The sequence below is a fragment of the Rhizobium sp. 16-488-2b genome, assembly GCF_017741815.1.
Classification (GTDB): domain Bacteria; phylum Pseudomonadota; class Alphaproteobacteria; order Rhizobiales; family Rhizobiaceae; genus Rhizobium.
The window spans coordinates 113,516-205,401 of sequence record NZ_JAGHMF010000017.1; the positions used below are offsets into that span (position 1 = coordinate 113,516).

The following is a 91,886-nucleotide window of genomic DNA, read 5'->3' on the forward strand; positions in this document are numbered from 1 at the left end:
CCCACAAGGGGGGAGAAGACGTGTGGCACTGTCCTGCCAAATCCTGGCTTGGGCGGTGCGGCAGGCTTAGCCCCTCCCCCTTGTGGGGAGGGGTTGGGGAGGGGTCTGCGTCTTACTTGGCCGCGACTTTTTCTTCCATCTGCGGTGCGACCACCGCGCCCGGACGAATGCGCTGCAGACCGTTGACGACGATCTTGTCGCCGACGGCAAGGCCGTTTTCGATCACGCGGTCGCCACCTTCGGCGATGCCGAGCTGCACCGGCCGGTAGCTCACCTTGTTCTCGCCATCGACCACGAAGACGAACTTCTTGTCCTGGTCGGTGCCGATCGCACGTTCGCTGATAAGGATCTTGTTCTCGGCCTTCGGCTGGCCCATGCGAACACGCACGAACTGGCCGGGGATCAGCTTGCCACCTGGATTGTCGAACACGGCGCGAACGCCGATCGTGCCGCTGGAAGCATCCACCTGGTTGTCGATAAGCTGCAGCTTGCCCTTGATCGGCGTGCCCTGATCGGCAAGCGTGCCGACTTCGACGGGGATCTGTTCAAGTGCCGGAACCGCGCCATCAGCGGCAGGAAGCTGGGCAAGCGCCTTGGCGACCATGCCTTCGCTGGCGCTGAAGCTGGCGTAGATCGGATCGACGGAGACGAGCGACGCCAGCTCCGACGAGGTCGATCCAGCAGCAACCAGATTGCCGACAGTCACTTCGAGCTTGCCGACGCGGCCGGCAACGGGTGCCTTCACCTCGGTATAGCCGAGCTCGAGCTGCGCTGAACGAAGAGCTGCCTGCGCGGTGCGAAGACCGGCCTGCGCTTCGGTGAATGCGTTCTGACGCTGGTCGAGATCGCTCTGCGAAATCGTCCGGTTGTCGGAAAGCCTGCGGCCGCGATCAAGCTCGATCTGCGCGAGATTGACCTTGGCTTCGGCCGAAGCCATCTGCCCCTCGGCCTGCGATACGGCCGCCTGGTAGGGTGCCGGATCGATGGTGAAGAGCAGATCGCCGGCCTTCACCAGCGCGCCTTCGCGGAAATGCACCGACTGGACGGCGCCGGCGACACGCGAGCGGATCTGCACGCGATCGACGGCTTCGAGCCGGCCGGAAAACTGCTCCCATTCGGTGACGTCGCGGCTGGCGACGACAGCGACGGTAACGGGCACGGCCGGCGGAGCGGCCTGTGCCTCTGCGGTTGCGGCAGTCGCGGTTCCGCTCATCGGCAATTCGAAAAACAGTGCTGCGGCTGAAACGGACGCAACAAGGCTCAGACCGGCGCCCACAAGGGCCCAGCGCTTCTTACTGGACGTCATTTGTATTCTCCTTACGGCCCCCACGGCCGTGTATTGATCAGGTCTTCAAAGGTACGGGTTGCCTTCGCATGTCACGAACGAAGCTTCCGAATTCTTGGGTGATGGTTTCGCGCCAACCCGAAGGCTTGTCGGACGTCCCGCCGTAAATCGTAGGCCAGCCTGCCCCGGCGGGAGCGACATGCTGACGAACTGGTACGCCGGCCTGTTTCAGGCGATCGGCGAACCCAAGCGTCTCATCGCGAAGGGGATCGTCCTTCGCGGTGAAGATCAGTGCGGGCGCGACGCCCGAGATGCGTGAACACAGGCACGGCGCCGCATAAGGATGGCATCCGCCGCCGCTGAGATAGTGGCTCCAGCCCGCGGCCCAACGCTCGCGCATGCCGATGCTGTCGGCTTCGCGCATCGAGGACGATCCCATGAACGGATCGACCAGCGGCGAGATCAGCACCTGGCCATCGAGGGCATCTGCGTAGTGATCGCGAGCCTTGAATGCCACGCTGGCGGCGATGTTGCCACCCGCTTCCTCGCCGGCAACCAGCAGCGCGGAGTTGCGGTCACCGAGACCCGAGGCGCGCTTGTTTGCCATGTAGGAAAACAGCGAGTAGCCGACTTCGAGAGGCTTCGGGAAAACCCCGCCCATGGGAGCGTTGTAATCCGCGACGACCACGATGGCGCCGGCGCTTGCGATTGCTTCGGCAACGGCATTGTCCTGCAGCCCCGAGGACTGGAAAGCACCGCCGTGGAAGTACAACACGATCGGCGAACCCTTGCCGTATTCGGCGCCCTGATAGATACGCGTCGACACGGGGCCAATGGCCACCTTGTCAAACACCATGTCTTTCACTTGCACCGTCATCGTATCGATCCTTGCGTCGCGGGTGTAATGTTGCCGTTGCAACATATTGCCCAAGGCGACGGCTTGCAATTTCTGAAAAAAAGATATTGTTATTCCACTCACGGAATAAGAAGCCTCAATACGATTACACTGTTCCGAATTTCGAACAATACCGCACTGCAACCTACTCAGGTGAATTCCGATGGACCAGCTCTCGGCAATGCGCGCTTTCATTCGCGTCGTGGAGACAGGCAATTTCACACGGGCCGCCGACACGCTCTCAATGCCCAAGGCGACGGTGACCAATCTCATTCAGGGGCTTGAAGCGCATCTGCACACCAAGCTCCTCAACCGCACCACCCGCCGCGTCATGGTGACGACCGACGGCGCGCTCTATTACGAACGCGCGGCCCAGATCGTCTCCGAGATCGCCGAGCTCGATGGCAGCCTCACAAATTCGCAAGGGCTTCCGAACGGGCGCCTGCGCGTCGAGATGGCCGGCGCCTTCGCCGACTGGATCGTCGTGCCGGCGCTCTGCGATTTCTATCAGAAATATCCCGATATCCGCATCGACCTCGGCGTTGGCGACCGCACCGTGGATTACCTCGCCGAGAACGTCGACTGCGCGCTGCGCGCCGGCACCCCGGCCGACCAATCCTTGATTGCACGCCGCGTATCCGAGGTGGAACTCATCACCTGCGCCTCGCCGCTCTACCTCGAGAAGTATGGAGCACCAGCGAGACCGGAAGAGCTTGAAAACGATCATTATTCGGTCAACTATTTTCGCGCGCAGACCAACCGGACGCTTCCGTTCGAATTCCGCAAGGACAACGAGGAGTTGGAGATCAATCCGCGCTATCTCGTCTCGGTCAACGACAGCAGGACCTTCGTGACGGCAGCCACCTCGGGGCTTGGCATCGCGCAGTTACCGCACTTCATGATCCGCAATGAGCTGGAAAGTGGTGCGCTGGTTCAGGTGCTGCCGGAGTGGAACCGTGAGCCGCTCGGGCTCTACATCGTCTATCCCCCGAACCGACACCTCAGCAACAAGGTCCGCGTCTTCGTCGACTGGATGGTCAAGCTTCTGACCGACGCCAAGCTGGATGCCCGCTGACAGAACTGCGGCCCGCGAGGCGTTTACCTTCAACGGGCCGCAACCATATGTTTTGCCATTTCTTCTTTCACTCTCTGCCGGGTCACCAGGGAACAATGGCTCGGCAGTTATTGAGGTCTGATGCGTAGGATTGGAGGAGTCCCGCACATCCCTACATTGCTAATATAGACAATCATGATGCAAATGTAAGGGGATATTGCGGCCCCGCCGCTTCAAGACTGGGTGCGCCTCCATCCTATTGCAGACGCTGGCATTTTTCAGCGAGCGATATCCACAACAGCGACCCGCCGGAAGGCGAGCGGCCCGAAAGCCGCCCTCCCCAAGACACAAATCAGATCATGCCGCCATTGGCGCGCAGCACCTGCCCGTTGATCCAGGAACCGTCGGGACCAGCGAGAAACGATACCGCCGCAGCAATATCCTCTGGTGTGCCGAGCCGCTCCAGCGGGTTCATCTTCGCCATCCGCGCAACCAGTTCCTCGGACTTGCCGTTGAGGAACAGATCGGTGGCCGTCGGCCCCGGCGCGATGGCATTGATTGTGATGTTACGGCCGCGCATTTCCTTGGCCATGATCCCCGTCATCGTCTCGACGGCGGCCTTGGTCGCGGCATAGACACCGTAGGTCTCAAGCTTCAGCCCGACCACCGACGTCGAAAAATTGACGATCCGGCCGCCGTCGCGCATCCGCTTGCCGGCCTCGCGCAGCGTATTGAACGTGCCCTTGAGGTTGACGTCCATGATTCGCTGGAAATGCGCGTCGTCGGCATCCGCGATCGAAGAAAGCGCCATGATCCCGGCGTTGTTGACCAGCACATCGACGCCCCCGAAGGCTGCCTCGGCCGCATCGAACATCCGCCGCACGGCTTCCGTGTCGCTGACATCGGCCTTCGCCGTCAGCGCCTTGCCGCCGCGCTTTTCGATCGCAGCAGCCAGCTCTTCGGCCGGCGCGGCGTTGCCGGAATAGTTGATCACGACGGTAAATCCGTCGCGCGCGAGCCGATCGGCAATCGCCGCACCAATGCCTCTGGACGCGCCGGTTACGATCGCGACCCTGTTTTCCGATACCGTCATTGTCGTTCTCCTTGCTTGGAAGCGCGATATCGCGCCGTTGGAGAGAAGATGCCGCTTTTCTCGCGGCGGATAATCATCCATTATTCGCCATCACTATCCGGATATAGCGAACAGATAGATGGACAGATTCGATGCCATGCGCGTCTTTTGCCGGATCGTCGAGCGCCGCAGCTTCACCGCCGCCGCCGAGGATACCGGCCTGCCGCGCTCGACGGTGACCGATGCGGTCAAGCAGCTTGAGGCCCGCCTCGGCGTTCGTCTGCTGCAGCGTACAACGCGCCACGTGAGCCCGACGCTCGACGGCGAGGCCTATTACCGTCGCTGCCTGTCGATCCTCTCGGATATCGAGGACGCGGAAGGCGCATTCGCCGGCGCCAAGCCGAAAGGCATGCTGCGCGTCGATGTGCACGGCACGCTGGCGCGCCATTTCGTTCTGCCCAACCTGCCGTCGTTCCTCGAAGCCTATCCCGATATCGAACTCTACATGAGCGAGGGCGACCGCCTCGTCGATCTCGTGCGCGAGGGCATCGACTGCGTGCTGAGGGTCGGCATCCCCTCAGATAGCGACATGGTCGCCCGCCGCGTGGCGATGCTGGAGGAAGTCACGCTCGCCTCGCCTTCCTATCTCGCCCGCTATGGAACGCCCGAGCATCCCGACCGGCTCGACGGCCACCGCATGGTAGGCTTTCACTCCAGCGCCACCGGCGCGCTGGTGCCGCTCGAATTCCTCGTCGGCGGCCAGATCCGCAACGTCACCCTGCCCGCGACGCTGTCGGTCAACGCCGCCGAAAGCTTCCACGCCGCGGCGCGCCTCGGTCTCGGCATCATCCAGGTGCCGCGTTATCACGCCCAGCGCTATATCGACAGCGGCGAGCTCCAGCCTATCCTGCAAGACTATCCGCTGACGAAAACGCCGGTCTCGCTGCTCTATCCGCGAAATCGCCAGCTCTCGCCCCGCGTCCGCGTCTTCATCGAATGGTTGACGAAGGTGTTCGCGAGGCAAACATAGGCATACGAGAAAGACGTCGGCAAACCCATCATCGGGAGCAAACACCATGACCATCACAGACATAACCGTGAATTCACGCGAGGGCGGCTTCGTCGTCATGTTCGGCGACAAGACCGGAAACAGCATTGCCGTGACGCTTTATAATGCCGCCACTCCCGGCCTGACCCGCGACAATGCCGTCTCTCACGCCCGCCACCTGCTTCTCGCCGCGCACGACAGCTCGGCCGGCGACGGCGCCCGCAGCAAGGATGCGGCTACGCTGGAAGAGGAACTGGACGAAGGCCTCGAAGACACCTTCCCCGCAAGCGACCCGGTCTCCGTCACCGGCTCGTCGATCCCGCTGCACGATCCAAAGCCCGGCCGATAGATCATATGGACGACAGGACAGGCGCGCTCGGCGCCGCACCGATAACGGGCGAAGCACTCACCCGCTTCTTCGAACGCGATGCGATCTCCGTCGCCCGCGAGCTGCTTGCCTGCCGCCTCACCGTCGGCGGCATCGGCGGGCGCATCGTCGAGACCGAGGCCTATTTCCCCGATGACGAGGCCTCCCACAGCTTTCGCGGCCCGACACAGCGCAACGGCGCCATGTTCGGCAAACCGGGCAATGTCTATATCTACCGCGTCTACGGCATGCACCGGTGCCTGAACTTCGTCTGCACCCCCGGCTCCGCCGTCCTGATCCGCGCCATCGAGCCTGAAATCGGTATCGCCACGATGATCGAACGCCGTGGCACCGACGCGCTCACGCAGCTCTGCAGCGGCCCCGGCAAGCTCTGCCAGGCGCTCGGCGTCACCATCGCCCTCAATGATCGCCTGCTCGACCACGCCCCCTATTCGCTGACGCCGACGGCACCGGCGCCGATCGTCAGCGGAAAACGCATCGGCATCACGAAAAATGCCGAAGCACCATGGCGCTTCGGCATTTCAGGGTCTCGCTATCTCAGCAAACCGTTTCGCTGATCATTCCATCACGGCGCTGTGGTCCATGACCGGGGCCACCTTGGGCTTGCGCAGCAACAGCACCAGCGGAATGACCGCCAGCGACATGATCATCAGCAGCTTGAAGTCATCGATATAGGCGATGATGGTCGACTGCAGCGTGATCAGTTCGTTCAGCGCGGCTCGACCGGCTGCGGTGAGCGGGCTCATCCCCTGTGCTGCCGCCGCATCGAAGGCGTGGTTGAACGGCGTGACATAGGCGGCGATGTTCTCGTGGTTCACCTGCGCGTTTTCGACCAAAAGCGCCGAGACGATTGAGATCCCCACGCTCGAGCCGATGTTTCGCGACAGGTTATAGAGACCAGTGCCGTCGCCACGCATCTCCGCCGGCAGCGTCGAAAACGCGATCGTCGTCAGCGGCACGAACAGGAAGCCGAGACCGGCGCCCTGGATGAAGCCGACAGAGACGATCGTCCACTGCGAGACATCGGGCGTCCAGCCGGTCATGTCGTACATCGCCCATGCCGTCAGCCCGAGGCCGAGCACCAGAAGCAGGCGCGTATCCACCTTGCCGATCAGCCGCCCGACGATGAACATGCACAGCATCGTGCCCATGCCGCGCGGCCCCATGACGATACCCGCGGTGATGACGGGATATCCCATCAGCGTCTGCAGATAGGGCGTCATCAGCGCCAGCGACGCCAGATAGGTGATCCCGATCACGAAGATGAAGATCATGCTGACGGAGAAGTTCCGGTCGAGAAACAGCTTCGGATTGACGAAGGATTTCTCCGCCGTCAGCGTGTGCACGACAAGCAGATAGAAGGCCGCAGCACAGATGATCGCCTCGATCATGATCTCGCCCGAGGCGAACCAGTTAAGCTGTTCGCCGCGATCTAGAAAGAGCTGCAGTGAAGCGATGCCCAGGCTCATCATCCCGAAGCCGAACCAGTCGAGCTTGGCGAGCGCGTCCAGTTTCGTCTCGGTGACGTAGATCATGATGCCGGCAAAGGCGAGCGCCCCGATCGGCACGTTGATGTAGAACACCCAGCGCCAGCTGATGTTATCGGTCAGCCAGCCGCCGATGACGGGGCCGAGCACCGGCCCGACCATGACCGACACGCCGAACAAGGCCATGGCGGACCCGCGTTCTTCCGGCGTGTAGATGTCGAGCAGAATGCCCTGCGACAGCGGCACCAGCGATGCGCCGAACAGCCCCTGCATGAGACGGAAGGCGACGATCTGGTTCAGCGATTGCGCCAGGCCGCAGAGCACGGATGCGACGACGAAGCCGATGATAGCGGTCAGAAGCACGCGCTTGCGACCGAACTTGGCGGCAAGGAAGCCCGACGGCGGCGTCATGATGGCGGCCGCGACGATATAGGAGGTGAGAACCCAGTTGATCTGGTCGGCGCTCGCCGAGACGCTGCCCTGAATAAAGGGCAGCGCGACGTTGGCGATCGTCGTATCCAGCGCCTGCATGATGACGGCGAGGATGACGCAGGCCGTGATCATGCCGCGGTTGGCGACCGGGACGAAGGACGCGGAGGCAGCGTTACTCATGATCTCCGCCCGAGCGGCCCAGAAGCTTGGACACGAAATCCGGCAGGCCGCGCGCGTGGCCGGTATCGACATCGACGACCGTGCTCATGCCGACGCGAAGCGGCGGCTTGCCGGCTGCATCCTCGATGCTGACGCGCATCGGGATACGCTGCACGACCTTCACCCAGTTGCCGGTCGTGTTCTGCGCCGGCAGCAGCGAGAAGCTGGAGCCGGAAGCCGGACTGATGCTCTCGACCTTGCCCTTCCAGGTCACACCCGGATAGGTGTCGACGTAGATGGTGGCCGTCTGGCCGGGCTTCACATAGGTAAGCTCGGTTTCCTTCGGGCTGGCGTCGATCCACAGATTGTTGGTCGCGACCAGCGAGAAGGCCTGCGTCGATGCCTCGAGATAGGAGCCCGGCTGCAGCGCGTTGACATTGGTGGCGATGCCATCGAACGGCGCACGGACGACGCTGTGATCGAGCTGGCGCTGCGCGTCGTCGACCTTGGCCTTGGCTTCGAGATAAAGCGGGTTCTGCTCGGCCGGCTGGTCGGCATTGCCGCCGAGCTGGGCGAGCGTCGCGGCGGCCTGCGCCTTCGCGACGGCGACCTTCTGCTGACCGGCCTGCAGATTGTGCTTTGCCTGGTCGAACGCCGTGCGGGTGGCCGCGGAGCTGTTCAGCAGGTTCTGCTGGCGGTCGAACTCGGTCTGGAAATACGGGATATCCGCCTCGGCCTGAGTGATCTCGGCCAGCGACTGCTGGTAGCTTGCTTCCAGGTTGAGGATCTGGTTGCGAACCGCGCCGAGCTGCGCCTTGGCGCCATCGAGCGCAATCTTGAACACGTCCTGGCGAAGGCTGAACAGTACCTGGCCCTGCTTCACCGCTTCGTTTTCATGCACGTTGATCGTATCGACGATGCCGGAAACGTCGGTCGTCAGCCCAACCATGTCGGACTTGATGTAGGCGTTGTCGGTGGACATCACCTGGCCGCCATTGACGTAGTAATAGCCGCCGACCACCAGCGCGACGGGCAGCAGTGCGAACGGCACCGGACGGGTCATGCTGCGCTTGCGACGCGGAGGCATCGTCAAGGGCGGCGCCACAGCGGTGGCGGACGCAGGGTTGGACGATGGCGCCTCGGCAACGGTTTCCTCGCGAGGAGAAACCTCGTTCGTTTCAACATCGGTATTGGCAGCAGTCTTGGCATCGGCGTCGGAAACGACGCGCAGGGGAGTTTTATCAGCCATGGTTGGTCTCGTTTTCGGCCAATGCCAGGGGGGTCCGGCAGGCCTGCACTAGGTTGGTCTTCATCTGCGACAGGATCTGGAAAAGCTGCTCCCGCTCTTCGGCGGAAACATCCTCCAGGGCTTCGCCTCGCGTCACATCGCCAAGTCCGCGCATTTCCGCCAGAAGCGGATGTGCCTCCTCGCGCATGTAAAGCAGCCAGATCCGGCGGTCCGTCGGGTGCTGGCGGCGCTCGATCAGCCCGCGTTCGGCGAGCTTGTCGAGAATGCGTACAAGTGTGATCGGCTCGATCTCCAGCATCTCCGCCAGCCCACCCTGGTGTATCCCCTCATTGTTGGAGAGATACGCCAGCGCCTGCCACTGCGACGACGTCAGCCCAAGACCCTTCGCCCGCTGCTCGAAACGCTTTCGGAGCAGGCGTGCGACGTCATGGAGGAGGAAGCCGAGAGGCGGATTGCTGTTCATTGAGGACTGCGCCAATAGTAAGCACACTTATAATGTGCCTAGATATATTGAGCAGGTGCAACATACAAGTCACCTTCGGTTGATTATTGCGAATGTGCGGCCAAATTGTCGCACCCGGCTAAGGAACATGCCGCCGAAACCGGCAAGCGTCGGCGGCCCGCCGATACTCTCCCTGATTTCATTGATCTTGGAAGTTTCAACCCACCGGGATTTGCTTTTCGTCAAGACACCCGTTTATATCGAAATCCAGAGGCTTACCGGGTGGGGACCTTCCCGGCCAATCGATCGCAACGGCATGCAAGTCGTGAGCGCTATCCGCGCCACGAACGTAAGACAGCATTAGAAATAGGCGAGCGGCACACAGTCGCTCGAGTACCGCCTGACATGAAACGCATTCTTTCAGCATAGTCATGGCGGCGTGTTTGGCCGCCCGAATGGGGAGCCGCCATGCCTTTCTCACTTCGCTACGTCTTGGCCTTCAGCAGCGTCGTCTTCTTCCCCCTCGCCTCATCCGCCCAGCAGGCCGCGGCCCCGCCCCCGCCGCCGGTCACCGTGGCCAAGCCCGTGGTGCGCGAGGTCGTCGACAACGACGAGTTCATCGGCCGCTTCGAGGCGGTCGACGAGGTCTCGGTGCGCGCACGCGTCGGCGGCTATCTGAATGAGGTCGATTTCACCGACGGCGCGCTGGTGAAGAAGGGCGACAAGCTCTTCGTCATCGACCAGCGCCCCTTCGTCACCGCGCTCAACGAGGCCAACGCCGCGCTCGAAGTCGCCAAATCCACTCAGACCTATGCCGAAGCGCAGTTCAACCGCGCGCAGAGCCTCGCCACCAGCGGCAGCCAGTCGGTCTCCACACTCGACGATCGCCGCCGCGAATGGCTCTCCGCGCAGGCCAATGTTCGCGGCGCCCAGGCAACCGCCGACCGCGCGGCCCTCGACATGGAATATACGACGATATCAGCGCCCTTGAGCGGCCGCATCGACCGCCGCCTGATCTCCACCGGCAATCTGGTGCAGGCCGACCAGACCATTTTGACGACAATCGTGTCGCTGGACCCAATCGATTTCTACTTCGACGTCGATGAACGCCGCCTGCTGAACTTCGCCGACACGGCGCGCAAGCTCGGCAAGGATCTGCAACTGGGCGGCGGCGGCGTGCCCGTCACCGTGACGATTTCCGATCCGAACGCCAAGCCCTTCATCGGCAAGCTCGACTTCGCCGAAAACCGCATCGACAACGAAAGCGGCACCATCCGCATCCGCGCTCGCCTCGCCAATCCCGACCTGATCCTGCAGCCCGGCCTCTTCGGCCGTGTGCAGGTGGAGGCGTCCAACAAGTACAAGGCGATCCTCGTGCCCGACGAGGCGATCGGCTCCGACCAGAACGAACGCGTCGTCTTCATCGTCGGCACTGACGGCAAGGTTTCGACCAAGCCCGTGCGCCCCGGCCCGCGTCTCTACGGCTACCGCGTCATTCGCGAGGGCCTTGATGGCACCGAGACGATCATCGTCAACGGCCTGATGCGCGCCCGCCCCGGCGCCACCATCACGCCGCAGATGACCGAACTGCCGCAGGAGCGGCGCGACACGCCGCCGGAGAACGCCGCGACGGAGACGCCACAATGAGGTTCGCTCATTTCTTCGTCGACCGTCCGATCTTCGCGGCGGTCATCTCGATCGTGCTCCTCGTCGTCGGCAGCATCGCCTATACGCAGCTGCCGGTGTCGCAATATCCCGAGATCGCGCCGCCGACCATCGTGGTGCGCACCTCCTATCCGGGCGCAGACCCGCAGACCATCGCCGATACGGTCTCCACGCCGCTCGAGCAGCAGATCAACGGTGTCGAGGACATGCTCTACATGTCCTCCTATTCCAGCGCCGATGGCGCCATGTCGCTGACCATCACTTTCAAGCTCGGCACCGATCTCGACAAGGTGCAGGTGCTCGTCCAGAACCGCGTCTCGATCGCCCTGCCCCGGCTTCCCGAAGAGGTGCAGCGGCTCGGCGTCACCACCGACAAGAGCTCGCCCGACCTGATGATGGTCGTGCACCTCCTCTCGCCCTCGCATCGCTACGACCAGCTCTACGTCTCCAACTATGCCCGCAACCGCATCCGCGACACTCTCGTCCGCCTCGATGGCGTCGGCGACGTGCAGGTGTTCGGCGAGCGCCAGTATTCCATGCGCATCTGGCTGGACCCGCAGAAGCTCTCCGCCTACGGCATGACATCGGATGACGTGGTCTCGGCCCTTCGCGACCAGAACGTCCAGGTCTCCGGCGGCAAGATCGGCGCGCCGCCCGTCACCGGCAAGAACGCCTTCGAATATACGGTCAGAACCGACGGCCGCTTCTCCGACGTGCGCGAATTCCGCTACGTCATCGTCAAGTCGACCGGCGCCGGCCGGCTTGTGCAGCTGCAGGACGTCGCCCGCATCGAGCTCGGTGCGCAGGACTATGTGACGAACAGCTATCTCAATAACGATCCCGCCGTGGCGCTCGGCATCTTCGCCCGCCCGGGAACCAACGCGCTCGATACCGCGCATCAGATCCAGTCGCTGATGAAGGACATCTCCCAGACCTTCCCGCAGGGTTTGGAGTACCGCATCGTCTATGACACCACCGAGTTCATCTCGGAATCGATCACCGAGGTCTATCGAACCATCGCCGAAGCCGCGATCCTGGTGGCGATCGTCGTCCTCGTCTTCCTGCAATCCTGGCGAACCGCGATCATCCCGATCATCGCCATCCCGGTCTCGCTAATCGGCACCTTCGCCGTGCTCCTCGCCTTCGGCTTCTCGCTGAACATGCTGACGCTGTTCGGCCTGGTGCTGGCGATCGGCATCGTCGTCGACGACGCCATCGTCGTGGTCGAGAATGTCGAGCGCAATCTCGCCAAAGGCATGACGCCGAAGGAGGCCGCGCATGTGACGATGGATGAAGTCGGCACCGCCGTCGTCGCCATCTCGCTGGTGCTGATCGCCGTCTTCGTGCCGACTGCCTTCATTCCTGGGATCTCCGGCCAGTTCTACAAGCAGTTCGCGGTGACCATCTCGGTCACCACCGCGATCTCCGCGCTGAACTCGCTGACGCTGTCGCCGGCACTCGCCGGTATTCTGCTCAGAAGCCACGATCACCAGCACACGCGCAACAACATCGCCCTGCGTTTCGGGCGCGGTCTCGCTAATGGCTTCAACAACGGCTTCGATCGCCTGAGCCACGGCTATTCCTGGATCGTCAGGCATCTCGTCCGAAGCTGGATCGGCATCACCTGCTCGCTGCTCGTCTTCGCGGGCCTGCTCGGCGCCACCTACTTCATGATAACGAAGGTCCCCTCGGGCTTCATCCCGACCATGGACCAGGGCTACGCCATCGTCGTCGTCCAGCTGCCGGATGGCGCGTCGCTGGCGCGTACCGATGCGGTGGTCAAGCAGGTGGGTGATATCGCGCGGACGGTGCCCGGCGTCGGCAATGCCGTGCAATTCGCCGGCTTCAGCGGCGCGACCTTCACCAACGCCTCCAATTCCGGCGTCGTCTTCGTGCCGTTCAAGTCCTTTGCCGAGCGCGAGGAAGGCGGCGAGACCGCCAACAAGATCATCGGCGAGCTCTTCGGCAAGCTGCAGAGCATCCAAGAGGCCTTCATCATCGCCGTGCCGCCGCCATCGGTACGCGGCGTCGGCAATTCCGGCGGCTTCAAGATGCAGATCCTCGATCTTGAGAACGCCGACATGACCCGCGTCCTCGGCCTTGCCCGCCAGATGATGGGCGCGGCCGCGACGACGGAAGGCCTGACCGGCGTCTTCACGACCTTCTCCGATGCCAGCCCGCAATATTATCTGGCCATCGATCGCGACAAGGCCCGTTTCCTCAACGTGCCGATCCCCAACATCTTCAACGCGCTGTCGATCAATCTCGGCGTCGCCTATGTCAACGACTTCAACGCCTTCGGCCGTGTCTACCAGGTCCGCGCCCAGGCCGACCGGCAATACCGCATGGACCGCGAGGATATTCTCGGCCTCAAGGTGCGCTCGGCGACCGGCGCGCTGGTGCCGCTCGGCACGCTGATGGATATCCAGGATTCCAGCGGCCCTGCCCTCGTCCAGCGCTACAATATGTATGTGTCCGTCCCGCTGCAGGGCAATCCGACGCCAGGCACATCGACGGGCGACGCGCTGAAGAAGATGGAGGCGCTGGCCGCCAAGATCCTGCCGCCCGGCACGACCTTCGAATGGACCGAACTCGCCTACCAGGAAACCCACACCGGCAACACGGCGGTCTATATCTTCGCCCTGTCAGTCATCTTCGTCTTCCTGGCGCTCGCGGCGCAATATGAAAGCTGGGTGCTGCCGCTGGCGATCATCCTGATCGTCCCGCTGGCCGTGCTCGCCGCGCTGATCGGCGTCTGGTTCCGGGGCATGGACAACAACGTGCTGACGCAGATCGGCCTGATTGTCTTGATCGGCCTTGCGGCGAAAAACGCGATCCTGATCGTCGAGTTCGCCCGCCAGGCGGAAGACGAAGGCAAGTCGCCTGTGGAGGCAGCCGTCGAGGCGAGCCATCTGCGCCTGCGCCCGATCCTGATGACGGCCTTCGCCTTCATCTTCGGCGTTCTGCCGCTCGCGATCGCCACCGGCCCCGGCGCCGAAATGCGCCAGTCGCTCGGCACGGCCGTCTTCTCAGGCATGCTCGGCGTCACGATATTCGGTCTGTTCCTGACACCCGTCTTCTATGTCGCGCTGCGCTCGTTCAGGAGAAAGGTCCGACCGGCGGAGACAGTGGAACCGGATACGCAAGCACCGCCGGCCGAAGCCTCGTCATGAGGGTCGGCGGGCGAGTGTCGCCTGTTTTGAGCGGGAACTGGAGAGCACCTTCCTCAGCGGCTTTTCGATGAGTTCGTAAGCAGCGGTTCCGAGAACCACGCCGGCGAGAACACACACCGGAGCCATAACGGTGGCTGAGAGGCCGATCACCTGCCCCGCCTTGGCGACCACCGAGATCGCCAGCGTGTGCCAGAGATAGATCGAGTAGGAAGCGTCGCCGAGATAGGTCAGCAGCGGCATGCGTCCGAGGCTTCCGGCCGCCTCCAGCGACACCATCCCGTAGACCAGAACCATCGCCAGCGGACCGCATATCCCGGCATTGAACTCGGCGCCCATCAGATGGATGGCGGCGAAACCGGAAAGGGCGGCGCCCACGCAGGCAAGTCCGAGGCTGGTGCCGGCAATCCACCAGCGCAGCCATAGCTCGGCGATCAATACGCCGCCGACAAATTCGAGAATGATCGGCCGCGTGTAGGTGTAGAGCGCCGGCGTCGTCGGCTGCAGGACCTGCCCGGCCAGGAAGAAGCCGCCGAACAGCGCGAGCAGAAAGGCGAGACGCCATTTGCGCGGCAGGAATAGCGCGCCGGCGAAGAGCACATAGAAGAAAATCTCGAAATTCAGCGTCCACCCCTGCACAAGCACCGGCCAGATGTCGCCGGTGCTCGGCGAATGCGCGGGAATGAAGAACAGAGACGCAAGGATATGCGACGTCGTCAGCTGCAGGTTCGGAAACAGCCCGGCCACGGCGCCGGCGATCATGATTGCAGTCACCAGCCAATAGGATGGCGCGATGCGGCGCAGGCGGTCGATAAGGAAGCCCTGCGGCGTCATCGGCCGACGCTCGCTGATCACCCACATGATGAAGCCGCTGATGACGAAGAACACATCGACACCGGCAGCGCCGATGGCGAAGTGCTCGCCGGACTTTTCGGCCGCGTGAAAAACGACGACAGCAAGCGCCGCGAAGGCGCGCAGATATTGGATGCCGTAAAGGGTCTTCATCCGGTTTCCTCAAATGACCGGTCAGTGCCGGCCGACAATGCTGTTAAGTGCTAATGCATCAAAGGTTCGGGCTGCCGTGCCTGCCGCGCCCATGCGGCGACATCAGGCTGGCGGCGCACGCTCATCAGCTTTCCGGCGCAGAAATAGAACAGGAACGTCCCGACATTGTAGGGCGTCAGAATGTCGATCTCGACGAAGGAGCGGATCAACAGAAGCACGCAGATGGCAAACAGCAGATAGGATTCATCGTTCCTGATGTCTTCGATCAGGTGACGGAGATGCCCCCACAGCATCTTCAGGAAAGTGAAGACCAGGATCGCCAGGCCGACGAGGCCGAGCTCCACCGTCGTTTCGATATAGGTGTTGTGGAAGTGGAAGCCGCTGCGCGAGCCAATGAAGAACTCTTCCCAGAGACGCTCCGGCTCCGAAAATCCCTGAACCCAGTAGGCCTGATAGCCGACGCCGAAATAGGGATTGTCGGCCGCAGCCTTGATCCCCTGCTGCCACAGATAGGTGCGGCCCGTCAGCGTCGAATCCTTGCCGAAGATCCCGAGCACGGCATCGACCGCGCCGAGATAGACACCGGCGACCGCAAGCACGATTACCGCGACCCCACCGCCGATGACGAGCAGCTTGCGCTGGTCGGGCGTCAGCGTCAGCACGACACGCAGGCCGACCATCAGCGCCAGAACCACGACCGCGGTCAGGACCGAAGTCGCCGATTGGCACATCATCAGGCAATAGGCCGACAGCAGTCCGACGATACCGGTCGTAGCCAGCCATGATGGACGGCGTTCTCCAAAGATGAAGACAGTCGCAAAGCAGGCGATCAGGCCGAGCGAGGCGTAGAAACCAAGCTGGTTCTTCGACGCGAAGGCGCCGACGAAGCTATAGGTGTTGTCGATCACGTCGAGCTCGTAATGCCCGAAGAGCACCGAATAGACGAGCACGATGCCGATACCGGCGACCATGCCAAGCGTCAGCGTCTTGGCATCCAGCACCCTGACCGCGATCAGCGTGCAGAGCACCTGCGTGAAATATTGAATGGCGGCGCGCATCGACACGCTGGGTGCCGCCGACCAGAATACCGACAGGAAGGCGATCGCCGCGAAAGCGTAGATCCAGATGTAGCGATTGTAGTTGCCGAGCACCTTGCGGTAATCGACCGCGATCAGCGGCAGCCAGAGCGCATAGTAAAGCAGGATCGACACCTGCCCGAACCGAAGCGAGTAGGCGAACGAAAAAAGCGAAATCGCCACGGCGGAAACGGCATAGGCCACATTCCCGCCGGGCTGGATGAGCGCCGACTTAGCGATACGCATACTGCCTCGTTACCTCATGGCCAGTCCGGCGGTGACCTTGATCAGATCGCCGGGCTGCAACGCGGTGCTTTCCTGCACCGGGATTTCTTTCGGCTTGCCGTCCACGTCACGAATGACGGAGTAGGCAATGCTGGCGGCACCCGTCGACGTGTCGAAGCGGGCGGCATCCGTGGACTGGGTCAGCGCCTCGGCCATCAGCGAGTTGCTCGTCGTGAGCTTCAGATTGAGCTGGTCGAGCTGCGCATCCGCACTTTGCTTTTCCTGGGCAAGCTGAGCGTCCCAGTCGTTGCGAAGCGTGATCTCGTCCTGGTTGGCCTTGCTGATATCCTGCTTAGCCTTGAGCGAGTTCGTGTCGATGTCGAGAAGCATCGCCTCGAGATCGGCCGCGCGTTGCTCGGCGGTCATCTTGCGGGCGCTGAGCACCAGCCCCTTCTCGGCGAGATCGTCGACCTTGTCGCGATCGGCCGTGGCAAGCTCCAGCTGGCGGGTTTGCGTCTGCGTCTTCTTGGCAAGCGTCTCGACTTCGCTCTGCAGCAGAGCCCTCAAGTCATCGAGTGCCTGAAGCTGCAGCGTCAGCCGCTTCTTGCGCGAGGCCATGAGCGCGTTCTCGCTGTCGACGAGCGCCCTCGCCTCAGGCTTGTCCTTCAGTTCGGCCGGAATCTCGAAACTATCCTTGTTGTCGATTTCGGCCTGAAGACGAGCCTGCTTCACGAGAAGCCGTGCCCTGTCCGCCATGTAGACGACGGCGTCGCCCTTGGCGTTGATGAAATCGCGCGCGAACCGCTGGCCGGAATCGGCCCGGCGAAGGCCGCCGGCAAGGCTGACGGCCTTGGCGACGGTGAGGTTCGGCGCGAACGGAAACTCACCCGGCTTCTCCACGTCTCCGGAGAGATAGACAGGGCGGAATTCCGACAATTCGACGGATGCCGACGGCCGGTCCTTCAGGGCAAACTGCTTCTGAAGAGCCATGCCGATCTGCTTGGCGATGGCGTCGGTCGTCTGCCCGGAAGCAGCGAGATCGCCGACGAATGGCAGCGAAATGCTGCCGGACGGGCCAACCGTGTATTCGCCGCTGACGACAGACCAGTCGCGGATCGTCCCATCCGCCGTCTGCCATTCGGCAACTCGAATCTTCACTTTATCCATGGTTCCAAGGCGGTAGTCGTCCGCGCTGGCAATGAATGAGGACAGCAGGAATGCACTCAACCCGGCAGCGACTGCAACACCGGATCGAAGGGCACGGGATCGCCCAGCCTGACTGCCAAATAGACGTTCGTTCATATTTTTCCCCGTGTTTCGTCCCGACGGCGAGCCATAAGACGTGCTCGTCGGGCGTAAGGATGCCGTTAGTAGCTTCCGCGCTGAGCGCAGACGGCGGGAATGGTCTTTGCGATGATCGCAACGTCCCGGGCCATCGACCAGTTTTCGACGTAGTGGGTATCGAAAGCGACGCGAGCGGCATAGGAGACGTCGTTGCGTCCGCTGACCTGCCAGAGACCGGTCAGGCCTGGGCGGGACTGCAGATAGAAGACGGCGGCGTGCTCGTACATTTCAAGTTCGTCTTGAACGACGGGACGCGGACCGACGACACTCATCTCACCGCGAATGATGTTGAAGAGCTGGGGAAGCTCATCAAGGCTCAGCTTGCGCAGCACGGCACCAACGGCAGTTACCCGAGGGTCGTTCTGCAGCTTGCGCGTGGCGCGCCACTCATCCATGGCGGAAGGGTTGTTGCGCAGGTATTCCTGCAAAACCTTGTCGCCATTGGTGACCATTGTCCGAAACTTCAGGCAACGGAATTCCTGGCCATTGTGGCCGATACGGCGATGACCATAGAAGGCCGGACCCTTGTCCGTGAGCTTCACAAGCAGCATCACCATCAAAAAGATTGGGCTCAGAAACAGAAGCCCGAGGCAGGCGGCGGACACATCGAATGCCCGTTTTGCGAAGCCGCCTGTGGGCGGAAACGCGTTTTCGTGAACTGCGCCATAAAATGGCGAACTGTCCGATCTCGTCGCAGACTTCATAGAGGTAACTCCACTTATGTTTGCCGTTTGGTCGGTTAAGGCTCAGGACGCTTAGCTAGCGCTGACGAGTTGGGAGTGTATGAGGGGATTTTGTTTTTTTAAGCCACGTTTTTAAAACCGCTCGTTATCGAACGTTTTTGGAAACATTTGTTCAACTTTTTGTATTTCAGGGGTCGCTGAAACATATTTAGATTCCACCAAAGCGATCAAAACTATATTTGCAGACTGAAATAAAATGTCCTGTGACTTCTTGCCAATACACCCTGAACGAAGTTTACAGGGGTAACCGGCCCCGGTCGAAAGTTCTTGGTTACGGCCATCACTTCTCCAACGGACCTTTTTTTAAACTTGAACCGAGCCGTTTTATTGCATCGCAGCATCAATTTTGCGCCGCACTCACAAATCGTTTGAAATTAAAACTTTGTAATAAAAGTTGAATGCGAAACGCGGCCACTACACCTCAGCGGGTATCGATTGTGGCATAAACAAGAACGTGCATTGCCAAATTGGATGCAACCCTCGGATCGAAACCCAACTTTAACGACGTTTTCCGATTGGTGGGCGCACGGGCCGATAAGTGGCATTTTTACCAATACGCGGAACAAACCTTTAAGGTGACGCTTGTAGTTACTGAATACAGGCGCAAAAGACGTCTTCACCGCTTTAGTTACATGACGAAGTCCTGTAAAAAGAATCTACAAAATGGTCCTGGTGTGGCCGCGTATTCAATGGCTGTTCATTGAAGGGCACCATCTGGGGAGGCAACAAATGTATGCACCTCGCGTTTTTGTCAGCATGTTGGGCGCACTCGCCGTGTTCGCCGTCGCGACCTATTGGCTGAGCGGTTCTCTATCCGGCACCATCATCAAGACCGTGATCTGTGCGATCCTGCTGCAGGCAGGCTATTTCGGTGGCGTGCTCTACCTCGTCTGGAAGGAAAGCAAGGAGCGCAACGGCGCCAAGCGCGCGGCCGGCCGCGCCGAGGAAGCTGAAAAGCTGCACGTACCGCCTTTCAACAGCTCCGAGCCGTTCAATCGCTAAACCCCGAGGGCAGCCCTGCCTGCCCGTTCGCCGCTCACGAACCCACCCTTCGTAACATCATGTGAAGCGCTCTTTGTTGTCTGCTGCGCTGCAACGTCCTAGGTCTTGGGCGAAACAACGGAGGTAGAGCGTGGCTGAAACAGCTAGCATATGCGTCATCATCGCCGCCAAGAACGCGGCCGATACGATCGAAATCGCCGTCAGATCAGCACTTCTCGAGCCTGAGGTCGCCGAAGTTGTGGTCGTCGACGACGGCTCGAGCGATTCCACAGCGGAGGCCGCCGAACGCGGCAACGACGCCACCGGCAGGCTCAGGATCATCAGGTTCGAGAAGAACAAGGGCCCGTCCGCCGCACGCAATCATGCCATCGACATCTCCACGGCGCCGCTGATCGCCATCCTCGACGCCGACGATTTCTTCTTCGCCGGCCGCTTCTCCCGCATGCTCTCGGACGATGACTGGGAATTCGTGGCCGACAACATCGCCTTCGTCGATGCCGACACGGTCGCCCAGGCGCCGCAGAAGCTCGATCGCTTCGCCGAAAACCCTCTCTATCTCGACCTGACGACCTTCGTGGACGGCAACATATCCAAGCGTGGCGTGCGTCGCGGCGAGATCGGCTTCCTGAAGCCCGTCATGCGCCGCGCCTTTCTCGACAAACACCAACTTCGTTACCGCGAGGACATGCGTCTCGGCGAGGACTACGATCTCTACATCCGCGCTCTGGCGCTCGGCGCCCGCTACAAGGTGATCCACAGCTGCGGCTACGGCGCCGTCGTGCGCGGCAATTCGCTAAGCGGCAGCCACCGCACGGAAGACCTGCGCCGCCTTTACGAGGCGGACCGTTCGCTTCTCAAGGATTTCAAGCTGAAGCCGATGGCGGCGGACGCCGTGCGCCGGCACGAACAGCACATCCGCGCCAAATACGAGCTGCGCCACTTCCTCGACATCAAGAACCAGAAGGGCGCCGGCGCCGCGATCGCCTATGTCGCGACGCATCCCTCCGCTTTCCCGGCAATCGCCGGCGGCATCCTCGCCGACAAGACGGAGCGCTGGCGCAACCCGGATGGCGTGGCGGTCACCTCAAGCGGCGACCGCCTTCGCTATCTGCTCGACGCGCCGGCCGAATAGCCGTTACTTCACCAGCTTGCCGGCCGCGAGCTGGAATGCGCTCTGGATCAGCCTCGGATCCTGCACCAGCCAGCGGGCGAGCAGGCCGAAATCGGGCCGCCGGCGGCGTTTGAGCTGCCCCACCTGCCCCCACAGCGCCTGCTTGCGCGCCCGGCTCTTGTAGGACCGGATGGTCGCGATCTCGCGCGGCCGCGAGGCGAAGCGGCTTTCCAGCCGGTCGAGCGCCATCCAGGTGATGAACTGCTGCTTCAGATATTCCGGCGACGTATTGTCGACGCCGTGGAAGATGTTGATCCCCTCGCCGCGCAGCGCGCCCGCATCGGCGCAGAGCAGAACCTGCTTGGCCGCCAGCATGCAATCGCAGAAGAACAGGACGTCTTCCGCCGCCAGCCGCAGCGCCGCGTCGAAACGCACGGTCTCGATCAGCGGACGGCCGATCACCATGCATGACATGTGCAGGAAGGCCCAGTCGTTGATCATCACCCCCGCAATATCGGGAACCGAGAGGATATGGGGCGTTTCCATCAGCCGCTTCGCGCCGTCGATCTTCGCAAGCGCCGCGATCCCGAAGTGATAGTCGAATTCCGCCCCACCTTCGATCGACGCCCAATAGCAATCGCCGCCAAGCGTATCCATGGCCGTGAACGCGTTTTTCAGATGATCCGGGGTCCAGATGTCGTCCGAATCGAGAAACGCGACATAGCGCGTGTCGGCGGGAACATGATCGAGCCCGGTATTGCGCGCGCCGCCCGGCCCGGCGTTCGGCTGGCTGACAACGGTGATTCGCGCCCGCTCTTCAGCGGTCAGCGGCGCAAGCTCGCTTGCCGGCGCATAGGGCGACTGATCGTCGACGACGATGATATCGAAGTCCTGAAAACTCTGCGCAAACGCCGACGCAAGCGCCCGTCTGAGGATGCCGTCATCCCGCTGGTAGAACGGAATAATGATCGTGAAAGTCGCCATACTCTCTCCCTGAGAGGTTCGAATTGGTACTTCGGTCGGTGCCTGTAGCCGTGCCATCTGGGCCAGCTGCTGCACCGCACAAGCATCAGGGGCATTTCGGCCGAAATTTGTCAAAGGCGGCAGGAAGAGCGCTGACGGCCCCTCGATCCGGAAACGCTCCATTGTGGATCAAACCGCCCCATTCCGACCATAAATGATGAACCACTTGCGGACGGCTGCTGTAACATTTCCTCTCATTTGATAAAAACTTTCGTGCGCCGCACCACGCCATTTGCGCCTAAGCCAGTGAATATAATCATTTTCTTGAATGCACTGCTGGCACTGGCTTCTGGCCGGGGCGAGAACACTTCAGCCGCGCATTTTTCGCGAGCCATTACGGCAAGTAGTATCCGTTACGAAACGGCGTGATCGATCACTTTTGCTGCAGTGCCATATTTTCTTCCGTGAATTCGCCCTAACTTCCCTCGCTGCGGGCTGAAGTCTGCTCTGATTGAAACGGTTGCAAAGGGGAGCTGCGACCCAAAAGGGGTGACTGACAACGTGAATGTTGATACCAACGTGTCCTCACGGATCAACCTGATGCGGATTGTGCTCATTTCGGGCATCGTATTCGTACACATACCATTCGGCGACCAGACCAGTCCCTTTGTCGGGACCTACGGCGCCTTCGATTGGCTGAGAGTATTCCTGGCGGAAGCGCTGTTCAGGGTGGGTGTGCCCTGCCTGAGTGCGATTTCCGGCTATCTCCTGTTCCGTGGCGGCTTGGAGAATTTCAGCTACCTGAAAACGGTACGCACGAAATCCAAGACCGTGCTCCTGCCATTCCTCTTGTGGAACGGGCTGTTCTTCCTGGCGATCCTGGTGGCGCTCGGCGTCGGCCTCGGCGACGGCTACGTGCCGAACCCGTGGCAGGCCTCGGCGCGCGAGCTGATGACCCAGCTCTTCGCGGTCGAGGACTTCCCGGTCAACGTGCCGCTCTATTTCCTGCGCGACCTCTTCGTCTGCATCCTGCTGTCGCCGCTGCTGGCATGGCTGATCCGCCATGCGCCGCTTCTAACGCTGTCGGTGCTGCTCGTGGTCGCCGTGGTGCCGGAGGCATCGCTCTATGTCGTCCTCAAGCGCTCCATCCTCTTCTCGTTCAGCCTCGGCATCTATATCGGCCTGAACAAGATCGACCTGAAGGCGCTCGACCGCTTCGCCACGCTTGGCGCGGTCCTCCTGCTCGCCAGCTGCGCGGCGCTTGCTACCGTCATCTACATGACCGGCCCGAGCCTGCCGGATTGGGTGCAGTTCCTGCGCAACACGCTCGCCATCTTCGGCGCGCTCGGCTTCTGGCTCTTGTCGGCGCCGCTGATCGAGACACAGATCGGCCAGCGACTGTCGAAAACAGGCAGCCTGAGCTTCTGGATTTTCTGCAGCCACTATCCGCTGCTGATCTTCATGTGGATCGTCTGGGGCAAGGCGGGCGTCAGCTTCTATCCGGCCTTCTTCATCCTCTCGCTGGCGGTCCTGTTCCCGTTCCTGGCTTTCTCGAACAACCTCTGCCGCAGGATCGCCCCTCGCCTTTACGCCGTCCTGACCGGCGCTCGCGCCAAGAAGCCCTATGAAAAGCCGGTTACGGCGGGCGCGGCCCCTTCCAAACTCGTTACACAGCAAAGGTGACACATGACGACCAAAATCGCCCATGCGCGAAAACTTTGCCCCGCACTCGGTATCATCGGCACGCTCCTCATCGGCGCCTCCTCGGCTTTCGCCCAGCAGGCAGCCCAGCAACCGAGTGCCCCCTCCTTCGTCGAGAATTTCGATAAGCTCGACCGCAGTGTCTGGTACATCTCCGATGGCTGGAACAACGGCCCACATCAGAACTGCACTTGGTCGAAGAACCAGGTGAAGGTCGAAGGCGGCGCTTTGCAGCTCTCCTTCGCCGAAGGTCAGTCGAAGGACCGCAACTATCTCTGCGGCGAGATCCAGACCAAGAAGCGCTTCGGCTACGGCACCTATGAGGCCCGGATGAAGACAGCGACCGGTCCCGGCCTGAACTCCGCCTTCTTCACCTACATCGGCCCGGCCGACAAAAAGCCGCATGACGAGATCGACTTCGAGGTCCTCGGCAAGAATTCCGGCCAGGTGCAGGTCAACCAGTACATCAAGGCCAAGGGCGGCAATGAGAAGCTGGTTCCGATCGGCGCCAATGCCGATGACGGCTTCAACGACTATGCCTTCGTCTGGGAGCCCGGCCGGCTTCGCTATTATCTGAACGGCAAGCTCGTTCAGGATGTCACCGATCCCGCGAAGATCCCGGATAGCCAGCAGAAGATTTTCTTCAGCCTCTGGGGCACCGACACGCTGAAGGACTGGATGGGCAAGTTCGCCTACACCAAGCCGACATCGCTTGAGGTTGAGCGCTTCGCCTACACGGCCCCCGGCGACAAGTGCCAGTTCCCTGAATCGATCGCATGCACGCTGAACTGATCGGCGCCGAAGGCGCACAAATGACAAGGAGTGCCATGCTCAAAGTCCTGTATCTCGTGCATGATCTCTCGGATCCCGCCGTCCGGCGGCGGGTGCTGATGCTGCGCGAGGGCGGCGCGGAGGTGACGCTGGCCGGTTTCCGCCGCGGCGAAAACCGCCTCGCGGAAGTGCACGGCATCACGCCGATCGAGCTTGGCCGCACCGCCGACGCCAAGTTCGCGCAGCGCATCGGCGCTGTCGCAAAGGCAACGAGCGGGCTGAAGGGCCTGCTGAAGACGGTCGACAAGCCCGATGTCATCATCGGCCGCAACCTCGAAGCGCTCGCGGTCGCCGATCGCGCCAATGCGATGTTCGGCGGCGATGTGCCCGTGGTCTACGAATGCCTCGACATTCACCGGCTGCTGTCGCGCAACGACATGGTCGGAAAGATCATGCGCGGCGCAGAAGCCCGTTTCGGCCGCAAGGCGCAGCTGATCATGACGAGCTCGCCCGCCTTCATCGAACACCACTTCGCGCCGCGCTCCGGCATCAAGGCCGAGACGCTGCTGATCGAAAACAAGGTCATATCGATCGACCAGACGGTGCAGCCGACCATCGCCCGCCCGCTGAAGCAGCCCGGCCAGCCTTGGAAGATCGGCTGGTTCGGCGCGCTCCGTTGCAGGAAGTCGCTGACCATGCTCGCCGAGTTCTCGCGCCTGATGGAAGGCCGCGTTGAGATCGTGCTGCGCGGCCGCCCCGCCTATTCCGAATTCGAGGATTTCGACGACTTCGTCGCCAGCGAACCCTACCTCCGCTTCGAAGGCCCCTACAAGAACCCCGAGGATTTGAGGGCGATCTACGACGACGTCCACTTCTCCTGGGCGATCGATTTCTTCGAGGAAGGCCTGAATTCCAGCTGGCTGCTGCCGAACCGGCTCTATGAAGGTTGCCTCTACGGCACCGTTCCGATCGCGCTCGAAGGCACGCAGACCGCGCGCTTCCTGCGCGAAAAATCGATCGGCCTTGCTCTCCCTGATGCAAGCCCGGCAGCGCTGCGCGCGCTGTTCGAAACCATGACCGGCGAGCGCTACCATGCGCTCAGCGACGCCGTCGCCGCCACTGATCAGAAAACCTGGCTCGCCGACCGCAGCGACTGCGAAGCGCTCGTCGCCAGCCTTTCCCGCCTTGTGCCTGCTGCCGTCGAGAGGGGCGACAGCAGTGCATCCGCACCGAAAACCGTATCTCCAGAAGGGTGGACAACCATGCAGCCTGATGCCAGTTCCAGCGTCTCCAGTCTCATAATCATCCCCTGCTTGAACGAAGAAAAGCACATCGAGCCGCTGCTCGCCAAACTGAGCCGCGAAATCGATCACATGAACGCCAAGATCGTCGTTGCTGACGGCGGCAGCAAGGATGCAACGCGCGAGATCGTCGCGCGCATCAGCATGTCCGATCCGCGCATCGTGCTGCTCGACAATCCCCGCCGCCTGCAGAGCGCCGCCACCAATCTGGCCGTCGCCACCTTCGGCCGCGACTACGATTACCTCATCCGCATCGATGCCCATGGCGATTATCCGGACGATTATTGCCGCCGCCTCGTCGAGGAAGCCGTCGCCACCCAGGCCGATTCCGTGGTCGTATCGATGGAAACGGTCGGCTTCGGCATGTTCCAGAAGGCCACCGCCTTCGCCCAGAACTCCAAGCTCGGCAATGGCGGCTCGAAGCATCGCGAGGGCGCCAAGGGCCATTGGACCAATCACGGCCACCACGCCCTGATGCGCATCGCCGCCTTCGAGGCCGTCGGCGGCTACGACGAGACCTTCAGCCACAATGAGGACGCCGAACTCGACTACCGCCTGAAAAAGGCCGGCTTCGGCATCTGGATGACCGACAAGACCCGCATGGTCTATTACCCGCGCTCCAGCGTCGCCACGCTGTTCCGGCAGTATCTCGGCTATGGCCGCGGTCGCGCCAAGAACATCCTGAAGCATGGCAGCATGCCGAATGTTCGCCAGATGCTGCCGCTCCTGGTCGTTCCCGTCTTCATCGGCGCATTCCTCGCCGTGGTGAACTGGGCCGCCGTCATACCGTTCAGCCTGTGGGCAGTCGCCTGCGTCGGCTACGGCTTCTGGATGGCGATCGGCCAGCGCAACCCCTACGGCCCGCTAGCTGCCGTATCGGCCATGGTCATGCACTTCGCCTGGTCGGCCGGCTTCTGGATGGAACTTCTGAGCTTCCGCGGCAGAAAGGTGGCGTCGTGAACCAGCCCCCAGAACAGACAAGAAAACCGCAGACCAGACAATTGCAGATCGACATCGGCATCTGCACCTATCGCCGCGCTTCGCTCGACGAAGCGCTGCTGTCGCTGGCCGTCCTCGAGGTCCCTCCCGGCTCGCGCCTGCGCATCATCGTCGCCGATAACGACAAGACGCCGAGCGCCAGGGAGCGCGTCGAGGCGCTTCGTCCGCGCATCGCCCACGAAATCGCCTATGTGCATTGCCCGGCATCGAACATCTCGATCGCCCGCAACGCCTGCCTCGACAACGCCACCGGCGACTTCCTGGCTTTCATCGACGATGACGAAGATGCGAGCGAGGATTGGCTGGTCGAGCTGCTCTCGACCGCCCGGTCAACCAAGGCCGACGCCGTTCTCGGACCTGTCCGCAGCGTCTACGCGGACACCGCACCGCGCTGGATGCGGGTCGGCGATTTTCATTCGACGCTTCCCGTCTGGGTCAACGGCGAAATCCGCACCGGCTACACCTGCAACGTGTTGCTGCGCCTCTCCTCGCAGAGCCTTGCCGGCCGCCGCTTCAATCTCGCGCTCGGCCATACGGGTGGAGAAGACACGGAATTCTTCAGCCACATGCATGAGGCCGGCGGCAAGATCGCCTTTGCCGAGAAGGCCTATGTCTATGAACCGGTGACCGAAAACCGCGCCGATCTCTCCTGGCTCGCCAAGCGCCGCTTCCGCTTTGGCCAGACCCATGGGCGGCTGCTGCAGGACACGGGATCCGGTGGCCTCAACAGGACGAAGCAGATCGCGCTTGCCGGTGCAAAGGCCGGCTTCTGCTACGCCGCCGCCCTCGCCTGCGTCTTCTCGGCCGTTCCGCGCTACCGCTACGCCCTTCGCGGCATCATGCATTCCGGCGTCGTCAGCGGGCTGCTCGGCGTGCGCGAAATCCGCCAGTACGGAACGGCGGAGGCCGCATGAAGCAAGACATGCCCGACGTCAGCTTTATCATCGCCGCGTATAATGCGGCGGCGACGCTCGGAAAGGCGATCGACAGCGCGCTTGCCCAGCGCGGAGTCACGGTCGAGGTGATCGTTGCCGACGACTGTTCGGCCGATGAAACCAGGGCGATCGCCGAAAGCTATGCCGACCGCAACGTCCGGCTGATCGCGCTCGCCCGCAACGGCGGACCGTCGGCGGCGCGCAACGCCGCGATGTCGGCTGCCACCGGCCGTTGGCTGGCGGTGCTCGATTCCGACGACACGGTTGACCCCGACCGGCTGCGCCGGATGATCGATCGCGCCGAAAAAGCCGGCGCAGAAATCGCCGTCGACAACCTGCGTGTCATCAGGACCGACGGCACGCCGGCCGAAACCATGTTCGCCGAGGACGCGCTGGCGCAAATGCCGACGCTCACTCTTTCCGCCTTCATTCGCTCCAACGCCCTTTTTCAAACCACCCATAATTTCGGCTATCTGAAGCCGATCTTTCAGCGCGCCTTCATTCAAAGCCATGCCCTTCGCTTCGACGAAAGCCTGAAGATCGGCGAGGACTATCTCTATCTCGCCGGCGCCATGGCGCTCGGCGGACGCTGCGTTTTCGAACCGCTTGCCGGTTACGACTACAATATCCGCGAAGGATCGATCTCCCGCGTTCTTTCGCTTCACCACATCGACGCCATGATCGAAGGGGATAAGACCTTCCTTCGCAATCACACGCTGGATGCGGAAGCAGCCGCCGCCCAGTATTTCAGGGCAAAAAGCCTGCTTCGGGGAAGAGCCTTTCTCGTTCTCGTCCAGAATATCAAAGACCGGTCGATCCTCGGAACGATCAGGACAGCCTGGGGCACCCCATCCGCTGTCGGGCATCTCAGCATGCCCATCGCAGCACGGGCCAACCGCGTTATCGCGTCGCTCCGCAAACTGATTGGCCCGCAGGCCGACCTCACAGCCATCGATGGCACGACCCGTTCCCGCAAAGGATAGAGCCATGAACCAACGGAACCTCACCTTGCACAGCTCTCTGCCAAAAGCGCCCGACGACTCCGATTCCTTCATCGACATCGATCGCCTGATCGCGATCCTGATGCGCCGCGTCGGCTCGATCGCGCTCTGCGTCGGGGTGACAGTGACGCTGGCGGTGATCTATCTGCTGTTCTCCACGTCGCAATATACGTCGATGACGCAGATCCTGCTCGATGACAGCATGACCAAGTACGCGCAGGACGCCACGCCGGTGGCGAACTCCCAGCAGGTCGACATGCAGATCGCCAGCGCGGTCGAAATCCTGAAGTCCAACCAGCTCGCTTTGCGCGTCGTCGATGCCGAGAACCTGCAGGACAACGCCACCATCCTCGATCCGCCGGCCTCCCCTGTTGGCCTGATCAAGTCGGGCGTCAAGCTGCTCGCCAGCGCCGTCCTCCCCGGCCGTCCTCCGGTTTCCGAGGACGACGCCCGCGCCGGCCGCCGCCAGAAGGCCGCCGCCCTCATTCAGGAAGCAGTCGCCGTCTCGCGCGTCAACCGAAGCGCGGTTCTCGCCGTTTCGTTCCGCTCGACCGACAAGCTGCTCGCCGCCCGCATCACCAAGGCCTACGCCACCGCTTATCTGAGCGACCAGCTGAACGCCAATTTCGACGCTACCGAAAGCGCCTCCGTCTGGCTGCAGCAGCGCCTGACCGACCTGCGCGAACGCTCGCAGCAGGCAGCGCTCGAGGCCGCCAACTTCAAGGCGAAGAACGGCCTGACGTCGGCCAATGGCGAGCTCATGTCCGAACAGCAGCTGGCCGACCTCACCAAACAGCTGATCGTTGCCCAGTCGGACGCCGCCAGCACCTCTGCCCGCTACAACCAGTTCAAGCAGATCATCGATCTCGGCCCTGAGGGTGCGGTCAACAACGCCGCCATCTCGTCCGGCCAGGCCAACAATTCCGTCATCCAGGATCTGCGCACGCGCTACATCAATGTCAGCAAGCGCGAGCAGGAAGTCACGACGAATTTCGGCGCCGATCATCCGCAGGCGGTCGCACTCCGCTCGGAAAAGGAAGATCTGACCCGTCAGATCTTCCAGGAACTGCAGCAGCTCGCTTCGAACGCCCGCAATGAATTCGAGGTTGCCCGTTCGCGCGAAGCGTCGCTGCGCCAGAACATCGATCACCTGACCGGCAAGAACTCGGAGGCCGACAAGTCCATCGTCCAGCTGAACGACTTGGAACAGCGCGCATCTGCGCTGAAGACGCTCTACGAATCCTACCTCGGCAAGTATGAAGAGGCCTCGCAGCAGCAGTCCTTCCCGATCGCCAAGGCCCGCGTGATCTCCGAAGCCGGCATCCCGGTCTCGCCGTCCAGCCCGAAGCGGACGATGACGCTCGGCCTCGCCATCGTTCTTGGCCTCATGGCCGGCGGTGGTCTGGTCGTGTTCCAGGAATTCCGCGAACGCTTCTTCCGCGTCGAAGGCGATGTCCGCACCATTCTCGGCCTGAAGTTTCTCGGCTACCTGCCGCTGGTCGGCAAGCCGCCGCGCGAACGGAAGATCTTCCGAAACCCGAGCCAGCTCGCCCCTGAGCCCGGAGATCCTGTCGGTGACGATGGCGCCACCTTCGAGCGCATCATGCGTGTCGTTCTCGAAGCGCCGCGCTCGGTCTTCGCCGAAACGCTCCGCAACGCCAAGCTTGCCAGCGACGTCATGTTCCAGGGTCGCTCCGACCGCGTCATCGGCGTCGTCTCGGCGATGCCGGGAGAAGGCAAATCGACGACGGCCGCCAACTTCGCGGCACTGCTCGCCTCAAGCGGCAAGCGCACGCTCCTCATCGACGCCGACCTTCGCAATCCGGGCCTGACCCGCATGCTGAAGACACCGCCGCAGCATGGCCTCGTCGAAGCCGTTCTGGGTGAAATCCCGTGGGCCGGCGCCGTGAAGGTCGATCCGACCACCAAGCTCGCGATCCTGCCCGTCATCTCCAATGACAACCTGATGCACACCAGCGAACTGCTGGCCTCGCAGGGCATGTTCAATCTGATGGAAAACGCCCGCAAGATGTTTGACTACATCGTTGTCGACCTTGCGCCACTCGGCCCTGTTATCGACGCCAAGGCCTTCGCGCCGCAGGTTGACGGCTTCCTGTTCGTCACCGAATGGGGTGCGACGCCCACCAACCTGGTGCGCGACGTGTTGAACGCCGAGCCGCAGATCAAGTCGAAGATCCTTGGTGTGATCCTCAACAAGACCGACATGGCCGAACTCGGCAAGTTCACCAACTTCGGCGGCACCGAGCGGTACCGCCACAAGTACACGAGCTACTACACCGAAGAGACGCCGAAGATGCGGGAAACCGCCGAAGCGGACGCTTAAGTCGAGAAAAGGCGTACCTCGCCCTGCCATAACCGCGCGACAGTCAACCTGTCGCTGCGGTAGGCGCCGGTGTCGAGGTTGAGCCGCATCTCCTGCACGTCGGGCTGATCGACCGGCGTGTGTCCGTGAACGATGAGCTTCGGCAGCGGCAGATCGCTTTCGAAGAAGCGGTGGCGGATGAAAACCAGATCGTCATCCTGCTGATTGTCGATCGACCGCGCCGGATCGATGCCGGCATGCACGAAAAGCACCGCCGGCGTGTCGATCAGGATCGGCAGAGAGCGCAGAAACTCGATATGCGCTTTCGGCAAAGAATCGCGGATGAATGCATCGCGCTTCGACGCCGTGCGGAACAGCCCCGGCATCTGGTTGGGATCGATGCCGTAGGAATGCAGCAGCGCATCCGCGCCGGTCATCATCCAGCTGTCGTAGGACATCTTGCCGTCGATATAGTCGAGCATCATCATTTCATGATTGCCCGTCAGGCTGATGCGATCGAAATCCTCAGGCACCGGCTGCATCAGGTACGAAATCACCTGCGCCGAGGCCGGCCCGCGATCGATATAGTCACCGAGCGTGATGATGAGCTTGCGCCCCGGCAGGCGCGATGCATCGTCGAAAATCGCCTGCTCGGCCTGTCGCAAAAGATCGAGCCTGCCGTGAATGTCCCCAATCGCGTAGATCGGCATATCGCCGGGATCGAGCTGGAGCCGTGTGCGAGGGTTCGACGGCATATGGTACCTCATGCTGCATTATGTCATGGGTCGCGAGGGCAGCGCCTTTCATTCAGGCAGCGGCAAACACGACCCAAGACAGCGCCCACGCGGGCAATGGAATGTCAGTAACACTCTTATTTCTTAAAAAACACGCGCTATCTTCGCGCAGCAACCCCGCGAAGACCATCCCCTCACCATATAGTGAGCATCCTATGAATCGACAGCACGTCATGGGACAGGTCGCATGGCCGAAATCATCGGAAATTGGAGTGTGGTGCGAAACGCCGTCCCTCAGGCGACCGACATCGGCGCTGTCTCGTCGCTCTCGGTCCACTTGTTGTTGTTGCCGGATGCCACGAACTGCTCGAGCGTCATGTTGTCGAGGATGTCGGCAATCGCGTCGCGCACATTGGTCATCGACCGGCGCACCTGACAGGTCTCGGGATCGGAACAGTCGTCGCAGGCTTCAAACGCAGTGCGGCTTGCGCAGCGGATCGGGGCGAGCGGACCGTCGAGCGTGCGGATCACATGACCGATGCGGATTTCGGATGCCGGCCGCGACAGCGAGTAGCCACCGCCCGGCCCCTTCTTCGAGCGAAGGATGCCGACATTGCGCAGTTCGAGGAGGATGGTGTCGAGGAACTTCTTCGGAATATTGTTGCGGGCCGCCACATCGTTGATGAACGCGGTTTCGCCCGGTGCGAGCCGTGCGAGATCAACCAATGCCTTCAGGCCGTATTTTCCTTTTTTCGTCAGCATTCCGACTACCTTACGCTCCTCACGTGATCCCCTATCCGGCAGGGCATAGCGCCGAATCCGTGAAGAGACAACAAATGACATCGTTTATAGAGTATATATGGCGAAGTGTTGCCCTATGGCCCCTCGGAAGACGGCCTATTTACGGCTGGAGGCGACGTCGCGGCACCTGGATTGGGGCCATCGCTCTTGAAAACGGCAAAAGCGAGCGCGATCATCGCGATCACGAAGGCGGCCGCACCGATCAGCGCCCATGCCGAAAGCCTGCGGCCTTCGCTGAGCATGCGCTCTTCCCTGTCATCCAGACGACCGGGCTTGTCAGCGGCCTGATCCGCCGAACGTTGATTGGCCAGACGTTGATCGTTCCGGCGATCGTCATGATCCGCCATATCGCATCTCCAGCGGGTTCCGCGCCGGTGGTCAGATCAACGGATCACGACCCTGCGCGATGCTCCGGTTGAGCTCTTCGGCGATATCGCGCGCGTCCTCCCTGGAAAGCCCGACCAGGTCGCGCCCGTCGCTTGCCGCCGGCAGCGCGGTCATCGAATCCACGACCGTCCACCGCCCCGAGGGCTCGCGCCGGATCTCGTAACGCAACGGTTCGTCAGGACCATCACACTCCACGAGCATCTACCTCCGTAAGCTATGCTCTCTTATGTGTGCCACCGGCACGCTTCGGCAAGGATGCCGCCGCCAACTCCGTCAGTTCACGACGTCGGGAACGTTGGCCTTCAGCTCCTTGATCCAGATCCGCGCATTGCCATCGGACGGGGCGCGCCAGTCGCCGCGCGGCGAAAGCGAACCGCCCGAGGTGACCTTCGGCCCGTTCGGCGAGGCCGAGCGCTTGAACTGGCTGATGGTGAAGAAGCGGAACAGGAACGTTTCCATCCACTTCTTGATCACGGGAAGATCGAAGGCGCGGCGCTTGTCCTCGGGGAAATGCGGCGGCCAGACACCGGCGTCGACATCTTTCCAGGCGGAATAAGCAAGGAAAGCCACCTTCGACGGACGCAGCCCGAAACGGGTGGTGTAGAACAGCGCGAAGTCGTGCAGATCGTACGGGCCGATCTTGTCTTCCGTGCTCTGCATCACGCCGTTCTCGTCGGCGGGAACGAGTTCCGGCGAGATCAGCGTGCCCAGAATGCGCTCCAGCGTCGCCTTGGCATCGGCGTCGAAATCGCCGGTGCGGATGACCCAACGGATGAGGTGCTGGATAAGCGTCTTCGGCACGGAAGCATTGACATTATAATGGCTCATCTGGTCGCCGACCCCATAGGTCGACCACCCCAGACCGATTTCCGACAGGTCGCCGGTGCCAAGCACCAGCGCATTGCGCTGGTTGGCGGCGCGGAACAGGAAGTCGGTGCGCAGACCCGCCTGCACGTTCTCGAAGGTCACGTCATAGACCGGCTGCCCGCCGGAGAACGGATGCTTGAGATCCCGCAGCAACTGCAGCGCCAGCGGCTTGATATCGATCTCTTCCGCCGTCACCCCGATGCTGCGCATCAGCGCCCAGGCGTTCGACTTGGTCTCGTCGCCAGTGGCAAAGCCCGGCATGGTGAAGCACAAGATATCGGAACGCGGCCAGCCGAGCTTGTCATAGGCGCGCGCCGCCACCAGCAGCGCATGCGTGGAATCAAGCCCGCCCGAGATGCCCAGGCAAAGCCGCTTGATCCCCGTCGAGCGCAGACGCTTCATCAGGCCCTGCACCTGGATGTTGAAGGTCTCGTAGCAATCCTGATCCAGCCGGCTCTCGTCAGCAGGCACGAACGGGAAGCGCGCGACATCACGCTCCAGCCCGATATCGTCCTGCGGCGCCTGGAACTGGAAGCCGATACGCCGGAACGCGCGATCCGGCGTCAGGTTGAGCGTCGCGGCGTCGTTGAAGGTCCCGGTGCGCAAACGCTCCAGCCGCAGCCGCTCGACATCGATATCGGCAACGCACATCTGCGACGTCATCGGGAAACGCTCGGTCTCCGATAGCATCGAGCCAAGCTCGTAGATGCAGGCCTGTCCGTCCCACGCCAGATCCGTCGTCGATTCCCCCGGCCCCGCGGCCGAATAGATGTAGGCGGACAGGCTGCGCGACGATTGCGAGGCGCAGAGCAGCTTGCGGGTTTCCGCCTTGCCGACGGTGATGTTGCTGGCCGACAGGTTGGTCAGGATGAGCGCACCGCCGAGCGCACCGAAATCGCTCGGCGCGGCGGGCGCCCAGAGATCCTCGCAGATCTCGATATGGAAGGTGAAATCGGGCCGATCCTCGGCCGCGAAGATCATGTCGATACCAAAAGGCACGGTCTCGCCGGCGACCCGGATAGCCTGGCCGCGCACGGTGCGCCCGGACGCAAACCAGCGCTTCTCGTAGAATTCGCGATAATTGGGCAGATGCACCTTCGGTACGACGCCGAGGATGCGGCCGGCGTGAATGGCAATGGCGCAGTTATAAAGCCGCCCCTCGTGCTGCAGCGGCGCCCCCACCAGGAGAACCGGGGTCAGTGCCGCGCTGGCGGCGACGATCTCGGCGATCGACGCATCCACCGCCTTCAGAAGCGCGTCCTGTCCAAGGAGGTCGTCGATGGAATAGCCGGAGATTCCAAGCTCCGGAAACACCATCAGGCCGACGCCCTGCTGATGGCCTTGCCGCGCCATATCCAGCGTCGCCTTCGAATTGAAATCAGGATCGCCGACCTCGCAGATCGGCGTGCAAGCCGCCACGCGGACAAATCCCTGATCATAGACCGAATAGAAATTCACGAATGCCTCCAGCAGCCAAGCGCTTCGCAAGGATCATTACATCCAAATGCGGCAGCGCAAAACCGCATCTCTTTGCAATGCTGCCCCCTGCCGGGCTCATTCTTGCAAACTTCTGGAACATGTCTCAACCGGAATTTCACCTGAAGTTGTACACATCGCGAATATATCGCGATCATCGGTGAAAAATTACAAAACTGTCATAAAACCATGAGGTCAGCGCCCTATAGCGACCGCGCGCGCCCTTCGGTTTTTCACCAACAGAGTTCTGAATGCCAAACCTCGCTCCCGTCCACGCTGGACTGCTCCGGGAAACTGTGCCCGGCGAGCGGCGCGTGGTGTTGACGCCCGAGGATGTCGGCAGCCTATCGGCACGCCTGACCATCAGCTTCGAACGCGGCTGCGGCACGGCCGCTGGCTACGAGGATGAGGCCTATATCGCTGCAGGCGCACAGCCCGCCAACCGCGAGACGATCGCGCGCGACTGCAATCTCCTAGTCAGCATCCGCAAACCGCTGGACGTGCGCGGCTTCGCCGGATCCCCGACCCTGATCTTCCTCGGCTCCCCGCTTGACGCCAGCGAGCCGGTAACCCGCAGCCTCCTGCTCGACCTCGCGCGCCTTGAAGGTATTGCGGACGCCGGCAGCATGGACGTGGCGACACGACAGGCGACCATTTGCGGCCATGCCGCGGTTCTCGAAGGCGCCCGTCAACTCGGCATCGGCCACCCGATGCTTGTCATGGACGGCTCCCAGGCGCGTCCGGTCAAGATGGCGGCGCTTGGCGCCGGCGCGGCCGCCATGCAGGCGATCGCCACGGCCAAGCGCCTCGGTGCCCTCACCTATCTCTTCGGCTTCACGGACGACGAACGCGAACGAGCAGAGACATTGGGCGCGAAATTCGTGACGATGGATTCGGCACTCAGGCATTCGCGCGCCTCTACAGGCGACGCCCTGATCGCCGCCAGCCGCAAGCAACTTGCCGGCCAGCTCCGCGAAATGCAGCTAATCGTGTCCAGCGCTGGCGGCGCGGTCGACACTGCACCGATTCTGATCGACGACGCATCGCTTCCACTCCTGACGACCGGCACCGTTATCATCGATCTCGAAGTCGCCGCCGGCGGCAACTGCGCGATGACCAAGGCGGACGAAATCGTCGCCCGTAACGGCATCAGAATTCTCGGAACGACTACTTTAGCGAGTGTCGACGCACACCAATCCAGCCGCCTGTTCAGCGAAGGCGTGCGCAGGCTGCTGGAGCGCGTGACGACACCAGACGGCCGCCTGCGAATTGACGGCAGAGACCTGCTGACCAGCCACCTCAGTGGCGAGCGATTCGCAGGCGTGAGCGCCGCGTCATGACCGAAGGACAACTGTAACTCGGTCATATTATTGCACCGCAGCACGACAGACGTGCATAAGCATTCCGCCATATACTATTGAGATGGTTCGATTTTTAAGATCGAGCCATCGCCGACCCGTTGCCGCCGTCACAAAAGTTGCCTTTCTGCAACACCATCTTTTTGCATCGCAAATATAACGAATTATGACTGTATCTGTAATTGATACATTTAAGCCAAAATGTAATTTGCCGGCCACGGAGACATCACGTCCCCGTGAGGGCTTGCTTTTAAATTGGGGTAGGTAGGGCCGTTTTCGGCAACAGTGACCTGTGCCCAATCCTAAATAGATTGGACTCAACTATGACTATTCGTATGATGCTCATCAGCTCGGCAGCGGCTCTCGCCGCCGTATCGGGCGCTCAGGCTGCAGACGCTATCGTCGCTGCTGAACCGGAAGCTGTAGAATACGTTCGCGTTTGCGACGCTTACGGCACCGGCTACTTCTACATCCCGGGCACGGAAACCTGCCTCAAGGTCAGCGGTTACATCCGTACCCAGATCAACGCCGGCCCGAACGCCAGCGCATCAACCGCTGGCGGCACCTCGGTTGCCAACCGTTCGGACTGGGACATGTACACCCGCGGTCAGGTTCAGTTCACCGCCAAGAGCGACACTGAATACGGCCCGCTCACCGGCGTCATCGTTCTGCAGGCGAATGCCGACAACGCTTCCTCGCAGGCTACTGTCCTCGACTCCGCTTACATCGACATCGCCGGCATCCGCGCTGGTCTGTTCTACAGCTGGTGGGACGATGGTCTCTCGGGCGAAACCGATGACCTCGGCTCTGGCAAGACCCTGCACAACTCGCTGCGTTACCAGTACGAAGCTGACGGCTTCTACGCTGGCATCAGCGTCGACGAGCTGGAAGACAGCCTCTACAAGACCGGCGAACGCTCCAACAACTTTGGCGTTGCAGTTGGCGTCGGCGGCAAGGCTGGTATCTTCACGTACCAGATCACCGCTGGCTACGACACCGACAACGAAGAAGGCGCTGTTCGCGCCATGGGTACCGTTGCAATCGGTCCTGGCGTTCTCGGCCTCGCAGGCATCTACTCCTCGAACCTGAACGCTTACTACAGCCAGGCCGAATGGGTATTCGCTGCTGAGTACGCCATCAAGGCGACCGACAAGCTGAAGATCACGCCTGCCGTTCAGTACTACAACAACTACCTGCCGGTCAGCGGCAACACCGCCTTCACCAACAACGACGCTTGGAAGGTTGGTCTGACGGTTGATTACCAGATCGTTGACAACTTCTACGCTAAGGCAACCGTCAACTATCTCGATGCCGACAATGCCAAGGACGTAACGACGGGCTTCTTCCGCCTGCAGCGCGCGTTCTAATAATCTTCGGGCGCCACTCTTCGATCACGCCGGGTCTTTTGATCCGGCGTGGACGGGAATGGCGCCCGATTCAGAAGTTTCTGATCAGATTGACCTCCGATCAGTTTACGGAAGGTGGCGCGGTTTCCCTGCTGAGCCACCTTTTGCTATTGGTTGAATGGATTATTCCGCGGCATCGCGCCGATCGGCCGCAGGTGTATCGGCCGCGTCAAGCTTATGCCGCTCCCCATCGAGACGACGCAACTCCGCCACGCTATCCTCGACCGTCATCGCTCCCAGCATGTCGACAACAGCCTGTTCCGCCCGGTCACAGAGATATTCGGAGAGATCGCCGATATTCTCGCCCACCAGACCCGCATGCGGGATTTCATGGCGCGTCGCCCAGAGCTTCCGGCTTCCGGTCACGGCAGCATAAATCTCGCTGAGGAGGATTTCGTTGCTCGGCCGCGCGAGCCTGATCCCGCCCTTGCTCCCCGCCGCAGAAACGAGAATGCCGCTCTCCGTCAGCGGCGGCAGCAGCTTGCGCACGAAGCTCGCATTCGTATCGAGCCCCACCGCCAGCGACTGGCTCGTCGAGCGCATGTCTGCTTCGTCGTTGACGGCGACGCTGACGACGATCTGCATCGCCGTGGAAAAACGCGTATCGATCATGCTGATCTTCAGCCTTGGTTGAATGCAACAGGTGGCGGGGACACGGATAGACTGAGCCACACGCTGCAGCGGTAGAGGAAGTGATATTTCCCCTGAAATTGCATTGTCAATGAAGCCGATCCTAAATCACACTTGTTTGATACCCGGCTACCACTCTTAGCTAAAGCCAGCCGATCCGCCTGAGCGCCCACAGCGTCGCGATCGACGTGATCGTCACGAAACCAACGATGACGATAAACGCCCAGGTATCGTTGACCCCGGGTATCCCGCCGACATTCATCCCGAACAGCCCGGCCACCACGCTGGGCGGCAGAAGCAGCGCCGCAAGAGCCGCCAGCCGGTTCGAATTGCGCGCGATGCGCTCGCTGATCACGGTCGACAAGTCATCGTGCAGAATGCCCGTCCGGTCGCGGATGGCGTCGAGATATTCGATGAAGCGCATCAGCTTGTCGATCACTTCCCGCAGCCTCAGCTTATCGCGCTCGAGCAGCCATGGCGCGTCGTCGTGCTCGATACGGTTCAGCGCGTCGCGCTGCGGCGCCAGATAGCGGCGCAGCTGCACGGAACGGCGGCGCAAGAGCTTCAGCCGCTCGCGCACCTCGCTCGCCTCGCCGTGAAAGATCATCTCGTCGAGCTCATCGACCTCCTCGTCCATTCCGTCGAGAACCGGCTCGAGATCGCGCACCAGCTTCTCGCCGATCAGCGCAAGCAGATCGCCGCTGCGCTGCGGCCCCTTACCCTTCTCCAGCGCCGCCCTGATATCGCGAAGTGCCGTGATGTAATGCCCGCTATCTCGAAGTGAGACGACGCGATTGCCATCGACCCACAGATGCAGCGGCACGAGATCGAGCCCGGAATGCGGCTCCTCGGCCTCGTCGGGGGCGGTGGCGCAAACGCCGCGCAGGATGATCAGAAGCCCATCATCGACTGGCTCGACGCGCGGCCGCGTCTCCTCCTCCAGCAGCGCTTCGGCCACAAAGCTATCGAAACCGCCCTTGGCGTTCACCCATTCGGCGGCCGCCGGATGATCGCGCTCCAGGTGCAGCCAGATCACGCCATCGCCGGGCTTCCAGGCGCAGACATCATCCATGTCGATCTGCCTGCAGCCGCCTCGCCCATCAAGGAGCAACGCGAAGCGTATCCCTGGTTCGACACCGTAGCTTGCCATCGGCGCACTCGCAGTCTTCATTGCCGGTCCTTGCCCGCCGGGGGTGACGGAAATAGAGCCAAGTCTCTGAATATTAGGAGGGATTCTAACATGTCGCGGAAACGACGCAACATCGACCCTGTCCGGCAGCGACCGGTCAGCTCTCGAAGGCAGCGGAAGCCCGCGCCACCCGCACCCGTCATCCACAAGCCACATGCCTCTGGTCGTGCAGTTTGATAATTATGTCGTAGACAGGCTCTACACGTCGCGTTTCTATCCCTAAAATCCGATCTCAATATTCAATCAGGGTCGCACTCAATGGCAGAGTTTCCTAAGCAGGCTAAGGTCGTCATCATCGGTCTCGGCGGCATCGTCGGCGCATCCATCGCCCATCACCTGATCGAGCGCGGATGGGACGACATCGTCGGCATCGACAAGTCGGGTATCCCGACCGACATCGGCTCGACCGCCCACGCCTCGGACTTCTGTTACACCACGTCGCACGATTATCTCTCGGTCTGGACCACCCAGTATTCGATCGATTTCTACGAGAAGATGGGCCACTACTCCCGTATCGGCGGTCTCGAAGTCGCCCGCACCGGCGACGACGCCTGGATGGAAGAGATCAAGCGCAAGCTGAGCTCCGCCAAGGCCTTCGGCACCCGGGCGCATTACGTCTCGCCTGCTGAGATCAAGGAAATGTTCCCGCTGATCGAGGAAGATCAGGTCCAGGGCGGCATGTTCGATCCCGACGCAGGCCTCGTCATTCCGCGCTCGCAGACCGTTGCCGGTAAGCTGGTCGATGCCGCCGAGAAATCCGGCAAGCTCAAGATGTTCGGCAACACGCCGGCCCAGTCGCTGATCGTCGAGGGCGGCCGCATCAAGGGTGTCGTCACCCATCGCGGCACCATCATGGCCGATCACGTCATCGTCTGCGCCGGCCTCTGGGGCCGCCTGATCGCCGAGATGGTCGGCGAGGACCTGCCGGTCATGCCGGTCGATCACCCCCTCACCTTCTTCGGCCCCTACAACGAGTTCGAAGGCACGGGCAAGGAAATCGGCTACCCGCTGCTGCGCGACCAGGGCAACTCCGCCTATATGCGCGACACTGGCGACCCGAAGACCACCGAAGGCGGCCAGATCGAGTGGGGCTATTACGAGACCACGAATCCGCGCATGTGCCACCCGCGCGAACTGCTGGAAAAGCACGAGGCGCGCCTCTCGCCCTCGCAGCGCGACCTTGAGATGGAGCAGATCCTCGAGCCGCTCGAAAAGGCCATGGAGCTGACGCCGATCCTCGGCGAACTCGGCTATAACGAAGGCCATTCCTTCAACGGCCTGTTGCAGGTCTCCGCCGCCGGCGGCCCGTCCTGCGGCGAAAGCCAGAAGGTGCGCGGCCTCTGGTACTGCGTCGCCATCTGGGTCAAGGACGGCCCGGGCTACGGCAAGCTGATCGCCGACTGGATGACAGACGGCCGCACCGAGATCGACCACAACTCGATCGACTATTCCCGCTTCTACCCGCACCAGCTGACCGAAGACTTCATCGCCGGCCGCTGCTATGAGGCAGCGCAGAAGATTTACTTCCCCGCCGTCCACACCCGCGAACCCTACGCGTCGGGCCGCAACGCCAAGCGCTCGCCCTTCTACGAGCGCGAAAAGGAACTCGGCGGCTACTTCATGGAGCTCGGCGGCTGGGAGCGTGCGCATGGCTACAAGGCCAACGAACACCTGCTGGAGAAATACGGTTCCCAAGTTCCCGTGCGCGAAAACGAATGGGACAACCGCCACTTCTGGCGCGTCTCCAACGCCGAGCATCTGGCGATGAGCGAGGATTGCGGCATCGTCAACCTCAGCCACTTCCACATGGTCGACATCGAAGGCCCCGATCATGTCGAGCTGCTTGAGTGGCTCTGCGCCGCCAAGATCGGCGGTGACGCCAACATCGGCAAGGGCATCTACACCCACTTCCTCGACGACGAGGGCATGGTGCGCGCCGACTTCACCGTCATCCGCATGGCCGACCGCTGCCGCCTCATCAACGGCGCCGACGCCGGCCCGCGCGACTTCCACTACATGAAGCGCGTCGCCGAGGATCGCGGCCTCGACGTTACGATCACCGACGTCTCGGAAAAGTTCATCACGATCGGCATCTGGGGCCCGAATGCCCGCGACACGCTGAAGAAGGTGGTCGCCGATCCGGCAGCGCTCGATCCCGAAAACTTCGCCTTCGCGGCCATCAAGCCGATCGAGATCGCAGGCAAGACGGTCACAGCCTTCCGCATCTCCTATGTCGGCGAACAGGGCTGGGAACTGCACATGAGGTACGAGGATGGCCTGGCCGTCTGGGATGCGCTCCGCGCCACCGGCGTCATGCCCTTCGGCGTCGAAACCTACGCCAACTCGCGCCGCATGGAAAAGTCGCTGCGCCTGCAGAACGGCGATCTGCTCACCCAGTACAATCTGCTGGAAGCCGATCTCGCCCGCCCGAAGGTCAAGGAAGCCGATTTCCGCGGCAAGGCCAAGCACCTGGAATACAAGGCCCGCGAACACCAGCCGGCGATGCTCTGCACCCTCGTCATGACCGAAAACACCGACAGCAAGGGCGTCAAGCGCTACCCCGTCGGCTCCATGCCGGTCATGGATCCGGAAACAGGCAAGTCGCTGGTCGACAGCCTCGGCCGCATCTCCTACACGACCTCGGTCGCCTACGGCCCGACCGTCGGCAAGAACATCGCGCTCGCCTACCTGCCGCAGGAATACTGCCAGGTCGGCCGCAAGCTGAACGTCGAGTATTTCGCCGAGACCTATCCGGTCGAAGTGGTCAGCGTCGGCTACAAGCCGATCTACGACCCCGAGAACCTGAAGCCGCGCACCTGATTTAGGCCCCGGCTCAGAAAGTCCGAAACAAAACAGCCCGCGGGATCTCTCCCGCGGGCTGATTCATGTCCAGTCTCACGAACAGAGCCGGCAGCACTCTCGCGCTGCCGGCCTCTTATCCTAGTGCTTCTCGCCGCGAACGGCGGTCACGTCGGCGGCCGTTACGGCAGCGGCCTTGTTGTGCCAGCCGTCGCGCAGGAAGGTCGCGAGTGCGGCGACTTCGTCGTCCGACAGGCGGTTTTCGTAGCCCTGCATGCGTAGCTTCATCGGGCGATCCGGCGTCGACGGCAGTTCGGCGCCGTGCAGGATCACGCTGATCAGGCCCTTGGGCGACTTGGCATCAACCAGCGAGTTGCCATCGAGCGCCGGGAAGGTCTCGCCGGCGCCCTTGCCGCTCACCATGTGGCAGGCGGCGCAGTTGTCGAGATAGAGACGCGGGCCGAGCGGCATGTCGGGCTTGGCGTCCGAAAGCAGCGTTTCGGTCGCCGTCACCTCTGCCTTCTCCGGCTGTGCGGTCGAAGCCGAACCACCAGCGTTACCGATCTTCTTCAGATAGGTGGCGATCGCGAGGTTATCGTCGTGGCTCATGTACTGCAGCGAGTCACGAACGACGAGCATCATTTCGCCGGTTGCCGACGAGTGAGCGTTGCGAGCGGTCGAGAGATAAGCCGCCAGCTGCTCGGTGCTCCACGTCTGCGGACCACTTGCCGGACCACGAAGATCAGGGGCCGTGAAACCGTCGATCTCGCCGCCGGAGAGGAAGGCCTTCGACGAATTGTCGATGCCGTCCTGCGCCATGAACAGGTTGCGCGGGCTGTGGCAGGCGGCGCAGTGGCCGGCGCCTTCAACCAGATATTTGCCGCGGTTGAACTGCTCGTCCTCGCCCTGCTCCGGCTTGAAGCCGGCCGCGTAGCTGGCAGCCAGCCAGTTCCAGGCGCGCAGGCCGAAGCGCATGTTGAACGGGAAGGAAAGCTTGGTTTCCTCCACCTTGTTCGAGACAGGCTCGACCTCATGCATGAAGTAGTCGTAAAGCGCCACGACATCTTCTTCCGAGAGCTTGCGGTAGTTCTCGTAAGGCATGGCCGGATAGAGATGCGTACCGTTGGGCGTCACGCCGTCGTAGAGGGCAGCGCGGAAATCGGCGAGCGTCCAGTTGCCGATGCCGGTGTCCTTGTCGGGCGTGATGTTGGTGGTCCAGATCGTGCCCATCGGGCTCTGGATGGCGCGGCCGCCGGCGAAGGGCTTGCCGCCTTCGCTGGTGTGGCAGGCCATGCAGTCGCCGGCGCGCATGACATACTCACCCTGCCCCTTGGCCGGCTTGAAGTCGGCTGCGAGCTGAGCGGTCGGGCCGGTACGCTGCACCGGCACGAAGATGAAGGCAACGAGCGCGATAACGCCCAGAACGACCAGCGTTCCGATGATGCGGAGAAAGGTTTTCATCTCTGTTCTCCTTATGCCAGCGGCCGCGGGTTGGGCAGGTAATCCTTGCGGATGTGATGCGCCGCCCAGTAGGCCAGACCGCCGACCATGCCGGTCGGGTTGTACTGCGTGTTCTGCGGGAAGACGTTGGCGCCCATGACGAAGACGTTATGGCAATCCCAGGACTGCAGATAACGGTTGAGAACCGAGGTCTTCGGATCGTCGCCGGTCACCGTGCCGCCGGTATTGTGGGTGGTCTGGTAAGGACGGACGTCGAACATGGCGCCTTCCTTCTTGAAACCTTCCTGCATCGTGGTCGGGTTCATCGACTTGGCGATCGGTTCCATCTTCGACTTCATGAACTGCGTCTGGCGGATTTCGTTTTCGTGCCAGTTATAGGTCATGCGCAGCATCGGACGGCCGTGGCGGTCCTTGTAGGTCGGGTCGAGATCGAGATAGTGGCCGCGATAGGACATGACGGAGCCGTGGGCGCCGATGTTCATCGCATGGCCATACCATTCGCCGATGCCCTTCTTCCAGCCTGCACCCCAGCTTGGCGTGCCCGCAGGAAGCGGCATGGTGTGGCCCGGCTGGCCGTTGGTCTGGCCGGCACGCCAGTAGGCGCCGCCGACAAAGCCTTCCTTGGCGAAGTCGATATTGTCGATGCCGAAATCGTCGATGCAGAAGCCGTTGGCGCCCGTGCCGATGAACGGGTTGAATTCCTCGTCCTTGAAGAACAGCGTGTAGCCGCCGGTGATCTGGTAGGCATAGTTACGGCCGACGACACCTTCGTTGGTGTTCGGATCGTAGGGCTGGCCGATGCCCGAGACGAGCATCAGGTGCACGTTGTTCAGCGCAAAGGCGGTCAGGATCACCAGGTCGGCCGGCTGGAAGACTTCTTCGCCGGTCTTGTGGTCGAAATAGGTAACGCCGGTCGCGGTCTTGCCGTCTTCGGCCTTTTCGACGCGCAGCACTTCCGAGTTGACGCGATACTCGAAGTTCTTCTTGCGCTTCAGGGCGTCGATGATGGCCGTCTGCGGAGAAGACTTCGAATAGTTGTAGCAGCCGTAGCGCTCGCAGAAACCGCAATGGTTACACGGGCCCATCTGCATGTTGTATTCGTTGACGTAATCCTTGGAGGCAATGCCGCCAGGGCTCGGGAACGGGTGGTAGCCCGCAGCCTTCGCCGCATCGCGGAACTTCACCCCATCCCAGGTCGACGGCATGGCCGGCATCGGATAGTCGTTGGAACGCGGCGCCTCGAACGGGTTGCCGCCCTCGACGATCTTGCCGTTGACGTTGCCGGCCTGGCCGGAAATGCCCGCGACCTTCTCGAAGCGATCGAAATGCGGCTCGAGCTCTTCATAGGTCATCGGATAGTCCTGGATCGTCATGTCCTCGGTCATGACGCCTGCGCCGAACTTCTCGGTCACATAGGACTTCAGGCGGTATTCCGACTGCATCGGACGCCAGTTGAGGCCGTTCCAATGGGTGCCGGCGCCGCCGACGCCGGTGCCGAGCAGGAAGGTGCCGAGGCTGCGGTAAGGCAGCGCGGTCTCATCCAGCGAACGGCGAATGGTGACCGTCGTGTTCGCCGGCTTTTCCATCATGCCGTAGCGAATGCCGTACTTCAGCTCATCGATCATGTTCGGGTACTGGAAGTCGGGAACGGTCGCCTGATCGTGACCGCGCTCCAGCGCCAGAACCTCGAGGCCTTCATTGGCAAGCTCGATGCCCATGATCGCGCCCGTCCAGCCGAAGCCGACGAGAACGACGTCTTTTTTCTTTTCTGTGCGTGCCATGATCGTTAGCCCCTTTCGCCGGAGATCGAGACGGGGCCAAGCGGATACTTGACGTTATGCTTGCCGACCCACTCCTTGTAGGAGCCGCGCGCGCCCGGGAAGCCGATATACTTCCAGGCAGCCATACCATGGTTGCCGCCATACATCGGGTCGGAGAAGTAGCCCTCCTTGGTGTTGGCGAGCAGGATCGAGAAGAACTCGCGCAGCTCCGGCTTGATCTTCATCTCGTCCTTCTGGAGCGAGGTGAGCGCCTTGTCCTGCGTTTCCGGGTCAAGCTCGGCGAAGATCTTGCCGTGGGTCTGCTTGCACCACTCGTTGAACACCGGGATCGCCTGCTGGTAGGTTTCCAGCGGGTTGAGCGGGGTCTGCCAGCCGCGCAGCGGGCTAGCCGCCGGCTCATACGGGCCGACCATGTACCAGTCCGACGCCTTGCCGTAGTCGCCGGCGAGCTGCTTGTCGATGAAAACGGGAACGCGCGTCTCGATCGCGCCGGGGCCATCGCCCTCCGACGGAATCAAACGCGCGACCGCAGCCATGACGAAGGCCCACTCCGTGGGCTGAAGACAGTCTGGCTTGTATTCGGTGAGCGCGGCGGGTTCGGGTTTGGTTTCGGCTTTTGCTGCACCGGCAATGCCGGCAATAGCCGCGGTCGCCGCGGAAGCTTTCAGGAAGCTTCTGCGGGACGGCAGGCCCGGGAGGTCTCTCATGATTGGCTCCTTCACGACCGTGGGAGTCGGTCGCTCAAGTTTTGCTGAAGCGTCAATTCAGCGCAGGGCAATTTGACGCTTAGCGCCGTACGCCCGCTGGAGCCGAGTGACAAGCACCGGGAAGTGAAAACTGGTTCTATTTTACCTGAAAACGAGAACTATTTTGCACATGTTCAAACTATGGCGCGATATTTTACGCATGGAACTCTTTATTTGTGGAATTTTCTGCTCAGGTATAACGAGGTGATGAGGCCATGCAGCTGAACGCAAACGCCCGCTGGAAACCGGGCGGGCGTTTGCTGTTCGTTTCAGGCGGTCCTCAGTTCGACCCGGCGGCCGCGACCAGTACCGGCTTTTCGCTGTAATCCCTGGGGAATAGCTGCTTCAGCGCGGCGACCTTCGGCAGGTCGTTGATGACGATATAGGGATAATCAGGATTGTTAGTCAGGAAGTCCTGATGATACCCCTCCGCGACATAGAAACTCTTGCCCGGCTCGATCTTCGTCACGATCGCACCGTCGAAAACCTTGGCATGGTCGAGCTGGTCTATATAGGCCTTCGCCACCTTGGCCTGCTCATCGTTGGCGGGGAAGATCGCCGAGCGATACTGCGTGCCGGTATCCGGCCCCTGGCGGTTCAGCTGCGTCGGATCGTGCGCAACGGAGAAGTAGATCTGCAGCAGCCGGCCGTAACTGACCTTGCTCGGGTCGAACACGACCTTAACGGACTCGGCATGGCCGGTATCACCGCCGCTGACGGTCTCGTACTGCGCGGTCGCCTTCGCCCCGCCGGCATAGCCTGATGTCGCGCTGATCACGCCCTTGACGTGCTGGAACACGCCTTGCACGCCCCAGAAACAGCCGCCAGCGAAAGTTGCCGTTTCGCGCCCGCTTGCTGCCGGCTCGTCGAGGGCGGGTGGCGGGATGACATGCACTTCCTTAGCCACTGATGGCGTCAGCTGCAGCACCAACCCGCCCGCCAGTGCGACGGCGACACCAAAAGCGACCGCTCGAATCGGACGCCGTGTTCTGGATAGTCCGTGACTGTTCATGATGCTTTCCTCTCTGTCGGATGGAAGGTCAAGGCAACGCCATTGAGGCAATAACGCAGACCGGTCGGCTTCGGTCCGTCGTCGAACACATGGCCGAGATGGCCGCCGCAGCGACCGCAATGCACCGCTTCGCGCACCATGCCGAACTGCGTGTCGCGCGTCGTGCCGACGACATGCCTGTCGAGCGGTGCCCAAAAGCTCGGCCACCCCGTGCCGCTGTCGAATTTCGTCGCCGAGGAGAAGGCATCCTGCTCGCAACCCGCGCAGGCGAAATTGCCCTTGCGCTCTTCATGCAGCAGCGCGCTCGTAAAGGGCCGCTCGGTCCCCTCATGGCGTAGAACATCATACTGATCCGCTGTCAGCTTGCGCCGCCATTCGGCATCGCTGTGATTGACGGCAAAGGTTTCAGCGGCAGCGCTCTTCGAGCGTCCGAGGACAAGCGGCAGGCCGATCGCGGCAAGGCCGGTACTAAAGAGTAGTCGACGTCTGTTCAGCATCTCGCGGTCTCCCAAATGGCGTTCGCGTTACTGACAGCATCTACGAGCCGGACGGCGGTTTTGTTACACACCTGATGCAGGAAACGAAAAAGGCGCCGACTTCACAGCCAGCGCCTTGAAAACATCGAAGCGAGAAGCGACGCCCGGTCAGACCGGACGATGCAGGAAAGCCGGCATGCGGGCGCTCTCCGACAGCGTCGAGAGATAGAGCCGCGCCGTGTCGAGCGCCTCGCGGATCGTCACGTCCATATCGAGATAGCGATAGGTGCCAAGGCGGCCGACGAAGGTGACGCCATCTTCCTTCTCCGCACGCGTAACATATTGCGCCAGCTGCTCTTTCTCCTCGACCATCCGGATCGGATAATAGGGAATGTCGTCGGGCCCGCAGGCGCGCGAGAACTCGCGGTAGCAGACCGAACCCTGATGCTCTTCCCACGGAGAGAAATGCTTGTGCTCGGTGATGCGTGTAAACGGCACCGAGGCGTCGCCGTAGTTCATGACCGCGCAGCCCTGGTAGTCGCCATCATAGCTGAAGCGTTCGAAATCCAGCGTCCGGTAGCCGAGCCGCCCCGCCTCATAGTCGAAATAGCCGTCGAGCTGGCCGGAGTAGAAGACGTGGCTGGCATCCTCATGCTCGGCGCGCTCGAACCGCGTGCTCAGTTTCACCGTGATATTGGGATGGTCGAGAATTCGGCCGATCATGTCGGTATAGCCATTCTCGGGCATGCCCTGGAATTTGTGGAAGAAGTAGTTGTCGTCATAGTTGAAGCGCACCGGCAGCCGCTTCAGGATCGAGGCCGGCAGCTCGGTCGGCGAGCAGCCCCACTGCTTCTCGGTATAACCCTTGAAGAAGGCCTCGTAGAGATCCTTGCCGACGAAGCGCATGGCCTGCTCTTCGAAGGTCTGCGGATCGGTGATCGTCTTGTCGGCCTGCTCCTCGATGAACGCCTTCGCCTCATCCGGGCGCAGCGTCTTGCCGAAGAACTGGTTGATCGTGTGCAGATTGACCGGCAGCGAATAAACGCGCTCCTTGCTGGTCGTCTTCACCCGGTTCTTGTAGGGCATGAAGGTCTGGAAGCCGTTGACGTAGTCCCAGACCTCGGCATCGTCGGTATGGAAGATGTGCGGTCCGTAGACATGCACCATCACGCCGGTATCGGCGTCACGCTCGGTGTGGCAGTTGCCGGCGATGTGGTCACGGGCATCAAGGATCTCGACCTTGTGTCCCGCCAGCGCCAGTTCCCGCCCGATCACGGCGCCCGATAGTCCGGCGCCGACGATCACGATCTTTCCATTCCCCTGCATTCTCTAAAGCACCCGTTGCCTGTGGCCTTGCGGCAAGTTGAAACCCCTTGAGGATGGACCGGCGGCGTTAAGCCGTCGGCTCGGTCCACAGGCGCGTATCGATGGCGAGCGGCGCGTAGTCGTTCCACTGCGCGAGCTTCTCGCGGTAGTGGCGGCGATAGCTCGCATCGTCTTCGAACTCGCTGAGGGTCTGCACCAGCTCGGCGCCGATCTCGTAATAGGCCTCGAGGTTGCTGAGGTCAGGCGTCGGCGTCTCGCCGCGCTCGGCTTCGCCCTGCATCTGCCAGAACAGCTCCTCCAGGCGACGGGCGAGACCCGGGATATCCCGAAGCGCACTGCCCTCGCGCTTGTCCTTCAGCGACTGGCGGATAGCGGCCAGGCTTGCACGATCCTTGAAGAAGCCGATAGCGCGCGCAACGTAATCGTCAGGCCCACTGCAGGCGAGCTCCGGCACGCCGGCGGCGGCAACGATGCTGTTGCAGAAGCGCGAGGCAAAGCTCTTGCCCGGAACGGTCAGAACCGGCAGACCCATGGTGATCGCGTCGCCCGCGGTCGAATGCGCGCCGTAGGGGAAGGTGTCGAGGAAGAGATCGGCCAGCGCGATGCGCGCCAGATGATGCGCGTTCGGCGCCTTCGGCGCGAAGATGATCCGCTTGGCATCAATGCCGGCCTTGACGGCGGCCTGCACGAGGCGGTCGTTCACGGCCTCGTCAGCCGCGAGCAGCCACAGCACGCTGCCCGGCGTCGCAGCCAGGATCGTCATCCAGCGCGCGAAGCACGGCTCGCTGATCTTCTGCATGCCGTTGAAGCAGGCGAAGACGAAAGCATCTTCAGGGAGACCCGCCTGCGTGCGCGTCGGCTGCGCGGCGATCTGGCGCTTGCGGTCGATCGGCTGGTTACAGGCGATCCGCAGGACCTTTTCCGTATAGTAGATCTCGTTTTCAACAGGCACGATCGTCTCGTCGGCGATCATGTACTGGTGCACGGGGCTGCCCATGGAACCGGGATAGCCGCAGAAGTTCACGATAACAGGCGCCGGACGATAGGCGAACAGCTTCGTGCGGGCATGCTTGGTGTAACCGTTGACGTCGATCAGGATATCGATTTCGTCCTTGCGGATCAGGTTGGCGGCATCGGTGTCGCTGAGCGCGCTGATATCGCGCCATCCATCGACAGCCGCCTTGATGCGCTCCTGCGTCGCGTCATTGGTGCGCGGCTCGCCGCAGTAATAGCCGAAGATCTCGACCGTCGTCTTGTCGTGCAGCTCCAGCACTTCGCTGAGCGCGAAGCCGACGGCGTGATCGCGCAGATCCGACGAGACATAGCCGACGCGCAGGCGCTGGCCGGTGCCGGTCTTCACGCGCGCGGACTTGCGTGGGAAGGCCGAAAGGTTCGGGCGACCGACAAGCGTCTTGTTGTAGCGATAGGCCTTGGCCAGCTGATAAAGCGGATCGTCGGCGTAGCAGGAGAGCGTCAGCGTCGACATGGCGTCGAGCAGCTGCCGCGCACTGACATGAATCGACGGCGTCAGGATCGGCCACTTGCACTGCCGCTGGCGCAGCGACGTCCAGTGCTGGCCGGCTTCCGGCCGGTTTGGCTGCAGCTCGATCGCCTGCCACAGCGTGGTTTCGGCAGCCTCCAGCACGTTGCCGCCCTCAAGAACGCGGCCGATGTGCTGGAGCGTCATCAGCCGATGCTCGATGCGCTCGCTGGTAATGTCGCTGGTCATCTCGACATAGCTGCGCCATTGCTCGACGGCCTGATGGCCGAGACCGCAATCCTCAAGCGCACGGCCGAGGTTGATATGCGCCGGGCCAAAACGCGGATCGATCTTCAGGCAGGCACGCAGCGCGCTGATCGCGCCGGCCACGTCGCCGGCATTACGCGACACCACGGAATAGTTGAAATAGGCGAGATGCAGCAGCGGATTGTTGTCGTTGAACGCGATCCACGTCTTGTAGAGCTCGGCCGCCTGCTGCCGTTGATCGGCGTTCGCGAGACCTTCCGCGATGGCGATCAGGTCGCCAAGCGACAGGCGTTGATGGCGTGCCTGCTCCAAAATGTTTGCGATTGGAGAGACTTGGCTCGATGCAATTGCGGTGTTCGCGTTCATGGACGTCCTACGGCAAGGGTGGCCGGATGGCCTGAGATCAACAGACGCATGAAAGCGTCGGGTTCCTTGCTACCGGATAGAGCTTGCGTCGGGCTGGCTGATTGGCCTCCACGACGGCATGAGAACGCCTGATATCCAAGGCTGTTCGGCTGGTCCCGGAGAAACGAAAAACGCCGCCCGAGATGATCGGGCGGCGTCTCTATTTTCGTCTATCCGTGACTTAAGAGTTCAGCGCTGCGTAGGCCGCGAGAACCGCGTCGACCTGGGCCGAGTTCAGAGCCGGCACCTGATCCGTGGTGAAGGCGTCGAGCTGATCGGTCGTCCAGGCCGAGAAGTCCTCGGTCTGCAGTCCGGCCAGAGCCTTGGTGCTGATCGCCGCGATTTCGTCGGTCGAGAAGGTCGCGATGTCCTCGCTGGACATTGCGGCAATCTCCGCCGAGCTCATCACCGCGATCTGGCTGCTGGTGAAGGCCTTGATCTGATCGGTGCTCATCGCATCGATCTGGTCCGTCGTCAGCGAAGCCACCTGGTCGGTCTTCAACACAGCCACCTGATCCGTTGTCAGGACTGCGATGTCTGCGGTGCTGAGCGCCGCGACCTGCTTCGCGGACAGTACGCCGAGCTGATCGCTGTTCATGGCAACCATCTTGTCGGTCGACAGCGAGGCGATCTGGCTGGTGGTCAGAAGCGCGATCTGGTTCGTCGTCAGAGCCTTGAACTGATCGGTGGTCATTGCGTCAATGCTGGCCGAGGAGAGTTCCACGATAGCCTTGGTGCTGATGGCCGCGATCTCGTCGGTGGAGAACGAGGAGATATCGTCCGTGTCCATGGCGCCGATCTGGGCAGCGGTGAGAACCGCGACCTGACCGCTCGTCAGCGCCTTGACCTGATCAGAGGACATGGCGGTGATCTGCTCGGTAGTCAACGAAGAGACCTGGGTCGACTTGAGCGCCGCGACGTTGTCGGTGGTCAGAGCTGCCACTTCGTCGGTCGTCAGAGACTTGACCTGCACCGCCGTCAGCGCGCCGACCTGTTCCGAAGACAGGATAGCGATGTTGTCGGTCGTGATCGCAGCAAGCTGGCCGGTCGTCAGCAGTGCAACCTGGCCGGTCTTCAGAGCCTTGACCTGATCGCTGCTGAGCACCTTGATGTCATCAGTGGTCAAACCGGTCAGAGCCTTGGTGCTGATCGAGGCAATCTCGTCTGTCGTGAAGGACGAGACACCATCCGTCGACATGGCGCCGAGCTGAGCCGAGGTCAGTACGCCGATCTGGCTGCTGGTCAGGGCCTTGATCTGATCGGACGACATCGCCGTGATCTGCGCGGTGCTGAGGGCGGCAACCTGGCCGGTCTTCAGCAGAGCCACGTTGTCGGTGGACAGAACCGCGAGGTCGCCGGTGCTGAGTGCCGCGATCTGCCTGGAGCTCAGGACACCGATCTGGTCGCTCGTGAGTGCCACCGCCTTGTCGGTCGTCAGCGACGCGATCTGCGAAGTGCTGAGCAGGGCCACCTGACCGGTGGTGAGCGCAGCGAACTGATCCGTGCCGAGTGCCTCGAGCGTGTCGGTCGACAGAGCCGCGATGATCTTGGTGTTGATCGCCGCGATTTCGTCGGTCGAGAAGGTCGCGATGTCGTCGGTAGACATTGCAGCGAACTCGTCGGCAGTCAGGACGCCGACCTGTGCGCTGGTCAGAGCCTTGATCTGGTCGGAGGACATGGCGCCGATCTGCGTGTTGTTCAGAGCGGAAACCTGGCCCGACGACAGCAAGGCAATGTTGTCGGTGCTCAGAGCCGCGACTTCGTCCGTGGACAGTGCCGCGATCTGGTTCGACTTCAGTGCGCCGACCTGATCGCTGGACAGAAGCGCGACGTTGTCGGTCGTCAGCGCGGCGACCTGTGCCGTGCTGAGCAGAGCAATCTGGCTCGACTTCAGAGCCTTGACCTGGTCGCTGGTCAGCGCGTTGACGTCGGCGGTGCTCAGACCTGCAAGCGCCTTGGTGCTGATGGCCGCGATTTCATCGGTCGAGAAGGACGTGATGTCGTCGGTGGTCATCACCGCGAGCTGGGTCGAGGACATGGCACCGATCTGATCGGCGGTCAGCGCGGTGACCTGATCTGCCGTCAGGGCGTTGAGCTGGTCCGTGGTCATGGCGGCGATCTGACCGGTCTTGAGCAGAGCGACGTTGTCCGTGGAGATGACGGCGATGTCATCCGTGGTCAGAGCGGCGATCTGCTTGGAGTTCAGGGCGCCGAGCTGATCGCTACCCATGGCAGCCATCTTGTCGGTCGACAGCGATGCGACCTGGCTGGTGGTGAGCAGCGCGACCTGGCTCGACTTCAGAGCGGCGAACTGGTTGGTGTCGAGAGCTCCGAGGCTGTCGGTGGAGAGCTGTGCGATGGCCTTCGTGCTGATCGCGCCGACTTCGTCGGTCGAGAATGTCACGATGTCATCGCTCGACATGGCGCCGATCTGGGCGGCCGTCAGAACCGCGACCTGACCGGTCGTCAGTGCCTTCACCTGATCGGTCGACATGGCGTCGATCTGCGCCGTCGTCAGAGCAGCAACCTGCGTGCTCTTCAAGATGCCGACGTTGTCGGTCGAGATCGCAGCGATATCATCGGTCGACAGCGAGGCAAGCTGGCTGGTGCTCAGCGCCAGGATCTGGTCGCTCAGCAGCTTCGTGATGTTGTCGGTCGTCAGCGCGTTCAGCTGGATCGTGCCCATGGCGGCGATCTGGCTGGACTTCAGGGCAACGACCTGATCGCTACCGAGACCGTTGACGGCATCCGTGGTGAGACCCGAAAGCGACTTCGTGCTGATTGCAGCGATTTCGTCGGTGGTGAAGCTCGCGATGTCGTCGCTCGACATAGCATGCAACTGGTTGGATGACAGTGCGGCGACCTGCGTGCTGGTCAGGGCCTTGACCTGGTCGGACGTCATCGCGTCGATCTGCAGGCTGCTCAACGAGGCAATCTGCGTCGTCTTCAGGATGGCGACGTTGTCGGTCGTCAGGGCGGCGAGTTCATCCGTCGAAAGAGCGGCGATCTGCTTCGAGTTCAGGGCGCCGACTTGGTCGCTGCCGAGAACAGCCACCTGGTCCGTCGTCAGCGATGCAACCTGGCCGGTGGTCAGAAGTGCGATCTGGGTCGACTTCAGGGCCTTGACCTGATCGCTATCCAGAGCTGCGAGGCTTTCGGTGGAGAGCTGTGCGATGGCCTTCGTGCTGATCGCACCGATTTCGTCGGTCGTGAACGTCTTGATGTCGTCGCTCGACATCGCGCCGATCTGGCCGGCCGAGAGGACGCCAACCTGGCCGCTCGTCAAAGCCTTGACCTGGTCGGTGGACAGGTGGCCGATCTGGGCCGTCGTCAGGGCGGCGATCTGCGTCGTCTTCAGGATGGCGACGTTGTCGGTGGAGAGAGCGGCAACGGCGTCGCTGGAGAGGCCGGAGAGCTGCTTGGAGGTCAGGGCGACGACCTGGTCGCTCTTCAGGAGGGCGATGTTGTCGGTGGAGATGGCGCCGAGCTGTGCGCTGCTCAGGAGAGCGATCTGGCTCGACTTCAGCGCGACGATCTGATCGCTGCTCAGCGCAGCCACGTCATCGGTGGTCAGACCCGTCAGAGCCTTGGTGCTGATCGCGGCGATTTCATCCGTGGTGAACGAACCGATGCCATCCGTCGACATCGCGTCGAGCTGTGCGGAGCTGAGGACGCCGACCTGCGTGCTGGTCAGAGCCTTGACCTGATCGGACGACATCGAGCCGATCTGCGACGCGCTGAGGGCTGCGACCTGCGTGGTCTTCAGGATAGCGACGTTGTCGGTCGAGAGCGCGCCGATTTCATCAGCGGTGAGCGCTCCGATCTGCTTGGAGTTCAGGGCGCCGACCTGGTCGCTGGTCAGGAGAGCAATGTTGTCGGTGCTGAGCGCGGCGATCTGGCCGGTGCTGAGCAAAGCGATCTGGCTCGACTTCAGGGCGATAGCCTGGTCGCTTTTCAGAGCGCCGATGACGTCGGCCGACAGACCGGAGAGAGCCTTGGTGCTGATGGCTGCGATTTCATCGGTCGTGAAGGTCGCGATGTCGTCGGTGCTGAGGGCAGCAAGCTCCGAGGAGGTCATCGCGCCGATCTGCGCGCTGCTGAGAGCCTTGACCTGATCGGAAGACATAGCGGCGATCTGACCGTTGTTCAGGGCGGCGATCTGGCCGGTCTTCATGGCGGCGACGTTGTCGGTGCTGAGAGCGGCGACATCATCGGTGGTGAGAGCTGCGAGCTGCTTCGAGGTCAGGGCGACGACCTGATCGCTCTTCAGAGCGGCGACCTTTTCGGAGCCAAGCGATGCGACCTGCGAGGTGGTCAGGAGCGCGATCTGGCTGGACTTGAGCGCTGCGAACTGGGTGGTGTCGAGAGCTGCGAGCGTCGCGGTAGACAGGCCGGCCAGCGTCTTCGTGCTTATGGCGGCGATCTCGTCGGTGGTGAAGGTCGCAATGTCATCGGTGGTCAGCGCGCCGAACTGCGCGGAGGACAGGACTGCGGTCTGGGTGGAGCTGAATGCGCCAACCTGGTTGACGTCGAGGGCTGCGAGCTGGTCGGTGGTGAGCGCTGCGACCTGCGTCGTCTTCAGTGCGACGATCTGGTCGGTGTTGAGCGATGCGATGACGTCGGTGGAGAGCGAAGCAAGCTGCTTGGAGCCGAGAGCACCGATCTGCGTGCCGGTAAGAACGCCGACCTGGTCGGAATTCAGCGCGCCGAACTGGGCGCTGCTAAGAAGAGCGATCTGGCTGGTCTTGAGCGCGATGATCTGGTCGCTGGAGAGCGCCGCCATGCTATCGGTGGAGAGGCCGCCGAGAGCCTTCGTGCTGATGGCCGCGATCTCGTCGGTCGAAAACAGCGCGATACCGTCGGAGGAGATGGCGCCGAGCTGAACCGAAGTAAGCGCCGCTGCCTGCGTAGAGGTGAACGCGGCGACCTGGTCGCTAGAGAGGTTGGCGATCTGCGCGGAGGAGAGCGCGCCGAGCTGCGTGGTCTTCAAAACGGCGATCTGGCCGGTCGTGAAGGCGGCAACGTCTTCCGTACCCATGGCAGCGATCTGCTTGGAGGTAAGAGCAGCAACCTGACCGGTCGAAAGCGCGCCAATCAGTTCAGAGCTGAGGTTTGCGACTTCAGTGGTGGAAAGGGCGGCGACCTGAGTGGTGGAGAGGCCACCGAGCTGCGCCGTGGAGAGAACAGCCAGCTGTTCGAGCTTGAGGCCAACCAGCGCGGTCGCCGATACGGCGCTCATCTGCTGGGAGGAAAGAGCAACGAAGTCCTGGGTTTCGATCGCGCCGAGCTGTGTCGAGCTCAAGGCCTTGATCTGCGTTGTCGTGAGCTGCGCCACGTCATCGGAGGAAAGATTTGCGATCGCGGTCGTCGATAGCGCCCGGATCTGATTGACGGTCAGAGAAGTTACAATGGAAGTCATGGACGAGCGCCCCTCGCGTTAGCTGATCAAAAGACATCATCCCGCCCCGTCGGTCGGACGCGCATAGCCGCACTGAAGCCGGCCACACGGCGTCGTCGGCATCGACGATCCGGGTTTCCTGTCGGAACAAAATTGGGTCAAACTAAACATGGCTCGGACGAGCCAGCGCAAAAGGAGGGCATCATGCGCCCAGAGCCAAAGCGACTCTGATCCCTACGCCAATGAACGCGAACTTCTTAACCCCCGGCACCATCTACCAGCGTCCATCATGGACCCACCGGTCAATTGCGCTCCTCGGTAGAGCTATCGCGAGCAGTGAAACTCTTATTCGGCAGTCTTTAATTTCGAGTTAACGTCGCCTGTAACTGAGCTGCACTCTTGTTACAGATTCGGTCGCCGGAAGTTTAAATCGCCAATTTTTTAGATGCAATTGGCACACTCCGTCTTTTTTCAAGCCGAAACGGGACAGTTCGACTGGCGATTGCAACAATGGTTGCCTGCACCAACGGAGGCTCAACGTATCAATTCAAAACGATAGAATAGGAAGGAGAAAAACTCATCCAGAAGCATGATTCTCTTTTTTAATTGTCAGATGATCAATTAGAAATACTATAGAAATAACAACGAATCATCACGGAAACGCAAGTTACCTGACGATCTCGAGCGCCGGATAGCAAATGTCGGCGCGGCACTCCAGCAGCATAGCGCCGCCCACCGGCAAGAATTTCCGACCATTTTTGGGTCTTAGCGCAAATTCGGCTCGTTCGACCGCGCCGGAATGCTGCGGCGCACACCGATTCGTCCCCGAGGCAAGCCCGGCACAAGTAAAATGGCGTTCATGGAGCTATTGGGTGATAGGGACGACTAGAATGCGACTGTCTATATTGATTAGAGGCCATAACTTTCTTGAAAAGGATCGTTTCGGCCTGCCGATGGACGGGCGGGACAACGCCGCGTCCTTGCTCGAAAACGTGATCGCGCCGATCCGCGCGAAGAACCCTGATGCCACGGTCTATCTTGCGACATATGAAAGCCCGGCGCTGGCCGAGTTGCAGGAGAAGTTCGCGCCATGCGAACTGATCCTGCTCGACCCCAACGGCAGCTCGCAGGCCGAGACCTACAAGGAAGCGCTGAAGCACGTCTTCCAGAAGACCGACTACGATGCGCTGGTGGTGGTCCGCTTCGATCTGGCTTTCAAGAAGCCGTTCGACGCCTGGAACCTGAAGGTCGACATCAACAGCATCCACTTTACCTGGAGAGAATATCGCGACTACTGGCGCGATCACCGCCGGGTCGGCGATGCGATCCACGTCATCGGCAAGGCCGCCATTCCCGCCTTCCACAATGCGCTGATCATGAACCAGCTGGCCGGCCGCGGTCATCTGCACATGATGTACTATTATCTCCGCACGATGCACGACAATCTGAAGTTCATCGAGGACGGTTACTTCGACACCAACACGCTGTTCGCCAATCCCGAATGCGACAACCCGCTTTACACGGTCTTCAACCGTCCACGGCTGACCAGCATGGCGGGCAGCACCGGCATGGTCCTGCACGAAATCCGCGCGGAATAACACGCAAGCCCTGTAACAAGAACGCCCGCATCGAGGTCATCGATGCGGGCGTTCTGCTTTATAGCACTGTCATGAAAGTATAGCGCCCGCGAAACCGTCCGCGAGCGCCGTGCTCCAGGTAAATCAGACCAGATACTTGTCGTTCTTGGCGCTGGGGATCTTCACGACGGCAACCGTCGCATCGGTCAGCGCCTCGAACTGGTTGACCTTGCCAGGCTCGATATCGATGATGCTTCCCGCTTCCCACACCTGGTCGATCATCCGGACCGTACCGGAGACGACGAGCGTGATCTCGCGCGCGATCTTGTGGTAATGCGCCGCATCCTTGTCGCCGGCCACGTAATGCTTCACGCCGACCTCGAACGCATCCGTCTTGACGACGGTTGGGTCGAAATCGCCGATGAACCAGCCGCCGATCATGTCGTTGAGGGTGAGTGGCTTCTCGCTCATTTTTCACCTTCCGTGACGGACAGCTCGATCAGCTGACGATCCGACTTGATCGGGTGGAAGTCCTTGGCGTTGATCGGGAAGATCCCGATCTTCTTACCCTCGAGCACCATCTCGTTATAGACGGGGCAGACATAGAACATGTTGTTGTGCCGAGCGTCCTTGCGGATCGCGTTCTTCGCCGCGCGCACGAAGTCCCGTCCCTGGCGGAAATAGTAGAAACCGGCCGTCGCGTTGTCGCTGATCGGATGCTTCTCGGCCGCCTCGACTACCATGTTCTGGTCGTCGAGCCTGACGAAGGAGTAGCGCGGATGCACCGACTTGAAGGTCATCGTGCCGCCGTCAAGCTCGCGCTCCACGAAGTTCTGGATGACGCCGTCGAAGGGAACCGTCAGGAATTCGTCGCCGTTGAGGATCAACAGCGGCTCGTCGTTGTCGATGTAGCCGGCGGCGAGCAGCGCCGTGCAAGCTGCCCCTTCCGTCTTGTCCTCGACCGAGACCACCGCGGCCTCCGGCGACAGCAGGCGCACCACCTCGTCGAGGTGGTAGCGCGCCAGGTCTTTCTTCTGCATCGCCACGATGATGCGGTGGCCGGGGATCTTGGCGCATTCGGCCAGCTGCCGCTGCACCAGGGGCACGCCGTTGATTTCCACCAGCGCGGTCGGATAGGCCTCCATCGCCTGGATGCGAGGCTCGCCGGCTATCAGGATCAGAATATTCATCGCAAGCTCATCAACCGTGGATTTTTCGAATGGTCTCGGTGATCGCGGGATAGTTCACATCCGCGATATCGTTCACCACCATGACATGCGCGCCGGAACCCTTGGCCGCCTTGATGCCGTTCTCGTTGTCCTCGACGATCAGGCATTCCTCGGGCGTCAGGCCCATCATGGTGATCGCCTTGACGTAGATTTCCGGGCTCGGCTTGCCGTGCTTGACGTCTTCGTTGCTGAGCTGGAACTCGAGATAACCGTCGAGTGCGGCTCTCGACATCATCAGCGACACCGTGCTCTTGATCGAGTTCGACGCCACGGCGAGCCGGTATCCGTCTTCTCTCAGCCGCGCCAGCGCGTATTCCTGCTTGAAGGTCGGCTTGCACTTGGTGTGGATCATCTCGGTCGTGTAGAGCTGCTTCATCTCGTTGATGAAACCGTGCAGCGCCTCGGGAAGCCCTCGCGTCGTCGTCAGTATCTCCAGCTTGCGCCGTGTCGGCAGGCCGTCGAAGATCGTCAGATGCTCGTGCAGCGGAATGGTGTATCCGAAGAGCTCGAGCGCCCGGTTCAGCGCCTCATAGTGCCATTCGCGCGCATCGATCAGCACGCCGTCCATGTCGAAGATAATTGCCTTAAGCGTGGTCATGCTGCGTCCCGGCCAGTCAAAATCAGTTGCGCGCGCTCCGGAAAGTCGGTGCAGACGGAAAGCCCGTCCCGCTCGTTGAGCCCCGAAGACACCAGCCAGTGGAGAAATGGTTCATATTCGTCGTGACGACCGTGAAGATCCGGCGCCACCAGCGTGACCGACTTGCCGTCGGCGAGAATGCGCTCGATGAGCGCCGCGTCATACCAGCGCCCCGGCAGGAAGTTGTCGATCCACACACCGGTCACGCCGGGATCATCATATAGCGAGGCCTCGCGCTCATATTCGCTGAGACGCGTGAACGACGTCATCTTGCGCTTCACACCCTGGATGAGATCGGGTACCGATGCATCGAACAGGAAATAGTTGCTGTAGCCTTCGCTCGAGAGCACTTCGGCCAGCATGTCGTGCAGCCCATCCGCCTTGATGTTCAGCGCAAGCAACGGAGAGCCGTGTTGCTTGGCGATCCGGAGCAACTCCGCGAACGAGATCTCCCCCCCGCGCGGAATGTCATGCGAGATGACGATCGAAGGCGCACCGTCTACTTGGCTGTCGCGCACGTCGGTCTCCGTGCCGAAGCCGAGCGAGAAGGAGCGAACGAAGGCCTCGACGGAGTTCTTCTCCTCAGGCGTCTTCCAATAGCCGCGATGGCTGAGAACCTCGATCATAGCGAGGCACCCAGCGACCGCGTCACGTCGACGGACAGAGGCAGGCTCTGGAAATGGGTGAGATCCTCGGGCACGCCGAGACCGTACATGCCGGCATCCACCGAGCCGATCGAGTAGGCGCCGATCTTCGAGCCGTCCTCGATCATGAAATTATAGACCGGCGCCACGTAGAACTCGCCGTTGACGCGGAAGTCGCGCTCGATCATCCGGTCCGCATAGGAAACGAAGTCCGAGCCCTTGCGGAAATTGTAGATCCCGACGGTCGCGTGATCGGAAATCACCTGCTTCTCGACGACGTTGTCGATATAGCCATCGGCGCCGAAGGAAACGAAGCTCCACTTCGGATCATCCGCCGTCATGGTCATGATCATCCCGTCGAGATCACCCATGGCCCGAAGATAATCGTCGATATCGACGTCGATATACTGGTCGCAATTGGCGATCATCATCGGCTGGTCGTTGTCGATCTCGTCGCGCGCGAGAAGCACCGTGCAGGCGGCACCCTCGGTCACCTGCTCGACCAGAAAGATCTCGCAGCCCGGCGCCCAGGCGCGCAGCTTCTCACCCAGCCCGTGCCCACTTACATGGGCGGCCTGGCAGATGAAGATGAAGCGATGCTCGACGGACGGGCGAAGGTTTTCGATCACCAGCCGGATCATCGGCACGCCGTGTACAGGCAAAAGTGGCTTGGGGAGAGTATAGCCGGCCTTGGCGAAGCGGCTTCCGTGCCCTGCCATTGGTACGACGATGTTCAACATTGCGTATATCCCGAATTGTATCAGCTTACACCGTGAGGCGACCCATAGCGGTCGAAGCTGGCGTCACGCTGTCCCGAGTGGGCCAGATGCCCGGCTGAGCAAAGAAACTTGCCCGAAATGAAACGACCCGCGCGGATCGCTCCACGCGGGTCGTTTCATGTATTTTTATTCAGTGTCTGCCAGACGCATGCGGGAAATATTTCACCAGCTTCCGGCTGAGCTGAAGACGACCTCAGGACTTCTTCGTGAAGACCCCGAGATTGATCAGCTGTACGCGCCGATTGTTCGATCCTGTCGTATCCGTGCCCGGGATCGGCATGTATTCGCCGACGCCAACAGCATAAAGCCGCTGCGGATCGACCGCGAAAGTCGTGGACAAAGCCTCCTTGATGGCAGCCGCCCTCTGCTCGCTGAGATCGAGATTGTGCTTCTCATCGCCCGTCGAACTCGAGTGCCCGACCACCAGGAATTTATAGTCCCAGAGGTTCGGATGGTGCAGCGCATCGGCAAGCAGGCCGAGCGTGCGGTAGGAACTCGGCTGGATCGCGACGGAATCATTCTCGAAATTGATCTCGACCACCATCTGCGGCAGCTTGGCGATACGCTTCCAGTTCGGCAGCTCCGACATCTGCTTGCTACCGCCGCCGATCGCCTCCTGCCGCAGGATTTCGAGATCGATGGCAGGCGCTGCGGAGGTCAGCTTGCCGAGCCCCTTGACGATGCGCTCCTGCGACACTTCCTGCGCCGATGCCAGGGCGGGAAAGAGGATAGTCGCCGCCGCGAGAATGATTGCTTTCGAAAGAACCCGCTTCATCGCCTCATCTCCATCCGGCATTGGTGATCGTCTGATTGCATTCGTCGCTGACGCGCGGCTGCTTCTTGATCAGGCAGGCAAGCACAAAGCCGTCTCCCTTGATGCCGTTGCAGCTCTTCGACATGTCGCGCTGGCAGACGCGTTCATAGGCCGTCTGCGCCTGTTCGCGTTGCGTAATCGATTGGAAGACAGTGCCGAGCGAAGCCTTGCAGCTCGGCGAAACCTTCGCCGCGTTCTGCTGCAGGCAATCGGCGATGCGGCCGCTGCCGAGGTTCAGTCCCTTGCACAGTTTCTGGATGTCGGTGCCGCAATCGCTTGCGAGTTTCGTCACCGCATCCGCATAGCTCAAGGTCTGCGCCGAGGCTCCCCAGGCAAGGCCCATGGAGACACACGCAACGGCCGTTATCAGAATCCCTCGTCTTGATCTTTTCATCCTGTCCGTCCCTGACTGGTCACATCGACGGGCGGGACGATGGCATGATGTCGCGCGAATGGAGCGTATATTACCGTAACGCACATCGGTCTCGGCCGGCCGGAATTGGAGCCTTCACACGATTGGAAGGAGGCCAGGATCGACCTCGACGACCGGCATTTGAAGCCGTTTCCAGGCCCTAGCCGTAACATACCGTATCTTACAGCCACCCCCGCGTATCATACTGCCTTCGCTTCTCCATCCGCCCTATCATCTCCTGAGGATGAACTTGGAGGACGTAGAGATGACATCGACGCAGACATCCGCACCCCATTCCATGGCCAGCGCCGAAGAACTACGCAAACGCGCCCTTGAGCTCCAGATCGCCGAAATGGAGCGCGACGAGAAGATCAAGGCGCGAGAAGCTGAAAAGCATGCCGAGTTCGTCGAGGACTTCTTCCGCAAGCATATCGACGAGAAGGAACGCGCGATGATCAAGCGCCTCGTCATGAAGGCCGCAGCGGACGGCAAGTACGAAGCGATGATCTACAGCTTCCCCTCAAGCTTCTGCGACGACGGCGGCCGCGCCATCAACAACAGCCTTCCAGGATGGCAGAAGACGCTTCAGGGCAAGGCGAAGGAGCTTCTCGACCTGTTCGAACAGCTTGCCAAGCCACAGGGCTATGGTTTGAAAGCCATGATCATCGATTTCCCCGGTGGCATGCCCGGCGATGTAGGCCTGTTCCTGACCTGGGAACCCCCGGTAAAATAAAGCCCCGGGAGGGGCAGCAGGAGCGCATCGATTTTGACGGGTGGCGGTTGTTTCGGACAACCGCCACCCGATTGCCTTTCACCCTATTCGGAAACGACCGACCAGTTGTTGTCGGGATTGAAGGTCTTGATCGCCGCCGCCTTCTTCTCCGTCTCCGGCCCGAGGTCGCGCTGGTAGATGACGCTCATGCCGTTCGCGATGAATGTCTGCACACCCGTCTCCCGGTACTTGACCGGCCAGGCGATCACCGCGAAGCCCGCCGTCATGTGACCGTTGACGATATAGCTCTGCTTGCCGCCAAGCACGTTGTCGCCCTGCCCCGTCAGGATCCGGTAGCGATATCCGAAGTAGCCCTCGCCGCGCTTGGCCTTGCCGAAGGCAGCCGTCTCGATCAGCGGACCGGCCGGGCTATCCTCGTCACCGGGGCCTGCCTGCCAGTACAGACCGTCCCGCTTGCCGGGCGAACTGATCAGCTTCTGCGCATACTCGTAGATGCCAGAACCAGTCCGATCCTCGGAGGCATAGATGTGCTGGGCAATCACGAAATTATGGATGGTCTCGATCGTCGCGAGTTCGTTCTCGCCGATGCGGCGATTGACGATCTCCTCCAGACCGATGCGCGTGTCGAAGGTCCACTTGTCGTCGGCGCCTTTCGTCAGCGGAAACGGCAGCGGCCAGAGCCTGTCGCCGATGGCGACGACCTTGCGCCCATCTAGGTCCTCCAGCTTCATCAGCCGCGACGCACCCTCGCGGATCAGCGCGTAGCTGACCATCGCCGCGTTGTTGTCCTTGAGCTTGTCGGCCTTCAGGCCGAGCAGCTCCGCAAGTCCGTTCACGTCGTTTGCCGCAAGCACCGTCTTCAGCTTGTCGAGCGCCATGTCAGGCGTGTCGAAGGACGGTTGCGGCGCCTTGCCGATGAACTCCGACAGGCCGGTCTGCGCCAAGGACGGACTTGCGAACGTCAAGAGCAGGACCACACCAACCAGCAAACGCATCAACTTCAGTCGCAATGTCATGGTTACCTCCATTGGCTTGGGAAACCCGGTCCGGTTCTATCGTCTTCCACCACCGCCACGACCGCCGCCACCGCGCCCACCGCCCCCGCCACCATGAGATCTGGGTGGCGGGCGACTGGCCCGTGGAGCCCCGCGCTGGCCGCCGCCCATGCTCTGCCCGCCACGCTGGGACGCGATCGCGTCACGACGTCCTGACGATTGCGGGTTGCCGAGCGCGTTGGGCTGCCGTGGGCGGTTGTCGGGCCTCGCCGCCATCTTCGGCGCCCCGGATTTTTTCTTCACATTGCCCGCGGACTTCGATGGGCGATTGGCCCCGGCATTGCCGGGACGGGCGTCCGGCCGAGATGCATTCGCGGGACGGTTCCCGGCATTCGGCCGGTCCGCCGGCCTGTTGGCGATGCCCGGCTTGCCGTTGGCCTTCAGGCCGTTGACCGTCCCTTTGCGGATGTCGTCGGCGCGCGCGGCCGTGTTGCGCCCCCCTGCCCCGATATCCGCCCGGCGTTCGCCGACCTGGTTCTTCAGCTGGTTGCGCTTGTCGCCTTCAAGGCCGGACTTGATCGCCGTCCGATCCAGATTGGCGAACTGGCTCTTGTCGATGCTGAGCTTGCTGCGATCGACCTTCGTCCAGTCGACATCGTTCCACTTGACCTTGCCGTTGAAATTCCGGTCGTTGAAGCAGTTGTTGCAGTCGATATCGACGTCGCCGTTCCACCGGCCGCCCCAGACACCCCAGTCGTCCCACTTGACGATCGCCGCCCAGGCGACACCGGTGACAGCCCCCGCGAAGAACGCGGCGCCCGGATAGTAGTAGTTGTCATAGGAACTTGGATAATAGGAGATCGGCTCTGCCGCGTAGCCGGGCTCGTAGAGCATCTGCGGCTCATATTGCGGGATGTAGACCTTCTGAGGATCGGTCGGGCGGATCACCACGTTGTTGTTTTCGGTGACGACGGTCACCTTGTCGTCCGTCTTGATGATGTTCTTCGCCACCGCCTCGTCGCGCAGCTGCTGGATGGCAACGAGCACATCCTTCTGCTGGTTGGTCAGCGCATCGCCGAGCTTTTGCGTCCAGTCGAGGTCGTCGCTCATCATCTTCACGATGTCGGGATAGTTGAGCAACGAAATGATGCTGCCGTCCCAGTCATCCTTCGGCTTGAGATCGGCGCTTTTCTTCTTCGCCTCGAGGAAGCGTTGCGCCTCGATGATCTGCAGCGGGAAAAGCGACGCAGCCGAAATCGCGGCGACCAGCTCGTCCGGATAGAGCGCGATACGGGCGACCAGTACCTCCAGCTCATCCTCGGACAAAAGGTCGGTCGCAGCTACCGGGGCCGCGGGCGCTGGCGCGGCAGCGGGAGCAGCCGTTTGCGCGAACACGAAAGGCGCCGGCTGCATGGAAATAAAGGCCAGCGCCGTCAAGCCAGTTGTCAGGCCGGCGGTTAGTCTGAACGATCTTGATTTCATGACGCGTCGACCTTTCCGTGCAAATGGCGATGAATGCTGTTCTTGACACGATCCGTGCCGGGCCGCGTCCGGGCGCTCAGAAGCGCTTGAGCGATACGACGTTCGATTGCGACAGCGCCTCGCCGATTTCGCTGAGAAGCGCTTTCTCCAGTTCCTTGTATTCCTGCCGACGCGCCTCCCGCTCCGTGCGCGGAAGGTCGTCGAGGTGGGCCAGCGTCTCCAGGATCACCGCGAGGTCCTCGCACATGCTGCGGAACGTTTCGCTCACCTGGTAGAGATGCCGAACCCTCTTGGCCTTCTCAGGGAAATGGACCTCGGCGACGGCGAGAGCGGACAGTCGCGGTACATTGCTTTCTCTCCAGCTCATCGCACGCCCCCACCGCCGACCTCCCCCCAGGAAGACCAGCTGATTATAGGGCGGTTGAGCGCGGGCGCAGACGTAAGATACGCGAAGATACGCGGCATCCGCGCTCCTTGCTGTTGACGATTGACGGACGCGGACCACGTCAATTCGCGCGCCAAGGTCGACGATCGGCGATGTCTCGCTTGGCACCGAAAAGCCCCTCGCCCCTCCTCGATCCGATAGATGTTACGTGATGCTACGGGCGTCTCCGACCACGCAGGTCTATTGTTTTTGCGTATTCCCCGCACCCGCTGAGGTCGACCATTCGTTGTCGAAAGGCAAAAACCGTGTTCCTCGACTATTTCGCACTGGGCGTTCTGTTCTTCGTCGTGATCACGCTGTTCTACGCGGTGATCGCGATCCACGACATCCCGCACCTGATGGCAAAGGCCAGAAACCATCCGCATCAGGATGCGATCCACGTCGCCGGCTGGGTCAGCCTGTTCACGCTGCACGCCATCTGGCCGTTCCTGTTCATCTGGGCAACGATCTACCGCGAGGATCGCGGCTGGGGCATCCGCAGCGATGGGAAACTGTCGCCGGCGCAGGAGGCCAACGCTGAAATCGCACGCCTGCATGCGCGCATCGCGGAACTCGAAGGCCAGTCGGAAGGCCAGACATCGGAGAAGGAGAACGCCTGATGGACCTGCTTCTCATATTGACCTACGCGGCGCTCTGCTACGCGATCTTCAAGATCTTCCGCATCCCGGTGAACCAGTGGACGCTGGCGACATCGGTCCTCGGCGGCATCTTCCTGATCGGGACGCTGTTGCTGTTGATGAGCTACAATCATCCCTACACCAGCGACGCCCGCATCTACTTCACCTCCGCGCCCGTCATCCCGACGGTCGGCGGCCAGGTGGTCGAGGTGCCGGTAACGCCCAATGCGCCGTTGAAGAAGGGCGACGTCCTCTTCCGCATCGATCCGCGCCCCTATCAGTTCACGGTCGACCAGAAGACGGCGGCACTCGCCGAGGCCAAGCAGACGGTGCTGCAATTGAAAGCGGCACTCGACGCCGCCAATGCGGCCGTCACCGGCGCCGAAGCCTCCAGGGACCGCTCGCTGCAGGCCTTCGAGAAATTCCAGGCCTCCAACGAAAACGCCAAGTCGAGCGGTCGTGGCGCCGTCTACTCCGAACTCGAAGTCGAAAACCGCAGGGGCCTCTATCTGACGGCCGAGGCCGCGGTCGATACCGCCCGCGCCCAGGCCACGCAGGCAAAACTGGCTTATGAATCGGAAATCAACGGCACCAACCCCACCGTTGCCCGCCTACAGGCCGAACTTGCCAACGCTGAATACGAGCTCGATCAGACGACGGTCCGCGCCCCCAGCGACGGCTACGTCACCCAGGTGTTCCTGCGCCCTGGCATGATGGCGAACCCGCTGCCGCTGCGCCCGGTCATGGTCTTCATCGACAGCCAGGACCAGATGCTGGGCGCCGCCTTCATCCAGAACTCGCTGCAACGCGTCAATGTCGGCGACGATGCCGAGGTGGCCTTCAAGGCGGTTCCCGGCAAGATCTTCAAGGCCCGCGTGCAGGGGATCATCGACGTGATGGCGCAAGGCCAGCTGCAGCCCTCCGGCGCGCTGATCGACCCGCAATCGCCCGAACGCGCCGCCCCCGGCCAGACGATCGCCAGCATCGAGCTCCTCGAGAGCACCGAGGGCTACCAGCTTCCCGGCGGTGTCGTCGCCGAGGTCGCCGTCTACACCCACCACTGGCACCACGTCGCGGTTCTGAGAAAGGTGCTGCTGCGGATGAGCAGCTGGATGAACTACGTCTTCCTGGAACACTGAGGGGAGAAGGCCGGTCCCGCTCTTGCGGGTGGGGCCGGCACCAATACGGGAATAGCGATGACGAAGTAATAAGGAGCCCGCGGTGATAGGCAGTCTTCCGATGTTGCGAGGCCTGAGCGGTTTCAGCAGGGATTGGCTGAAGAGCGATATCCCGGCCGGGCTGTCGATTGCGGCCGTCGGCCTGCCGAGCGCCATCGCCTATCCCGCCATTGCCGGCCTGCCGCCGGAAACGGGCATCTACGCCAGCATCGTCGCGCCGATCGCCTATGCGATCTTCGGACCCTCGCGGCTCCTCGTCGTCGGCCCGGATGCGGCCACCATGACAGTGCTTGCGGCGGCCATGGGCACGATCGTCGCCGCCTACCCCGCCGGCACGCCGGTCGATCGGGTCGCCATCGCGGCAGCACTCGCGCTCGGTGTCGGCATTTGCTGCATCGCCGCCAAGCTGCTGCGTCTCGGCGTTCTCGCAAGCTTCCTCTCGCGCCCAATCCTCGTCGGCTTCTTCGCCGGCGTGTCGCTGTCGATCCTCGTCGGCCAGATCGGCCGCTTCACCGGCGTGAAGATCGAGTCCGACGGGCTCGTCCCGCCGCTCGTCGAGATCGCCGGCAAGAGCGGCCTGATCCACTGGCCCTCGCTACTCCTCGGCCTTGCGATGTTCGCGCTGCTGTGGCTCGTCCGGGCCTTCCAATTGAAGATCCCGGGCCCGGTGCTGGTCGTCGTCCTCTCGGTGGTGCTTTCGGCCATCTTCGATTTTCAGGGGCGCGGCATCGCCGTCGTCGGCGACATCCCGAGCGGCCTGCCAAGCTTCTCACTGCCCGCGCTCCACCAGATGCCACTCGACAAGATCATACTCGGCTCCGCCGCGATCTTTCTGGTGAGCTTCGGCGCGGGCATCGTGGCGGCCCGCAGCTTCGGCTCGCGCACCGGCGAAGAGGTCGATGCGAACCAGGAGCTGATAGGCCTCGGCGCGGCCAACATCGCGCCGGGGCTGTTCGGCTCGTTTCCGATCAGCGTTTCGGATTCCCGCACGGCAATCAACCTGTCGACCGGCGGCGTCTCGCAGGCGGCCGGCCTCGTCTCGGCGGCAACGCTGATCGCGGCCCTCGTCTTCCTGCACAGCGCGCTGCGCATCCTGCCCATTCCGGCGCTGGCCGCGATCCTCGCCATGGCGGCGATCAGCCTCATCGACGTCCACGAACTGCGCAAGATCTGGCGCATCAGCCGCATGGAGTTCATCTTCGCGCTGATCGCCATGTGGGGCGCCATCAGCTTCGGCGTCCTCAACGGCGTCATCGTCGCGGTCGCCGCAACACTGGTCTATCTGCTGCGCCAGACGATGTTTCCGCGTGACGGCCTGCTCGGCCGCATCGAAGGTCGGCACGGCTTCTTCGACCTTGCTCGCCACCCGGAAGCACGCGCGGTCGACGGCGCCGCCGTCTTCGCCGTCCAGGGCAGCATCCTCTTCTACAACGCCGACTACATCAGAAACCGCCTGACTTCAGTGGCGCGCAACCTGCCCGCCGAGACCCGATGCCTTGTGCTCGATGCCAGCGCGATCACCCATATCGACAGCACGGGCGCCACCGCGCTCGAGGCCGTGGCCGAGATCCTCGCCAAGCGAAACATCACCTTCGCGATCGCCGATCTCAGCGAGGAGAGCCGCGGCATTCTGAGCCGCGCCGGCGTCATCAGGACGATCGGCCCGGACAACATCTTCAACGGCAGGGAAGAAGCACTGCGCGCGCTGATCGGAAATTACGACCAGACAGGCGGGACATCGGCAGGCACGACATCGGCAGGCAGCACGGTTTAAGAGCACGGAGGGAGAACCATGGACGAGATACTGGAAACCAAGGGCCACGACCCGGAGCCATCGGCAAAGTCCAACGGCAAGGACAAGAAGAAAAAGAAGGCGTGGGATTACGACAAGCAGATCGCCCGCCTGCAGGTGGAGCTTGCGCATCTCCAGGCGTGGGTCAAGAAATCCGGCGCCCGGGTGGTCATCGTCTTCGAAGGCCGCGACGCCGCCGGCAAGGGCGGCATGATCAAGCGGATCACCGAGAAGGTGAGCCCGCGCGTCTTCCGCGTCATCGCGCTGCCCGCCCCCACCGAACGCGAGAAATCGCAGATCTACATGCAGCGCTACATCAACTACCTGCCGGCCGCAGGCGAAGTCGTGATCTTCGACCGCAGCTGGTACAACCGCGCCGGCGTCGACCGCGTCATGGGGTTCTGCAGCGAGAAGAAGGTGCAGCGTTTCCTCGAGCTCGCGCCGCGTTTCGAGGCGGCGATCGTCGAGAGTGGCGTGACGCTTTTGAAATACTTCCTGACGGTCAGCGAGGAGGAGCAGGAGCGTCGCTTCCGGCGCCGCATCGACGATCCGGTCCGGCAGTGGAAGCTGAGCCCAATGGACGTCGAGTCCTACCAGCGCTGGTGGGACTATACCCGCGCCTATGACGAGATGCTCCGGATGACCGACAGCAATCACGCTCCATGGTGGATCGTCCCCTCGGACGACAAGAAGCGCGCCCGGATCAACTGCATCTCGCACATTCTGCAATCCATCCCCTACGAGCGGATCAAGTTCGAGGAGCCTGATCTCGGCAAGCGCCAGAAGCGGCCGTCGGACTTCATCGAGGACGGCAGCGTCCGCCACGTCGTGCCTGACACGACGCAGTAACCAGACGCGCAAGGGGGCTCGCGGCGCGGGTTATGACGATGGACCAGACGAACGACGTGGGCATGGCGGCGAAGGACGCCGGACAGATCTCGATCGAGGCACGGGTCAGCGACCTTGTGCGCCTTGGGATCATCGGCCTCTTCGCCTACTGGACGGTGCTTCTCATCGCGCCGTTCGCGCTGATCGTCGTCTGGTCGGCCATCCTTGCCGTCGCGCTCTACCCGATGTTCAACGCACTCTCGCGGCTGATCGGCAACCGGCCGGTGATCGCCGCGACGGTCATCGTCGTCGCCTGTCTCGTGCTGATCATCGCGCCCGTGGCGCTCGTGGCGGTCAACTTCGCCGACGCGGTGGAAGGGCTGGTCGGCAAGCTACAGGCGGAGAGCTTCGCGCTGCCGGCAGCACCCGAGAGCATTCGCGCATGGCCGGTCATCGGCGAACGCCTTTATGCCGGCTGGAACAAGGTCGCCGGCGATCTCGCCTCCAACATCATCGAGTATCAAAAGCCGATCCTGCATGTGATGGGTATCGTCGTCGCCAAGCTCGCCTCGATCAGCGGCGGCGTGCTGAGCTTCGTCGCCTCCGTCATCCTCTCCGGCTTCTTCCTCACGCAGTCGACGCGGCTGGCCGAAACCATTCAGGTCCTGGCGAGCCGCATCGCCGGCGACCGGGGCGTCGGCTTCGCCAAGCTTGCGGGAACGACGGTCAGGAATGTCTCGCGCGGCGTCATCGGCGTCGCCTTCCTGCAGACGCTGATGTGCGGCCTGTGCTTCGCTTTCTTCGACCTGCCCGCGCGGGGCGCACTGACCTTCATCATCTTCATGCTTTGCGTGATGCAGCTGGGTCCGGGGCTGGTCCTCGTGCCGGCGATCATCTGGGGCTGGCTCTCATGGCCGACATCGGTCGCCCTGGCGCTCACCGTCGTGGCGGTGCCGATCATGCTTGTTGACAACGTCCTGAAGCCGATCCTGATGGCCAAAGGTCTCTCGACGCCGATGCTGGTGATCCTGATCGGGGTTATCGGCGGCACGCTATCCTATGGACTGTTGGGCCTGTTTCTCGGCCCGATCGTGCTCAGCGTGTTCTACGAGTTGCTGCGCGCCTGGGCCTGGCCGCCGCGTGAAAGCACGGAAGCAAAGCCGCTTATACCGGTTGATTGAGACGAGACAAAAGAAGGCTGAACGGCCTCACCCCTGAGATCTGAGCCCGCCGGAGCAATAGAGGATAACCTCCTGCTCGATCTCATGACAAAGTTCGGAATACTCCGCGATCAGACTTTCCTGCAGCGGCTTCTCGCTGCGAAACCGGTCGAGGGCGTCGGCGGCGAGTGCGTAGGATTCGAACATGTCACCGAGCGCTTCCGTGGGCACGCCTGCCAGAACATGCCGGATATCCGGCAGTCTGAGCATCAGCCTCCTCCGTCCGCGCTCCCGGTTCATGGCTTACCTCCGCATTCTCTACTCCTTGTACGAATCCCTGAGGGTGTCGGATTGTTCCGCGATGCAACAAATATCGCTTTTTATCGACAAGCAACCATGATGAGGCGGGTGGGCGGCCGAATTACTCCGGCAGCGCGGTCTGCCGGAAGAAGGTGACGATGGCCTCGTCGGGCACACCGAACCATGTCGTGAACAGGTCCACGAAATCGGCCGAGGCATAGGTCTGGCTGAGCGCGCGATCGACAGCAAGCCGGAAATCTTCGTCACCGCGCGTGAGTTCCAGCCCCAGCGGCTCATAGGTGAAATGCCGTCTGAGCACCACGAGATTGCCGGCATTGTCGCTGCGGGCGGCCGCATCCATCAGGAGCGGCATGTCGCCGAAGAGTGCTGCCGAACTGCCGTCGACAACGCGTTCGATACCGATCGCGTAGCTTTCCACCGGCACCGATGTCGCCGCCAGCTGGAAGGTCTTGATCCGGTCAGCCAGCCAGCGCTCGCTGGTCGTGCCCGCGATCGACGAGAAGGTCTTGTGCTCAAGGATGGTGCGAGCGGGAGAGCCGCGCCAGATCGGCCGGCTGGTGGGCTGCCCATAGGCCAGCACCTCGGTCAACGCCAAAGGCGCGCTCTTGCTCAAAACCACGCCCGTGCCGCTCGGAAAGATCGGCAGCGAGAAGGACACTTCGGCGCGACGCGTGAGCGTGATCGGCTCGGCGCCGCAGACGAGATCGACCGTCCCGTCCTTTATCGCCGGCTCCCGCCCCTTGTCCGTCAGCGGCACCCATTCGACATTCAGCTGCGGCAGGTTCAGCGCCGTCTTCAGGCTGTCGGCGATCTTGCCGCACAGCGCGACCGCGTAGCCGCCTGGTGCCGCCTGCTCGGTCTTAAAGGAGAACGGCCGGGCGTCCGGCTCATAGCCGAGCTTCAGCGAACTGCTCGTCTTGATGCGATCGAGCGTCTGCGCTTCGGCGACCGACAACGCCATGGAGGCGGCCGCGCCGGCGAGGATCGACGCGGTCAGCAATGTCTTCAAACGCTTTTTCTGTTGCATGACGTATCCTCCCCGGAACTATTCTGCCGCCGCGACACGGTTCAGGCCGCTGGCAAAGCGCGGCGCGATCCGGCCGTAGATGATGAAGCTGATACCCGTGACCAGCATGCCGCCAAGCACCGCGTCCTTGCCCGAGGCATAGATCGCGAACACACTGTAGAGCATGCCGAGCGTGGCGATGATGGAGTTGAGCCGGTACTTCGCTGGCGGCACACCCGCCTTCTTCATCATCACGAAGAGGGCCGAAAGCGCCACGATATAGGGCAGCACGTTGGTGACGACCGCGAGGTTGACGAGCGCGGAAAACTGCTCGTTGAGCGTCGGCGAGATCGTCATCAGGGCAAGGCCCGTCTGCACGATGCCGAGGATGATCATGCCCTGGACCGGAGCGCCCATCTGGTTCACCCGCGAGAAGATCGCCGGGAACATCCGCTCCTGCGCCGCCGTGCGCGCCGTCTGCGCGATGGTGAATTGCCAGCCGAGCAGCGACCCGACGCAGGCAAGCACCGCGAGCGCCATGATGATCGAGCCGATCGTCGGATTGAACATGGTCGCATAGGCAAGCGCGAAGGGACCAGTCGACGCCGCGAGATCGGCGTTCGGGACGATGCCCTGTATCACAGTCGTCGACAGGATGTAGATGACGGCGGCCCCAAGCGTGCCGAACATGCAGGCGAGCGGCACGTCGCGCTTCGGATTTTCGACGGCATCGGAGTTCTGCGCCGCGGACTCCATGCCGAGGAACGCCCAGAGCGTCAGCGAGATGCTGGATCCCATCCCCTGCGCCAGCGTCAGCCCCTTCGGGTTCCAGGCAGCGCCGAACGTGCTCGAACTGAACCAGAACCATCCGATGATCGAGAGCAGACCGACCGGGATGATGACGCCCCACACGGTGATCGATCCGATCCGCCCGGTGATGCGCGGGCCGCCGAAATTGGCGGCCGTGGTGATCCACAGGAGAGCGATCAGCGCGACACAGGTCATGACGGGCGTCGAGGTCAGCACCGGAAAGAAGCCGGCGAGATAGCCCACCGCCGAGATGCCGATCGCGACATTGCCAATCGCCAGCGACAGGAAATAGAGGAAGAAGACGAGGAAGTAGCCGTCCTTGCCGTAGGCATCCTCGGCATAGGCAGACATGCCGCCGGGCCGCTGGTTGAACAGCCCGGCCTGCGCGAAACCGTAGGCGATCGCCATCGAGCCGAGCGCCGTGACGATCCAGGAGAGCAGCGAGATGGCGCCGACCTGCGCCATGTTCGCCGGCAGCATGATGATCCCCGACCCCATCATGTTGACGGCGACGATGAAGGTCAGCTGCATCAGGTTCATCTTCTTCTTGGCCGTGGTATCGGCCGCAGCATGCATTGTGTGATCGGTCATGATGACACTCTCCCCTCGCCCTACTCGCGCACGACATATGTGTGGAACTTGATGCGCCCATCGATCCGTTCCTGGAACACACCCTGGACCTCGTAGTTGAAGCCCGGGAAGCGGTTGAAGGACTCCTCGAAGGCCAGGAAATAATCGCGCATCGGCCGCGCCCTGTTGTCCCAGCGCTCTCCGGGCACGATCACGCCGATGCCGGGCGGATAGATCAGCGCCAGCGTCGCCGAAATGCGCCCGGCGGCTTCCGACAGCGGCACGTAATCGACATTGTTGGCGACCAGCGCCTCGTAAGCCTGCTTCGACGAGATCGCCGGCTCCGGAAAGCTCTCGGATCGGAAACACAGACGCTGCAATTCCTTGACGCCGGCGGAGCGATAGAAGCTGTGCATCTCCTTGCAGACCTGCCGCACCGTGTAGCCCTGATAACGCTCGCGATTGGCGGCGAAGACCGTCGGCAACACATCCTGCAGCGGCGCGTCGCGATCCCACAGGTTCTTGAACTTCACCAGCTTGGCGACCAGCGTGTTGAGCTTGCTCTCGTCTTCGGCCGGCGTCAGCAGGAAGAGCAGGCTGTTCAGATCGCACTTCTCCGGCACGACGCGTTGCTCGCGCAGATAGTTGGCAACGACGGTCGCCGGGATGCCGAACTCGCGATACTCGCCCGTCTTCCGGTCGATACCCGGCGTCAGTAGCGTCAGCTTGTTGGGATCGACCATGGTGTAGCCGGGCGCGTAGCCGGCATAGCCATGCCACGTCGCCTCGGGATCGAACCGCCAGCACTGCTGCTCGCGCTTCAAGACATCCGTCGGCACGTCCTCCCACCTTATGCCCGCGAGATCGCCGGTATGTTTGGACCCCGTGACGGAGATCTTGTCCGGCACGAAAGGATCGAAGAACCATTGCTCCTCGGCGCTCGTCGCCTTGCTCTCGTAGTGCTGAACGAAACCGCGCAGCTTCTTGCGCACCTCGATCCCGAGACCGATGCAGCGGTCCCAGAGCATCTCGCCGGCCTTGCCCTCATGCACCTTCGCATTGACGTCGAGCGAGGCGAACAGCGGATAGAAGGGCGATGTCGAGACGTGCATCAGCAGCGATTCATTGAAACGCTTGTGCTCGATGAAGCGGCGCTGGTCGCTGATATGTTCGTCGCGCTTGTGGATCTGCGACGCCTGCGAAAAGCCCGCCCCCTGCTTGTGCACCGACTGCGTCGAGAATAGGCCGGGCATGTCGGGCTTGAGGTCCTTGAGCCGCATCGGGCTATGGCCCTCGAACAGCGGATGGAACGCGTTATAGCCGATCCAGGCTTCGTCCCAGAGCACGTAGTCGCAGAGATGGCCGATCTTCTCCATGACCTGGCGCACATTATAAATCGTGCCGTCATAGGTGGCGAGCTGGATGCAGGCGAGCCGGAAGGGGCGCTCCGCATTGGCCCGGCTCTTGTCCGCGAGAAGCGGATGGGCCGCGATCTGCTGGCGCAGCCAGCCCTCGTCCCACGCCGCCCAGTCGACGGCGCCGATCATGCCGAAGGAATTGCGCGCCGTCGGCAGATAGATCGGTATCGCCCCCGCCTGCACCAGCGCGCCCTGGTGCAGCGACTTGTGATTGTTGCGATCGAACAGCACGAGATCGCCGGCGCGCAGCACCGCGTTGGTCACCACCTTGTTGGAGGTGCTGGTCCCGTTCAGGATGAAATAGGTGCGATCCGCCCCGAATATCCGCGCCGCCTGCTTCTGCGCCTCGACGGCGGGGCCTTCGTGGATCAGGAGATCACCGAGGTCGACATCGGCGTTGCACAGATCGTTGCGGAAGATGCTCTCGCCGAAATACTTGAAGAACAGCTGCCCGGCCGGCGATTTGCGATAAAACTGCCCGCCCTGGTGGCCGGGGCAATCGAAGGCGATATTCGCCTCGCCATCATAGGCCATCATGCCGCCGAAGAACGGCGGCAGCAGCGACTTGCCGTAGTTGATCAGGCTGGAAACGATCTGCTTGGCGTAGAAGGCCGGCGTCTGCTGGCCGAGGTAGACGAAGCCATCCACCTCGCCCGCCATCTCCACGACGTCCATGTCCGAGATGCTGAGCGTATCCGCCATCGCCCAGACCGGCGTGCGGAAACCCGCCTCGCGCAGCGAGCGGAGGAAGCCGCGCGCATAGGGAAGCAGGCCGCCTTCCACGGAGCCGATATAGGCGCCCACCGACGCGTCTTCCGAAACGTCGGCCGTATAGTCATCGCGGAGTTCGACCTCGAAATTGTCGGCGGCGAGCTGCGCCAGCAACTCCTGCACTTGGCGGTTGTCGCGATCAACGACGGCGACGATCTTCAGCATCTTGTTGAACGGTATCGCAACCGTCGGGGACTTCACGTCGCGCGGGATCATTGGACCGCTCCCTCCGCCACGCAATCGACGAGGTAGCGGCGGCCGTTGCTACCGGCCTCGAAGCGCAGGCCGTGGATATCGGTCTCAAAGCCCGGGAACTTGCGGTCGAAGTCGCGCGCGTAAAGCAGGTAATCCTGAATGGATTTCGTCGTTTCGGTGATCCGCTCGCCAGGCATGATCAGCGGAATACCCGGCGGATAGGGAACGATCATCACCGCCAGGATGCGGTTCATCAGCTTGTCGATCTCGACGCTCTCGATCCGACCCTTGACGAGATGGTCGTAGGCATCGGCCGGCCGCAGCGCCATCTCGGGCAGCACCGTATACATCTCGCGCTGCGCCTTCGGCACATCGTCCTTGCGGTAGATGGCGTGGATCTGCTCGCAGAGATCGCGCAGGCCCATATTGCCGTAAGCCTCGGGATGGGCGGCGGCGAGCGCCGGCAGCGCCCGCGTCAATGGCGCGTTGCTGTCGTAGAGATCCTTGAAATTGATGAGCTCGGTAACGAGCGTGCTCCACTTGCCGCGCGTGATCCCCATCGAGAAGAGCACGAGGAAGGAGTAGAGCCCGGTCTTCTCGATCTCGATGCGGCGCGAAGAGAGAAACTTGGTGATAACAGCCGCCGGTATCCCGTGCTCCTGCATCGTCCCATCCGCCGAAAGCCCCGGCGACAGGATGGTGACCTTGATCGGATCGACCATCACATGGTTTTCGGCAAGCCCGGTAAAGCCGTGCCAGGCATCGCCCGGCTTCAGCACCCACTCCGCATGCGTATCGCTCGGCGTCTCCTCGGCGATCGTGGGCTCCCACACGTCGAACCACCAGCTTTGCCCCATCTGACCGCGCACCGCGTTCATCGCCCGGCGGAAGCTAATGGCTTCGTCGATCGTCTCCTGCACCAATGCGCGGCCGGCCGGCTGCTCCATCATCGCCGCGGCGACATCGCACGACGCGATGATGCCGTATTGCGGCGAGGTCGAGGTGTGCATCATGAAGGCTTCGTTGAAGCGCGTGACGTCGAGCTTCTTGTTTTCGGCGTGCTGGATATGGATCATCGACGCCTGCGAGAAGGCCGCGAGAAGCTTGTGCGTCGAATGCGTGGCGAAGGTGATGGCATTTTGCGAGCGCGCCGGCTGCGTCGACGAGATGCCGTGGAAGCCGTCATAGAACTCGTGAAAATTCGCGTAGGCATACCATGCCTCGTCGAAGTGCAGCACCTCGACGGAATCCTTGAGCGACACCTTGATGGCGTCGACATTGTAGCAGAGGCCGTCATAGGTGGAGTTGGTGATCACCATCAGCCGCACCTTGCCGCTCGTCTCGCCTGCAAATGGGCTGGCGGCGATCTTCTTAGCGATCGCCTCGGGCGTGAACTGATCCTTGGAGATCGGCCCGATGATGCCGAGCCCATTGCGCGAGGGAATGAGATAGATCGGCGTCGCGCCAGTCATGATCAGCGAATGCAGGATCGACTTGTGGCAGTTACGGTCGCAGAGCACGAGATCGCCGCGTCCGACCATGCCGTGCCAGATGATCTTGTTGGCGGTCGATGTGCCGCCGACGACGAACAGGGTCTCATCCGTGCCGAAGATGCGCGCCGCGTTGCGCTCTCCCTCCGCGATCGGCCCGACGTGATCCAGAAGCGACCCGACGCTGCCGACCGACACCGAGATGTCCGACCGCAACGTGTTCTCGCCGAAGAAGGTATAGAAGAGCTGCCCGACCGGGCTTTTGCGGAAGGCGACGCCGCCGCCATGGCCCGGCGTATGCCAGGAATACGCCCCCTCCAGCGTATAATCCATCAGCGCCTTGAACATCGGCGGCGGCAGTCGGTCGAGATAGTTGCGCGCCGCCTGCACGATGGCGCGCGCCATGAACTCGGCGGAATCCTCAAACAGCCGCAGGAAGGCGTTGGCGTGGCGCAGCACGCTGGCCGGCACGTCTTCGGCCGTGGTGTCGTCGCCGAACAGGAAGATCGGCAGCCGGTCGTTCTTGCGGCGCTTGGCGCTTAGAACCTCCTCCAACACCTGCCAGCGCGACGCCTTGTCCTCCGTCCCGTCGACGGAAACCAGCCAGGCCGACTCCGTGTTGAAGATATGCACCAGCCGCCGCGCATCCTCGTAGGTGACGCCGGAGACGACACGAAAACCCTCCGCCTCGATGGCGGCCGCCAGATCGCGCATCCCACGGCCGGCGGCACTCTTGCCGTCGAAATCCTCGTCGATGACTGCGATCGGAAATGACTTGTGGAATTCCATGCGCCCCTCCAGAACCCAAGTTTGGACAGCGGCTGTCATGCCGCTGCGTGCGTCTGAGATTGGGCGGATGGTACACGGGAGGTTGCGGACCGTCGTTGATTGCAGTCAACGTGACGGCAAAAGCATACAGCTAAGAGAAACGATGCCTATTCGGCCCATTCGGCATCGGCGGTAAAGGCGATGGTCAGCCAGCGATTGGCCCCCTCGCCGCCGATCCGGTCTCCGATATCGTCGCGCAGAGCATCCCATTCCTCGATCGTCTTGGCGGGCAGCCCCTCGGGCACGATGAAGTAGAGCTCGACCTCGGTCGCTCTTCCGACGCGCGCGACATAGGCGCGGTAGGAGAGGAAGCCAAGGCGCTGAACGGTCTCCGACGCCACCTGGTCGACATGCTCCTGCAGATCGACAGGCGCGATCAGCAGCACCTCGCTGAGCGCCTTCAAGATCGTGCCGATAGGCAGCGGGATCATCACCAGGCAGACGAGGCCGAGCACCACGGGGTCGACATATCGGGCGATCCAGGCCATTGGCGTCGGCAGCACCGCAAGACCGATCACGAAGGCGACAAGCAACGCAAACGCGATACCGCCGGACATGATCCAGGCCTTGATATCGAGCGCGATGAAATCGGACTTCAGGCTGCGGTTCAACGCAATGCCGATCGACGCCATGACCACGCAGACGACAAGCGTGGCGCCGGAATAGACGATCGCGGCGCCGAAATGCAGCTCATGCCCGCCATTGATGACGCTGATGACGGCATTGATCAACGCGTAGACCGCCACCGTCATCAGCAGGCAACCGTTGAGCAAAAGCACGATGGGTTCCAGATGCCAGAAGCCCATGGTGAAGCGGTTGCGGATGCGGCCGGACTTGGCATTGTTCTCCGCCGACCGCACAATCAGGCTCGACACCCAGAGCGCGAGCCCGGTCATCGCCGCATCGGCCAGCGAATAGACGCCATCGAAGGCGATGGAAAATGAGCCCGAGATGATGCCGAAGACGATGCCGAGAGCCGCCACCACGACGGTCGCCACGATCGATATGGTCAAAAAGCGCTGCTCGTTCCGCATCACCGTCTCCGCTGGCTTCCATCTCATTTTAGCGCGTTCACACAAATGGTGAAGGCTTCAGGCGTGGCGGCGTACTACGCATTGATCCGGATTGCGAGCCTTGCGGATTGGGAAGAGGATGCCCGTGGCCGCATAAACCGGGACGCTGTCCCGGGCCGTCCGACGGCTATCGTCCACAGCGGTGAACCGATCTTCGGGAGGGATTTCATGACGACCTCGCAGAACGGCAAAAGCCTCGGGCTCGCCGCCTGTACCGCCATCGTCGTCGGCAACATGGTCGGTTCCGGCTTCTATCTGTCGCCGGCCGCCGTCGCGCCCTATGGCAATCTGGCGATCCTGGTGTGGATGATCATGGGCGCCGGCGCGATCTGCCTTGGCCTCACCTTCGCGCGGCTTGCCGGCATGGTGCCGGCCGTTGGTGGCCCTTATGCCTATACGCGGCTTGCCTATGGCGATTTCGCCGGCTTTCTCATCGCCTGGGGCTACTGGATCTCGATCTGGTCGTCGCTTCCCGTCATCGCCATCGCCTTTACCGGCGTGATGATCGATCTCTTCCCTGCCCTCGGCAATCGCATCGCCGCGACCATTCTGACGCTCGGCGTCATCTGGACGATCGTGCTCGTCAACCTGCGCGGCGTCCACGCGGCCGGGCTCTTCGCGCAGGTGACGACCTACGCCAAGCTCATCCCATTCGGCGCCGTCGCCATCATCGGTCTCCTCTATATAGACACCTCGCATTTCGCCGAATTCAACCCGAGCGGCCAGCCGCTGCTGCAATCCTTCGCGGCCCTGGCGCCGCTCACCATGTTTGCCTATCTGGGTCTGGAATCGGCCACCGTTCCCGCTGGCGATGTCCGAGACGCGCGCCGAACAATCCCCCGTTCGACCGTGCTCGGTATCTCCATCGCCGCGGCTCTTTATGTTCTCGGCACCGTCGTCGTGATGGGCGTCGTGCCGCGCCCGCAACTCATCCACTCCGTCGCCCCCTTCTCGGAAGCGGCGGGGCTGATGTGGGGGCGTGGCGGCGAATTGGCGATCTCGATCGCGGTAGTGATCTCCTCGATCGGCGCGCTGAACGGCTGGACGCTGCTGATGGGCCAGGTGCCGATGGCCGCCGCTCGCGACGGCCTGTTTCCGCCGCTCTTCGCCCGCCTCTCCAGCCGCGGCGTTCCCGCCATCGGCATGGTCGTCTCGGCCACCTTCGCGACGCTGCTCGTCCTCGTCCAAGCGGTCGGATCGGACAGTTTCGCGGCGGTCTACCGGCTGATGGTCGGGCTGAGCACGATGACAGCCGTCGTCCCCTACGCCTTCTGCGCGCTCGCCGGTACCCTTGTCGCCTCGCGGCTGAGCAACGGGCAGAAGACGCCCCGCGTCACCCTCATCGAATTGATCGCCTTCCTCTTCGCCATGTTCACGCTCTATGGCTCGGGCGCCGAGCCGGTACTCTACGGCATGGTGCTCCTGATGCTCGGCATCCCCGTCTATGTCTGGCAAAGGCGAAACGGCGAGGTCGCGCGCACGCAAGGCGTCGAAACGCAAAACGGGGCGCCGATACGCCCCGCTGCCTCGCTATAATCCTCGTGCTGCTTCCGGTCCGCCCATTCAGCCGTGCCAGCTGAGCCCACCGAAGCGGCCATCGATGATCGTGCCGAGCTCGCCCCGCACCATGCCTGCAATATCCGCAAGCGCCCCGATCGCCGCCGCCTTGCCCGTCGTCTCGGCGAAGTGGCATGCGGCATCGACCTTCGGCCCCATGGACCCGGCCGGAAAATCGAACTGCTTCATGTCGCCGGGGCGGGCCTTGTGGATCGCCTTTTGCGACGGCTTGCCCCAGTCGAGACAGACGGCCGGCGCGTCGGTTGCCATGATCAGCAGATCGGCGCCGATCTCGCGCGCCAGCAGTTCCGAGCAGAGGTCCTTGTCGATGACCGCCTCGACGCCAGCAAGATGACGCTCCTTGCCCTTCTGGTACATGGTCGGTATCCCGCCGCCGCCGGCGCAGATAACGATGGTGCGCTGCTCGAGCAGCCAGCGCACCGGCCGGATTTCGAAGATGCGCTTGGGAAGCGGCGAAGCGACGACCCGGCGCCACTTGTCGCCATCCTGCTTGAACACCCAGTTCTTCTCCGAGCGGATGCGATCGGCATCCGCCTTCTCGTAGACCGGGCCGACGAACTTGGTGGGGTTCGTAAAACCAGGATCGTCGGCATCGACCTCGACCATGGTGAGCAGCGTCGCCAGCGGCTGCTCGAAGGGCAGCACGTTGCCGAGTTCCTGCTCCAGCATGTAGCCGATCATCCCCTCGGTTTCAGCGCCGAGCACGTCGAGCGGATAGGCCTCATCAGGCTTGTAGGCGGCGCCCTGCAGCGCAAGCAAGCCGACCTGCGGCCCGTTGCCATGGGTGATGATCAGCTGATGCTCGGCGGCCAGCGGCGCGATCGCCTCCGCCGCCACCCGCGTATTGCGTCTCTGGACATCAGCGGTCATCGCTTCCCCGCGCCGGAGAAGAGCGTTGCCGCCAAGCGCGATGACGATCCGCATCCTAGTCTCCCAATGTCGCGACAAGCAGCGCCTTGATCGTGTGCAGCCGGTTTTCCGCCTGCTCGAAGGCCACATTGGCCTCGGATTCGAACACTTCGCCGGTGACCTCCAGGCCGTTGCTCATGCCGTAATCCTCGGCGATCTGCTTGCCCAGTGTCGTCTCCGTGTCGTGGAAGGCCGGCAGGCAGTGCATGAACTTGGTCTGCGGATTGCCGCTCGCCTTCATCAGCGCTTCGTTGACCTGATAGGGCGTCAACAGCTTGATGCGCTCGCGCCAGACGTCCTTCGGCTCGCCCATCGACACCCAGACGTCGGTGTGGATGAAATCGACGCCCTTCACCGCCTCCTTGGGATCGTCGGTGATCAGAAGCCGCGCGCCGGATCGCTCCTGCAATTCCCTGGCGATCTTGATGTATTCCTCGGCCGGCCAAAGCGATTTCGGCCCGCATATCCGGACGTCCATGCCCATAAGGCAGCCGACGATCAGCAGCGAATGGCCCATGTTCGAGCGCGTGTCGCCGATATAGGCGTATTTGATATCGGCGATCGGCTTGTCGGCATGCTCGCGCATGGTCATGACGTCGGCGATCATCTGCGTCGGATGATACTCGTCCGTCAGGCCGTTGTAGACGGGCACGCCGGCATAGCGCGCCAGCGTCTCCACCCCGTGCTGCGCCGAACCGCGATATTCGATCGCATCATACATGCGGCCAAGCACGCGCGCCGTGTCCTTGAAGGATTCCTTGTGGCCGATCTGCGAGCCGGAGGGATCGAGATAGGTGACGTTCGCCCCCTGGTCCGAGCAGGCGACTTCGAAGGCGCACCGGGTGCGCGTCGAGGTCTTTTCGAAGATCAGGCAGATCTCCTTGCCCTTCAGGTGCTGCTGCTCGGTGCGGGCATACTTGGCCCGCTTCAGATCGCGCGCGAGATCGAGGAGGTAGCGGAATTCTCGCGGCGTATAATCCTGCACGGTCAGAAGCGAACGGTTGCGCAGATTGAAGCTCATGGTCTTGCTCCGTAGGGCTGTTTCAGGATGTCTGCTGTCAATAGGCGGGGTCGCGCCGGATCGGGCATGTCATGCAATGCCCGCCGCCACGACCGCGGCCGAGTTCGGAACCGCGAACGGTGATGACCTCGATGCCCGCCTTGCGAAGAAGCGTGTTGGTGTAGGTGTTGCGGTCGTAACCGACCACGACGCCCGGCTCCAAGGCGACGACGTTGTTGCCGTCGTCCCATTGCTCGCGCTCGGCCTGGTAGGCGTTGCCGCCTGTTTCCACGACCCTGAGCTTGCCGACACCGAGCGCCTTGGCGACGATATCGAGCATCGGCTCCGTCTCCGGATGAATGTCGAAATTGCCGTCGTCATCCGTCTGCACCATGCTGTAGCAGCGGATCTGATCGACGACTTCGGCAAAGAGCGTCACCACGTCGCGGTCGCAGAAGCTGAAGACCGTGTCGAGGTGCATGGCTGCCCGGCTCTTCGGCATCAGGCAGCCGATGACCCTGGTAACCGCCTTGTTCTTGAACAGGGCGCGCGCGACCTGGCCGACCGCCTGATAGGTAGTGCGCTCGCCCATGCCGATCAGCACGGTTCCATTGCCGATCGGCATGACGTCGCCGCCCTCGATCGAGGCGTTGGCGAAATCCTCGTCGCTGTCGCCCCACCAGATCTTAAAATCGCCGTCGCGGAACGTCGGATGAAACTTGTAGACCGCGCGCTGGATCAGCGTCTCGGGCTGCCGCGCCGGCCAGAACATCGGATTGCAGGTCACGCCATTATAGATCCAGCAGGAGGGATCGCGCTGGAACAGCGTGTTCGGGATGGGCGGAATGACGAACTCGGTCTCCGACAGCGCGCTCAGCATCAGCGTCTTCGCCTTCACGTCGGGCAGGTCGGAAATGGCGATGCCGCCGATCATGAAGGCCGCGAGCTGTGTCGCCGGCATCTCGTCGAGCCAGGGCCGCACCGCCTCGGCGATCTGCGAGCCGAGCACATTCGGCGTAATACGGCGATCGAGCACGAAGTCGCGCGCCGGCTTGTCGACCAGCGTCTGCGCCAGCATGTCGTGCAGCTCGAGAACCTCGACGCCGCGCTCCTGCATCTTCAGCACGAAGTCGTAGTGATCCTTCTGCGCCTCGTGAACCCAGAGCACGTCATCGAAGAGAAGATCGTGGCAATTGCCCGGCGTCAGCCGCTGGTGGGCGAGCGACGGTCGGCAGACCATCACCGTTCTGAGCTTCCCGACTTCCGAATGAACCCCAAAACCGCGCATCGCGCTCTCCTCCAAGCTGCCTGGGATAGCGATCGCCCTGCTACCCACGGATGAGATGAGCCTAACGGGACGGGTTCGGCCGTGTCATTGATCGCAAGCAATGCGCGGAGCGGTATTGCTGGTCAGCGGGCAATCGCGAAAGCCGCGGTCATTCCACGTAGAAGACCAGATTGCCGTTGCGCGCCCGCGTGACCCACTCGATATCGTCGGGCGTCAGCTTCTTCGCCTTTAGCTGTTCGACCAGCCACTTGTTGGATCGCGCAGCCGCCCTGACGGCCTTGACTTCATCCGGCTTGCCCGGCTGATGCAGCGCGCCGGTTTCGATCGCCGTCGCATAGCTGACGACCGAAAACCGCTTGCCATGATAGTTTTTGACCGCATCGGGCAGGTTTTCGGCCCAGTTCATGCGCCGATATTCTTTGCGATCCTGCTGCGCACCGACAGGTGCCGCCATGACGGCGACGATCGCAATTCCTGTCGCAAGGACCAGCTTTCTCATCGTAGGGCTCCATCGACAACTGGGGGCGAGAATTGGGGAAAGTCCCGCAATGATAGGCCGTCCTGGGATAACCGGCATTGAGCCGGATCAACGCATCGCGGCGCTTGGTGCGCCGGACATCAATGTTTTCAATGTGTCGGCTACCACAGATGTTACGCGATGCTACGCCTGAAGAGCGCAGTGTAGTGGTAATATACAGTCAGTGAGAGGGTGGATCGGGGAACCGCGCTCTCGCGCTTTCGTTGCATTTGAGGGAGAGTTTACTCGATGGCGAATGACCTGACCGTGCACCTTGTCGACGACCAGGAGATACCGCGGCGATCCTTGACGTTCCTGCTGATATCCTCGGGCTTCGCGGTTCGCGCCTATGAGAGCGCCTCGGCGTTTCTGGATCAGTTACCCGTCTCCGGCCGGGCATGCCTCGTCAAGGTCACGCGCATGTCCTGTGCCGACGGGCTTCAATTACTGGAGCGGCTGAACGCGCTCAACGCGAACATCCCCACAATCCTCGTCGGCGGCGATGGAGACGTGGAAACGGCCGTGCAGGCGATGAAGGCGGGTGCGGCCGATTTCATCAAGAAGCCATTCGAGGACCAGGCGCTGATCTCGGCGATCAACCAGGCAACATTGCGCCGGACGCCCCCCTCGCCCGCGCCTGTCGACACCGAGGTGGTCGCCAACCGGCTGCGGCAACTGACCGATCGGGAACATCAGGTTCTGGCCGCCGTTCTGGACGGCCTGCAGAACAAGATGATCGCCTTCAACCTCGGCATCAGCGCGCGCACGGTCGAAGTTCATCGCGCCAACGTCATGGCGAAAATGGAGGCCCGCAACCTGGCCGAACTCTTGCGCATGGTCCTGACCTCGGGCGGGATGCAACAGTCTCCCGCGACGCGCGCACCTGCTTTGCCAGCCGTTCCAGTCAGGCTACTTTAAGCTGCGTTCGACAAAGTCATTGAAACCACACATGGTTATGGGATATGCTCCATTAGTAACGACTGAATAGAATTGCGTGATCGTGTCGGAGGGGCATCATGAGTAGCGCAAAAGTCGAGTTTTCGGGCGAACCAGGACCTAAACCGGAAGACATCCTCCAGCAACTCGAGCGTGTACTCGCCAGCGACGAGTTTCACTCGCCCGAGCGTGGCCGGAAGTTCCTTCGCTTCGTGGTCACGGAGACCCTGGACGGACGCGCCCAGTTCCTCAAGGCCTTCACCATCGCCAATGAGATCTTTGGCCGGCAGAGCACCTTCGACGCCCAGAACGACCCTGTCGTCAGGATAGAGGCCGGCCGGATTCGGCGCGGCCTCGAGCGCTACTATCTCGTCGCCGGGCAAGATGATCCGATCGTGATCACCATACCCAAGGGCGGCTACGTCCCGCATTTCGATTATGCCGAACCATCGCATTCATCCGCCGATCCGGCGCCTCGTTCCGAGCCTGCGACGGCACGCGCACCGGCCCATCGCAAGACGCGAGATACCAGATCGTTCGCCGCGCTGGCGGTTGGCGCCACACTCCTGATCGCCGCGACAGCTGGTTACTTTCTGCTGCCGGCGGACTTGCTGAACGGCCGGACCAGCACCCAACCATCCCCCGTCGCCGATACGTCCAGCCCGATGATCGTCGTCGAGAACTTCCAGTCGGATACGGAAGAGGGAGCCACCGCCGATATCGCCCAGGGGTTGCGAGACGAAATCATCGGCCAGCTCGCAACATTCAACGACATTGTCGTCATCGCCGATCCCTCGCGCGCCAACAATGGAACCATGCGCGGCTTTGCGCTACAGGGCAGCGTGCAGCGCGATGGCGACAAGTTGCGCTCGATCTCGCGGCTGATCCGGCGCTCGGATGCGGCTGTCATCTGGGCGAATAACTACGACGCCGATCTCGGTGCCAAGAGCGTCCTGCAGATTCAAGCCGACATCGGGCAGGATATCGCTGTGTCCGTCGCCCAGCCCTACGGTGCGATCTTCGTCACCGATACCGACAAAATCGCCGCGCCGTCGATGAAGGAGATGGGCGGCGTCTATGATTGTACGCTGGCCTACTACAGCTATCGCAGGGGGATGGATGCAAAAAGCCACGCCACCGCCCGCGATTGCCTTCTCCACGCGACAGAGCGCTTCCCGAACAATGCAACCTCATGGGCGCTGCTCTCGCTCGTCTATCTCGATGAGATCCGGTTTCGCTACAAACTCGGTCTGCAGCCGGCACCCGACACCATGACGCTGGCGACGAAGGCAGCCGAGCGCGCGACGGCCATTGCTCCCGACAATACCCGTGCGCTGCAGGCGGCGATGCTCGTCAGCTTCTTCACCAACGATATCGACAAGGCGCTGAAACTCGGCGCCGCCGCCTATGCCGCCAACGCCAACGATACCGAAGTCGCCGGCGAATACGGGCTGCGGCTCGCTATGTCCGGCAAGTGGCAATCCGGCTGCGAACTCGTCTCCCGCGCCGTCAACAAGAATGCCGGCCCGAAGGGATATTACGAAGTGGGCATGGCGCTTTGCGCATATATGCGGGGTGACCTGCAGGCCGCCGAGCTTTGGTCGCGTATGTCTGACCTGGAATACAACCCGATGCACCGCCTGGTTCTGCTCTCCATCCTTGGAGCGGAAGGCAAGACCGAAGAAGCCGCGCAACTGCGAGACTGGCTGAACGCCCACGCGCCAGAGATGATGAAGAACGTCCGCGATGAACTGTCTCGACGCCTGCAGCGCCCGGAAGATCTGGAGCGCATGCTGACCGGTCTGCGAGCGGTGGGCGTCGGCAACGAGATGGCCGGCCTCAACTCCGAACGCGAGAAATGAAAGGGCCGGCTCCCGACGCCGGCTTCCGACGAGACCGTGCTAACGCGGGTGCGACGCATCCTTGATTTCACTCACCGCGGCGATGTCCTTGACGACCCGGGTCCCGATCGCGTCCTGGAGATCGAAGACGTTCTGCCCCGTCGTGTCGTGATCGAAACGCTTGGCCCATAGCACGCGTCCGTCGGCGCTGCGGATCAACCGCAGCTGCACATGCAGCGCATCGCCCTCGAAGGTGACATTGCCCTGCAACGCGAATAGCGCGCTCCCCGTTGTGGCTGCGGCGGGCGAACTGGCGGGCGTCAAGACCACCACGCCATCCAGTTTCGTCAACTGCGAGATGATCTGGTCGTTGAGCCCCCTGGCGATCTCCGCCCCGCCGGATGGAGCGCCGAGGACAGCAAGCGGCTCGACGATGACACGCGCGCCGCCTGCCTGATCCTGCGCTGCCGCCGGTCGGTCGGGCGCCGGCGTCAGATACTCCTCAAGCGGACGGACAAGCGCCAGCATGGCAAGCGCCGCAAAGATGAAGGGAATGCCGACCGGGACCAGCAGATCGCGATAACCGAGCCTGCGCCCGTTCCGCCGGGGTTGCTCCGCGCCGCTGATCTCATCGGAGCGCGTGGCAGCCTCGCTCACCGCGCCCTCGGCCACCGCCCGCCGCTCGAAGCGCGGCGCGTAGTGTCCTTTTGGAATGGTGATATGCACCGGATCGCCGCCTCCGCAAACGAGGTAGTAGCGCTCCAGCGCCCGCCGGATGCGGCCGGCCTCGATCCTGACAACCGGGTCGCTCTGGGCGTCGAAATCAGCGCCGCGACCGAAAACCGCCTGCGCGATATTATAGGCCGTCAGCTGCTCGCTTCGGCCGTCGAGCGCCTCTTCGACGACATAGCGAAAAAAACGGCGGCCGCGTTCGGGCGCCTGAAACTCGCGGCTTCTCGAGATCCGCTCGAGCTGGTCGATGATCTCGGCACGGTCCTGTTCGGCGTCGCGGTTCTCGCCGTCGCTCGATGCCATCGATCCCTCCTGCGGAAAGACCCGGTCGTTCTGTGGGGCTGGGGTTTTGCCCCCTGGGCGTTATACACCGCGAGCGCGAGGAGAGCTTCCGTAGCACTACGTAAGGGGAATTTCGAATGTGCCGCACCGCCCGTTTTGCCTATTCTATGGGGAATGGAGGGAGATACGATGTTGCATGTTCACGATCTGCGACAGGAGCCTATCCAAGTCCCCACGCGCCCGCGCACCTTCGAGCCTGCCGACCAGACGATCAGGCTGAAACAGGACCAGATCGTCTATAGCGAAGGGCAAAAGGTGCTCGCCTTCTACCAGGTGGAGGCCGGCGCGATCAGGATCTACCGGCTGATGCCAGATGGGCACCGGCACATACTGTCATTTTGCGCCAAGGGCGATTGGTTCGGCCTCGAACAGGGCGACTGCCGCGCAGACTTCGCCGAGGCCGTCTGCGAAGCAAGGATCCGCCCTTTTGCGACGACAGCAAACAGCACCGCCACGGGCAGCCTGCTCAACATCGCGCTCGCCAATCTGGCAAAGGCGCAGGCGCGGCAGCTGGCGATGATCGAGCAGAGCGCCCTCAAGCGCGTCGCCGTCTTCATCGAGGAGATGGCCGAACGCCACCCCGGTGAGAGCGAATTCGACCTGATGATGTGCCGCAGCGACGTCGCCGACTATCTCGGCCTGACCATCGAAACCGTGGCCCGCTCCTTCACCAAGCTGCGCGAGAGGCACATCATCCGCCTCAAGGGCAAGCTGCAGCGACGCGTGCAACTGATGGACAGGGAAGCGCTCGCAGCGCTCACACTCTAGGCTTGGTGAACGCGCAACGACAAATCGCAAACGATATCGGACCGGAAAAACAGGAGATCTCGATGACAGATGTTGCGCTTCGACATTCCGCCAGACGCCTCGTGCCGGCTTTGCCGCTAGCCGTCGCCACGATCGCCCTGCCCTACCTCGCCGGCACAGCCACGGCTTACGCCGCCGATGATCCCTTGAAGAGCTTCCCAATCGTCATCCACTGCCAGCAGAAGGATACGACCCATATCTTCTACCTCTCCAGAGTCACCGACGCTGGTCTCGCAACCTACGTCGCCTCCGATCGCATCGCCGGCACCATCTCGCTCGACGGCCAGGCCAAGGCCGTCGTCGGCGGCGAAGGCGGCGGCAATTGCGTCGGCAAGACGCTCGCGGATCTCAGAGCCGCCCATCAGGCCTATGATTTGAAGCCGCAGTGAGACCGGCTCTGTGACACCAGCCAAGTGACAAGAGCCACGTGATGTCGGCCAAGCGATTCAAGCCACAGGCTTCCGCGCCGCTCAAGCCGTCGCGTCGCGACCAGTGCCGCGTCCACGATGCGCTCCGCCCTACCCGCGTACTGCACCGCCCCCGCACCCCGCCGCCAACAACCCGGCTTCGGCAATCTCGTTGCGGCCTTGCCCTATCGGGGCCGTCAGCGTTAGTGTCAGCCGGCCATCGCAGCGATCCTTGCGCCATGAAAGGCCTCTCAGGAGTATCGCGCCGATGGGCATGAGGCTTGCGAGGAGACGCCGATGGACGCCCCGACAATCGTCATCGACTATGCCGGGATCATCCAGACCTCGCTGGCGCCGGTCTTTCTGCTCGCGGGCACTGCCGCCTTCGTCGGCATCTACGCCACCCGCCTCGGGCGCGTCTCAGATCGGCTGAACGAGGTTGTCGAGAAGAATGAGCCTGACGACAAGCGAGAGCGGCAACTGATATACTTGCGCCGGCGCACGCTGGTGCTTGAAATCGCCGTCATCCTCGGCGTCATCGCCGGCATCTGCACCTGCTGCGCGATCCTCAATCTGCTATCCGGCGCGCTTGCCATCCGCATCCGGCCGCTGAACCTCGTCTGGTTCTTCGGCAGCGCCATCGTCGCCCTCATGCTCTCGCTGCTGGCCTTCCTGATGGAGCTGCTCTCAGCCGGCCGTAGCATCCTGCTGCAGATCCGCGACAACCGGCCTCCGAAGGTGGGTCGGTAAGTCTGTCGTATTGTGTTTTGGGAAAGGAATATTGGTTGCGTTGTCAGGCTTAGACCCTGCGGCCTTCAGGTTATGGTCCGCAGGACGAGGAGCTACCATCGCCAGGGAAGATGAAGTCTTCCCGCCAGCG

The 91,886-nt window shown here is 62.1% G+C and carries 77 protein-coding genes; 30 read left to right on the top strand and 47 right to left on the bottom strand.

The window, feature by feature from the left end; all coding sequences use genetic code 11:
* Nucleotides 1-112: 112 nt before the first annotated feature.
* Both J5286_RS16970 and J5286_RS16975 read right to left on the bottom strand, forming a co-directional pair.
* Nucleotides 113-1,306: an efflux RND transporter periplasmic adaptor subunit gene (locus tag J5286_RS16970; protein WP_047513923.1), complete on the bottom strand. Its 1,194-nt coding sequence runs from the start codon at nt 1,304-1,306 to the stop codon at nt 113-115.
* Between the two features lie 37 nt (nt 1,307-1,343).
* Nucleotides 1,344-2,162 carry an alpha/beta hydrolase fold domain-containing protein gene (locus J5286_RS16975; protein ID WP_209191390.1) on the bottom strand — a complete coding sequence of 273 codons (819 nt, stop codon included), beginning with the start codon at nt 2,160-2,162 and terminating at the stop codon, nt 1,344-1,346.
* Between the two features lie 181 nt (nt 2,163-2,343).
* On the opposite strand from J5286_RS16975, the gene J5286_RS16980 reads away from it, so the two are divergent.
* The gene (locus J5286_RS16980) at nt 2,344-3,255 is read left to right on the top strand and encodes a LysR family transcriptional regulator (RefSeq protein WP_018897043.1); all 912 of its coding nucleotides are present in this window, start codon (nt 2,344-2,346) and stop codon (nt 3,253-3,255) included.
* Between the two features lie 331 nt (nt 3,256-3,586).
* On the opposite strand, the gene J5286_RS16985 is transcribed toward J5286_RS16980, so the two are convergent.
* Nucleotides 3,587-4,327, bottom strand: a complete 741-nt coding sequence (locus J5286_RS16985) for an SDR family oxidoreductase (protein WP_209191391.1) — start codon at nt 4,325-4,327, stop codon at nt 3,587-3,589.
* Nucleotides 4,328-4,445: 118 nt separating this feature from the next.
* Between J5286_RS16985 and J5286_RS16990 the strand changes: the two genes are divergently transcribed.
* Genes J5286_RS16990 through J5286_RS17000 form a run of 3 tightly spaced genes read left to right on the top strand, consistent with a single transcriptional unit; the run spans nt 4,446 to nt 6,299 of the window.
* Nucleotides 4,446-5,336 carry a LysR family transcriptional regulator gene (locus tag J5286_RS16990; RefSeq protein ID WP_209191392.1) on the top strand — a complete coding sequence of 297 codons (891 nt, stop codon included), beginning with the start codon at nt 4,446-4,448 and terminating at the stop codon, nt 5,334-5,336.
* A gap of 46 nt (nt 5,337-5,382) precedes the next feature.
* Nucleotides 5,383-5,703, top strand: a complete 321-nt coding sequence (locus tag J5286_RS16995) for a hypothetical protein (RefSeq protein WP_209191393.1) — start codon at nt 5,383-5,385, stop codon at nt 5,701-5,703.
* A gap of 5 nt (nt 5,704-5,708) precedes the next feature.
* Nucleotides 5,709-6,299: a DNA-3-methyladenine glycosylase gene (locus J5286_RS17000; RefSeq protein WP_209191394.1), complete on the top strand. Its 591-nt coding sequence runs from the start codon at nt 5,709-5,711 to the stop codon at nt 6,297-6,299.
* On the opposite strand, the gene J5286_RS17005 is transcribed toward J5286_RS17000, so the two are convergent.
* From J5286_RS17005 to J5286_RS17015, 3 genes are read right to left on the bottom strand one after another with little or no spacing between them, the layout of a single operon-like run.
* Entirely contained in the window at nt 6,300-7,841 is a 1,542-nt protein-coding gene (locus tag J5286_RS17005) for a DHA2 family efflux MFS transporter permease subunit (RefSeq protein ID WP_209191395.1), read from the bottom strand.
* Nucleotides 7,834-9,069 carry an HlyD family secretion protein gene (locus J5286_RS17010; protein ID WP_209191396.1) on the bottom strand — a complete coding sequence of 412 codons (1,236 nt, stop codon included), beginning with the start codon at nt 9,067-9,069 and terminating at the stop codon, nt 7,834-7,836. Before J5286_RS17010 ends, J5286_RS17005 begins: the two co-directional genes overlap by 8 nt.
* Complete coding sequence (locus J5286_RS17015; protein ID WP_113008363.1) at nt 9,062-9,532, bottom strand: MarR family winged helix-turn-helix transcriptional regulator; 471 nt, start codon at nt 9,530-9,532, stop codon at nt 9,062-9,064. The genes J5286_RS17010 and J5286_RS17015 overlap by 8 nt, the downstream gene beginning before the upstream one ends.
* Before the next feature lie 447 nt (nt 9,533-9,979).
* Here J5286_RS17015 and J5286_RS17020 point away from each other — a divergent pair, with 447 nt between their 5' ends.
* Both J5286_RS17020 and J5286_RS17025 read left to right on the top strand, forming a co-directional pair.
* Nucleotides 9,980-11,158 carry an efflux RND transporter periplasmic adaptor subunit gene (locus J5286_RS17020; RefSeq protein ID WP_209191397.1) on the top strand — a complete coding sequence of 393 codons (1,179 nt, stop codon included), beginning with the start codon at nt 9,980-9,982 and terminating at the stop codon, nt 11,156-11,158.
* Nucleotides 11,155-14,349: an efflux RND transporter permease subunit gene (locus J5286_RS17025; protein ID WP_209191398.1), complete on the top strand. Its 3,195-nt coding sequence runs from the start codon at nt 11,155-11,157 to the stop codon at nt 14,347-14,349. The genes J5286_RS17020 and J5286_RS17025 overlap by 4 nt, the downstream gene beginning before the upstream one ends.
* Here the strand turns inward: J5286_RS17025 and J5286_RS17030 are convergent.
* From J5286_RS17030 to J5286_RS17045, 4 genes are all read right to left on the bottom strand, one after another.
* Entirely contained in the window at nt 14,344-15,351 is a 1,008-nt protein-coding gene (locus tag J5286_RS17030) for an acyltransferase family protein (RefSeq protein ID WP_209191399.1), read from the bottom strand. The genes J5286_RS17025 and J5286_RS17030 overlap by 6 nt on opposite strands.
* A gap of 50 nt (nt 15,352-15,401) precedes the next feature.
* Nucleotides 15,402-16,673, bottom strand: a complete 1,272-nt coding sequence (locus J5286_RS17035; RefSeq protein WP_209191400.1) for an O-antigen ligase family protein — start codon at nt 16,671-16,673, stop codon at nt 15,402-15,404.
* A 9-nt stretch (nt 16,674-16,682) separates the two neighbouring features.
* A complete protein-coding gene (locus tag J5286_RS17040; protein WP_209191401.1) occupies nt 16,683-17,954 on the bottom strand; it encodes a polysaccharide biosynthesis/export family protein in 1,272 nt (423 codons plus the stop codon).
* A 65-nt stretch (nt 17,955-18,019) separates the two neighbouring features.
* Nucleotides 18,020-18,700, bottom strand: coding sequence for a sugar transferase (locus J5286_RS17045; RefSeq protein WP_018897030.1), 681 nt, complete (start codon nt 18,698-18,700; stop codon nt 18,020-18,022).
* Nucleotides 18,701-19,468: 768 nt separating this feature from the next.
* Between J5286_RS17045 and J5286_RS17050 the strand changes: the two genes are divergently transcribed.
* On the top strand, nt 19,469-19,741 hold the full coding sequence (locus J5286_RS17050) for an exopolysaccharide production repressor protein (protein WP_209191402.1): 273 nt from the start codon (nt 19,469-19,471) through the stop codon (nt 19,739-19,741).
* A gap of 130 nt (nt 19,742-19,871) precedes the next feature.
* Complete coding sequence (locus J5286_RS17055) at nt 19,872-20,873, top strand: glycosyltransferase family 2 protein (RefSeq protein ID WP_209191403.1); 1,002 nt, start codon at nt 19,872-19,874, stop codon at nt 20,871-20,873.
* A gap of 3 nt (nt 20,874-20,876) precedes the next feature.
* Here the strand turns inward: J5286_RS17055 and J5286_RS17060 are convergent, their stop codons facing one another.
* Entirely contained in the window at nt 20,877-21,836 is a 960-nt protein-coding gene (locus tag J5286_RS17060) for a glycosyltransferase family 2 protein (RefSeq protein WP_209191404.1), read from the bottom strand.
* A gap of 579 nt (nt 21,837-22,415) precedes the next feature.
* On the opposite strand from J5286_RS17060, the gene J5286_RS17065 reads away from it, so the two are divergent.
* The 6 genes from J5286_RS17065 to J5286_RS17095 all read left to right on the top strand — a co-directional run bounded on the left by J5286_RS17065 (nt 22,416) and on the right by J5286_RS17095 (nt 30,867).
* Nucleotides 22,416-23,498, top strand: a complete 1,083-nt coding sequence (locus J5286_RS17065; RefSeq protein WP_209191405.1) for an acyltransferase family protein — start codon at nt 22,416-22,418, stop codon at nt 23,496-23,498.
* A gap of 3 nt (nt 23,499-23,501) precedes the next feature.
* Entirely contained in the window at nt 23,502-24,308 is an 807-nt protein-coding gene (gene exoK, locus J5286_RS17070; protein ID WP_209191406.1) for an endo-1,3-1,4-beta-glycanase ExoK, read from the top strand.
* Between the two features lie 1,241 nt (nt 24,309-25,549).
* Nucleotides 25,550-26,548, top strand: coding sequence for a glycosyltransferase family 2 protein (locus J5286_RS17080; protein WP_026282735.1), 999 nt, complete (start codon nt 25,550-25,552; stop codon nt 26,546-26,548).
* Nucleotides 26,545-27,501 carry a glycosyltransferase family 2 protein gene (locus J5286_RS17085; protein WP_449089966.1) on the top strand — a complete coding sequence of 319 codons (957 nt, stop codon included), beginning with the start codon at nt 26,545-26,547 and terminating at the stop codon, nt 27,499-27,501. The genes J5286_RS17080 and J5286_RS17085 overlap by 4 nt, the downstream gene beginning before the upstream one ends.
* A complete protein-coding gene (locus J5286_RS17090; protein WP_209191407.1) occupies nt 27,498-28,505 on the top strand; it encodes a glycosyltransferase family 2 protein in 1,008 nt (335 codons plus the stop codon). The genes J5286_RS17085 and J5286_RS17090 overlap by 4 nt, the downstream gene beginning before the upstream one ends.
* Before the next feature lie 4 nt (nt 28,506-28,509).
* Complete coding sequence (locus J5286_RS17095) at nt 28,510-30,867, top strand: polysaccharide biosynthesis tyrosine autokinase (protein ID WP_209191408.1); 2,358 nt, start codon at nt 28,510-28,512, stop codon at nt 30,865-30,867.
* Here J5286_RS17095 and J5286_RS17100 read toward each other — a convergent pair.
* The 5 genes from J5286_RS17100 to J5286_RS17120 form a co-directional block, all read right to left on the bottom strand.
* Nucleotides 30,864-31,601, bottom strand: a complete 738-nt coding sequence (locus J5286_RS17100; protein ID WP_209191409.1) for a metallophosphoesterase — start codon at nt 31,599-31,601, stop codon at nt 30,864-30,866. The genes J5286_RS17095 and J5286_RS17100 overlap by 4 nt on opposite strands.
* A 273-nt stretch (nt 31,602-31,874) precedes the next feature.
* Complete coding sequence (locus J5286_RS17105) at nt 31,875-32,342, bottom strand: RrF2 family transcriptional regulator (protein ID WP_209191410.1); 468 nt, start codon at nt 32,340-32,342, stop codon at nt 31,875-31,877.
* Between the two features lie 113 nt (nt 32,343-32,455).
* Complete coding sequence (locus J5286_RS17110; protein WP_209191411.1) at nt 32,456-32,728, bottom strand: hypothetical protein; 273 nt, start codon at nt 32,726-32,728, stop codon at nt 32,456-32,458.
* A 31-nt stretch (nt 32,729-32,759) separates the two neighbouring features.
* On the bottom strand, nt 32,760-32,891 hold the full coding sequence (locus tag J5286_RS31540) for a hypothetical protein (protein ID WP_280638479.1): 132 nt from the start codon (nt 32,889-32,891) through the stop codon (nt 32,760-32,762).
* A 150-nt stretch (nt 32,892-33,041) separates the two neighbouring features.
* Nucleotides 33,042-35,093, bottom strand: coding sequence for an NAD(+) synthase (locus J5286_RS17120; protein ID WP_209191412.1), 2,052 nt, complete (start codon nt 35,091-35,093; stop codon nt 33,042-33,044).
* 269 nt (nt 35,094-35,362) lie between these two features.
* Here J5286_RS17120 and J5286_RS17125 point away from each other — a divergent pair, with 269 nt between their 5' ends.
* Nucleotides 35,363-36,451, top strand: coding sequence for a Rossmann-fold NAD(P)-binding domain-containing protein (locus tag J5286_RS17125; protein ID WP_209191413.1), 1,089 nt, complete (start codon nt 35,363-35,365; stop codon nt 36,449-36,451).
* 341 nt (nt 36,452-36,792) lie between these two features.
* Nucleotides 36,793-37,836: a porin gene (locus tag J5286_RS17130; protein ID WP_209191414.1), complete on the top strand. Its 1,044-nt coding sequence runs from the start codon at nt 36,793-36,795 to the stop codon at nt 37,834-37,836.
* Nucleotides 37,837-37,998: 162 nt separating this feature from the next.
* Here the strand turns inward: J5286_RS17130 and J5286_RS17135 are convergent, their stop codons facing one another.
* The gene (locus J5286_RS17135; protein WP_209191415.1) at nt 37,999-38,487 is read right to left on the bottom strand and encodes an RrF2 family transcriptional regulator; all 489 of its coding nucleotides are present in this window, start codon (nt 38,485-38,487) and stop codon (nt 37,999-38,001) included.
* Between the two features lie 160 nt (nt 38,488-38,647).
* Nucleotides 38,648-39,676, bottom strand: a complete 1,029-nt coding sequence (locus J5286_RS17140) for a CorA family divalent cation transporter (protein ID WP_026282729.1) — start codon at nt 39,674-39,676, stop codon at nt 38,648-38,650.
* Nucleotides 39,677-39,952: 276 nt separating this feature from the next.
* Here J5286_RS17140 and J5286_RS17145 point away from each other — a divergent pair, with 276 nt between their 5' ends.
* Nucleotides 39,953-42,514: a GcvT family protein gene (locus tag J5286_RS17145; RefSeq protein WP_209191416.1), complete on the top strand. Its 2,562-nt coding sequence runs from the start codon at nt 39,953-39,955 to the stop codon at nt 42,512-42,514.
* Nucleotides 42,515-42,634: 120 nt separating this feature from the next.
* Here the strand turns inward: J5286_RS17145 and J5286_RS17150 are convergent, their stop codons facing one another.
* The 8 genes from J5286_RS17150 to J5286_RS17185 all read right to left on the bottom strand — a co-directional run bounded on the left by J5286_RS17150 (nt 42,635) and on the right by J5286_RS17185 (nt 56,866).
* Nucleotides 42,635-43,954, bottom strand: a complete 1,320-nt coding sequence (locus J5286_RS17150) for a cytochrome c (RefSeq protein ID WP_209191417.1) — start codon at nt 43,952-43,954, stop codon at nt 42,635-42,637.
* An 11-nt stretch (nt 43,955-43,965) separates the two neighbouring features.
* Complete coding sequence (locus J5286_RS17155) at nt 43,966-45,735, bottom strand: GMC family oxidoreductase (protein ID WP_112945301.1); 1,770 nt, start codon at nt 45,733-45,735, stop codon at nt 43,966-43,968.
* A gap of 5 nt (nt 45,736-45,740) precedes the next feature.
* Nucleotides 45,741-46,442 carry a gluconate 2-dehydrogenase subunit 3 family protein gene (locus tag J5286_RS17160; protein WP_047513995.1) on the bottom strand — a complete coding sequence of 234 codons (702 nt, stop codon included), beginning with the start codon at nt 46,440-46,442 and terminating at the stop codon, nt 45,741-45,743.
* A gap of 319 nt (nt 46,443-46,761) precedes the next feature.
* Nucleotides 46,762-47,493, bottom strand: coding sequence for a peptide-methionine (S)-S-oxide reductase MsrA (gene msrA, locus J5286_RS17165; RefSeq protein ID WP_209191418.1), 732 nt, complete (start codon nt 47,491-47,493; stop codon nt 46,762-46,764).
* Nucleotides 47,490-47,990 carry a peptide-methionine (R)-S-oxide reductase MsrB gene (msrB, locus tag J5286_RS17170; RefSeq protein ID WP_209191419.1) on the bottom strand — a complete coding sequence of 167 codons (501 nt, stop codon included), beginning with the start codon at nt 47,988-47,990 and terminating at the stop codon, nt 47,490-47,492. The genes msrA and msrB overlap by 4 nt, the downstream gene beginning before the upstream one ends.
* Nucleotides 47,991-48,137: 147 nt before the next feature.
* Nucleotides 48,138-49,295, bottom strand: a complete 1,158-nt coding sequence (gene glf / locus J5286_RS17175) for a UDP-galactopyranose mutase (protein WP_209191420.1) — start codon at nt 49,293-49,295, stop codon at nt 48,138-48,140.
* A gap of 67 nt (nt 49,296-49,362) precedes the next feature.
* Nucleotides 49,363-51,408 carry an O-linked N-acetylglucosamine transferase, SPINDLY family protein gene (locus tag J5286_RS17180; protein ID WP_209191421.1) on the bottom strand — a complete coding sequence of 682 codons (2,046 nt, stop codon included), beginning with the start codon at nt 51,406-51,408 and terminating at the stop codon, nt 49,363-49,365.
* Between the two features lie 220 nt (nt 51,409-51,628).
* On the bottom strand, nt 51,629-56,866 hold the full coding sequence (locus J5286_RS17185) for a beta strand repeat-containing protein (protein ID WP_209191422.1): 5,238 nt from the start codon (nt 56,864-56,866) through the stop codon (nt 51,629-51,631).
* 869 nt (nt 56,867-57,735) lie between these two features.
* Here J5286_RS17185 and J5286_RS17190 point away from each other — a divergent pair.
* A complete protein-coding gene (locus J5286_RS17190; protein WP_209191423.1) occupies nt 57,736-58,443 on the top strand; it encodes a hypothetical protein in 708 nt (235 codons plus the stop codon).
* A 123-nt stretch (nt 58,444-58,566) separates the two neighbouring features.
* Here the strand turns inward: J5286_RS17190 and J5286_RS17195 are convergent, their stop codons facing one another.
* The 7 genes from J5286_RS17195 to J5286_RS17225 form a co-directional block, all read right to left on the bottom strand.
* Complete coding sequence (locus J5286_RS17195) at nt 58,567-58,893, bottom strand: cupin domain-containing protein (RefSeq protein WP_209191424.1); 327 nt, start codon at nt 58,891-58,893, stop codon at nt 58,567-58,569.
* Nucleotides 58,890-59,612, bottom strand: a complete 723-nt coding sequence (locus J5286_RS17200; protein WP_209191425.1) for a glycosyltransferase family 2 protein — start codon at nt 59,610-59,612, stop codon at nt 58,890-58,892. Before J5286_RS17200 ends, J5286_RS17195 begins: the two co-directional genes overlap by 4 nt.
* A gap of 10 nt (nt 59,613-59,622) precedes the next feature.
* On the bottom strand, nt 59,623-60,249 hold the full coding sequence (locus J5286_RS17205; RefSeq protein WP_018896997.1) for an HAD family hydrolase: 627 nt from the start codon (nt 60,247-60,249) through the stop codon (nt 59,623-59,625).
* Entirely contained in the window at nt 60,246-60,914 is a 669-nt protein-coding gene (locus J5286_RS17210; protein WP_209191426.1) for a PI-PLC domain-containing protein, read from the bottom strand. Before J5286_RS17210 ends, J5286_RS17205 begins: the two co-directional genes overlap by 4 nt.
* The gene (locus tag J5286_RS17215; RefSeq protein ID WP_209191427.1) at nt 60,911-61,672 is read right to left on the bottom strand and encodes a glycosyltransferase family 2 protein; all 762 of its coding nucleotides are present in this window, start codon (nt 61,670-61,672) and stop codon (nt 60,911-60,913) included. The genes J5286_RS17210 and J5286_RS17215 overlap by 4 nt, the downstream gene beginning before the upstream one ends.
* 232 nt (nt 61,673-61,904) lie before the next feature.
* The gene (locus J5286_RS17220; protein WP_209191428.1) at nt 61,905-62,486 is read right to left on the bottom strand and encodes an OmpA family protein; all 582 of its coding nucleotides are present in this window, start codon (nt 62,484-62,486) and stop codon (nt 61,905-61,907) included.
* A gap of 4 nt (nt 62,487-62,490) precedes the next feature.
* A complete protein-coding gene (locus J5286_RS17225; protein WP_245206187.1) occupies nt 62,491-62,919 on the bottom strand; it encodes a hypothetical protein in 429 nt (142 codons plus the stop codon).
* 316 nt (nt 62,920-63,235) lie between these two features.
* On the opposite strand from J5286_RS17225, the gene J5286_RS17230 reads away from it, so the two are divergent.
* Entirely contained in the window at nt 63,236-63,670 is a 435-nt protein-coding gene (locus tag J5286_RS17230) for a hypothetical protein (protein ID WP_402928721.1), read from the top strand.
* An 83-nt stretch (nt 63,671-63,753) separates the two neighbouring features.
* Here J5286_RS17230 and J5286_RS17235 read toward each other — a convergent pair whose 3' ends face one another.
* From J5286_RS17235 to J5286_RS17245, 3 genes are all read right to left on the bottom strand, one after another.
* Nucleotides 63,754-64,686: a DUF2950 domain-containing protein gene (locus tag J5286_RS17235; RefSeq protein ID WP_209191429.1), complete on the bottom strand. Its 933-nt coding sequence runs from the start codon at nt 64,684-64,686 to the stop codon at nt 63,754-63,756.
* Nucleotides 64,687-64,722: 36 nt separating this feature from the next.
* Complete coding sequence (locus J5286_RS17240) at nt 64,723-66,147, bottom strand: DUF3300 domain-containing protein (protein WP_209191430.1); 1,425 nt, start codon at nt 66,145-66,147, stop codon at nt 64,723-64,725.
* Between the two features lie 76 nt (nt 66,148-66,223).
* Nucleotides 66,224-66,514, bottom strand: a complete 291-nt coding sequence (locus tag J5286_RS17245) for a hypothetical protein (protein WP_209191431.1) — start codon at nt 66,512-66,514, stop codon at nt 66,224-66,226.
* Between the two features lie 323 nt (nt 66,515-66,837).
* Here J5286_RS17245 and J5286_RS17250 point away from each other — a divergent pair, with 323 nt between their 5' ends.
* From J5286_RS17250 to J5286_RS17270, 5 genes are all read left to right on the top strand, one after another.
* On the top strand, nt 66,838-67,191 hold the full coding sequence (locus tag J5286_RS17250; RefSeq protein WP_047514037.1) for a DUF3302 domain-containing protein: 354 nt from the start codon (nt 66,838-66,840) through the stop codon (nt 67,189-67,191).
* Nucleotides 67,191-68,348, top strand: a complete 1,158-nt coding sequence (locus J5286_RS17255) for an HlyD family secretion protein (RefSeq protein WP_209191432.1) — start codon at nt 67,191-67,193, stop codon at nt 68,346-68,348. Before J5286_RS17250 ends, J5286_RS17255 begins: the two co-directional genes overlap by 1 nt.
* An 82-nt stretch (nt 68,349-68,430) precedes the next feature.
* A complete protein-coding gene (locus tag J5286_RS17260; protein WP_209191433.1) occupies nt 68,431-70,161 on the top strand; it encodes a SulP family inorganic anion transporter in 1,731 nt (576 codons plus the stop codon).
* A gap of 18 nt (nt 70,162-70,179) precedes the next feature.
* The gene (gene ppk2, locus J5286_RS17265; RefSeq protein WP_047514045.1) at nt 70,180-71,028 is read left to right on the top strand and encodes a polyphosphate kinase 2; all 849 of its coding nucleotides are present in this window, start codon (nt 70,180-70,182) and stop codon (nt 71,026-71,028) included.
* Between the two features lie 38 nt (nt 71,029-71,066).
* A complete protein-coding gene (locus J5286_RS17270) occupies nt 71,067-72,188 on the top strand; it encodes an AI-2E family transporter (protein WP_209191434.1) in 1,122 nt (373 codons plus the stop codon).
* A gap of 27 nt (nt 72,189-72,215) precedes the next feature.
* Here the strand turns inward: J5286_RS17270 and J5286_RS17275 are convergent, their stop codons facing one another.
* The 6 genes from J5286_RS17275 to J5286_RS17300 form a co-directional block, all read right to left on the bottom strand.
* A complete protein-coding gene (locus J5286_RS17275) occupies nt 72,216-72,467 on the bottom strand; it encodes a hypothetical protein (RefSeq protein WP_209191435.1) in 252 nt (83 codons plus the stop codon).
* A gap of 121 nt (nt 72,468-72,588) precedes the next feature.
* Nucleotides 72,589-73,515, bottom strand: a complete 927-nt coding sequence (locus J5286_RS17280; RefSeq protein WP_209191436.1) for an amino acid ABC transporter substrate-binding protein — start codon at nt 73,513-73,515, stop codon at nt 72,589-72,591.
* An 18-nt stretch (nt 73,516-73,533) separates the two neighbouring features.
* Nucleotides 73,534-74,895 carry a putrescine-ornithine antiporter gene (gene potE, locus J5286_RS17285; RefSeq protein WP_112945282.1) on the bottom strand — a complete coding sequence of 454 codons (1,362 nt, stop codon included), beginning with the start codon at nt 74,893-74,895 and terminating at the stop codon, nt 73,534-73,536.
* 20 nt (nt 74,896-74,915) lie between these two features.
* Nucleotides 74,916-77,279, bottom strand: coding sequence for an ornithine decarboxylase (speC, locus tag J5286_RS17290; protein ID WP_209191437.1), 2,364 nt, complete (start codon nt 77,277-77,279; stop codon nt 74,916-74,918).
* Nucleotides 77,276-79,537, bottom strand: a complete 2,262-nt coding sequence (locus tag J5286_RS17295) for an arginine/lysine/ornithine decarboxylase (RefSeq protein ID WP_112950932.1) — start codon at nt 79,535-79,537, stop codon at nt 77,276-77,278. Before J5286_RS17295 ends, speC begins: the two co-directional genes overlap by 4 nt.
* 146 nt (nt 79,538-79,683) lie before the next feature.
* Entirely contained in the window at nt 79,684-80,610 is a 927-nt protein-coding gene (locus J5286_RS17300; RefSeq protein WP_209191438.1) for a cation diffusion facilitator family transporter, read from the bottom strand.
* 207 nt (nt 80,611-80,817) lie between these two features.
* Between J5286_RS17300 and J5286_RS17305 the strand changes: the two genes are divergently transcribed.
* Nucleotides 80,818-82,185, top strand: coding sequence for an amino acid permease (locus J5286_RS17305; RefSeq protein ID WP_245206189.1), 1,368 nt, complete (start codon nt 80,818-80,820; stop codon nt 82,183-82,185).
* Between the two features lie 27 nt (nt 82,186-82,212).
* Here J5286_RS17305 and arcC read toward each other — a convergent pair whose 3' ends face one another.
* The 4 genes from arcC to J5286_RS17325 all read right to left on the bottom strand — a co-directional run bounded on the left by arcC (nt 82,213) and on the right by J5286_RS17325 (nt 85,923).
* Nucleotides 82,213-83,151: a carbamate kinase gene (gene arcC, locus J5286_RS17310; protein WP_209191439.1), complete on the bottom strand. Its 939-nt coding sequence runs from the start codon at nt 83,149-83,151 to the stop codon at nt 82,213-82,215.
* 1 nt (nt 83,152) lies between these two features.
* The gene (locus J5286_RS17315; RefSeq protein WP_018896899.1) at nt 83,153-84,157 is read right to left on the bottom strand and encodes an ornithine carbamoyltransferase; all 1,005 of its coding nucleotides are present in this window, start codon (nt 84,155-84,157) and stop codon (nt 83,153-83,155) included.
* A gap of 37 nt (nt 84,158-84,194) precedes the next feature.
* Entirely contained in the window at nt 84,195-85,424 is a 1,230-nt protein-coding gene (gene arcA / locus J5286_RS17320; RefSeq protein WP_209191440.1) for an arginine deiminase, read from the bottom strand.
* Between the two features lie 148 nt (nt 85,425-85,572).
* Nucleotides 85,573-85,923 (bottom strand): hypothetical protein, encoded by a 351-nt coding sequence (locus J5286_RS17325; protein WP_209191441.1) that lies wholly within the window; start codon nt 85,921-85,923, stop codon nt 85,573-85,575.
* A 267-nt stretch (nt 85,924-86,190) separates the two neighbouring features.
* On the opposite strand from J5286_RS17325, the gene J5286_RS17330 reads away from it, so the two are divergent.
* Complete coding sequence (locus J5286_RS17330) at nt 86,191-86,859, top strand: response regulator transcription factor (RefSeq protein ID WP_209191442.1); 669 nt, start codon at nt 86,191-86,193, stop codon at nt 86,857-86,859.
* A 98-nt stretch (nt 86,860-86,957) separates the two neighbouring features.
* The gene (locus J5286_RS17335) at nt 86,958-88,739 is read left to right on the top strand and encodes a hypothetical protein (protein WP_209191443.1); all 1,782 of its coding nucleotides are present in this window, start codon (nt 86,958-86,960) and stop codon (nt 88,737-88,739) included.
* Nucleotides 88,740-88,778: 39 nt separating this feature from the next.
* Here the strand turns inward: J5286_RS17335 and J5286_RS17340 are convergent, their stop codons facing one another.
* Entirely contained in the window at nt 88,779-89,753 is a 975-nt protein-coding gene (locus J5286_RS17340; protein WP_209191444.1) for a hypothetical protein, read from the bottom strand.
* 168 nt (nt 89,754-89,921) lie between these two features.
* Between J5286_RS17340 and J5286_RS17345 the strand changes: the two genes are divergently transcribed.
* From J5286_RS17345 to J5286_RS17355, 3 genes are all read left to right on the top strand, one after another.
* Nucleotides 89,922-90,560, top strand: a complete 639-nt coding sequence (locus tag J5286_RS17345) for a helix-turn-helix domain-containing protein (RefSeq protein WP_209191445.1) — start codon at nt 89,922-89,924, stop codon at nt 90,558-90,560.
* Between the two features lie 62 nt (nt 90,561-90,622).
* Complete coding sequence (locus J5286_RS17350; RefSeq protein WP_209191446.1) at nt 90,623-90,988, top strand: hypothetical protein; 366 nt, start codon at nt 90,623-90,625, stop codon at nt 90,986-90,988.
* A gap of 315 nt (nt 90,989-91,303) precedes the next feature.
* Nucleotides 91,304-91,756: a DUF2721 domain-containing protein gene (locus tag J5286_RS17355; protein WP_209191447.1), complete on the top strand. Its 453-nt coding sequence runs from the start codon at nt 91,304-91,306 to the stop codon at nt 91,754-91,756.
* The last annotated feature ends 130 nt before the right edge of the window (nt 91,757-91,886 follow it).

Coding starts and splice junctions, on each gene's coding strand:
- J5286_RS16970 (WP_047513923.1), bottom strand. CDS start 1,306: ATGACGTCCAGTAAGAAGCGCTGGGCCCTTGTGGGCGCCGGTCTGAGC.
- J5286_RS16975 (WP_209191390.1), bottom strand. CDS start 2,162: ATGACGGTGCAAGTGAAAGACATGGTGTTTGACAAGGTGGCCATTGGC.
- J5286_RS16980 (WP_018897043.1), top strand. CDS start 2,344: ATGGACCAGCTCTCGGCAATGCGCGCTTTCATTCGCGTCGTGGAGACA.
- J5286_RS16985 (WP_209191391.1), bottom strand. CDS start 4,327: ATGACGGTATCGGAAAACAGGGTCGCGATCGTAACCGGCGCGTCCAGA.
- J5286_RS16990 (WP_209191392.1), top strand. CDS start 4,446: ATGGACAGATTCGATGCCATGCGCGTCTTTTGCCGGATCGTCGAGCGC.
- J5286_RS16995 (WP_209191393.1), top strand. CDS start 5,383: ATGACCATCACAGACATAACCGTGAATTCACGCGAGGGCGGCTTCGTC.
- J5286_RS17000 (WP_209191394.1), top strand. CDS start 5,709: ATGGACGACAGGACAGGCGCGCTCGGCGCCGCACCGATAACGGGCGAA.
- J5286_RS17005 (WP_209191395.1), bottom strand. CDS start 7,841: ATGAGTAACGCTGCCTCCGCGTCCTTCGTCCCGGTCGCCAACCGCGGC.
- J5286_RS17010 (WP_209191396.1), bottom strand. CDS start 9,069: ATGGCTGATAAAACTCCCCTGCGCGTCGTTTCCGACGCCGATGCCAAG.
- J5286_RS17015 (WP_113008363.1), bottom strand. CDS start 9,532: ATGAACAGCAATCCGCCTCTCGGCTTCCTCCTCCATGACGTCGCACGC.
- J5286_RS17020 (WP_209191397.1), top strand. CDS start 9,980: ATGCCTTTCTCACTTCGCTACGTCTTGGCCTTCAGCAGCGTCGTCTTC.
- J5286_RS17025 (WP_209191398.1), top strand. CDS start 11,155: ATGAGGTTCGCTCATTTCTTCGTCGACCGTCCGATCTTCGCGGCGGTC.
- J5286_RS17030 (WP_209191399.1), bottom strand. CDS start 15,351: ATGAAGACCCTTTACGGCATCCAATATCTGCGCGCCTTCGCGGCGCTT.
- J5286_RS17035 (WP_209191400.1), bottom strand. CDS start 16,673: ATGCGTATCGCTAAGTCGGCGCTCATCCAGCCCGGCGGGAATGTGGCC.
- J5286_RS17040 (WP_209191401.1), bottom strand. CDS start 17,954: ATGAACGAACGTCTATTTGGCAGTCAGGCTGGGCGATCCCGTGCCCTT.
- J5286_RS17045 (WP_018897030.1), bottom strand. CDS start 18,700: ATGAAGTCTGCGACGAGATCGGACAGTTCGCCATTTTATGGCGCAGTT.
- J5286_RS17050 (WP_209191402.1), top strand. CDS start 19,469: ATGTATGCACCTCGCGTTTTTGTCAGCATGTTGGGCGCACTCGCCGTG.
- J5286_RS17060 (WP_209191404.1), bottom strand. CDS start 21,836: ATGGCGACTTTCACGATCATTATTCCGTTCTACCAGCGGGATGACGGC.
- J5286_RS17065 (WP_209191405.1), top strand. CDS start 22,416: ATGCGGATTGTGCTCATTTCGGGCATCGTATTCGTACACATACCATTC.
- exoK (WP_209191406.1), top strand. CDS start 23,502: ATGACGACCAAAATCGCCCATGCGCGAAAACTTTGCCCCGCACTCGGT.
- J5286_RS17080 (WP_026282735.1), top strand. CDS start 25,550: ATGCAGCCTGATGCCAGTTCCAGCGTCTCCAGTCTCATAATCATCCCC.
- J5286_RS17090 (WP_209191407.1), top strand. CDS start 27,498: ATGAAGCAAGACATGCCCGACGTCAGCTTTATCATCGCCGCGTATAAT.
- J5286_RS17095 (WP_209191408.1), top strand. CDS start 28,510: ATGAACCAACGGAACCTCACCTTGCACAGCTCTCTGCCAAAAGCGCCC.
- J5286_RS17100 (WP_209191409.1), bottom strand. CDS start 31,601: ATGCCGTCGAACCCTCGCACACGGCTCCAGCTCGATCCCGGCGATATG.
- J5286_RS17105 (WP_209191410.1), bottom strand. CDS start 32,342: ATGCTGACGAAAAAAGGAAAATACGGCCTGAAGGCATTGGTTGATCTC.
- J5286_RS17110 (WP_209191411.1), bottom strand. CDS start 32,728: ATGGCGGATCATGACGATCGCCGGAACGATCAACGTCTGGCCAATCAA.
- J5286_RS17125 (WP_209191413.1), top strand. CDS start 35,363: ATGCCAAACCTCGCTCCCGTCCACGCTGGACTGCTCCGGGAAACTGTG.
- J5286_RS17130 (WP_209191414.1), top strand. CDS start 36,793: ATGACTATTCGTATGATGCTCATCAGCTCGGCAGCGGCTCTCGCCGCC.
- J5286_RS17135 (WP_209191415.1), bottom strand. CDS start 38,487: ATGATCGATACGCGTTTTTCCACGGCGATGCAGATCGTCGTCAGCGTC.
- J5286_RS17140 (WP_026282729.1), bottom strand. CDS start 39,676: ATGAAGACTGCGAGTGCGCCGATGGCAAGCTACGGTGTCGAACCAGGG.
- J5286_RS17145 (WP_209191416.1), top strand. CDS start 39,953: ATGGCAGAGTTTCCTAAGCAGGCTAAGGTCGTCATCATCGGTCTCGGC.
- J5286_RS17150 (WP_209191417.1), bottom strand. CDS start 43,954: ATGAAAACCTTTCTCCGCATCATCGGAACGCTGGTCGTTCTGGGCGTT.
- J5286_RS17155 (WP_112945301.1), bottom strand. CDS start 45,735: ATGGCACGCACAGAAAAGAAAAAAGACGTCGTTCTCGTCGGCTTCGGC.
- J5286_RS17160 (WP_047513995.1), bottom strand. CDS start 46,442: ATGAGAGACCTCCCGGGCCTGCCGTCCCGCAGAAGCTTCCTGAAAGCT.
- msrA (WP_209191418.1), bottom strand. CDS start 47,493: ATGAACAGTCACGGACTATCCAGAACACGGCGTCCGATTCGAGCGGTC.
- msrB (WP_209191419.1), bottom strand. CDS start 47,990: ATGCTGAACAGACGTCGACTACTCTTTAGTACCGGCCTTGCCGCGATC.
- glf (WP_209191420.1), bottom strand. CDS start 49,295: ATGCAGGGGAATGGAAAGATCGTGATCGTCGGCGCCGGACTATCGGGC.
- J5286_RS17180 (WP_209191421.1), bottom strand. CDS start 51,408: ATGAACGCGAACACCGCAATTGCATCGAGCCAAGTCTCTCCAATCGCA.
- J5286_RS17185 (WP_209191422.1), bottom strand. CDS start 56,866: ATGACTTCCATTGTAACTTCTCTGACCGTCAATCAGATCCGGGCGCTA.
- J5286_RS17190 (WP_209191423.1), top strand. CDS start 57,736: ATGCGACTGTCTATATTGATTAGAGGCCATAACTTTCTTGAAAAGGAT.
- J5286_RS17195 (WP_209191424.1), bottom strand. CDS start 58,893: ATGAGCGAGAAGCCACTCACCCTCAACGACATGATCGGCGGCTGGTTC.
- J5286_RS17200 (WP_209191425.1), bottom strand. CDS start 59,612: ATGAATATTCTGATCCTGATAGCCGGCGAGCCTCGCATCCAGGCGATG.
- J5286_RS17205 (WP_018896997.1), bottom strand. CDS start 60,249: ATGACCACGCTTAAGGCAATTATCTTCGACATGGACGGCGTGCTGATC.
- J5286_RS17210 (WP_209191426.1), bottom strand. CDS start 60,914: ATGATCGAGGTTCTCAGCCATCGCGGCTATTGGAAGACGCCTGAGGAG.
- J5286_RS17215 (WP_209191427.1), bottom strand. CDS start 61,672: ATGTTGAACATCGTCGTACCAATGGCAGGGCACGGAAGCCGCTTCGCC.
- J5286_RS17220 (WP_209191428.1), bottom strand. CDS start 62,486: ATGAAGCGGGTTCTTTCGAAAGCAATCATTCTCGCGGCGGCGACTATC.
- J5286_RS17225 (WP_245206187.1), bottom strand. CDS start 62,919: ATGAAAAGATCAAGACGAGGGATTCTGATAACGGCCGTTGCGTGTGTC.
- J5286_RS17230 (WP_402928721.1), top strand. CDS start 63,236: ATGGCCAGCGCCGAAGAACTACGCAAACGCGCCCTTGAGCTCCAGATC.
- J5286_RS17235 (WP_209191429.1), bottom strand. CDS start 64,686: ATGACATTGCGACTGAAGTTGATGCGTTTGCTGGTTGGTGTGGTCCTG.
- J5286_RS17240 (WP_209191430.1), bottom strand. CDS start 66,147: ATGAAATCAAGATCGTTCAGACTAACCGCCGGCCTGACAACTGGCTTG.
- J5286_RS17245 (WP_209191431.1), bottom strand. CDS start 66,514: ATGAGCTGGAGAGAAAGCAATGTACCGCGACTGTCCGCTCTCGCCGTC.
- J5286_RS17255 (WP_209191432.1), top strand. CDS start 67,191: ATGGACCTGCTTCTCATATTGACCTACGCGGCGCTCTGCTACGCGATC.
- ppk2 (WP_047514045.1), top strand. CDS start 70,180: ATGGACGAGATACTGGAAACCAAGGGCCACGACCCGGAGCCATCGGCA.
- J5286_RS17270 (WP_209191434.1), top strand. CDS start 71,067: ATGGACCAGACGAACGACGTGGGCATGGCGGCGAAGGACGCCGGACAG.
- J5286_RS17275 (WP_209191435.1), bottom strand. CDS start 72,467: ATGAACCGGGAGCGCGGACGGAGGAGGCTGATGCTCAGACTGCCGGAT.
- J5286_RS17280 (WP_209191436.1), bottom strand. CDS start 73,515: ATGCAACAGAAAAAGCGTTTGAAGACATTGCTGACCGCGTCGATCCTC.
- potE (WP_112945282.1), bottom strand. CDS start 74,895: ATGACCGATCACACAATGCATGCTGCGGCCGATACCACGGCCAAGAAG.
- speC (WP_209191437.1), bottom strand. CDS start 77,279: ATGATCCCGCGCGACGTGAAGTCCCCGACGGTTGCGATACCGTTCAAC.
- J5286_RS17295 (WP_112950932.1), bottom strand. CDS start 79,537: ATGGAATTCCACAAGTCATTTCCGATCGCAGTCATCGACGAGGATTTC.
- J5286_RS17300 (WP_209191438.1), bottom strand. CDS start 80,610: ATGCGGAACGAGCAGCGCTTTTTGACCATATCGATCGTGGCGACCGTC.
- J5286_RS17305 (WP_245206189.1), top strand. CDS start 80,818: ATGACGACCTCGCAGAACGGCAAAAGCCTCGGGCTCGCCGCCTGTACC.
- arcC (WP_209191439.1), bottom strand. CDS start 83,151: ATGCGGATCGTCATCGCGCTTGGCGGCAACGCTCTTCTCCGGCGCGGG.
- J5286_RS17315 (WP_018896899.1), bottom strand. CDS start 84,157: ATGAGCTTCAATCTGCGCAACCGTTCGCTTCTGACCGTGCAGGATTAT.
- arcA (WP_209191440.1), bottom strand. CDS start 85,424: ATGCGCGGTTTTGGGGTTCATTCGGAAGTCGGGAAGCTCAGAACGGTG.
- J5286_RS17325 (WP_209191441.1), bottom strand. CDS start 85,923: ATGAGAAAGCTGGTCCTTGCGACAGGAATTGCGATCGTCGCCGTCATG.
- J5286_RS17330 (WP_209191442.1), top strand. CDS start 86,191: ATGGCGAATGACCTGACCGTGCACCTTGTCGACGACCAGGAGATACCG.
- J5286_RS17335 (WP_209191443.1), top strand. CDS start 86,958: ATGAGTAGCGCAAAAGTCGAGTTTTCGGGCGAACCAGGACCTAAACCG.
- J5286_RS17340 (WP_209191444.1), bottom strand. CDS start 89,753: ATGGCATCGAGCGACGGCGAGAACCGCGACGCCGAACAGGACCGTGCC.
- J5286_RS17345 (WP_209191445.1), top strand. CDS start 89,922: ATGTTGCATGTTCACGATCTGCGACAGGAGCCTATCCAAGTCCCCACG.
- J5286_RS17350 (WP_209191446.1), top strand. CDS start 90,623: ATGACAGATGTTGCGCTTCGACATTCCGCCAGACGCCTCGTGCCGGCT.
- J5286_RS17355 (WP_209191447.1), top strand. CDS start 91,304: ATGGACGCCCCGACAATCGTCATCGACTATGCCGGGATCATCCAGACC.